At 70.2% G+C, this 109998-nt stretch carries 116 protein-coding genes and 1 pseudogene (1 of these 117 only partly in view); 72 read left to right on the forward strand and 45 right to left on the reverse strand.

Annotation, left to right across the window (positions count from 1 at the left end; genetic code table 11):
• Nucleotides 1-217 precede the first annotated feature (217 nt).
• The 6 genes from B9O00_RS12755 to B9O00_RS12780 form a co-directional block, all read right to left on the reverse strand.
• Nucleotides 218-1582 (reverse strand): adenylate/guanylate cyclase domain-containing protein, encoded by a 1365-nt coding sequence (locus B9O00_RS12755; RefSeq protein WP_159460203.1) that lies wholly within the window; start codon nt 1580-1582, stop codon nt 218-220.
• A gap of 532 nt (nt 1583-2114) precedes the next feature.
• Nucleotides 2115-2615, reverse strand: coding sequence for a DoxX family protein (locus B9O00_RS12760; RefSeq protein WP_085123072.1), 501 nt, complete (start codon nt 2613-2615; stop codon nt 2115-2117).
• A 162-nt stretch (nt 2616-2777) separates the two neighbouring features.
• Entirely contained in the window at nt 2778-3071 is a 294-nt protein-coding gene (locus tag B9O00_RS12765; protein WP_085123073.1) for a BufA1 family periplasmic bufferin-type metallophore, read from the reverse strand.
• Between the two features lie 60 nt (nt 3072-3131).
• Complete coding sequence (locus tag B9O00_RS12770) at nt 3132-3557, reverse strand: cupredoxin domain-containing protein (RefSeq protein ID WP_085123074.1); 426 nt, start codon at nt 3555-3557, stop codon at nt 3132-3134.
• Nucleotides 3558-3561: 4 nt separating this feature from the next.
• Complete coding sequence (locus B9O00_RS12775; RefSeq protein ID WP_085123075.1) at nt 3562-4548, reverse strand: hypothetical protein; 987 nt, start codon at nt 4546-4548, stop codon at nt 3562-3564.
• Between the two features lie 211 nt (nt 4549-4759).
• Nucleotides 4760-5461 carry a TVP38/TMEM64 family protein gene (locus tag B9O00_RS12780; RefSeq protein WP_143596215.1) on the reverse strand — a complete coding sequence of 234 codons (702 nt, stop codon included), beginning with the start codon at nt 5459-5461 and terminating at the stop codon, nt 4760-4762.
• 294 nt (nt 5462-5755) lie between these two features.
• Here B9O00_RS12780 and B9O00_RS12785 point away from each other — a divergent pair, with 294 nt between their 5' ends.
• The 3 genes from B9O00_RS12785 to B9O00_RS12795 are packed head-to-tail and all read left to right on the forward strand — an operon-like array spanning nt 5756 to nt 7673.
• Nucleotides 5756-6421, forward strand: coding sequence for a sigma-70 family RNA polymerase sigma factor (locus tag B9O00_RS12785; RefSeq protein ID WP_085123077.1), 666 nt, complete (start codon nt 5756-5758; stop codon nt 6419-6421).
• Nucleotides 6418-7068, forward strand: coding sequence for an NrsF family protein (locus tag B9O00_RS12790; protein WP_085123078.1), 651 nt, complete (start codon nt 6418-6420; stop codon nt 7066-7068). The genes B9O00_RS12785 and B9O00_RS12790 overlap by 4 nt, the downstream gene beginning before the upstream one ends.
• A 14-nt stretch (nt 7069-7082) precedes the next feature.
• The gene (locus tag B9O00_RS12795) at nt 7083-7673 is read left to right on the forward strand and encodes a TlpA family protein disulfide reductase (protein WP_159460204.1); all 591 of its coding nucleotides are present in this window, start codon (nt 7083-7085) and stop codon (nt 7671-7673) included.
• 477 nt (nt 7674-8150) lie between these two features.
• Here the strand turns inward: B9O00_RS12795 and B9O00_RS12800 are convergent, their stop codons facing one another.
• The gene (locus tag B9O00_RS12800) at nt 8151-8975 is read right to left on the reverse strand and encodes a cysteine hydrolase family protein (protein WP_085123080.1); all 825 of its coding nucleotides are present in this window, start codon (nt 8973-8975) and stop codon (nt 8151-8153) included.
• A gap of 142 nt (nt 8976-9117) precedes the next feature.
• Between B9O00_RS12800 and B9O00_RS12805 the strand changes: the two genes are divergently transcribed.
• Nucleotides 9118-10032 (forward strand): AraC family transcriptional regulator, encoded by a 915-nt coding sequence (locus B9O00_RS12805; protein ID WP_085123081.1) that lies wholly within the window; start codon nt 9118-9120, stop codon nt 10030-10032.
• A 159-nt stretch (nt 10033-10191) separates the two neighbouring features.
• Here B9O00_RS12805 and B9O00_RS12810 read toward each other — a convergent pair whose 3' ends face one another.
• Nucleotides 10192-10614 (reverse strand): MerR family transcriptional regulator, encoded by a 423-nt coding sequence (locus B9O00_RS12810; protein WP_235017120.1) that lies wholly within the window; start codon nt 10612-10614, stop codon nt 10192-10194.
• 74 nt (nt 10615-10688) lie between these two features.
• Here B9O00_RS12810 and B9O00_RS12815 point away from each other — a divergent pair, with 74 nt between their 5' ends.
• From B9O00_RS12815 to B9O00_RS12870, 11 genes are all read left to right on the forward strand, one after another.
• On the forward strand, nt 10689-11105 hold the full coding sequence (locus tag B9O00_RS12815) for a mercuric transporter MerT family protein (RefSeq protein WP_085123082.1): 417 nt from the start codon (nt 10689-10691) through the stop codon (nt 11103-11105).
• A 22-nt stretch (nt 11106-11127) separates the two neighbouring features.
• Nucleotides 11128-11415, forward strand: coding sequence for a heavy-metal-associated domain-containing protein (locus B9O00_RS12820; RefSeq protein WP_085123083.1), 288 nt, complete (start codon nt 11128-11130; stop codon nt 11413-11415).
• The gene (merA, locus tag B9O00_RS12825) at nt 11415-12860 is read left to right on the forward strand and encodes a mercury(II) reductase (RefSeq protein ID WP_085123084.1); all 1446 of its coding nucleotides are present in this window, start codon (nt 11415-11417) and stop codon (nt 12858-12860) included. Before B9O00_RS12820 ends, merA begins: the two co-directional genes overlap by 1 nt.
• A gap of 96 nt (nt 12861-12956) precedes the next feature.
• Nucleotides 12957-13661: a BufA1 family periplasmic bufferin-type metallophore gene (gene bufA1 / locus B9O00_RS33485; RefSeq protein ID WP_200808486.1), complete on the forward strand. Its 705-nt coding sequence runs from the start codon at nt 12957-12959 to the stop codon at nt 13659-13661.
• Nucleotides 13662-13837: 176 nt separating this feature from the next.
• Nucleotides 13838-14521, forward strand: a complete 684-nt coding sequence (locus B9O00_RS12840; RefSeq protein ID WP_085123085.1) for a MerR family DNA-binding protein — start codon at nt 13838-13840, stop codon at nt 14519-14521.
• Nucleotides 14518-15198, forward strand: coding sequence for a hypothetical protein (locus B9O00_RS12845; protein WP_085123086.1), 681 nt, complete (start codon nt 14518-14520; stop codon nt 15196-15198). Before B9O00_RS12840 ends, B9O00_RS12845 begins: the two co-directional genes overlap by 4 nt.
• Before the next feature lie 13 nt (nt 15199-15211).
• A complete protein-coding gene (locus B9O00_RS12850; protein ID WP_085123087.1) occupies nt 15212-17665 on the forward strand; it encodes a heavy metal translocating P-type ATPase in 2454 nt (817 codons plus the stop codon).
• Between the two features lie 474 nt (nt 17666-18139).
• The gene (locus B9O00_RS12855) at nt 18140-18475 is read left to right on the forward strand and encodes a cupredoxin domain-containing protein (RefSeq protein ID WP_089229713.1); all 336 of its coding nucleotides are present in this window, start codon (nt 18140-18142) and stop codon (nt 18473-18475) included.
• Nucleotides 18476-18498: 23 nt separating this feature from the next.
• On the forward strand, nt 18499-19338 hold the full coding sequence (locus tag B9O00_RS12860; protein WP_085123089.1) for an FTR1 family iron permease: 840 nt from the start codon (nt 18499-18501) through the stop codon (nt 19336-19338).
• 71 nt (nt 19339-19409) lie between these two features.
• Nucleotides 19410-20723: a 4Fe-4S binding protein gene (locus tag B9O00_RS12865; protein WP_159460205.1), complete on the forward strand. Its 1314-nt coding sequence runs from the start codon at nt 19410-19412 to the stop codon at nt 20721-20723.
• Nucleotides 20724-20792: 69 nt separating this feature from the next.
• Entirely contained in the window at nt 20793-21341 is a 549-nt protein-coding gene (locus tag B9O00_RS12870; protein WP_235017121.1) for an iron transporter, read from the forward strand.
• Nucleotides 21342-21766: 425 nt separating this feature from the next.
• Here B9O00_RS12870 and B9O00_RS12875 read toward each other — a convergent pair whose 3' ends face one another.
• Nucleotides 21767-22474, reverse strand: a complete 708-nt coding sequence (locus tag B9O00_RS12875; RefSeq protein WP_089229709.1) for an ArsR/SmtB family transcription factor — start codon at nt 22472-22474, stop codon at nt 21767-21769.
• A gap of 84 nt (nt 22475-22558) precedes the next feature.
• Between B9O00_RS12875 and B9O00_RS12880 the strand changes: the two genes are divergently transcribed.
• The 10 genes from B9O00_RS12880 to B9O00_RS12925 all read left to right on the forward strand — a co-directional run bounded on the left by B9O00_RS12880 (nt 22559) and on the right by B9O00_RS12925 (nt 30448).
• A complete protein-coding gene (locus B9O00_RS12880; protein WP_235017122.1) occupies nt 22559-23392 on the forward strand; it encodes a sterol desaturase family protein in 834 nt (277 codons plus the stop codon).
• Nucleotides 23370-24125, forward strand: a complete 756-nt coding sequence (locus B9O00_RS12885) for a DUF1499 domain-containing protein (protein WP_159460206.1) — start codon at nt 23370-23372, stop codon at nt 24123-24125. The genes B9O00_RS12880 and B9O00_RS12885 overlap by 23 nt, the downstream gene beginning before the upstream one ends.
• Nucleotides 24122-25192 (forward strand): VTT domain-containing protein, encoded by a 1071-nt coding sequence (locus tag B9O00_RS12890; protein WP_200808487.1) that lies wholly within the window; start codon nt 24122-24124, stop codon nt 25190-25192. The genes B9O00_RS12885 and B9O00_RS12890 overlap by 4 nt, the downstream gene beginning before the upstream one ends.
• The gene (locus B9O00_RS12895; protein ID WP_085123091.1) at nt 25189-25542 is read left to right on the forward strand and encodes a DsrE/DsrF/TusD sulfur relay family protein; all 354 of its coding nucleotides are present in this window, start codon (nt 25189-25191) and stop codon (nt 25540-25542) included. Before B9O00_RS12890 ends, B9O00_RS12895 begins: the two co-directional genes overlap by 4 nt.
• 107 nt (nt 25543-25649) lie before the next feature.
• On the forward strand, nt 25650-26777 hold the full coding sequence (locus B9O00_RS12900; RefSeq protein ID WP_085123092.1) for a cysteine desulfurase family protein: 1128 nt from the start codon (nt 25650-25652) through the stop codon (nt 26775-26777).
• 148 nt (nt 26778-26925) lie between these two features.
• A complete protein-coding gene (locus tag B9O00_RS12905) occupies nt 26926-27270 on the forward strand; it encodes a MerC family mercury resistance protein (protein ID WP_159460207.1) in 345 nt (114 codons plus the stop codon).
• Nucleotides 27267-28091, forward strand: a complete 825-nt coding sequence (locus B9O00_RS12910) for a nucleoside phosphorylase (RefSeq protein ID WP_085123215.1) — start codon at nt 27267-27269, stop codon at nt 28089-28091. Before B9O00_RS12905 ends, B9O00_RS12910 begins: the two co-directional genes overlap by 4 nt.
• Nucleotides 28092-28558: 467 nt before the next feature.
• Nucleotides 28559-29560 carry a hypothetical protein gene (locus B9O00_RS12915; protein WP_085123094.1) on the forward strand — a complete coding sequence of 334 codons (1002 nt, stop codon included), beginning with the start codon at nt 28559-28561 and terminating at the stop codon, nt 29558-29560.
• Nucleotides 29561-29834: 274 nt separating this feature from the next.
• Nucleotides 29835-30068: a type II toxin-antitoxin system Phd/YefM family antitoxin gene (locus tag B9O00_RS12920; protein WP_085123095.1), complete on the forward strand. Its 234-nt coding sequence runs from the start codon at nt 29835-29837 to the stop codon at nt 30066-30068.
• Nucleotides 30065-30448, forward strand: a complete 384-nt coding sequence (locus B9O00_RS12925) for a type II toxin-antitoxin system VapC family toxin (RefSeq protein ID WP_085123096.1) — start codon at nt 30065-30067, stop codon at nt 30446-30448. Before B9O00_RS12920 ends, B9O00_RS12925 begins: the two co-directional genes overlap by 4 nt.
• A gap of 54 nt (nt 30449-30502) precedes the next feature.
• Here B9O00_RS12925 and B9O00_RS12930 read toward each other — a convergent pair whose 3' ends face one another.
• The 4 genes from B9O00_RS12930 to B9O00_RS12945 form a co-directional block, all read right to left on the reverse strand.
• A complete protein-coding gene (locus B9O00_RS12930) occupies nt 30503-31207 on the reverse strand; it encodes a hypothetical protein (protein WP_143596216.1) in 705 nt (234 codons plus the stop codon).
• Between the two features lie 163 nt (nt 31208-31370).
• A complete protein-coding gene (locus B9O00_RS12935) occupies nt 31371-31784 on the reverse strand; it encodes a hypothetical protein (protein ID WP_085123098.1) in 414 nt (137 codons plus the stop codon).
• Nucleotides 31784-32515, reverse strand: a complete 732-nt coding sequence (locus B9O00_RS12940) for a ParA family protein (RefSeq protein WP_085123099.1) — start codon at nt 32513-32515, stop codon at nt 31784-31786. Before B9O00_RS12940 ends, B9O00_RS12935 begins: the two co-directional genes overlap by 1 nt.
• 377 nt (nt 32516-32892) lie before the next feature.
• Nucleotides 32893-34320 (reverse strand): hypothetical protein, encoded by a 1428-nt coding sequence (locus B9O00_RS12945; RefSeq protein ID WP_085123100.1) that lies wholly within the window; start codon nt 34318-34320, stop codon nt 32893-32895.
• A gap of 617 nt (nt 34321-34937) precedes the next feature.
• Here B9O00_RS12945 and B9O00_RS12950 point away from each other — a divergent pair.
• The 3 genes from B9O00_RS12950 to B9O00_RS33040 all read left to right on the forward strand — a co-directional run bounded on the left by B9O00_RS12950 (nt 34938) and on the right by B9O00_RS33040 (nt 36418).
• Nucleotides 34938-35231, forward strand: coding sequence for a WGR domain-containing protein (locus B9O00_RS12950; protein ID WP_085123101.1), 294 nt, complete (start codon nt 34938-34940; stop codon nt 35229-35231).
• Nucleotides 35232-35357: 126 nt separating this feature from the next.
• Nucleotides 35358-35627 carry a hypothetical protein gene (locus B9O00_RS12955; RefSeq protein WP_085123102.1) on the forward strand — a complete coding sequence of 90 codons (270 nt, stop codon included), beginning with the start codon at nt 35358-35360 and terminating at the stop codon, nt 35625-35627.
• 185 nt (nt 35628-35812) lie between these two features.
• A complete protein-coding gene (locus tag B9O00_RS33040; RefSeq protein ID WP_085123103.1) occupies nt 35813-36418 on the forward strand; it encodes a hypothetical protein in 606 nt (201 codons plus the stop codon).
• Between the two features lie 104 nt (nt 36419-36522).
• Here the strand turns inward: B9O00_RS33040 and B9O00_RS12965 are convergent, their stop codons facing one another.
• Nucleotides 36523-37665 (reverse strand): hypothetical protein, encoded by a 1143-nt coding sequence (locus tag B9O00_RS12965; RefSeq protein WP_143596217.1) that lies wholly within the window; start codon nt 37663-37665, stop codon nt 36523-36525.
• A gap of 1053 nt (nt 37666-38718) precedes the next feature.
• Here B9O00_RS12965 and B9O00_RS33045 point away from each other — a divergent pair.
• The 11 genes from B9O00_RS33045 to B9O00_RS13020 all read left to right on the forward strand — a co-directional run bounded on the left by B9O00_RS33045 (nt 38719) and on the right by B9O00_RS13020 (nt 51657).
• A complete protein-coding gene (locus B9O00_RS33045) occupies nt 38719-38979 on the forward strand; it encodes a TcpQ domain-containing protein (RefSeq protein ID WP_159460208.1) in 261 nt (86 codons plus the stop codon).
• The gene (locus tag B9O00_RS12975; RefSeq protein WP_085123106.1) at nt 38976-40607 is read left to right on the forward strand and encodes a secretin GspD/PilQ domain-containing protein; all 1632 of its coding nucleotides are present in this window, start codon (nt 38976-38978) and stop codon (nt 40605-40607) included. Before B9O00_RS33045 ends, B9O00_RS12975 begins: the two co-directional genes overlap by 4 nt.
• Entirely contained in the window at nt 40604-42004 is a 1401-nt protein-coding gene (locus B9O00_RS12980) for a type 4b pilus protein PilO2 (RefSeq protein ID WP_085123107.1), read from the forward strand. The genes B9O00_RS12975 and B9O00_RS12980 overlap by 4 nt, the downstream gene beginning before the upstream one ends.
• 46 nt (nt 42005-42050) lie before the next feature.
• On the forward strand, nt 42051-43043 hold the full coding sequence (locus tag B9O00_RS12985) for a hypothetical protein (protein WP_143596218.1): 993 nt from the start codon (nt 42051-42053) through the stop codon (nt 43041-43043).
• On the forward strand, nt 42947-44764 hold the full coding sequence (locus B9O00_RS12990; protein WP_143596219.1) for an ATPase, T2SS/T4P/T4SS family: 1818 nt from the start codon (nt 42947-42949) through the stop codon (nt 44762-44764). The genes B9O00_RS12985 and B9O00_RS12990 overlap by 97 nt, the downstream gene beginning before the upstream one ends.
• A complete protein-coding gene (locus B9O00_RS12995; RefSeq protein WP_085123110.1) occupies nt 44761-45939 on the forward strand; it encodes a type II secretion system F family protein in 1179 nt (392 codons plus the stop codon). The genes B9O00_RS12990 and B9O00_RS12995 overlap by 4 nt, the downstream gene beginning before the upstream one ends.
• Nucleotides 45940-46096: 157 nt before the next feature.
• Nucleotides 46097-46564: a type 4 pilus major pilin gene (locus B9O00_RS13000; protein ID WP_159460209.1), complete on the forward strand. Its 468-nt coding sequence runs from the start codon at nt 46097-46099 to the stop codon at nt 46562-46564.
• Nucleotides 46565-46945: 381 nt separating this feature from the next.
• The gene (locus B9O00_RS13005) at nt 46946-47395 is read left to right on the forward strand and encodes a hypothetical protein (protein WP_085123112.1); all 450 of its coding nucleotides are present in this window, start codon (nt 46946-46948) and stop codon (nt 47393-47395) included.
• Nucleotides 47396-47454: 59 nt separating this feature from the next.
• On the forward strand, nt 47455-48642 hold the full coding sequence (locus tag B9O00_RS13010; RefSeq protein ID WP_085123113.1) for a translocation/assembly module TamB domain-containing protein: 1188 nt from the start codon (nt 47455-47457) through the stop codon (nt 48640-48642).
• Nucleotides 48643-48746: 104 nt separating this feature from the next.
• Entirely contained in the window at nt 48747-49958 is a 1212-nt protein-coding gene (pilV, locus tag B9O00_RS13015; protein WP_159460210.1) for a shufflon system plasmid conjugative transfer pilus tip adhesin PilV, read from the forward strand.
• Nucleotides 49959-50034: 76 nt separating this feature from the next.
• Nucleotides 50035-51657, forward strand: a complete 1623-nt coding sequence (locus B9O00_RS13020; protein WP_085123115.1) for a hypothetical protein — start codon at nt 50035-50037, stop codon at nt 51655-51657.
• A gap of 34 nt (nt 51658-51691) precedes the next feature.
• Here the strand turns inward: B9O00_RS13020 and B9O00_RS13025 are convergent, their stop codons facing one another.
• The 5 genes from B9O00_RS13025 to B9O00_RS13045 all read right to left on the reverse strand — a co-directional run bounded on the left by B9O00_RS13025 (nt 51692) and on the right by B9O00_RS13045 (nt 56509).
• Nucleotides 51692-52168: a hypothetical protein gene (locus tag B9O00_RS13025; protein ID WP_085123116.1), complete on the reverse strand. Its 477-nt coding sequence runs from the start codon at nt 52166-52168 to the stop codon at nt 51692-51694.
• Between the two features lie 176 nt (nt 52169-52344).
• Nucleotides 52345-53040 carry an RES family NAD+ phosphorylase gene (locus B9O00_RS13030; protein WP_085123117.1) on the reverse strand — a complete coding sequence of 232 codons (696 nt, stop codon included), beginning with the start codon at nt 53038-53040 and terminating at the stop codon, nt 52345-52347.
• Nucleotides 53037-53426, reverse strand: a complete 390-nt coding sequence (locus tag B9O00_RS13035; protein WP_085123118.1) for an MbcA/ParS/Xre antitoxin family protein — start codon at nt 53424-53426, stop codon at nt 53037-53039. Before B9O00_RS13035 ends, B9O00_RS13030 begins: the two co-directional genes overlap by 4 nt.
• Before the next feature lie 300 nt (nt 53427-53726).
• A complete protein-coding gene (locus tag B9O00_RS13040; protein WP_085123119.1) occupies nt 53727-54845 on the reverse strand; it encodes a nucleotidyltransferase family protein in 1119 nt (372 codons plus the stop codon).
• Between the two features lie 941 nt (nt 54846-55786).
• Complete coding sequence (locus B9O00_RS13045) at nt 55787-56509, reverse strand: hypothetical protein (protein ID WP_085123120.1); 723 nt, start codon at nt 56507-56509, stop codon at nt 55787-55789.
• A gap of 107 nt (nt 56510-56616) precedes the next feature.
• On the opposite strand from B9O00_RS13045, the gene B9O00_RS13050 reads away from it, so the two are divergent.
• Complete coding sequence (locus B9O00_RS13050) at nt 56617-57492, forward strand: hypothetical protein (RefSeq protein ID WP_085123121.1); 876 nt, start codon at nt 56617-56619, stop codon at nt 57490-57492.
• 87 nt (nt 57493-57579) lie between these two features.
• Here the strand turns inward: B9O00_RS13050 and B9O00_RS13055 are convergent, their stop codons facing one another.
• Together B9O00_RS13055 and B9O00_RS13060 are read right to left on the reverse strand one after the other, a co-directional pair.
• Nucleotides 57580-57801 (reverse strand): hypothetical protein, encoded by a 222-nt coding sequence (locus B9O00_RS13055; protein ID WP_085123122.1) that lies wholly within the window; start codon nt 57799-57801, stop codon nt 57580-57582.
• A gap of 15 nt (nt 57802-57816) precedes the next feature.
• Nucleotides 57817-58245, reverse strand: a complete 429-nt coding sequence (locus tag B9O00_RS13060; protein WP_085123123.1) for a helix-turn-helix domain-containing protein — start codon at nt 58243-58245, stop codon at nt 57817-57819.
• Between the two features lie 695 nt (nt 58246-58940).
• Between B9O00_RS13060 and B9O00_RS13065 the strand changes: the two genes are divergently transcribed.
• Genes B9O00_RS13065 through B9O00_RS13075 form a run of 3 tightly spaced genes read left to right on the forward strand, consistent with a single transcriptional unit; the run spans nt 58941 to nt 61362 of the window.
• Entirely contained in the window at nt 58941-59993 is a 1053-nt protein-coding gene (locus B9O00_RS13065) for a hypothetical protein (RefSeq protein WP_200808488.1), read from the forward strand.
• Entirely contained in the window at nt 59990-60850 is an 861-nt protein-coding gene (locus tag B9O00_RS13070) for a nucleotidyl transferase AbiEii/AbiGii toxin family protein (protein ID WP_085123216.1), read from the forward strand. Before B9O00_RS13065 ends, B9O00_RS13070 begins: the two co-directional genes overlap by 4 nt.
• Nucleotides 60847-61362: a hypothetical protein gene (locus tag B9O00_RS13075; RefSeq protein ID WP_085123125.1), complete on the forward strand. Its 516-nt coding sequence runs from the start codon at nt 60847-60849 to the stop codon at nt 61360-61362. Before B9O00_RS13070 ends, B9O00_RS13075 begins: the two co-directional genes overlap by 4 nt.
• Here B9O00_RS13075 and B9O00_RS13080 read toward each other — a convergent pair.
• Nucleotides 61359-62324 carry an IS481 family transposase gene (locus B9O00_RS13080; protein WP_085123126.1) on the reverse strand — a complete coding sequence of 322 codons (966 nt, stop codon included), beginning with the start codon at nt 62322-62324 and terminating at the stop codon, nt 61359-61361. The two genes, B9O00_RS13075 and B9O00_RS13080, sit on opposite strands and share 4 nt — an antisense overlap.
• A gap of 175 nt (nt 62325-62499) precedes the next feature.
• On the opposite strand from B9O00_RS13080, the gene B9O00_RS13085 reads away from it, so the two are divergent.
• On the forward strand, nt 62500-62757 hold the full coding sequence (locus B9O00_RS13085; RefSeq protein ID WP_085123127.1) for a hypothetical protein: 258 nt from the start codon (nt 62500-62502) through the stop codon (nt 62755-62757).
• Nucleotides 62758-63657: 900 nt separating this feature from the next.
• On the opposite strand, the gene B9O00_RS13095 is transcribed toward B9O00_RS13085, so the two are convergent.
• The 6 genes from B9O00_RS13095 to B9O00_RS13125 form a co-directional block, all read right to left on the reverse strand.
• Nucleotides 63658-63861, reverse strand: coding sequence for a hypothetical protein (locus B9O00_RS13095; RefSeq protein ID WP_085123129.1), 204 nt, complete (start codon nt 63859-63861; stop codon nt 63658-63660).
• Between the two features lie 4 nt (nt 63862-63865).
• Nucleotides 63866-64171, reverse strand: coding sequence for a hypothetical protein (locus tag B9O00_RS13100; protein ID WP_200808489.1), 306 nt, complete (start codon nt 64169-64171; stop codon nt 63866-63868).
• A gap of 22 nt (nt 64172-64193) precedes the next feature.
• Nucleotides 64194-65261, reverse strand: coding sequence for a hypothetical protein (locus B9O00_RS13105; RefSeq protein ID WP_085123130.1), 1068 nt, complete (start codon nt 65259-65261; stop codon nt 64194-64196).
• A 118-nt stretch (nt 65262-65379) separates the two neighbouring features.
• Nucleotides 65380-66045 (reverse strand): hypothetical protein, encoded by a 666-nt coding sequence (locus tag B9O00_RS13110; protein ID WP_085123131.1) that lies wholly within the window; start codon nt 66043-66045, stop codon nt 65380-65382.
• A gap of 384 nt (nt 66046-66429) precedes the next feature.
• Entirely contained in the window at nt 66430-67065 is a 636-nt protein-coding gene (locus B9O00_RS13120; protein ID WP_085123133.1) for a hypothetical protein, read from the reverse strand.
• A 278-nt stretch (nt 67066-67343) separates the two neighbouring features.
• The gene (locus tag B9O00_RS13125) at nt 67344-68093 is read right to left on the reverse strand and encodes a prepilin peptidase (RefSeq protein ID WP_085123134.1); all 750 of its coding nucleotides are present in this window, start codon (nt 68091-68093) and stop codon (nt 67344-67346) included.
• Nucleotides 68094-68535: 442 nt separating this feature from the next.
• On the opposite strand from B9O00_RS13125, the gene B9O00_RS13130 reads away from it, so the two are divergent.
• The 9 genes and pseudogenes from B9O00_RS13130 (at nt 68536) to B9O00_RS13175 (ending at nt 77479) form a co-directional block, all read left to right on the forward strand.
• Nucleotides 68536-69015, forward strand: a complete 480-nt coding sequence (locus B9O00_RS13130) for a hypothetical protein (RefSeq protein ID WP_085123135.1) — start codon at nt 68536-68538, stop codon at nt 69013-69015.
• A gap of 87 nt (nt 69016-69102) precedes the next feature.
• Entirely contained in the window at nt 69103-69477 is a 375-nt protein-coding gene (locus tag B9O00_RS13135) for a hypothetical protein (RefSeq protein ID WP_143596220.1), read from the forward strand.
• A gap of 39 nt (nt 69478-69516) precedes the next feature.
• Nucleotides 69517-70959 (forward strand): amino acid adenylation domain-containing protein, encoded by a 1443-nt coding sequence (locus B9O00_RS13140; RefSeq protein ID WP_085123137.1) that lies wholly within the window; start codon nt 69517-69519, stop codon nt 70957-70959.
• 479 nt (nt 70960-71438) lie between these two features.
• A complete protein-coding gene (locus B9O00_RS13150) occupies nt 71439-72224 on the forward strand; it encodes a single stranded DNA-binding domain-containing protein (RefSeq protein ID WP_143596221.1) in 786 nt (261 codons plus the stop codon).
• Between the two features lie 121 nt (nt 72225-72345).
• Nucleotides 72346-72867 (forward strand): hypothetical protein, encoded by a 522-nt coding sequence (locus B9O00_RS13155; protein WP_085123140.1) that lies wholly within the window; start codon nt 72346-72348, stop codon nt 72865-72867.
• Nucleotides 72868-73065: 198 nt separating this feature from the next.
• A complete protein-coding gene (locus tag B9O00_RS13160) occupies nt 73066-75516 on the forward strand; it encodes a DNA topoisomerase (RefSeq protein ID WP_085123141.1) in 2451 nt (816 codons plus the stop codon).
• Nucleotides 75517-75657: 141 nt separating this feature from the next.
• Nucleotides 75658-76137, forward strand: a complete 480-nt coding sequence (locus B9O00_RS13165) for a lysozyme family protein (protein WP_143596222.1) — start codon at nt 75658-75660, stop codon at nt 76135-76137.
• Nucleotides 76138-76557: 420 nt separating this feature from the next.
• Nucleotides 76558-76686 (forward strand): annotated as a pseudogene (locus B9O00_RS13170) (DUF411 domain-containing protein); the annotation flags it as partial.
• A gap of 52 nt (nt 76687-76738) precedes the next feature.
• Nucleotides 76739-77479: a cytochrome c biogenesis CcdA family protein gene (locus B9O00_RS13175; RefSeq protein WP_085123143.1), complete on the forward strand. Its 741-nt coding sequence runs from the start codon at nt 76739-76741 to the stop codon at nt 77477-77479.
• 31 nt (nt 77480-77510) lie between these two features.
• Here B9O00_RS13175 and dmeF read toward each other — a convergent pair whose 3' ends face one another.
• A complete protein-coding gene (gene dmeF, locus B9O00_RS13180; RefSeq protein ID WP_085123144.1) occupies nt 77511-78497 on the reverse strand; it encodes a CDF family Co(II)/Ni(II) efflux transporter DmeF in 987 nt (328 codons plus the stop codon).
• A gap of 319 nt (nt 78498-78816) precedes the next feature.
• Here dmeF and B9O00_RS13185 point away from each other — a divergent pair, with 319 nt between their 5' ends.
• The gene (locus B9O00_RS13185) at nt 78817-79254 is read left to right on the forward strand and encodes a universal stress protein (protein WP_085123145.1); all 438 of its coding nucleotides are present in this window, start codon (nt 78817-78819) and stop codon (nt 79252-79254) included.
• Between the two features lie 64 nt (nt 79255-79318).
• Here the strand turns inward: B9O00_RS13185 and B9O00_RS13190 are convergent, their stop codons facing one another.
• The 8 genes from B9O00_RS13190 to B9O00_RS13225 form a co-directional block, all read right to left on the reverse strand.
• Nucleotides 79319-79642: an SHOCT domain-containing protein gene (locus B9O00_RS13190; RefSeq protein ID WP_218822863.1), complete on the reverse strand. Its 324-nt coding sequence runs from the start codon at nt 79640-79642 to the stop codon at nt 79319-79321.
• A 46-nt stretch (nt 79643-79688) separates the two neighbouring features.
• On the reverse strand, nt 79689-80249 hold the full coding sequence (locus B9O00_RS33490; protein WP_200808491.1) for a hypothetical protein: 561 nt from the start codon (nt 80247-80249) through the stop codon (nt 79689-79691).
• Between the two features lie 182 nt (nt 80250-80431).
• A complete protein-coding gene (locus B9O00_RS33050) occupies nt 80432-80791 on the reverse strand; it encodes a copper resistance protein B (RefSeq protein WP_085123146.1) in 360 nt (119 codons plus the stop codon).
• 182 nt (nt 80792-80973) lie between these two features.
• Nucleotides 80974-81189: an SHOCT domain-containing protein gene (locus B9O00_RS13205; protein WP_085123147.1), complete on the reverse strand. Its 216-nt coding sequence runs from the start codon at nt 81187-81189 to the stop codon at nt 80974-80976.
• A gap of 154 nt (nt 81190-81343) precedes the next feature.
• Complete coding sequence (locus tag B9O00_RS13210) at nt 81344-82051, reverse strand: sulfocyanin-like copper-binding protein (protein ID WP_085123148.1); 708 nt, start codon at nt 82049-82051, stop codon at nt 81344-81346.
• Between the two features lie 85 nt (nt 82052-82136).
• Complete coding sequence (locus B9O00_RS13215; protein WP_085123149.1) at nt 82137-82403, reverse strand: hypothetical protein; 267 nt, start codon at nt 82401-82403, stop codon at nt 82137-82139.
• Nucleotides 82375-83718, reverse strand: a complete 1344-nt coding sequence (locus B9O00_RS13220) for an adenylate/guanylate cyclase domain-containing protein (RefSeq protein WP_085123150.1) — start codon at nt 83716-83718, stop codon at nt 82375-82377. The genes B9O00_RS13215 and B9O00_RS13220 overlap by 29 nt, the downstream gene beginning before the upstream one ends.
• The gene (locus B9O00_RS13225; protein WP_218822866.1) at nt 83715-84203 is read right to left on the reverse strand and encodes a potassium channel family protein; all 489 of its coding nucleotides are present in this window, start codon (nt 84201-84203) and stop codon (nt 83715-83717) included. Before B9O00_RS13225 ends, B9O00_RS13220 begins: the two co-directional genes overlap by 4 nt.
• An 842-nt stretch (nt 84204-85045) precedes the next feature.
• Between B9O00_RS13225 and B9O00_RS13235 the strand changes: the two genes are divergently transcribed.
• From B9O00_RS13235 to petA, 14 genes are all read left to right on the forward strand, one after another.
• Nucleotides 85046-85393, forward strand: coding sequence for a YHS domain-containing protein (locus B9O00_RS13235; protein WP_085123152.1), 348 nt, complete (start codon nt 85046-85048; stop codon nt 85391-85393).
• Nucleotides 85386-85706, forward strand: coding sequence for a DUF5676 family membrane protein (locus B9O00_RS13240; protein ID WP_235017123.1), 321 nt, complete (start codon nt 85386-85388; stop codon nt 85704-85706). Before B9O00_RS13235 ends, B9O00_RS13240 begins: the two co-directional genes overlap by 8 nt.
• 44 nt (nt 85707-85750) lie before the next feature.
• Nucleotides 85751-87532, forward strand: a complete 1782-nt coding sequence (locus B9O00_RS13245) for a DUF3141 domain-containing protein (RefSeq protein ID WP_089229706.1) — start codon at nt 85751-85753, stop codon at nt 87530-87532.
• Between the two features lie 235 nt (nt 87533-87767).
• Entirely contained in the window at nt 87768-89774 is a 2007-nt protein-coding gene (locus B9O00_RS13250) for a copper-translocating P-type ATPase (protein WP_085123154.1), read from the forward strand.
• Complete coding sequence (locus B9O00_RS13255) at nt 89771-90208, forward strand: c-type cytochrome (protein ID WP_085123155.1); 438 nt, start codon at nt 89771-89773, stop codon at nt 90206-90208. Before B9O00_RS13250 ends, B9O00_RS13255 begins: the two co-directional genes overlap by 4 nt.
• A gap of 19 nt (nt 90209-90227) precedes the next feature.
• On the forward strand, nt 90228-90815 hold the full coding sequence (locus B9O00_RS13260; RefSeq protein ID WP_085123156.1) for a carboxymuconolactone decarboxylase family protein: 588 nt from the start codon (nt 90228-90230) through the stop codon (nt 90813-90815).
• 19 nt (nt 90816-90834) lie between these two features.
• Nucleotides 90835-91386 (forward strand): c-type cytochrome, encoded by a 552-nt coding sequence (locus B9O00_RS13265; RefSeq protein ID WP_200808493.1) that lies wholly within the window; start codon nt 90835-90837, stop codon nt 91384-91386.
• An 85-nt stretch (nt 91387-91471) separates the two neighbouring features.
• Complete coding sequence (locus B9O00_RS13270) at nt 91472-92170, forward strand: CBS domain-containing protein (protein WP_085123157.1); 699 nt, start codon at nt 91472-91474, stop codon at nt 92168-92170.
• Nucleotides 92171-92207: 37 nt separating this feature from the next.
• Nucleotides 92208-93227 carry a hydroxyacid dehydrogenase gene (locus B9O00_RS13275; RefSeq protein ID WP_085123158.1) on the forward strand — a complete coding sequence of 340 codons (1020 nt, stop codon included), beginning with the start codon at nt 92208-92210 and terminating at the stop codon, nt 93225-93227.
• Between the two features lie 173 nt (nt 93228-93400).
• A complete protein-coding gene (locus B9O00_RS13280; RefSeq protein ID WP_085123159.1) occupies nt 93401-94201 on the forward strand; it encodes a hypothetical protein in 801 nt (266 codons plus the stop codon).
• Between the two features lie 261 nt (nt 94202-94462).
• Nucleotides 94463-94663, forward strand: coding sequence for a CopZ family metallochaperone (locus B9O00_RS13285; protein ID WP_085123160.1), 201 nt, complete (start codon nt 94463-94465; stop codon nt 94661-94663).
• The gene (locus B9O00_RS13290) at nt 94660-94956 is read left to right on the forward strand and encodes a metal-sensitive transcriptional regulator (protein WP_085123161.1); all 297 of its coding nucleotides are present in this window, start codon (nt 94660-94662) and stop codon (nt 94954-94956) included. The genes B9O00_RS13285 and B9O00_RS13290 overlap by 4 nt, the downstream gene beginning before the upstream one ends.
• A gap of 25 nt (nt 94957-94981) precedes the next feature.
• Nucleotides 94982-97498: a heavy metal translocating P-type ATPase gene (locus B9O00_RS13295; protein ID WP_085123162.1), complete on the forward strand. Its 2517-nt coding sequence runs from the start codon at nt 94982-94984 to the stop codon at nt 97496-97498.
• 50 nt (nt 97499-97548) lie between these two features.
• Nucleotides 97549-98118 (forward strand): ubiquinol-cytochrome c reductase iron-sulfur subunit, encoded by a 570-nt coding sequence (gene petA / locus B9O00_RS13300; protein ID WP_235017124.1) that lies wholly within the window; start codon nt 97549-97551, stop codon nt 98116-98118.
• On the opposite strand, the gene glgX is transcribed toward petA, so the two are convergent.
• From glgX to B9O00_RS32485, 7 genes are all read right to left on the reverse strand, one after another.
• Nucleotides 98061-100301 (reverse strand): glycogen debranching protein GlgX, encoded by a 2241-nt coding sequence (gene glgX, locus B9O00_RS13305; RefSeq protein WP_200808495.1) that lies wholly within the window; start codon nt 100299-100301, stop codon nt 98061-98063. The genes petA and glgX overlap by 58 nt on opposite strands.
• A 17-nt stretch (nt 100302-100318) precedes the next feature.
• Complete coding sequence (locus B9O00_RS13310) at nt 100319-101812, reverse strand: DUF6745 domain-containing protein (protein ID WP_143596223.1); 1494 nt, start codon at nt 101810-101812, stop codon at nt 100319-100321.
• Between the two features lie 15 nt (nt 101813-101827).
• Nucleotides 101828-102175: a DUF8820 family protein gene (locus B9O00_RS13315; RefSeq protein WP_085123164.1), complete on the reverse strand. Its 348-nt coding sequence runs from the start codon at nt 102173-102175 to the stop codon at nt 101828-101830.
• A gap of 181 nt (nt 102176-102356) precedes the next feature.
• Nucleotides 102357-102854, reverse strand: a complete 498-nt coding sequence (locus B9O00_RS13320) for a universal stress protein (protein ID WP_143596224.1) — start codon at nt 102852-102854, stop codon at nt 102357-102359.
• Between the two features lie 69 nt (nt 102855-102923).
• Complete coding sequence (locus B9O00_RS13325; RefSeq protein WP_085123165.1) at nt 102924-103265, reverse strand: adenine nucleotide alpha hydrolase family protein; 342 nt, start codon at nt 103263-103265, stop codon at nt 102924-102926.
• A gap of 64 nt (nt 103266-103329) precedes the next feature.
• A complete protein-coding gene (locus tag B9O00_RS13330; protein ID WP_085123166.1) occupies nt 103330-103626 on the reverse strand; it encodes a hypothetical protein in 297 nt (98 codons plus the stop codon).
• Between the two features lie 24 nt (nt 103627-103650).
• Nucleotides 103651-104124, reverse strand: a complete 474-nt coding sequence (locus tag B9O00_RS32485) for a hypothetical protein (protein WP_143596226.1) — start codon at nt 104122-104124, stop codon at nt 103651-103653.
• Between the two features lie 77 nt (nt 104125-104201).
• On the opposite strand from B9O00_RS32485, the gene B9O00_RS13340 reads away from it, so the two are divergent.
• The 4 genes from B9O00_RS13340 to B9O00_RS13355 are packed head-to-tail and all read left to right on the forward strand — an operon-like array spanning nt 104202 to nt 109126.
• Nucleotides 104202-105158 (forward strand): HlyD family secretion protein, encoded by a 957-nt coding sequence (locus tag B9O00_RS13340; protein WP_085123168.1) that lies wholly within the window; start codon nt 104202-104204, stop codon nt 105156-105158.
• Between the two features lie 17 nt (nt 105159-105175).
• Nucleotides 105176-106930, forward strand: a complete 1755-nt coding sequence (locus B9O00_RS13345) for an ATP-binding cassette domain-containing protein (RefSeq protein WP_085123169.1) — start codon at nt 105176-105178, stop codon at nt 106928-106930.
• The gene (locus B9O00_RS13350) at nt 106927-108021 is read left to right on the forward strand and encodes an ABC transporter permease (RefSeq protein WP_085123170.1); all 1095 of its coding nucleotides are present in this window, start codon (nt 106927-106929) and stop codon (nt 108019-108021) included. The genes B9O00_RS13345 and B9O00_RS13350 overlap by 4 nt, the downstream gene beginning before the upstream one ends.
• A gap of 1 nt (nt 108022) precedes the next feature.
• On the forward strand, nt 108023-109126 hold the full coding sequence (locus B9O00_RS13355) for an ABC transporter permease (protein ID WP_085123171.1): 1104 nt from the start codon (nt 108023-108025) through the stop codon (nt 109124-109126).
• 170 nt (nt 109127-109296) lie between these two features.
• Here B9O00_RS13355 and B9O00_RS13360 read toward each other — a convergent pair whose 3' ends face one another.
• A protein-coding gene (locus tag B9O00_RS13360; protein WP_085123172.1) for a PRC-barrel domain-containing protein crosses the window boundary here: on the reverse strand, nt 109297-109998 show its 3' portion. 393 nt of this gene lie beyond the right edge of the window; only the last 702 of its 1095 coding nucleotides appear in the window; the start codon falls outside the window, past its right edge — the gene reads right to left on this strand; the stop codon is at nt 109297-109299.

The following is a 109998-nucleotide window of genomic DNA, read 5'->3' on the forward strand; positions in this document are numbered from 1 at the left end:
CGTCTCAAAGAGCTGGTCGAGCACTACAAGGCCACCCCGCACCAACTCCGCCGCTACGAAAGCCTCTGACCCGCGGTCCTCACCGGACGGGTACAGACGTCCGCACTGGCTAACCCGGATATCTCGTAGCCGAAGAGGTCGGTATCGCGCCGGGGCGGCTGCTCCCTATCGGAAAGGCGCCGATTGATCGGGCCTATGGCTGACCACGCGCGACCAGTCATCGCGGCAGGATCGCGACGACGTCCAGCAGGTCAGCCAATCCGTCGATCGGACGGGCTCGGCGCAGGTCGATGGCGTGTTGCGGTCGATAGCCTTGTGCGATGGCGAGGGCATAGGTGGAACTCGGCAGGAGCGCTGGAACCGCTTCGTTCTTCGTGAGCTTTTCGAGCTTTACCGCGAGGTTCACCGCCTCGCCGATCACCGTGTACTCGAGCCGGCCTCCGTAGCCGATGGTGCCGAACACCACGTCGCCGGCGGCTCCGGCGATGCCGACCGCCGGGGTGGCCAACCCACCGCCCTCGCCCTCGGCCTGCCAAGCCTGAGCGGCTTCGACGAGATCCTCGACGGCTCGACAGAGATCGGCTGCATAGGTCTTCGTCGGCACGACGGCTCCGAAGCTGGCAAGTATGCCGTCGCCCAGGTACTTGTCGATCTTCCCGCCGTGGTTGTGGATGATCGGAACGAAGCGCGCCTGGTATTCGCCAAGGAGAGCGATGAGCTCGCCAGCAGGCATGCTATGCGCCATTCCGGTGAAACCGCGCATGTCGACCGAAACGATCGCCGCATCGCGCCGGACGCCCTCGCCCGCCGCTGGACCGACTTCGGCATGTCGAAGTTGTTCGGCGATCTCTGGCGCGAGAAAATGTGACAGATCCGCCGCCGCCATCTGCTCTACGATCGAGCTGGCGAGAAGCTTGCGGGCCCGTGCGAGCGAGAGAGCAAAAATGCCCGTCACCATGAGGATCGACCAGACCTTGTCGATCTCGGCGCCGAGCAGGATCTTGTAGGAGGTGACATATTCGATATAGCTGTGCGTGAAGGCCGGCGACCGTCCTCCGGGATTCCAGGCAGCGTAGGCGGAAAGGCAGATCCATCCCAAAGCAGCGCACCCGCCGGCGATGAGCACGAATCGCGGCTCGAATCGCAGCGTCCGCAGGCCGATGAGGATGAAGACATACATCAACGTCGGTGCCTTGAGATAGAGAGCAGGCGGTGCCCGATACTGAAGATGAAAGCTCCAGATCGTGATCATCAAGACGACGACGTCGACGACGACGGAGGTAGTAACGAATGCAGAGCTCAAGCGTCGCCTATGGGCGAGAACAATGCGCACTGCGGTGAACAGCGCGTAGATCGCGAGCGTCCAGGGGACGGGCTCGAAGCTCGTCCCTGGCGGGAAGGCTTTGGGCGAGAGTGCGTAGACGAGCGCGAAGAAGACGATGGCGCTCGCCTGGACCCAGCCGATGATGATTTCGCCGATTGCCTGCTGCTGCTCTATGCGGCGGCGAACACGCTCGGGGAGCGTCGGATCCGCGCCTCCGCCCAACGCGACGTCGACGACGTTCGCAACGGCGCGCTCCACTCGGTGAAGCAGACCGTGCCGGACGAGAGCGGCCCTGTCCGTGCAAGGAGTGGGAGGAGCGACCTCGCCGACGGAGGAGGCCGACGGTGGCGGATTGGCGCTCATGCTCCGATGCCGACTGTCAATGTGCTCGCTCTTACATTTTCACCATGCAGGCTCCAGAGGTTACCTGGATGCGACGGATGCTTCCACGGGAACCGCCGCGACCGGGCCCGCACGATACGCCTGCGGTAAAGGCGCCTTGCGGCGCAGCGGGATCATGGGAGGACCCCCAAGCATGATCCCAGAAGTAACCTCGTTGCGATACTGCGGTTCGAGGTGATTACGTCCGTCGAGCGGCGCCGGCGCCGACTGCGCGCGGAGGCGCTGGCGTCGAGCCGGCCCGTGCCCGCAATCCGCGATACTCCGGCAGCCCGGAAAGCCAAGTGCGTTCGGCCGTTCGCCCTTCGTCACCTTCGAATATTCGCGGGAGAGCGCCCCGAGGCAGATATCGCCTGCATGCAAGGGAGCGAGTCGCTCGACCGCGGCGGCGTCATTTCCGACTTGCGAGAGGGGGCCGCTCATCCACATAGCGCCGCAACAAGGCGTCGAGCGAGAGCGGGCCCGCGCCGAACGCGGCGATCGCGAGGCCCACGGCCATCCAGGGGAACTGCTCGGACGCCAGCGCAATGCCGTTCTCGATGCCCTCGGGCGTCTGGCCGACGACGAAGTAGATCGTGGCGGCCATGACCGCGAGGCCGAACGCCGCAGGTCGCGCCAAGAGGCCGAGGATCAGCAGGCTCGGCAGTGCCAATTCGGCCGCGGTCGTGACCGGGGCAGCGATCTCGGCCGGCAGGAAGGGCACGGGATGCACCATGCTGAACAGGAAGGACTGGCTGTCCCAGGTCGCGACCCGGTGCACCCCTGTCCTCAGGAAGGCCCAGCCGAGCCACAGGCGGGCGGCGAGAAGCGCCAGCCCGGCGAGCAGCGCAATCGTAGGGGACCAACGTGCCGTCGGGCCGGGATCGAGCACGATCCGGGCCAGGCGCAGCATATTCGTCACGCGAAGTCTCCTTGAAGAACGCGACGCATGGAACCCGCTGGCGCGCGGGCCAGGGATGGCATCGCCACGACGAATGGCGGGACCTCGAGCTGACACCGGCCACGGTCACCGGGCCGCAGGCAGCGCCGGCCTCTCTACTCCCTGGAAGGGCCGCTAGTTCTTGACGTTCTTGTTGATGCCCTCGAACGGCTTTTCCTTGCCGCCCATCTCCAGGCACTTCGCCTTCGTGACCGCCTTGAAGTCCATGCCGTTGAAGTCGACCGTCGACTGGCCGGCGCAGGAATGACCGGCGGCCTTGTTGGCGCAGTCGTTCTCACCCGCCTTGGCGATACCGTAGCACTTGATCTTCTCGGCGGCCGTGGCCGGGGTCGGTACGGTGGCGGCGCCGGCGATCGCGGTGGCGAGAGCAGCCGAGACGCCGAACGCGGCGAGGGAAAGCTTACGCATGGTCCTGTTCTCCGTTCCGAGGGATCCGAACACTTGCTCTAGCGGCCGGCAATCCTCCGGTCACTTCGTCACCTGCACCGTCGCAACCATGCCGGCCGCTTCGTGGGGAATGCAGAAGTACCTGTAGGTGCCGGGCACCGTGAAGGTCCGCTTGTAGGTTGCGCCCGGCTTGAGATTGCCGGAACCGAAGGGCCGCGCGCCCTCGGGCAGCGCCGAGTCGGCTGCCTTGGCCGCCTTCTGCGGATCGTCGGTTACCGTGTGGACGAGCACGGAATCGTTCCGCCACTCGACCGCGTCGCCGACCTTCACCGTAACGCTGGCCGGCGCGAACTTGAGCTCGTCGGTGAGCTTGACGACGACACCGGGGCCGGCCGCGCGGGCAGGAACGGGAGCAAGGCAGAGGCCGCCGAGGCCAGCGATGATCGCCACTGCGAGCGACCAATTGAGCAAGGGCGCTGCGAAGGGCGCCGATTCGATCGGCTTCATGCGATCAGCCCCTGTGCGACTGGAAATCCAGGGTCTCGAACATGACGTGCCAGAACGGCATCTCCTTGCCGTTGGGCAGCTTGAAGCCGGTATGAACGGGCGCATGGGCGAAGACACCGTGCTCCATGTCCGGCTTGAACGGCGGGACCATCAGGTGGAACTGCAGCCGTTGCGGCGTGACGCCTTCGTCGTTGGCGAGCTTGTAGTCCTGCCCGCGCACGTATTCCGTCAGCATGCCGTGGATCAGCCGAGGCTTGTCGAGCGTCTTGCCGTTCATGTCCACCTCGCCGAAGCCCCAGAAGGCGAAATAGGTGAACTCGGTCGGCATGAGCGGCGTGCCGATGCCGCTGTTGCCGTGGAGGATGACGTTCGTCGCGACGCCGCCAAAGGTCGGGTACTCCAACCCGTGGGCCGCCAGCTTGGCGCAGCACTTGACCTCGTAGGTGTTGCCGGCCTTGTCCTTCCAGCTGGCATGGAACATCACCTTGTCATCGGTCGTCGCCGCGTCGGTTGCGGTGGCATCGACGGCCTCGATCGTGAGCTTGCCGTCCGGCAGCACGATGTGCTTGTCGCCGAACGGCGTGAGCGGCTTCGTCTCCTGGCCACCGCCGGCCGCCGCCTGCCACATTGGCGGAGGCGCCCCGGTGATACCGGGCGTCCCGGCATAGTGTCGAGGCATGTCCGCGGGTCCGAACACTATCGGATCGCGGCGGCGGTGATCGGGCAGCCCGACGAAGACGCCACCGGCGTCCTGCGTCAGCTTGATGGTCACTGGGCCACCGGCGAGCTCGCGCGGCTTGTCGACGGCCTTGTGGACGTCGAGATAGCCGCGCCAGCCATCGAGACTCTGCATCTTCTGGATCGCCGCGCTCATGTCCGGGCTCGCCTGCTCCTGGGCGCGGCCAGGCGTGCAGGCCGAGACGGCCAGCAGGAGGGCCGAGGAAAGGCCCAGGAGGCCTCCGGTCGACCGAGGCATCGACAGCTTCAGCATGGCATCGCCTCCTGTCTTGCGAGAAATCGGGTCGCCTAGAGTGATTCGGTGCAACGGCTCGAAAGGTTACAGCCCGCCTCGCCGGCGGCGGCGCTCTCTTGTCATCGGACCAGGGTCAGCCGCCCGGAATCATCGCCGAATGGCGGCGAGCCGGCCGCCCGGCGCCGCGAGCGTGAGGGCCCGGTGCCGGCACTCGTCCTGGCGCCTGCCGTCACCGCCGATCGCGGATCCGTTTGCCGCGCGCCCCGGCCGACCGCCGCCAACGTTCCGCCAAGTACCAGAGCGCGATGCTTACGACGACAGGGATGCTCCACACCCACGATGGCAAGACGCGGATCTGATGACCCATGACGACCATCAGCACGGTCAGTGGCAGGATGCCGACCGCGGTCGTCCAGGTGAAGGTCCACCAGGAGATCCGTGACAGGCCGGCGGCGTAGTTGATCAGGTTGAAGGCGATCATCGGAACGAGCCTTGCCAGCAGGACGACCCGACCCCCCTGCGCGGCCGCCCAGTCGTCGAGCGACTGCCAGTCTCTGCGCTTGACCATGTGCTCGACGAACGGACGCCCGAGCGCTCGCGTCAGCCCGAACGCGAGGAGCGCGCCGAGCATGGCTCCCGTCCAGGTAATGACGGTCCCCCACAGCGGCCCGTAGACCATCCCGTTGGCGACCGCGATGAGCTCGGCCGGGAAGGGAACGAAGGAATGCATGATCATCAGGCCGACGGAGCCGAGAACGCCCCAAAACCCCAACGACCGGATCAGGCGCTCGATCTCCCCGCTCGACAGATCGCGGGCCCAGTCCACGGACAGCCCGATGGCGACCACCGCCGCCACCAGGACAGCGAAGCCAATCATCAGAACGGCAGCCGTCCGGTTGCGTCTGGCGACGTTCGATGGGGGCTTGGGCAACTCGACACTCCCTCCCTGACGCTATTGCTCCGCCCCCCACGGCAAGACTCGAGCCGACCGCAACCGCCGCGTCGTGCTCAGCAGCAGCGTGGCCGAAGCTGCTCCTGTGCGGCAAGTGAGTTTGCCCTTCCCAGCCGGATGCCATTTTCGCGGCAGGTCAGGAAAAGGTTACGGGGCGCCGGAAATATTCTCCGGTAGCATCGCCGCCAGCTCAGGCGTATCCGACCACCTGCTGGGCTGAAATCGTACGGGCGGTGAAGCCCCTGCCTTCGAACCGACGAGGGAGCTGCGCTCATGTCCGCCGCTCGCCGCCGAATCCCTTTGCTGAGCGTCGTATCGAGTCAGCCGGGCTCTCATGAAGCCGCGGTTGCCGAACGACCCGGTTCGCATCGGAGGCCGTCCGCGTACCTCGGTCTCGACTGGTCCATTCTGATGGCCCGAACCCAGGACGGCGACGGCAGCGCGTATCGGCGCCTTCTCGAAGAGGTCACGCCGCATCTGCGGAGCCTCGCAGCTCGGCGACATCGAGACACGAGCGACGCGGAGGACGCCGTCCAGGACATCCTGCTGACGCTGCATGCGGTTAGACAAACCTACGATCCGAGCAGGCCGTTCGGTCCGTGGCTGTTCGCGATCGCCAATCGCCGCCTTGTCGACCGTCTGCGTCGTCAGGGATGGCTGAGATCGAAGGAAACGATGCTCACACTCGAGCATGAAACCTTTTCGCAGCGTCAGGCGAACCTTGCTGACAGGATCTCCGACCGATGCGAGCTGGAGACGGCCATCGGCCGTTTGCCGGCCAAGCAGCGGCAGGCAGTGCGGCTTCTCAAGCTCGATGACTTGCCCCTGAAGGAGGCCGCAGCGGAAACCGGCCAGTCCGTCGGCGCGCTGAAGGCGGCGACGCACCGAGGTCTCAGAAACCTTCGCACAATGCTCAGCAACCGGAGCGAAGATAGGTGATCACGACGCCCGATCTGATCGAGGCGCTGGCTACGGACCTGAAGCCGGTAAGGCGCTTGCGGCGACCGCTTCTGCGAGCAGCCTTTCTGGTCGCCCTCCTGACGGTCGGCCAGGGGCTCCGCTCGGATCTCGCACAGCGGCTGCGGGATGCCGGGTTCCTCTTCGGCGTGGCGGGCGCATTGTCGACGGGCATCCTTGCCGCCGCAGCGGCCTTCCTGTTGAGCCTGCCCGACCGCTCGCGCCTGTGGCTGCTTTTGCCCGCACCCGCGCTCGTCATGTGGCTGTCCAGCATCGGTTACCAGTGCCTCACCAACTGGGTTAGGCTCGAGCCGGATGGCATCGGGCTCGGCGATGCTGCCCACTGTTTCGCGACCCTGGTACTGACGAGCCTGCCGCTGTCGCTGATCCTGCCAGCGATGCTGAGTCACGCGGCAGCGCTGCGCTCGCCGGCGGTGGTCCTGGCTGGCGCCCTGGCGGTGGCGGGGATCGCGGCCACCGCGCTGTCTCTGCTCCATGCTCTCGACGCGACTGTCATGATCCTGATTTGGAACCTGGGCACCGTAGGTCTGCTGGTCGGCTTGGCGAGCGCATTCGGCGAGCAGATGCTGTCATGGTTCGCGCCGCGCCCTGCCCCACCGGCCGCGTGACCCGAGTTTCGTCGATGGCACGCCTGACTACCGCGCTGTTCGGCCTCTGCCTGGCCGCCCTCGCGGCATCGATCGCGACGGGGGCAGGAGCCTCGGCGCCTGTGCTGCGCAGCCGCAGCGGCCAGTTCATCTTCCTGAGCCCGCTCGACCCGGCGCCGGAGACGGCTTTCCAGACGCTCGACGGCAGTATGACCGACCTCGGTCAATTCCGCGGCCGGGTCGTCGTGCTGAACTTCTGGGCGAGCTGGTGCCTGCCCTGCGCCTACGAGATGACTTCCCTCGACCGGTTGGCCGCCGCAAGCGACCCGAATCGGCTCGCGGTGGTCGCCGTCTCCATCGATCGCGACGGCGCTCAGGCGGTCTTTCCCTTCGTCGTCGCCCATCACCTCATCCATCTGCCCGTCTACCTCGATCCCGGCCAGCGTCTCGGATCCTTGAGCCGTGACCGGATGGCCGAAGGCGCGCTGCCGCTCTGGGGCCTGCCGATCACCTACATCATCGACATGAAGGGCGAAGTGGTCGGCTACATTGTCGGCGCCACGGACTGGGATTCCCCCGAAGCACGGCGTTTCCTCCGTTACTTTCTTGGCCAGCCGGAACCGTGAGCGGCAACCCTCCACTCGAAGAGTCGCGCCTTCAAGCGGACGAAGCTCGGCTCGCCGCTCCCGGTGCCGGCGGCAAGCGACGCGCCCCAACGGTCAGCTGTTGCAGAGCGCTCGAACAAGCCGGGCCCTGGCCTGACTGCCGCTTGAATGCAGGGCTGAACGCGGCCCCCGAGCGGTCGTCGGCAGGCTTGGCGACATCGGGCAGCGCGCGGTCGGAAGCGCTCAGCAGATCCGGTGCCTTTGGCATCAGCGATCGCGTCACTGAGTCCATCTGCGTCTCACCCAGCACCGTCTTGAAGCACAAGGGCAGATGGAACCCCGACCGGCCGGCTTCCGGCGCGATCGCGGCAAGACAGCGCCTCCGCCGAAGCGCGCGTGAATGATCCGGACGCCCGCCGGGCGGCGCAGCGCCCGGCGGGGCCGTCGGGATTCTGCCGGCTGACTCCACTCGCGGGGCATTGCCGGCGGCGCGGAAGTCTAGGATGCCGCCTTGACGGCCGCCAGTGCCTCGTCGGTGCTCCAGACTGCGTTGGCAATCATGCGGAAGTTGATCAAAGAGGCGAGGTAGCCATCGCCCTCCGGAATCTTCGCGCCCGCCGTGGCATCCCTGACCACGGCGACCTCGAAGCCAGTTTCGAGCAGTTCGCGCATATGGGACTCGACGCAGAGGTTGGAGGACATGCCCGCGAGGATGACCTGGCTCACCTGACGCTTGCGTAGCTGGAGCACGAGGTCGTTGGTCTCCGGACCGTAGACCTTGTGCGGCGAGGTGACGACCGTCTTCCCGTCCTCGATGTAGGGCTTGTACCTGGCCAACCAGTCGGCGCCCGAACCCTCGAAGCCGGTCAGGTCGAGCGGGCCCTTGCGATCGAACATCCTGATCTTGTGCATCACCTTCTCGAGCGCGCCCTCGATCTTCCAGCCGTAGTCGGTCGGATAGTAGTAGTGGGGCGAGATGAAGGTCGGCAGGTCGATCGACTTCGCCATCCGGAACAGGCGCTCCAGGTTGTCCACCGTCTTTTGCTCTGTCACGCTCTCCCCGACAACGCCCCAGGCCACGCCGGACTCGTGCAGAAAATCCTTCTGGGGATCGGTGACCACAAGCGCTGATCGGCTGAGGTCGAGCCTCATGTTGCTCGGCGGCAAGGCAGGCTCGGCGGGGGCGACGTAGGAGTTCTCGGCTACGGAGCCTGCGCGAGCAGCGGAAGCGCTCACGGCGACCCCCGCCAGCGCGACTGCGCCTCCCTTCAGAAGGTCGCGCCGAGCGAGCTTTTCAGTCTTGTGATCGTGAGAGCTGCACATTGGGGACTCCTTTCGTGTCTTTCGTGTCGCCGTCTTGCAGAGCCTGAATGTGCCGGAATGCGTGTGCCTTATCGTCTCGGCGGTGTCTCCATCTCCGGGAAACCGCATTGCCCGATGCGCTCCCGGCGGCCGATAGTCGGTCATGACGATTGATCAAGTACTGGAAGCGCTGGAAGTCCGAATCGAGCCTTTCGCACTCTGCCAGATCCGCGGCGAGAGCACCCTCGGCCTGGGCCGCCGTCCCTTCGCGATCCTGCACTACGTCCTGTCAGGATCGGGTCGGATGATCGTCGGCGAACTGCCGCCGATCGCTGCTCGGCCCGGATCTGTGGTCCTTGTCCCGGCTTTCATGCCGCACTGGCTGCACGGCGACGGCACCCGCGGACGGCCCCTGCCGGATTGTCGCCCGCTCGATCTCAGCCTGGAGCATCTCATCGAGGGAAATGGGGAGGGAGTCAGGGGCCGCACGCTCACTGCCATCTGCGGCGAGTTGGCGGTCTCCTATCGCGGAACGGGAGGCGCGCTGAACCTGCTGAAGACCCCGATCGCCGAGTGCCTGGCGCCGGGCGACCGGGTGCGCAATGCGCTCGACGAATTCGTATACGAGCTGGCGCATCCGACCGTCGGCACCCAAGCGCTCGCACGGTCCCTGATGGGCCAGGCCGTCATTCTGCTGCTGCGCCGTCGCTACCTGGCCGGTGACCCGTCGCTCAGATGGATGGAAGGGGCGACGGATGAAAGCTTGTGGCGGGCGCTGCAGGCGATGCTCGACGGCCCCGGCGAGCCCCACAGCGTCGAGCGCCTCGCGAGCACCGCAAGCATGAGCCGCTCCGCCTTTTCGAAGCGCTTCACCCAAGCCTATGGCACGGGCCCGATGGAGCTGCTGAGAACGATACGCCTGCAGCGGGCGGCGGAGCTCCTTGCGCGGTCGGATCTTCCTGTCAAGCGCATTGCCGATCTGGTCGGCTACAAGAGTCGAACCTATTTCACGCGTGCCTTCGAGGCCGAATACGGCGTCTCGCCGGGACAATTCAAGACGTCGCTGCTGCGCAAGTAGCTGGCCCGGTCGAGTGGCGACGCGGTCGATCGCGGATAGCGAATGTCCTGTTAATCTCCCTTGTAGTGATCGCCATTGGACAGAAGCCTTGTTCAGCAGGAGATGCCCTGGAGCCGGCGCGCCCGACGGCAACAGGGCATCGGGTGCCGCTTCGGGCCGCTATGCCGAGAGCGCCTCCAGGATCGGGCATTCGGGCATTTCGCCGCCCGCGCAATTCGCCGCCATTTCTCTCAGCACCCGCTCCATGCGCCTGAGATCAGCGATCTTGCGGCGGATGTCGGCGATGTGCGCGAGCGTCATCTCGTGGACCTGCCCGCAGCTGTAGTCGCCGCCGTCGGCCAAGTGCAGCAGCGTGCGGATCTCGTCCAGGGAGAAGCCGAGTTCCCGGCTACGCCGGATGAAGACGAGACGTCCGAGATGCCCGGCATCGTAGACGCGCTGACCGCCGGCCGTGCGCGGCGGCTCTGGCATGATGCCGATCCGCTCGTAGTAGCGGATTGTCTCGATGTTGACGCCGCTCCGCTCCGATAGGGCACCGATACCGAGGGTAGATCGCCCCATCTCTTTGTCACGGTGTTTCATTTTCTCTCTTGAAGCTGTAGCCGCTACAGCTCCCACCTTAGCAGAAAGCGAGCAAACCTGCCGAGGATGTGAGAATGGCTCGAAGCGAGGAAGCCTTGCTGAACGCAGCGGAAGATCCAGGCCAGCTGCCGGCCGATCGGACGCGGGCGGGCTGGGCCGCCGCCGGCGGCCTCCTCGGCGCCATCGGCGCCTCGTCCTGCTGCATCCTGCCGCTGATCCTGTTCAGCCTGGGCGCCGGCGGCGCCTGGATCGGCAACGTGACGGCGCTGGCTCCCTATCAGCCGATCTTTATCGCCATCACGCTCGCTTTCCTCGGATACGCTTTCTACGCCGTTTACTGGAAGCCGCGGCGCCCCTGCGCGAATGGTGCGGCCTGCGCCCGTCCCCTGCCCAGGCGGATCGTGAAGGGCGCTCTCTCAATCGCGACGGCGCTGGTGGCTGCGGCCGTCGCTTTTCCCTACGCCGCGCCCTGGCTGCTCGGCATTCAATGAGGCGAACCGGAGGGGTCGAACGATGAAGCAATTCCTGGCCGCGCTCGCGGGCGCGCTCGCGCTCTCGACAGCGGCGATGGCGGCGGAACGGACCGTCACGCTGACGGTCGAGAACATGACCTGCGCGTCCTGCCCTTACATCGTGAAGAAGTCGATGGAGGCCGTGCCCGGGGTGGCCCAGGTCGCCGTCTCCTACGAGACGAAGACCGCGACGGTCACCTTCGACGACGCGAAGACCTCCGTCGACGCGATCGCCGGGGCGAGCGCGAGCAACGGCTATCCGGCGAAGCCCGTGAAGCAAGGCGGCTGATGGCCACGATGACCGACGACTGCTGCACGAGCGGCCAGGACGGACGCAGCGAGCGCTACGACCTCGCCGTGATCGGAGCGGGCTCCGCCGGCTTCTCGGCCGCGATCACGGCCGCCGAGCTGGGCGCACGGGTGGCTCTGATCGGTCACGGCACGATCGGCGGCACCTGCGTCAACGTCGGCTGCGTGCCGTCCAAGACCCTTATCCGGGCGGCCGAGACGCTTCACCAGGCCGCCACCGCCGCGCGCTTCGCGGGCATCGAGGCCCACGCTCGGCTCACCGACTGGTCCGCCACCGTTGCGCAGAAGGACCAGCTGGTGGACGCGCTGCGTCGGGCGAAGTACCGGGACCTGCTCGCGGCCTACGAAGGGATCACCTACATCGAGGGACGGGCGCGGCTCGCGGCCGACGGCGTCCTGGTTGCCGGCGAGCCGTTACCGAGCGGCAAGGTGGTGATCGCCACCGGCGCCCGTCCCGCCATGCCCTCGGTCCCCGGCATCGAAGAGGTGTCCTGCCTCACCAGCACCACTGCGCTCGCGATCGAGAAGCTGCCGCGGTCGCTGCTCGTCATCGGTGGCGGCTACATCGGCTGCGAGCTGGCGCAGCTCTTTGCGCGGGCCGGCGTCGCGGTGACGATCGTCTGCCGCCACCGCCTGCTGCCGGAGAGCGAGCCGGAGATCGGTGCCGCGCTGGCCGGATATTTCGAGTGCGAAGGCATCGAGGTGCACAGTGGTCTGGAGTACCGCCAAATCCGCAAGACGGGAGACGGCGTGATCCTGAGCGCACGGGCCGAGGGCGGCGACCTGCGCCTCGTGGCCGAGCGGGTCCTGATCGCCAGCGGCCGGCGCCCGAATACCGAGGAGATGGGCCTCGCGGAGGCACGAGTGGCGCTGCGGCCGAGCGGCGGCATCGAGGTCGACGACCGTCTGCGCACAACGAAAGCAGGAGTCTACGCCGCCGGCGACGTCACCGGCCGCGACCAGTTCGTCTACATGGCCGCCTACGGCGCCCGGTTGGCGGCGGAGAACGCCCTCGACGGCGACAAGCGGCGCTACGACAATGCTGCGATGCCGGCAGTGGTGTTCACCGATCCGCAGGTCGCCAGCGTCGGCCTGACGGAGGCCGCGGCGAGGCAGGCCGGCCATGCGGTCGAGACCTCTCTCCTGCCGCTCGACCAGGTGCCGCGCGCGCTCGCGGCCCGCGACACGCGCGGCCTGATCAAGCTCGTGGCGGACGCAGAGACGAACCGTCTGCTCGGCGCACACATTCTCGCGCCGGAAGGTGCCGACAGCATCCAGACGGCGGTGCTCGCCATCAAGCACGGGCTCACGGTCGCCGAGCTCGCCGAGACGATCTTCCCCTATCTCACCACGGTGGAAGGGCTGAAGCTGGCAGCGCAGATCTTCACCAAAGACATTGCCAAGCTGTCCTGCTGCGCCGGGTAGGAACGCGGCTGGCCGGGGACGGTTCGGCTCCCGCCGCGGCCGCCGGGATGCGGCCGCTCGGCGGCATTGGCGCAAGAGATCTTCGAGGCGGACGCAATGACAGAGACGATCAAGCAGATGTCGAAGCAGCTTGCCGGCTTGGCTGGCGCGGCCATAGCCGCCGCCTGCTGTCTCGGCATCCCCGCGGTCCTGGCCGCAATGGGCGCCGCGGGGCTGGGCTTCCTGATCAACGATGCCTACCTGTTTCCGCTGTTCGCCGGCTTCGTGGCGATGAGCCTCTGGTTCCTGTTCCGGGCGGCACGAAGACACCGCAACCTAGCGCCTTTCTGGGTCGGCTTGGCCGGAGGTCTCCTAGGCGTCGCCGGCCTGTGGCTGCTGGTGACGGGGCTCTACCCGCTGCCGGCCGCAGTGTACGCCGGATTGGGCGCGCTCGTCGGCGGCAGCGTCTGGGACGCCTGGAGCGGTCTGAGGGTCGCGGCGTGCGCGGCGGAGACCGCAGGGCCGTCCGAGGCCGGCGGCCAGGATGTCGACACCACCAGACGCCTGATGACGGGTACCGCCGTCAGTGCCGCCGTGGCAGCCGCCCTCTATGGCGGTTACAAGTCCGTCGAAGCGCTGTCGCCGGCGACGCGCACGGCAGGCGCGACGGAGAAGTGCTTCGGCATCGCGCGGGCCGGCGAGAACGATTGCGCGACCGCCCAACACGCCTGCAGTGCCCAGTCCAAGGTCGATTTCGATTCGACCGACTTCAAGCTGGTACGGAAGGGAACCTGCGAGAAGCTGGGCGGACAGTTGAGCTGATCCTTCTTCCTGGCTCCCGGTGCCTTCGCCCCCTTGCCGCCCCGGTCTTCGAGAAGGGCGTGGCGAGGCTCCGTTGCCGCGCCGGGCTGCCTGGGCCGGGCTGCCTGGACAGAGCGCCTTCCACCCTTGACTCCGTACCTTGGTACGGAGCGCACAATGGCTTCCGAGGTCATGGGATGAAGCGCTTCACCATCGGCCGGACGGCGAAGGCCGCCGGCGTCAACGTCGAGACCGTCCGCTTCTACGAGCGGCGCGGCCTGATCGAACAGCCGGCCAGACCGGCGGGCGGCCGCCCGCGCGAGTACGACAGCGGCACGGTCGCCCGCATCCGCTTCATCCGCCAGGCCCAGGACATCGGCTTCTCGCTGCGCGAGATCACGGAGCTGCTGTCGCTGCGCGCCGACCCCGGCGCGGACTGTGCCGACGTGCGCGCCCGCGCGATCGAGAAGCGCGAGGAGGTATCGGCCAGGCTCGAGCGGCTGTCGCGCATGCGCGACGCCCTCGACCTCCTGATCGCCCGCTGCCCGGGCGGCGGCGACCTGCGCTGCTGCACGATCCTGGAGGCCATGGAAGGCAATGCCGGCGCTGGGGACAGCGCATCCTTCGGCACGGCGACCACCGCGAGGAAAGGCAAGTCCGAGATGAAGACCACCACGATGACCATCAAGGGCATGCACTGCGACGGCTGCGCCCGCACCGTCGAGGCCCTGCTGGACCGCGTTCCGGGGGTACGCAAGGCGGAGGCGTCGTTCGACGCGCATCAGGCCCGCGTGCTGCATGACCAGGCCGAGGCGCCCGAGGCCGACCTCGTCGCGGCGGTCGCGAAAGGCGGCTTCGAAGCGGCCGTGGAGCGCCCGTGATCGAGACAGATGTCACGGGCCTCGTGATCGTGCCGGCCGGCCTCGGCCTGATCGGCTTCGTCGAGCCCTGCTCGATCGGATCGAGCCTCGTCTTCGTGAAGTACCTCGAAGGCAGGAAGGCGACCGCCAAGGTCATCGAGACGACGCTCTTCGCCCTGACCCGCGCGGCCTTCATCGGCCTGCTCGGCGTCCTTGCGGTGCTGATCGGCGCCTACTTCCTCGACCTGCAGCGCGGCGCCTGGCTGGTGCTCGGCGGCACGTATGTCGCGCTCGGCCTGCTGGTCGCCTCAGGACGAGCCCGGGCCCTGATGGTCACGATCGGTCCAGGCCTGAGGCGACTGAGCGGTGCGCGCGCGTCGGCCGGGCTCGGGCTGCTGTTCGGCCTCAACATCCCGGCCTGCGCGGCGCCGCTGCTGTTGGCATTGCTGGCCGGGTCCGCTGCTGCCCCCGGGACGACGCTGGTGAGCGGCTTCATTTCCCTCGCAATCTTCGGGTTCGCGCTGTCGGTCCCGCTCATCGCGGTCGTGCTGGTTCCCTCCGCGCGAGGACTGCTCGACCGGCTCGCGGCGCTTTCCGGCAGGTTCCCCATCGTTGCCGGTATCGTTCTCGTGGCACTGGGCGCCTGGTCGATCTGGTTCGGCCTGTTCGCTCCCGTCGCGCCGGCGGCGCCAACCTGAAAGGATCCTCGCCATGACCGCCACCACGACCGCCGATCCTTCCCCCGGGCTCTGGAGCGAGGAACCGTCCGCGCGGCCGGGGCGCGCCCGGATCCGGGCACGCATCGGCGGACTGCACTGTTCGCTGTGCACGGGCACCATCGAGAAGGCGCTCGGCCGGCAGAAGGGCGTCGGCAAGGTCGCCGTCAGCCTGACCCATGAGCAGGCGCTCATCGAGTACGACCCGCAAGCCGCAGAGCCGGCCGCCCTGCTCCAGGTGCTGCGCGACATCGGCTACACGATCCACGACCCGAACAAGCTGCGCCCCTTCGAGGAGGAGGAACGCGAGCTCGTCAACGAGGGACGCCGATTCCTCGTCGCGACCTCGTTCAGCCTGCTCGCGATTGCGCTGATCGCCCAGCCGGCCGGAGTGCTTTCGGCGGTCCTGCCGACGGTCGCGACCGTCAGCCTGGTCGCCTTCGTCTTCCTCGTCCTGCGAGCGCGCGGGCTGTGGCCGGCGGTCATCGGCGCTGGCGGCCTCGGCGCGATCACCGTTGCACTCCTCTTCGTGAAGAGCCGAGGGGGGCTCTTGGACGCCACACCTTTGCTGGTCGGCGGGCTCGCCGCCGTTCTGGTCTTCGGCGTGGCTCGGCATATCCTGGTGATGGCGGCGCAGGCGCTGCGCCGCGGCATCCTCAACCAGCACGTCCTGCTGGAAGCCGGCGCCTTCGCCGGGCTCGCCGGCGGGCTCATCGGACTGGTCCTCGAGGGGCCGAGCTATCCGACCGCGCCCTTCTTTGCCGTCGCGGTGATGGTCGCGACCTATCACATCTTCTCGGAATGGCTGTCGCTGATCGTCAAGACCCGCTCGTCGCAGGCGGTCAAGCGCCTGCTCGACCTGCAGCCGGACACGGCGCGGGTGCTGCGCGACGGCAGAGAGGTCGAGGTCGCGCTGGCCGAGGTGGCCGTCGGGGACCGGGTGCGCATCCGGCCCGGCGAGCGCCTGCCGGTCGATGGCGAGGTGATCGAGGGCCGCTCGGCCGTCGACCAGTCCCTCGTCACGGGCGAGCCGATGCCGGCCGACCGCCAGCCGGGAGACACGGTGATCGGCGGCACCATCAACGGGACCGGCACCCTGCTCATGCTCGTCACGGCCGTCGGCGGCGACAGCTTTCTCCGGCGCGTGGCGCAGGAGGTCGAGGATGCGCGTGCGCTCAAGCCCGGCCTCCTGCATCTGGTCGATCGCGTCCTGCGGATCTACACCCCGGCCGTCCTGACGATCGCCCTACTCGCCTTTGCCGGCTGGGCGCTGCTCCCGCAGCTCCTCGGTGTCGCACCAGACCTGCAGCGCGCGGTGTTCGCCGGACTGAGCGTGCTGGTCATGGGCTATCCCTGCGCCGTCGGAATCTCGGCGCCGCTGTCGATCGTGCGCGGCGCCGGAGAGGCCGCCGAAAAGGGCATCTTGATGCGCACCGGCGAATCCTTCCAGGGCTACCGGCTGGTCCGGCAGATCGCCTTCGACAAGACCGGCACCCTCACTGAGGGCCATCCGCGGGTTCACGAGATCGAGGCCGTCGAGGGGACGAGCACCGACGACGTGCTTTCACTCGCGGCCGCAGCCGAAGGTTCGTCCGAGCATCCGCTCGCCCAAGCGGTTGTCAAAGCGGCGTTCGACGCCGGGCTGACGCCATCGGAGGCCGAATCCTTCGACGCCAGCCCCGGCAAAGGCGTTTCGGCTCACATCGATGGCGCCGAGGTGCTGGTGGGCAGCCCGCGATTCGTAGCTGGGAGCGGGATTGATCTGGCGCTGCTCGAAGAGCGCCTCAATGCACTGGAAGACAAGGGGCGTACGGTGATCGCGGTGGCGCGCGACGCGAAGCTCCTCGGACTCCTCGCGCTCGGAGATGCCCCGCGCGCCGACGCGGCAGAGACCATCCGCCGGTTGCGGGATGCCGGCGTGCGGACGGTGCTGATCACCGGTGATAACCGGCGAACCGCAGAGAGGGTCGCCGAAGAGCTCGGTCTCGACGACGTGCATGCCGAAATCCTGCCGGGAGAAAAGGCGGACCTCATCCGTGCTCTGCAACAGCGCGGACGGACGGCCATGGTCGGTGACGGCATCAACGACGCGCCGGCCCTGATGCAGGCCGATGTCGGCATCGCCATGGGCTCCGGCACCGACATCGCCATCGATGCCGCCGATATCATCATCCTCAACAACCGGCTCGCGAACGTCGTCGAGGCGCGCGAGATCAGCCGCCGAGGCTACGCCAAGATGCTGCAGAACGTCTCACTCGCCTTCCTGTTCAACGGCATCGGCGTCCCGCTCGCCGCGACCGGCCTCGTCTATCCGGTGTGGGCCATGGCCGCCATGGCGGCGAGCGTGACCACCATCTTCGTCAATTCGCTCCGGGGTCGCCCGCGGCTGTTCATCGATGCCATTCTCAGCGTCGGGCGGCCACGGCCGGAGCGAGCGGAGACGGTTTGACGGCTGGAACGCGACCGCTGTCGGATGTCCCTGTGGCCGGCGACGTCTTTGGCCCGATTGGCTCGCACCGGTCAGCGCCCGGCGCCCGGACGGGCCGGGAGCGAGGTGATGTCATCGGACGTTTTGTCGCACGGTCGCGGGCCGAGCACGAGCCGCTGGCATGACGCCCAGGCAGAGACGCGGTGCAGGGCATTCCAGCCGTTGTGGTTCGATCATGGGCCCGGCGTAAGGTCTTGTGATCGATGGCGTCGATCCCGCGGTCGTCGTCGTGCAAGGGGTTTGTCCATGCGACGAAGCGGTCCGACGACGCCGTGACCGACGGGGCGGATGGTCTTCCATCACAGCTTTTGCAAATGAGAGTGATTGTCATTATTATCTCGCCCCGTCACCCACCCGAAAGGAGTTCCCCGAGTGACCAGGCGTGATGTCGTAGCCTTATCGAGCGGCCGGAGAGGCGCTGGAATGATCCGTCGCATGCTGCCCGGTGCATTCGCGGCGGCGGTCTTCGTGCTGCCGCTGGTCGTCGCCGGCCCGGCGGCGGCCGAGGAGGCGGCGCAGACCATTGTGATCAAGGACCACAAGTTCGAGCCGGCCACGGTCGAGGTGCCGGCCGGCAAACGGGTGAAGCTGGTGATCGACAACCGGGACGGCACTCCGGAGGAGTTCGAGAGCAAGGACCTGCGGCGAGAGAAGGTGATTCCCGGCAATTCCAAGGGGAGCGTCTGGGTCGGTCCGCTGCCGAAGGGCGAGTACGCGTTCGTCGGCGAGTTCCACGAGGACACCGCCAAGGGCAGGCTGATCGCCAAGTGACGCGTGAGAGGTAGGGAACAGGCATGGTCGGTTCCGCAGTCATCGTATTCCGCGAGGTCCTGGAAGCGGCGTTGATCGTCGCCATCGTGCTGGGGGCCACCCGCGGCGTCGTCGGCCGCGGCCGATGGGTCGGCAGCGGCATCCTCGCGGGCCTCGTCGGGGCGTCGGTCGTCGCCGCTTTCGCGAGCGCCATTGCCGACGCGATGGCCGGCAGCGGGCAGGAGCTGTTCAACGCCGCCGTGCTGCTCGCCGCGGTCGCGATGCTGGCTTGGCACAACGCGTGGATGTCGGCGCACGGCAAGGCGATCGCGAGCGAGATGCGCCGGGTCGGGCACGACGTGACGGTTGGGGCGCGGCCGCTCGCGGCCCTCGGCCTGGTCACCGCGCTGGCGGTGCTGCGCGAGGGCTCCGAGACCGTGCTGTTCCTCTACAGCCTCGCCGCCTCGGGGGCGAACTGGTCCGCGACCTTCGCCGGCGCCGCCGTCGGGCTCGGCGCCGGCGCCCTCGTCGGCTGGCTGCTCTACCGCGGGCTGCTGGCGATCCCGCTCAGGCACTTCTTCACGGCGGTGTCCTGGATGGTGCTGCTGCTCGCCTCCGGCCTGGCGGCGACCGCCGCCGGCTTCCTCAACCAGGCCGGGCTGGTGCCGGCGCTCGGCTTCGATGTCTGGGACACCTCCGGGATCCTGGCGCAGGACAGCTGGCTCGGCATGCTGCTGCACATCCTGGTCGGCTACACCGACCGGCCGATGGGCATCCAGATCGCGTTCTACATCGCGGCGCTGCTCGGCATCCTGACGCTGATGCGCCTGGTCGGGAGGACTGCGCGCACCGAGGCCCTGGCCGAGGCGGGCGCCACGAACTGATGGCCTGTGAAGCCGCAAGCGTGAAGCCGCCCCGTGCCGGCGGATGGGCTTGGCGTGTGGAGCGCGCGGCGGTGGCCGTGCGCCCTCACCTGCCGTTCGTGCATGCGGCCATGTTCGTCGGCTTCACGATGCTCGTCGCCGGTCCTGTCGTGTTGCCGGCCAGCGAATTCGCGGCCGCGCTCGGCGACGCCGCGCGGACCCTGATCTGGACGCTCTGGTTCCCACTGGTGTTCCTGTCCGTGCTGCTGACCGGGCGGAGCTGGTGTGGCGTGCTGTGCCCGATGGGAGCGGCCTCGGAGTGGATGAACCGCATCGGGCCGAAGCGGCCGGTGCCCGGCTGGCTGCGCTGGGAGGGCACGCCGATCGTGAGCTTCCTCCTGGTCACCATCCTCGGCCATACGGTCGGCGTGCGCGACTACCCGTCGGCCATCCTCGAGATCTTCGGCACGACCCTGCTGGCGGCGCTCGTCGTCGGCTTCTTCTATGGCCAGGGCCGGAAGAAGCGGGTCTGGTGCCGGCACGTCTGCCCGATCGGTCTGCTGCTCGGCGTGTTCTCCCGCCTCGGCGCCGTCGACCTGGTGCCGAAGCGCCTGAAGCCCGACGGCGACGGCTACGACAGCCGCGGCCTGTGCCCGACGATGATCGACCTGGGGCGCAAGACCGAAAGCCGGCACTGCGTGATGTGCGCCCGCTGCGTCCACCCGGAGAAGCGGGGCGGGCTGGCGCTCAGGTTCCGCGCGCCGGGGGCCGAGGTCGCGGACATCGCCCGCCACCATCCCTCGCCCTCCGAGATCTGGTTCCTGTTCCTCGGCACCGGCGTGTCGCTCGGCGGCTTCCTTTGGCTGGTGCTGCCGGAGTACCAGGGCCTGCGCTTCGCGCTGGTCAGCTGGATCATCGACAACGGCTACACGTGGCTCGGCGAGCCGGGGCCGGCGTGGCTGGTCTCGGTGCATCCCGAGGCCCGGGAGGTCTTCACCTGGCTCGACTTCTTCCTGATCTCGGGCTGGATGGTCGCGGTGATGCTGTCGCTGACGGCGGTGCTCGCGGTATTGCAGGCGGCTGCCGCGTGGCTCGCCGGACGGCTCGGCGCCGCCGGTGGCTTTCGCGAGCGCTTCGTGGCTCTCAGCTATCAGCTGACGCCGCCGGCCATGGTCTCGCTGCTGCTCGGCCTCGGCATCGACCTGTTCAAGCTGGTGCCCGCGGGCGCCGCGGCGCCGGTGAAGATCGCCGCACTGGCGATCGCCGTTGCCTGGGGCGCCTGGCTCGGCCGGCGCATCCTCGGCCGCATGGGCCTCGCCGGCAGTCGCGCCGCGCTCGCCATGGTGCCCGGCCTCGCCGCCGGCCTGTCGGTCGCCGCGGCGTGGTGGCCGGCCGTGGTTGGGTGAGTCTCCATTTTTTTTGGGGCCCGAGATGCGAGTGCGACAAAATATCATCCACAGAGAAAGGAGACGGAGATGACCACGATGCGAGCCGGCTTCCGGGCCGCGGTCATGGCTGGGGCACTGCTGGCGGCGGCGCTGGCGGTGCCGGCGACGGCGGCCGAGGTGTCGATCGGGGAAGCGGTGCAGAAGAATGGCCTCGAGGTCGGTGCAGTCTACCTGCAGCCGGTTGTAATGGCGCCGACGCTGGCCGGCATGACGCAGCCGACCGACGTGCACCTGGAGGCCGACGTCCGAGCCATGAGGGACAACCCCAACGGCTTCGGGCCGGGCGAGTGGGTGCCCTACCTCGGCGTCACCTATCACATCGCCAAGGTCGGATCGTCGTGGGAGTCCTCCGGCGCCTTCATGCCGATGGTCGCCGACGACGGGCCGCACTACGGTGCCAACGTCAAGCTCGACGGCCCGGGCAAGTACAGGCTGACCTACCGCATCACGCCGCCCTCCTACCAGGGCTTCTACCGCCACACCGACGAGGAGACCGGCGTCGCCGAGTGGTGGCCGCCGTTCGACGCGAGCTGGGAGTTCGCCTTCGCCGGCGTCGGCAAGAAGGGCGCCTACTGAAACGCGGGCCATAGCACGGCGACCGCACCGGCCTCGGTCCGGTCTGGGCGGCGTCCTTCCCGGGCGGCGTTCGGCGCATCGAGACGGACGATGTGAAGCACGCCGAGCGACGGCCAGGAGTCAGATGGCCTCGCAAGAGGTCGAGATTGTGAGGTCCCGATTGGCTCCGAATTTCGAGGGGGCCGCAACAGAGATGGCTGTGACGGCACCCATTCGCCGGGTGTCGCGTTCGCTTGTCGCGGCGGTCAGCTCTATCGATCCTGAGCCGGAGTCATGTGACCTGTCGGAACCTGGATGGATCCGGCTGGGCACGATCCGGTCCAGGCCCCGCATCGACCCTGGCCAGAGCGTTTTCCGATCGTACGGCATCACCGGCCCGCACCCCAAACCGTAGGTTTGGGGTGCGGGCCGGTGCCGATTCCGCTTCAGCGGAAAACGCTCTGCCCCGAGGCCCATGTCTCCACCGGCAGGCCGGCGGCCCGCCATTCCGGCAGACCGTCCTCCAGGCGCCGGACGCTGAAGCCGCGCGCCCTCAGCGCGGCAACGGCCTCGTAGGACAGGACGCAATACGGGCCCCGGCAGTACGCGACGATCTCCTGAGCTGGATCGATCTCCGCCAGACGGCTTTCCAACTCCAAGAGCGGAATGTTGATCGCGCCGGGGAGGTGCCCCAGCGCGTACTCGTCTGGCGGCCGGACGTCGAGCACCGTGACCAGACCGAGCCGGGACCGCTCGAGCAGTTCCTCGCGCGTTACCGGCTCATGCCCGTCGCGCTCGCTGAAGTAGCCGCGGATCAGCCGATCCACGGCCGCGACGTTGCGCTCCGCCACCGTGCCGAGTGTCCGCAGCAGATCGAGCGCCGCGTCGTCGGCGAGACGGTAGCGCACGAACTTGCCGTCGCGGCGCGCGGAGACCAGTCCCGCCCGCCGCAGCTGCTGCAGGTGTTGGGAGGCGTTGGCAACGGAAAGTCCCGTCCGTTCGGCGACGGCCTCGACGCCGCGCTCGCCCTGGGCGAGCTGCTCCAGGAGCTCCAGCCGGTGCGGATGGGCGATCGCCTTCGCGACCTCCGCGAGGGCCGAGAGAAGAACCTGCTTCGGGGTTTCCGATGTCACTTGACGGTGAGTCTCAATCATTCAATTATTCGATTGAATACAGGGTGCACCGGCATCCGTCAAGACCGATGACCTGGGAACTAAGTGTTGCTGACACATGAGCCGTTGATCCGCCTGGGCTTCTTCACCGGCGTGCTGGCGCTGATGGCCGGCTGGGAGCTGCTGGCGCCGCGCCGGCCCCAGGCAATCGGGCGCGACCTGCGCTGGCCGAGCAATCTCGGGATCGTCGTCCTCGACACGCTGCTGCTGCGGCTCGTCTTCCCGACCGCTGCCGTCGGCTTTGCGCTGCTCGCGGCGGAGCGCGGCTGGGGTCTGTTCAACGCGGTCGCGGTGCCCGAATGGCTGGCCGTGGTCGGCTCCGTGCTGATCCTCGACCTCGCGATCTACCTACAGCACGTGCTGTTCCATGCGGTGCCGGCATTCTGGCGGCTGCACCGCATGCACCACGCCGACCTCGAGTTCGACGTTACCACCGGGCTGCGCTTCCATCCCTTCGAGATCCTCCTCTCGATGGGCATCAAGCTGGCCGTGGTCGCCCTGCTCGGCCCGCCGGCCGTCGCCGTCCTGATCTTCGAGGTGCTGCTGAACGCCACCTCCCTGTTCAACCACGGCAACGTGGGCATGCCGGCCGGTCTGGACCGGGCGCTGCGCTGGATCGTGGTGACCCCGGACATGCACCGGGTCCACCACTCCATCCTGCCGCACGAGACCAACAGCAACTTCGGCTTCAACCTGCCCTGGTGGGACCGGCTGCTCGGCACCTACCGGGCCCAGCCCAGCGCCGGGCACGAGGCCATGACACTCGGCATCGAGCAGTTCCGGACCCCGCGCGATCTGTGGCTCGACCGGTTGCTGACACAGCCGTTCCGCGGCCCCGCATCGGGATATCCGATCAATCGCAGAGAAGAGAATGCCGATGACCTCCGACGCGCCAGCTGACAGGAAGTCGCGATCCCGGATGGCGCTGCTCGGCTTCATCTGCGGACTGGGCGCCATCGCTGCTCTGGCGGCCTCCGCCGTCGGCTACCGGCTCGCTTGGTGGCCGGTGACGACGGCGCTGAGCCTCGCCGAATACGGCGCCTATGCAGCCGCCCTGGGCGTCGCCCTCTCGCTCGTCGGGCTGATCTCGGCGTCGCGCCGGTGCGTCAGACGTGGCGTCCCGCTCGGGCTGCTCGGCTTCGTCGCGGCCGTACCCGTCCTGGCCATGGCGGTGAGGTGGGAGTACGCGACGCGCCATTACCCGCCGATCAATGACATCAGCACCGACACCGACGATCCGCCGATCTTCTGGGACATGCCCAACCCCAGCGAGTACCCGGGCGGGCGGGCCGCCGAGCTGCAGCATGTGGCCTATCCGGATCTGGGGACCCTCTTGCTGAGCATCACACGCGAGCGCGCCTTCACCCTCGCGCGGGAGATTGCGCAGGACAACGGCTGGGAGATCGTCGCCGAGGCCCCCGACGAGGGCCGCATCGAAGCCGTCGCCACCAGTCCGATCTACGGCTTCAAGGACGAGGTCGTCATCCGGATCGAATCCGCGGAGGGGAAGGCCGAGGTCGACCTGCGCTCCCGCTCACGCCTCGGGCGCATCGATCGCGGCGTGAACGCCGCACGCATCCGCGACTTCTGCGCGCAGCTGCGCGAACGAGCCTCGGAGGATCGGCAACCTTGAAACGATTGCGGACACAAGGCGCGGCGGGCAGCAGATTCGGGAGAAAGTCGAAGCCCCTGCGCCCAGTCGCCTGCAGTCTATTCCTGCTTCTCTCTGCCGGCGTCATCGTCGCCGTCGTCGGCGTCAAGCCCGACTGGCTCGAGCCGGCAGCGCTTGCTGGCCGCGTCGAGGAAGCCGGAATCTGGGCGCCGCTCATCTTTGTCGAGCTCTACGCGGCGGGCACGTTGCTGTTCCTGCCCGGCTCCGTCTTCGCGCTCGTCGCCGGCGCCCTCTTCGGGCCCGTCTGGGGGACGCTGCTGAACCTCGCCGGCGCGACCCTGGGAGCGTCGGGGGCTTTCCTGATTGCGCGGTATGTCGCTTCCGACTGGGTACGGGGCAGGACGGGTCCGCAGGCCGAGCGCTTCATCCGCGGCATCGAAGCCGAGGGCTGGCGCTTCGTCGCCTTCGTCCGCCTGGTCCCGCTGTTCCCCTTCAACCTGACGAACTACGGGCTGGGGCTGACTCGGATTCCGTTGCTGCTGTATGTCGTCACCTCGCTGGTCTGCATGGCGCCTGGTGCCGTGGCCTACAGCTGGCTGGGCCACGCGGGGAGATCCGCACTTGCCGGCGACGCCTCGGCGATCCGCTACGGCCTCGCGGCCCTGGGTCTGCTGGCGGCCATCGCCTTCCTGCCGCGTCTCGGCCGGCGATTGCGCCGACGAGGACCGCGGTGGATCGAGGTCGACGAACTCGCGGACGGGTTGGCCGAGCGGCACCCGACGGTCGTCGACGTGCACAGTCCCGACGAGTTCGTCGGTCCGCTCGGCCATATCGCGGGAGCGGTCAATCTGCCGCTGGGCGATCTGCCCGGCCGGATGGGTGGGATCAATGGCCCCGAGGACAGGCCGGTCATCCTGGTCTGCCGCACGGACAAGCGCTCGACGGACGCGGCGGCGTTGCTGCGCGAGGCCGGCTTCCGCGACCTGCGCGTGCTCCGCGGCGGCATGGAGGCGTGGAGCCGCGCCGGCCGGCCCATCGAGCAGGGAGCGCCGCGAGACCGATCGGCAGTCATTGGAGAAGGCCCATGAGAACGCTGTTCATCGTCAACGACCCGCCCTACGGCAGCGAGCGCTGCTACAACGCCCTGCGGCTCGCCCATGCTCTGTTCAAGAACGACCCGGACGGCAAGGTCACCGTGTTCCTGATGGCCGACGCCGTGCTCGCCGCGAAGGCGGGCCAGAAGACACCGAACGGCTACTACAACGTAGAGCGCATGGTGAAACACGTCGTCACCGGCAAGGGCCGGGTGCTGCTGTGCGGCACTTGCATGGACGCGCGCGGCATCGCCGAGAGCGACCTGGTCGAAGGCGCGCAGCGCAGCACCATGGACGAGTTGGCATCGGCCACCATTGAAGCCGACAAGCTGCTGGTGTTCTAGTGGTCCGATGCCAATGGAAGGTTCCGTTCCCTTGGCTGGATCAGCCCACCAAATCAACACTAGCGCCGCCGGAAACAAGCAGACGAAACGGATAGGGAGGTCGTTCGGTGTCGCGGATCTACCTGGACCACAACGCCAGCACGCCGATTGATCCGAAGGTGGCCGCAGCGATGCGACCATACCTGGAGGAAGCGTTCGGCAACCCGTCGAGCGGCCATTGGGCGAGCCTGCCGGCGAAGGATGCCCTGGAGCGCGCCCGCGGCAAGGTCGCGGCCATGCTCGGATGCCGGTCCGACGAGATCGTGTTCACGAGCGGCGGCAGCGAAGCGAACAACCTGGCACTCAAGGGCACCTTCTTCGCCGGGCCCCGCGACGGCGCGCACATCGTCACCACGGCCGTCGAGCACCCGGCGATCCTGTCGCCCTGCCGGTTCCTCGAGCGGCTCGGCGCGGCCGTGACCTACCTGCCGGTCGACGGCACCGGCCGCGTCGATCCCGACGACCTGCGCCGCGCGATCAGCTCGCGCACGATCCTGGTCAGCGTGATGCACGCGAACAACGAGGTCGGCACGATCCAGCCGATCGAGGCGCTGGCGCAGGTCGCGCGTGAGCGCGGGGTCCCGTTCCACACGGACGCGGCGCAGTCGGTCGGCAAGATCCCGGCGAAGGTGGACGATCTCGGGGTCGACCTGCTCAGCGTCGCCGGGCACAAGCTCTACGCGCCCAAGGGCATCGGCGCGCTCTATGTCCGGCGCGGGGTCGCGCTCGAGCCGCTGATCCACGGGGCGGGCCACGAGGGCGGCCGGCGAGCCGGAACCGAAAGCGCCCTGCTCGCTGCCGCTCTCGGCGAAGCCTGCGCGCTGGCCGCCGACCTCTCGGCCATGGACGGTGTGCGCCGGCTGCGGGACAGCTTCTGGGGCGGGCTGCGCGAGCGCTTCGGCTCCCGCGTCGTGCTCAACGGCGACCCCGAACACCGCCTGCCCAACACGCTCAACGTCGCCTTCCCCGGCGTCGTGGGTAGCGAGCTCCTCGGTAAGCTCGACGGCATCGCCGCCTCGACTGGCTCGGCCTGCCATGCCGGGCGAATCGAGCTGTCGCCGGTGCTGGCGGCGATGGGCATCGCGCCCGAGATCGGCATGGGCGCCATCCGTTTCAGTCTCGGCCGCCGGACGACGGCCGCGGAGATCGGCACGGTCCTGGAGCGGCTCACCGCCGCGCTCGTCCCGGCGTCGTGATGACGCACGCGCGACCGACAGGCGGATCCGACGAGGGCCGAGACCGACCGCCTGTTCCGGCTCAGCATCGCCGCTCGTCGCCGGAACCGGAACGTGCGACGCGCCTCGAGAGGAGGGCGGCATGAGGACTCGAGGGAACAGAGCCTGGATGGCGCCCGCAGCGGCAGCTCTGTCGATGCTTGCCTGCTACGGCACGCTCGCGGCATCGGCCCTGCTCGGCGCGCTCGGCGTCACGATCGCCTTGAACGAAGCCGTCTGGGCGGGCGCCATCGTCATTTTCGCCTGGCTGACGCTGCCGGCGCTCTGGCTCCGATGGCGTCGCCATCGCCTGCTCCGGCCGCTTGCCCTCGCGGCCGTCGGCGTGGCGCTGATCAGCATCACGATGACGGTTGCCTACGCGCGCGCCGTCGAGATCGTCGGCTTCGTGTTCCTCTGTGCGGGAACCTATCTCGATTGGCGCGCGGCGGGCCGCGCTCGGAGGAAGACCGCGTGACCGACATCGAGGGCCGACCGCCCATCCTGACGTACAAGCACTTCGGTTCGCCGTCGGCTTTCACCCCGGAAAGTCTGCTGCGCGAAGCGCGACGCCAGAAGGGGCTCGCCGAGGGAAGCGTGCCCGAAGCCTGCATACTCGATCCGGACGGGGATCTCGTGCGCCGCCTGAAAACGGAGGGCCGCGCCGCCGCCGATCCCGCCTGGAGCTGCTATCACACCGAGCTCCACCGCTTCGTCGAGGCCGGCATCGAGTTCGGCATCATCGGCTGCGCGGTCGGAGCCCCCTTCGCGGTGCTGCTCGCCGAGCAGCTGTTCGCTTCCGGCTGCCGGTTGCTGATCAGCATGACCTCGGCCGGGCAGCTGGTGGCGGTCCGACCACCACCGTACTTCGTCCTGATCGAGCGGGCCCTGCGCGACGAGGGCACCAGCTATCACTACGCCGCGCCGGCAGAGTTCAGTGCGATCGACGACGCGCTCATGGCAACCCTGCGCGGCGCGTTCGACGACCTGCGGGTCCCGGTGCTCCGTGGCGCCACCTGGACGACCGATGCGCCGTTCCGCGAAACGCTCGAGGCGATCGCGACGATGCGGGCGAAGGAGCTGCTCGCGGTCGAGATGGAGGCGGCTGCGCTCTATGCCTTCGCGCGAGCCCGCGCGAAGGCCGTGCTTTGCTTCGCGCACGTCACGAACCAGATGGGCCGGATCGAAGGCGACTTCGAGAAGGGCGAAGCCGACGGCACCACCGACGCGCTCGGAGTTATCGTCGCCGCAGCCAGGCGGCTCATGGAAGTGCCGCCAGCGCCGGGCAGAGCCAGCTGAAGGCGGGCGAGCGGCGACTCCCGCCGCCCCCAAGGGCGGCGCCGTCTTCGGCAGCGATCATCGTCCGTGTCCCGCCGAAGGCCGCCGCGAGGCGCGGCACTGGAAGGTGCCTGCCGCCCTCCGCCGTAACCGCAGGAATCCTCGCGCGCCGCCCGGCGACCGCGTCGGCCGGCCGTTCTACGCATCAGAGGGTCAGGTTCTACGGATTAAGGGGATTCGCTGGGCGCGTGTGGCGGCTCGTTCTACGGGTTAAAGGCACCGGACGGCGCTGAGAGCCTCGGATTCTACGGATTTGGGGGAATCCGACAATGGGGCCGATTCTGGCCCTGTCGCCGGCGTTGCGGCAAGAGTCCGATAAGGGATACTTATCGGATGTGTGAATGCAGCTTCCGAAAGCGGATCAGTAGCAAAGTGGAAAGGTCAAGAACGCTTGGTTAGGAGCGGGAAGAGCGTATAGAATCGTCTCTATGCCGAAAGTCCGGGACCCCATCGAGGACGGGCTGGACCTCCCGTCGATCTACGACCGGGAGGAGGACGAGCCCGACTGGCCGGAGGCCCCTGCCCTGCCCGCAAGACGGCAGCGGCCGCAGCTGCCGTCCGGCGCCGGCGGGAGTTGGCGGGCGCTCGTGGCCCTGGCGCGCCTCGACCAGCGGCGCCGCGCCCTCCCCGCTTCGCTCGACGCCGGCGTCGCGCGCCTGCTGCTGCTCGAGGCGGCCGCCGGTCTGGCAGCGGTGGAGGACCGCCCGGTCGGCGCCGGAGCCATTGCACGCGCCCTTTCGGACAGCCTCTTCGGGGCGCCCAGCGCGGAGATCTCGGCGAGCCTTCGGGGACATGGCCTGCTCGAGCGGCTCGAGCGGCGCACGCCGGCCGAGCTGCTGGACCCGGATGATCCTCGCGGGCTCGCGCCGACCCTCGGCCTGGAGGCGGCCGAGCTCGGCCGTTGCCTCGCCGACCCGCTGCCCGAGGAGCCGATTGCGGCCGCGGCCACGGCGCTGCGCAGGCTCGACGTCGAGCTCGCCGGCGAGCCGCTCGCGCGTCTGGCGGCGTCGGCCGCAGCCGGCGCCTGTCTCGGTCTCGCCGGGCTCGGCTCCCCTGCCCTGCTGCTGGCCGCCTTCGCCGGCCGGGCCGGGTCCTTCCGCCCGGCGGCGATCGACGGTCCGGAGCGTCTCGCTGCGACCCTGGAGGCTGCGGCCGGCGCCTGGCACGGCCGGCTCAGCCGGGCCGAGGCCTGGTGGAGCGCGCTCGAGAGGCTTCCCCTGCGCCGCGGCGACCGGCGCGGCGACCTGCTGCGCCTGGCGGCGTCCGATCTGCTGGTCTCGGCGCCGGAGGCAGCCGCGAGGCTGGGGATGACGGCGATCGCGACGGCGGCGAGCCTGGGCCGGCTCGAGGAGGCTGGCTGGCTGCGGCTGCTGACCCGCCGGCGGCGCTATCGGGTCTGGCTGCCGAGCTGGGCTTCGGAGCTGGCGTGAGGGACCTGTCCGGCGCTCGTAGCTGAGAGCAGGCGCGGTTGCGCAGTCGACATGAAGCAGCGGCTATCAGATAGCGGTTAGCGATGGCCTTCGGTCATTTTGATGCCGGCGATATCGCCGACCGTCTGTGCCTCCTGGCGCGGTGCCTGCCCGGCCGAATCCCGTCGCCGCACTGGGTCACGGAGTTGGGGAAGGGAGTGGGAATCCCGGTTAGCTAACTTGACTAAAGCGCATGACCTGACTAACTTAGCCATGGCTCGCCAGGAGGCCCGCGATGCGACAGTTCACCGTTCACGCAGCGAAGACCAATCTCTCCAAGCTCATCGAGGCTGCTCTTGCCGGCGAGGAGATCGTGATCGCCAAGGGCAGCACGCCCGTCGTGCGGCTCGTCCCGGTCGCCAAGTGTGCCTTCAAGGTCGGCCTGCTCGAGGGCCGGCTCGGCCGGGGCCCGGACTTCTTCGAGCCGATGGAGGAAGGCGATCTCGAGCTTTGGGAGGGCAGCCGGTGACGGCGGTCCTGCTCGACACCCACGCCTGGGCCTGGAGTCTTGGCGGGGACGAGCGGCTCTCGAGGACGGCCCGGGGCGCCATGGAAGCAGCCGACGCGGTTCTGGTCAGCCCGATCAGCTTCTTCGAGGTCGCCCAGAAGGTGCGGCTCGGCAAATGGCCGGAGATGGAGCCTTTCGCGGGCAAGCTCGCCGTTCTGCTCGGAGAGCAAGGCGGCTCGATCGCCAGTCTGGAACCGGAGATCTGCCTGTCGGCCGGCATGATGGCCTGGTCGCACCGCGATCCATTCGATCGCCTGCTGGCAGCGACGGCGACCCACTTCAAGCTACCTCTGGTGTCGGCTGATGCGGTGTTCGACGGGATCGTCCGGCGCGTGTGGTGAGGGCCCGGCGGCTACCGGCGGCGGGGACCGCCCTGCCCTCTCCTATCCTACACCCTAGAGCGGCAGCAGCCCGGCGCGCTGCTCGCTGACCACCATGAGGCCCGGTGTGCCGTCCATGGTGGTGATGGGCAGCATGACGCGGTCGTAGTTGACCCGGATCTTGCGCTCGCCCGCGACCTCGGCGATCAGGGCGTCGACGTGGTGGCGCTTCGGCTGCTGGTCGAAGTAGGCGGCGAAGTAGGCCTCGGCGCACCAGGCGCTGAACTCCGGGTCGTGCTGCTCGTCCCAGTCGATCGGCCGGCGGTTCGCATCGCGGACCCAGAGCTCGCCGAAGCGCTCCTGCAGCTCCGGCCCGATGTACTGGTAGAAGAGCCGGCCGTCGTGCTTCTCGCGGAGCACGATCGTCCGGCCGAGCAGGCCGAGCTTCTGCAGGTGCTTGGCGAGCTCGGGGCAGAAGCGGCCGCCGTGGTCCGACCAGGCCTCCACGACCGACGGCAGGTGACCGCCGTCGATCTCGAGGGGCGACACGGCGGCAGCGTGGTAGGGCCGCCAGGCGCTGAGGGGAACGACGGATTCCTTCGACAGGGTCCAGAGCTTCTGCAGCTCGTCGAGGCGCCGCACGAGGCGTTCGGGGCGGCTGTAGATCTCCTCGAGGGTCCAGTTTGGGCTGTGGATGCGAATTCTCAGGCGGTCGAACTGCGAGGGAACTGGCGTGTTTCCGATTTCGTCGATGCCGCACTCGTAGTGAACAAGACCCATGCTACCTGATCGCCCCCCCAATGGCCTGCCTGACCGCCGTGCTACAGCGCATGCGGGCACGCTAGTTTGGGTCAGTGCAACTGTCCATATTGGAGACGCGTCAGGCGCATAGTTTCGGGGAGAATGCGCGCGAGGGGGGATGCACGGAGGCAGCGAACGCCGATCAGTAGCGTCGTCGGCGGTCGAGCTCCTTGGAGCTCGGCACATCCATGCCCCAGGCGCGCAGCGCGTCCAGCAGTCCGTCCTTCTTGATGAGGCCGCGCTTGTCGCAGAGGCGGTCGAACTCCTCCTTGATCCAGGTCGGCACGCGCACGGCGAAGAGAATCGGGGTCCAGTCTCGCTCGTCGCGGATCGGACCCAGGTGGGTGCCGGTCTGCTGGGCGAGCTGCGCGAGCTGCCGCTCGACGTCGCACTCCTCCCGGGGCTGCCGGGGCGACGGGGCGCCCCTGCCCTCCCGCGATTGCTGGCCGCCGGCGGAGGGGCCCGGAGCAGGCGACGCCGGCGCCGGCTGGGGGCGCTCGGCTCGGGGCGTGTCGTCTTCGAGGCTGATCGTGGTGCCGCGCTTGAGAACCGCCATCACGACACCTCCTCGGTCACGGCTTGCCTGCCGGTGCGGCGATCCCAGGGCCCGCCTGGCCGATAGTAGGCCAGCAGGCCTTTCGTCTGGAGGGCGCCCATCAGGTGTCCGAGGGAGACGGCCGCCTTGCCGCCGGGCAGGTCGCCGGTGGCGTGCATCTCGCGCCAGCCGGTCAGCGTCGGGACGGCGGTCGCGAGCAGCGGCACGCCCTGGTTGAGGAGGCTCTGCATCATGATCTCCGTGATCTTGGCGGTCAGCGAGACGTTGGTCATGACCGCGAGGGCTTCCTCCGGGCGATCGGAGATCTCCCGCACCTCCTGGAGCTTGCGCCATGTCTTGAGCGCGCCCTTGGCGTCCGGCGAGGACGGGCCGCAGGGGATCAGGACCAGGTCCGACTGGGCAGCGGCGTAGACGATCATCTGGCTCTCGATTCCGATGGTGTCGATGAAGATGACGTCGTAGCCGTCCTTGTGCTCTGCGATGAGGGGCCGGAGGCTGGCGCTGTCCGACGGGTCGCCCTCGAGCACGTCGAAGCGGGCCCCCTCCCCTTCCCCCTCTTCGGCGAGTCGCTCGGCGGTGTTGTGGAAGGCGAGGCAGGTGTGCTGTGGGTCGAGGTCCAGGATCAGGCACTTGGCGCCGTCGCGCGCCATGTAGGCGGCCATGGCACAGAGCAGGGTGGATTTGCCGACCCCGCCCTTCTGCTGGATTGCGGAGATGATCTGAGCGGCCATGGAAGCTCCCGGGTCTGTCGTGCGGCGGCCTGTAGCGGCGAGCTAAAGGCTAGCTGAAAGCGGCTAGCGGTTGTCCGATAGCGTATAGCGGTTAGCGGGTAGCGGCAAGCAGGTATCAGTTAGAGGCTAGGCGTTAAGGGATAGCGGATAGTGGGTAACAGATAACAGGCAACGGTTAGCGGGTAATGGTTATCGGGTAGCGGTTAAAGGAAACCAGGTCGCCTGTTATCAGTTAGGCGTTAACCGGTAACTATTAACCGCTAGCCAATAGCAAGCGTCCTCATTGACGAGGCGGATCAGCTAACGGCTATCGGCTAGCCGGTACCTGACCGACCGCGCCATCGCAACCGGCCGGAAGATCCAGGGGACCGCGAAGCCTAGCGCAGCCAGCACCACCGGCGGCCGGAGAGCGTACCTTCGACCACCGTCATGACAGCGCCGGCACAGACGGGGCCACGCGGTGCCGCCGCCTGGGTCCCGGCCGGAAGCGCCTCTGTGGCTCCCGCCACTGCAGTCCCTGGGGCTGTTCCGCCGGAGAAGCCATCGCCCAAACCACTCGGCGAGATCGAAGGGGGCACGCCGAGGTAGACGACCAGCGCGACCGCCGCGGCGGCACCGAGAAGCGCGGCCGCGGCATGGGAGGCGACCCGCCGCGGACGCGGTCGAGCGGAAATCGGAGCGGCCAGCAGAGGCGCGAGATGTTCGGCGATCTGCCGGGACAGCTGGGTGGCCTCGCCCGTGCCCCAGGAGGCAGGGGAGGGCTCGCCCGCGCGCGCCCCACCCGCGACGCTGCCCGGCCCTGCAGCAAAGGGTGGAACGTTATCCTCGCAAGGGGCGGCTCCGGCGGTCGCGCCGAGCGGTCGGTCCTGCGCATCCTGGGCATCTGCGTCGTCGGAAAGAGGGGAGGGGGTGGACGCGGCCCCGGCCCGGCCCGCGCTCGCAGGCCCGGTGAGGCCCGTCAAGTCCATCTCAGCCAACGCGCTGCGGCCATCCTCGACCTCGGGCGGGCTCGTCACCGCGCCCGGCAGGTCCTCCCCTGCTTGCCCTCCAGGCCAGGTCTCGTCGGGCCAGGTGTCAGGGGCCCAGCTCTCGTCCTGCAAGGTCCCGTACGGCAAGGTCTCGTACTGCGGGGCCTCGTCGGCGGCCTCGTCCCCGAAGCCGCCGAGCGTTGCATCGAAGGGTGCGGGACCGAGCGACAATGACGGCCCCTCGTCGTCCCCCTCGGTTTCGGGCCATTCGCCCGGCAGATCCGCTTCCTCCCCGTCGTGGGCCAGGACGTCATGGGCCGGGAGCGCCACCGGGGCCTCGCCGATCGCGCCCGGGCCGTCGAGCTGGTCCGGATCGTCGCGGAGCTCGCCCTCAGGTCCGGGATCACCGAGTGCCGGCTCGCCCGCGAGGGGCCGGGCAAGGTCGGACGGCTCGGCCTGGGATTCGTCGACGGGCGGGGCCGCGTGAGGGGGCGAGGGAGCCTCGAGCAGGGGATCGCCTTCCGGCCCCCCCGCGGAACCGGCCAGCCCGGCGTCCGCGACCTCCTCGTCGTCGATCCAGTCCAGGGGCTGCGGATCGCCCGCCTGCGGCCGGTCGTCCTCGTAGGCGTCGATCGATCGCGAGAACGACGGATCTCCGGCGCCGGCGTCGTCCGGCGCCTCGTCTTCCCCGGGCGCGGCCGCGAGAACGGCGTGGTCGCCCCCGGCGTCGGCCTCTTCCTCCGGGCCGACGAGGTCGCGCACCGAGCCCAGGATCGAGCTCGGGTCGGTGCCGAAGCGGTAACCGGCGCCACCAGGCGCCTCCAGTTCGATGTCCATCGCGCCATCCTCCGGTTTGCAGCGCCCGAGCGGCCCGTTCCCCGTTCGAAGCCGGGGCCTGCCCCCCGATCGGGGGGCAGGCTCCGCCAGGGGCAGGGCGCGAGGGCAGGCCCCCGCTTCCGCGGGAGCAGGTCCCCGTTTTTCACGAGGACAGGCCTTGTTCCGTCGGCGAGGATAGCGGGAAACGCGCAAAGAGGGGAGGGCGGCCGTCGAATAGAGTGGATTCCACGCAATTGTGCGCGAGTCTCTGAGCAGGGGCAGCCGGCAAGTCGCGAGGTTGTCACAGCGCTCGAGGCCGGGGTCGCCAGCGAGCCGACATCGGTGCTCGCCCGGGGCGACGAGCCTTTCGACATCCCCTGGTCCGAGCTCGCGGATCGCATCGTCCGCTACGGAGGCAACCGTGGGAGCGGCGCAGGGGGCGGAGGTTCCGGGCCCCCAGGCAGCAGTGGTGCGGTCTATCGCGACGTCGACAAGGACAGCCTGAAGGGACTGTCGCAGGGTCCCCGGAAGAAGTGACACGTGGGCGGTCCGTTTGGCTCTTTGCTCGGCTTTCCACTTGCCTCGGCGAATCCGCTCGTGCGACTCTGGCGTTCTCCTTTCGTTGCCAGGAGTTCGCCATGCCGGTTCCCCCGTCGGATCCGTCGCTCCCCGGGGAGTCGACTTCGCCCGCGTCGGCCTGGCCGGCGCCGATCGACCTGAGGCGGGTCGAGCCGGCGCGCAACTGCTTCCGCTTCTACCGGCTCGTCGTTCAGCAGGATCTCTTCGGCAGCCCCTCGCTGCTGCGCGAGTGGGGACGGATCGGACAGTCCGGACGGACGCTCGAGCAGCCCTGCCCCTCGCTGCAGGACGCTTTGGCGGCGCGATGCGACCTGCTAGACAGGAAGCGGCGGCGCGGCTACCGCGTCGCCTGATCCGGAGCCTATCGGACTGGCAGGGTGTCAGGGCAGCGAAAGACTTCTCGGGCGGGCAGGCGGCAAGGCGCCGGTCGGCAGGGCGAGGCGGCGTCGGGCGACGGCCGGGAAGCGGCCTTCCAGGCATTGCGCGCGCTCTGCGTCGCCGCGACTGCGGCCGAGGTCGACCTCGGCGAGTGGGCCGGCGAGGCCCAGATCGCCGAGCGGCGTCTGGTTTCCCTGGCGTCCCACGCCGGAGTGGGCGGGGGCGCGCCGGTGGACGACGAAGCGCCCGTGCCGCCGAGCCCCGAGGAGCTGCGGCGCCTCGAGCGGGCACTCGGCACGCTGACGCGGCGCCTCGTCGAGGTGCCGACGCTGGTGCAGGCGCTGCAGCGCCTGCTGGGCGATCGTGCGTGACCCGCGGGTTCGCGCCGCAGGCCTTGAAAAGCCGACATCGGCGCTCGAAAATCCTTATGACATCGCTAAAATGCCCCTAGTCGGGTAAGCTGCATCGGATTTGCTGTGGCCCGAGCGGACGGCGCCGGGGTGACGACCTTCGTCGGAGACGCCCCGGTGGTTCCCAGAAGGTGGAGGATCGCTCAATGACTGGCGAAGCCAAGGGCCGGACGGAGGGGGCCAAGAGCGCTCCCGCGAAGGGCCAGGCCGCCCGCCGCCGGAAGACCGGGCCACGCCCGAAGCCGGTGTCCGCCGAGGAGGCGGTCCCGGGCTGGACGCCCGCCTTCGGCGAGCGCTTCGCCGAGCTCATCGACGCCGTCGGTGGGTACCACAAGGCGGCCGACCTGACGGGGCTGCAGCGCGACACGCTTTCGCGCCACGCCCGGGGCAAGGCCAAGACGCCGCTGCACTCCGCCCAGATCCTCTGCGAGACGGCGGGGGTGAGCCTCGACTGGCTGGCGACCGGCGAGCGCGCTCACCCCGGAGACAAGGCCGCCGGAACCACCTTCCCGGAGGGCTTCGTCAACGACGCCGAGCAGGCCTGGGAGGTCGTCGAGGCGGCAGCGGGCCAGCTCAGCGCCGCGCGCAAGGCCCGCGTCTTCGCCTACCTGCTCGGCCAGATCGCCGAGGGGCGCGCGCTCGGGCTCTACGGGAGCGCCCTGACGCAATTCCTCGAGCGCCAGATCGAGCGCGCCCTCTACCTGGAGGGGCGCCTTCAGCGCGGCGACCAGAAGCAGCGCAACATCGCGTGAGGCCCGGGCCGGCAGGCCGGGAGCGTTCGACAGCGGCGATGTCGAGGCCGCAAGAGGGCCTCTGATGTACTCTTGGACTTGTTCGGCGCCATGAGGGCGAGCCGTCACCCGACCGGCAGCAGCTCGGCGACGGCTCGCCAGAGGCCGTCCGGCAGCGGGCGGCCGGCGCGCGGCAGGCTCCTGAGACCCTGGCGCCCGCCTGCGAGCAGGACGTCGTGCTCGCGCGCCGGCTGCTCGAGATCCGTCTCCGCCGGCAGATCCTCCGACAGCAGCCAGGTCACCAGATCTGCTCCCGTGGCCTGTCTCGGTGATGATGGGGAGCGGGGGGACGGCCGCCCGGCGCCCGCAGGCAGGAGCGGCTCGAGCAGCTCCTCGAGCCAGTAGGCGAGCCCGGCAGCCGCGACGACGCTGCGCCGGTCGACGGCCCCGTGGCAGAGCGCGAAGAGGTAGAGGGTGCCGTCCGCGCCGCCGACGAAGAGCTCCAGCTCGTCCGGCGTTCCTTCCGGCAGGAGCGTGCGGCTGAGCGGGCCGAGCAGCCGGCCGGGTCCGGCATGGCCGAAGCCGCGTGCGGCGAGCACCGCCGCCAGCACCGGCGACCGGCCGCTTCCGGATTCCGGAGCGCTCGCCGCGCGGTTCCCCGCGGCAAGGGGGCCGTCGCGGCCCGGTCCCGGCTCGGCGGGCCCCGGCTCCGAACGGAGAACAGGTCCCGGCGGGGCAGGGGAGGCCGGGCAGGGCGCGCTCGCTGCCGCGCCGTCGGCGTGAGGCCTCACGCTCCCGCCGTCCCAAAGCGGCGCTGCCGCCCGCTGCGGGAGCGCGCGATCGACCGGGGCTCGCACGCCTCCCTCGACGGTGGCCTCGGGCGCTCCCAGGGGCCGGCCCGCCGAGGAAGCCGATGGAGAGGCGCCTCGGCAGGACCGCCACAGCCGCCCGATGCCGCGCGACAGCGGGTCGGCGGTCCGCCTGGCGGCCGGCAGGGCGAGCAGCAGCAGCAGCAGGGCGGCGGGATGCAGGGCCAGCCAGGCGAGCTGATAGGGGGTCGCGAAGGCGGCCCCGCCCTCGACGGCGTGCCAGATCGCGCGCCAGTCGCCGGCGCGGAGGGGCTCGAAGCCGAACCAGGCGAGCAAAGCCTGCCGATAGCCCGCGAGCACGCCCGCGGCGAGCAGCAGGAAGATCGATGTCCCGCAGAACTGACGCATTGCAGCGAATATCGCGCCTTGATACGCGTTTCTTGCCTTATGCGGGAGCATGGGGCAGGATCGGCGACGGAACAAGGCTAGCATCGGTGGCGAATCATGGGTATTACTCGGACGCCCGTCGTGTCCGGGGCGCCGTCGCAATGTACAGGGCCCTCGGGCCTAAAGGTGGCGGCAGCCTGCACGGCAGTGGTCGATCCTCGAGCGCTGCCGGCGACTTCAAGTCGCTCTCCGGTGTCGGCCTTGTTCCACCCCCGGCACGGCGGCGCGTCAACGCAGGACCGGCCGCGGGAGCGATCGGCACGCACGCGCGCTCTGGTCCTCGCGTCCCTCGCATTCCTGAGCTTTGCTCTGCCGGCGCAGGGTGCCGACTTCTACGAGCTGACGCCGGAAGGCGGGCTCGTCGCGGTGCCGGCGACGGCGCCGCGACCGCCCGCTGCAGCCGCGGCGGCCGCCCGGGCGCCGGTACGGCCGGTCGCGGCCGCGGGCTGGATCCAGCTGACGCCGGCCTGGCCGGGCCAGGCGGTAGCGCCGGCCGGGCAGCCTGTCCCGGGCTTCGGACGGGGGCGAGCGGAAGCGGCGAGCGGCAGGCCCGCCGGCTCCGGCGATCGGCCGTCGCTGGCCCCGGCGCAGCCACGCCGGCTGCTCGAGGCCGCCGTTCCGGCGACCACGCAGGGCCCCGGCGGGCAGGACGGCGGGGCCGGTCCCAAAGCGGGTCATTCTGGCGGCGGCCAGCCGATAGCCCTGTTCGTCGATTCGGGGCGCGCGGATCCGGGAGGCGCGCGGCAGCAGGCCTCGGCCGCCGCCAGCGACGCGCCCGCGCCGCCCGCCGCCGGCGCGCAGCCAGAGGTCCGGGCGCAGCCCGGGAGTGCTGCCCAGCCGGCGCCTACCCGGCCAGCCTCTACCCGGGCGGCGCCTGCCGAGCCCGGCTCGCGCGACCACGGGGGACAAGGCGCCGGGATCCTCGCCACCCAGGAGGCACACGCAAGCGCCACGCGCTCGCCGGATCCCGGTGCCGATCGGGAGGCCCCCGCCGAAGCGCCCGCGGGCGGCGCACAATGCGGTCGCCCCGAGGTCGGGCGCACGGCGGGTAGGGACGCTGCCGCGGTGACCTGGGTGGCCACCCGCGGCCAGACGCTCCGGCAGGTCCTCGACCGCTGGACCCGAGCCGCCGGCTGGGTCCTCGCGTGGCCCGAGGACGGCGACTACGACATCATGGCCGACGCCAGCTTCGGCGGCAGCATCGCGGATGCGGCCGAGTGCCTGGTCAACGCCTTCGCGTCGGCGACGCCGCCGCCCTGGGCCAAGATCTACGAGACCAACCGCGTAATCGTCGTCGAGGCGCCGGCCCCAGAGGCCTGGCAATGAGCGGCCTGGCAACGAGAGGCCCGGCAACGAGAGGCCCGGCCCGGAGCGCCCAGAGGACGGGGCGGCTGGTTCCGGCGCTCCTGGCCGCGCTGCTCCTTGCGGGCTGCGCCGCCGGCGACGCCGAGCGCACCGCCGAGCGAGCGCACAGCGAGGCCGAGCGCCACCTGGCGACGACAGCGCCGGCGGCGGGCACGCTCGCCACGGTCGGCAACGTGCAGAGGATGTCCGGGGTGTGGCTGGGCGACAGGTCGCGGAGGCTCGATCCGCGCGACCTCCTGCCGGGCGCCCTCGAGGGGCCGAAGGGTGTCACCCTGGCGCTGCCGCCGGTGGGCCTCGAGGAGCTCGCCGCGAGGATCGCCGAGCAGAGCGGCCTCAGGGTCGATCTCGAGGGCAAGCCGGTCCAGGCCTCCGGAGGCAGCAGCGACAGCGAGGACTTCCGCGTCGTCTACGAAGGTCCGCTCAGCGGCCTGCTCGACATGATCGCGGCCCGCTACGACCTCGAGTGGGACTACAAGCCGGGCCGCCAGGAGATCCTGCTGCTCGCCAGCGTGACCCACACCTTCCGGCTGGAAACCCTGCCGATCGGCTTCACCTTCGGCGGGTCCGTGACCTCCGGCGGCAGTCTCGGCGCGGCGGCCGCCGGCGCCGCCGGCGGGACGGGCAGCAGCGGGGGCAGCGGCAGCGGCAGCGTTTCGCTCCAGGCCCAGGCCAGCGTCGCCAGCTGGACCCAGGTGACCGACACGGTGCGCGGGCTGGCCGGCAGCGGCGGCGAGGTCGCGGTCTCGCCGGCGACCGGCGACGTGGTGGTGACGACGACCCCGAGCCGGATGCGCCGCATCGCGGCCTACATCAGCCAGCAGAACGAGCGCCGCCTGACGACCGTCGCGCTGCAGATCACCATCTATTCCTGGCAGCGCGACGACCGCGACGCCTACGGCATCAATCTCGACGCGCTCTTCCAGGCGGCCGGGCTCTCGGTCGGCCTGTCGAGTCCGGCGAGCAGTCTCGGCGAAGGCCTCGCCCAGGGCAGCATCGCGGTCATCGAGCAGGGGGCCCTGCCGGGCAGCCTGGTGGGCAGCCAGGCCGTGGCCCAGGCCCTGTCGAAGGCGGGCGAGGTCGGCGTCGTCACGAGCGTGACCCTGGTCACGCCTTCCGACGTGCCGGTGCCCTGGCAGGCCGGCCGCGACACCGCCTATCTGGCGAGCGTCAGCCAGACGGATACCGCGAATGTCGGCTCGAGCGTTTCGCTGGAGCCCGGCGTGGTCACCGACGGGCTGGTGCTGACGGCGCTGCCGCGCGTGCTCGACGACCGCCGGGTCTCGCTCGCTCTCTGGCTGCGCGAGACGAACCTCGTGTCGCTCAACACCATCTCGAGCGGAGACGCCAGCATCCAGGTGCCGGAGCTCGACAGCCGCACGATGATGCAGCAGGCGGTGGTCAACTCCGGGGCCACTCTCGTGCTCGCCGGCTTCGAGAGGGCGCGCGGCACCCGCGACGGAGCTGGGGTCGGACATCCGGCGCTCTGGCCCTTCGGGGGCAGCCTCGACGCCCAGTCCAGCCGGGAATCGCTGGTCCTCGTCGTCACCCCCATGGTCCGCCGCAGCAGGGTCGAGGAGACCCGCCGGTGAACGCGCGCCAAGAGCCATATCTCGAGGCCGAGGGAGCCGCCGCGACCGCTGCCGGCTGTCGCGCCGTCGAGATCGGCGGCGAGCGATGGGTGCTCGGCCTGGAGTGGCGCACCTCGGATCCGAAGATCATGGCGCAGCGGATGCGCGAGCTCGCGCGCCAGGGTTATCAGTACGCGCTGCGCCGCCGCTCCTTCGCCGCCAATGCCGGCTTTGCCCGCATGGCCGGGGCCGATCGCGCCGCTCCGGAGGAGCGACCCCTGGCGGGCCTCCCGAGCGCCGCGGCGGCGCTCGCCGATCGCTTCGCCGGCGACCGCACCTGGTGTGCCGTGCTGCGGCTGGATGCGGCTGTCTGGTGCCTCGCCGTCTCCCGCGACGCCGTCGTCCAGGACGAGGTGGTCCGCCTGCCGGATCTGCCGGACTGGTGGAGGGAGCATGGCAGCTCCGTCCGCTGGAGCTGGCTGGTCCTGGACGGCCGGCTCGATCGCGACCTCTTCGGCCTGGACGAGGAGCTCGCGTCGCACTGCCTGGAGGCCGGGCCGGATTGGCTCGTCACCGAGCTCGGCCGCCTCGAGCCGGCCGACCGGCTGAGCGCTCTCGGCGGGCCCCGCCGGCGCCTGCCGGGCAAGGCGGTCGCGGCCGTTGCGGCCGTTGCCGCGGTCGCTGCGGCGGCGGTGCTCCTGCTCCCCGGCGAGCCGCCGCCGCCGGCGCCCCGGCCGGTTCGGACGGTCGCACCGGCGCCGGCCAAGCCGATCGTCGTCGGGCCGCCGGAGTGGGCCGGGCAGGTCGAAGCGCCGCGCTATCTGCAGGCCTGCGAGGCCGCCGTCGACGGGCGCGCTCTCGCGCTGCCCGGCTGGAAGCTCGAGGAGGCGCGCTGCAGCGGGCCGCTGCTCACCTACCGCTATCGTCGCGCCGGCGGCTCCCTCACGCTTGCGCTTGCGCTGCTGTCGGCCCCCGGCCAGCGGAGCGCCGGTGTCCGGGGCGCTGCCGGGGCCGCTGCCGCTGCCGGGGGCGCTGGCGGGGGCGGGGGCGACAAGGTGGACATCCAGGACCGCGGCGAGCAGCTCGAGCTGACGCGGCGCGTCCTGCCGGTCGTCGGCCGGCAGCGGGACGCGGCACGTCCCCGGGAAAGCGCGCTCGAGCTCGCCAGCAAGCTCTGGGCCAGGGCTCAGGAGCTCGACCAGCCGCTGGATCTCTCGGCGGTTCAGCGGACGCCCGCGCCGAGCGAGCGGAAGCCTGGGCCGCCGTCGGTGGCCTACGTGACCCTCAGCGCCGTCAGTCGCTTCTGGCCGGAGACCTGGGCGCAGCTCTTCGCCGGCGTGCCGGGCCTCGTCGTGCAGGAGGCGAGGCTGGCCGGCGGCCAGTGGAACTACAAGGGGCGGATCTATGTGCTCGACTAGAGCAGATCGTGCCCTGAAGGGATCGCATCGCGATCCCGCAGGTCACGTGAATCTGATCTACCACAATGAATCTGGACCGGATCGTGCCCTGAAGCCGACGGGGCCGTGTGCGCGCGCTTTCGCGCTGTCCCTTGTGCTCTTCCTCTTGGCCACGACCGGCGCGGGCGCCCAGGCCCTGCCGCCAGGCGGCCTGCGACCGTCGGCGACCGGTACACCGCCGGTCGCTCAGTCGCGGCCGCCGTCCGGCGCTCCGGCGCGGACAACGGAGGCCCTGTCGCCGGCTGAGAAGCCCGCGGGCGTCCCGGCCTCCGCCGCCCTGCCGCCGGCTGCCCCCGCGGCAGCAGGGGAGGCGGGCGAGGTCGATCGCGCCCAGGTCGATCCGGGCCAGGTCGATCCGATACCGGTCGATCCGGTACCGGTCGATCACGGGGCGGCGCCGCGGCCGGCGACCGTCTCGCATGCCGCTGCAGGCGCAGCCGACGCGAGCGTATCGTCGCCTGGCTCGGCGCCCGCGGCCGCAGCGGAACCGAGTGGCCTGTCCGGGTCGGCGGACCCCCTCGTCGAGCGACTGTCCGCGCTGGCCCGGACCAAGCTCGAGCTCGACCAGCTGCTGGAGCTGGTCAAGACGGTCCAGCAGCTCCGCGACAGCGGTGTCGCGGTGACGGCGGACGTCTTGCCGCACGATCTCGTCCGTCAGCTCGGCGGAACCCCCGCCTCCGCGGGGGCAGGCGGAGCTGGGGCGCCGGGGACGGGCCAGGACGGCTCGGTCCCCGGCGCGCAACCGGCCGGTACCGCGAGTGCGTCCGGCGACATGGTGCCGGCGCTCGAGGCCGCGCCGCCGGGCCAGGTCCTCTCGATCAGGGGCGCCGGCGGCCGCCTGACGGCGGAGGTCGAGACGCCCGCGGGCGTGCGGCTGGTGCGCCTCAAGGACCGTCTCGGAGAGTGGACCGTCTCGGCGATCGACCTCGGCGGCGTGGCGCTATCGGCGAGCGGCGGCCGCTCGCTGCAGCTCCCCTTCTCGTCGAGGTACGCCAAATGAGCACCCTCGCCGCCGCCCCCGCCGCCGCCCGCAGGGCCTCGACGTCCCAGTCGGGCTCCTGGCGCGACGGGCGCGACCAGCAGCGCCCGCTCACGGCGCCCGGCCAGCCCTTTGACGGCGGCGAGATGCTGCGGAAGGTCGCCGTACTGATGTCGGAGCCCGGCTCGGCAACCCACAGGCTGCGCGTGCTGCGCGGCCGGCGGCACGAGCCCTGCGTCACGTCGCTGCTCGCGGACCTGTCGCAGCGCAAGATCAGGGTCCGCGTCGAGGAGATCGACGAGGCGACGCTGAGGTCCTGCTACGGCGAGCGTGCCCGGCACGTCTCCTCAACGGCGGAGACCCTGCAGCGACGCGCGAACTTCCTCCGGCGCCTCAGCCGCGCCGCGGAGGCCGGCGCGAGCGACGTCCGGCTGACGGTTCTGCCCGATGCGGCCGTGCTTCGCCACAAGGTGCACGGCCGCTGGAAAACGGTCGAGGAGCTGACGGTCGACGAAGGCCGGGATCTCCAGCGCACCTGCTTCGCCCTGGCGGATCTCGCCAGTCATGCGACCTACAACCCCTACGAATTCCAGCATGCGCGCCTCCTCGTCTCGCGGCTCACCGACACCGACCGCGCCGCCGCGCGGCTGGACCGCCTGCGGGCCTGCCGGCTCAACTTCATGCCCCTCGAGGGCTTGGGCCGCGGGCTCTCGATCCGACTCCTGCCGGAGCCGCCCGGCAGAGCGGACCTTGCGTCCTGCGGATACGACGCGGCCCAGCTGGAGGATCTCGAGCATCTGCGTCGCCGGCCGCACGGAGCGGTCTTCTTCAGCGGACCCATGGGGTCCGGCAAGTCCCAGAGCCTGCGGTACATGCTCGAGACCGACTATCGGGAGAACGACGGCGCCCGCTACATGATGACCGTCGAGGATCCCGCGGAGCACGAGATCCTCGGCGCGGAGCAGCTCTCCATCCCGGGCGGACTGCTGCCCGAGGAACGCCGCGTCGCCTTCTCGCAGGCGATGATGACGGCGGTCCGCAACAATCCCGACGTGCTGATGGTCGGCGAAGTGCGGGACAGCGAGAGCGGGGCGATCGCGATCGAGGCGGCGAACGTCGGCGTCGGCCTCTATGCGACGGTCCATGCCAACGATGCGCTCTCGATCCCGGCCCGCCTCGCCGGCCCGGGCCTCGAGCTGGATCCGGCCCTGATCTACTCGCCCGCGATCATGGCCGGGCTGATCAATCAGCGCCTCGTTCCGCTGCTCTGCCCCAGCTGCCGCGAGCCGCTGTCGGACGTCGGGACGCCGCAGGCGGAGCGGATGCGTCGCGGGCTCGCCGCCCACGGGGACGTAACGAAGATCTTCGTAGAGGGCCGGGGCTGCACCGCCTGCCGGGGTCTGGGCCGAACCGGTCGGACCGTCGCCGCCGAGATCGTGGTCTGCGACGCGGAGCTGCTGCGCCGTCTGGCCGAGGCGGCGCGAAATCCCGCGCTGCTGCCGAGTGCGAGCGAGTACTGGCGCCGTGAGCTCGGAGGCCGGCCGATGGCCGAGCATGCGCGCGACCTCGTCGTCGCTGGCCTTGCCGACCCCTTCGCCGCAGAGCAGCTGGTCGGCCCCCTGGTGCCAGACGGGCGCCGGGCCGGCCGCGTCGCGCGGTCCCCCGCCTCGGCGGCGGCGTCGCAGGGGTCGGGCGGTGGACTGCAGCTGGTCGACGGGCAGCGTTCCGGGAGGGCCACATGAGCGAGCAGATCACGCGGCCCAGGACCTCCGGTGGGCCCAGGACCTCCGGTGGCATCCCCGCGGCCCTGTCGGACCGGCTCGGCTGGCGCCTCGACTCCCTGGCGCTGTCCCTGCGCCACGCCTGGATTGCCGCCAGCCTCGACTGGAGCCGGCGGCATCTGATCTACCGCTCGTTCGCAGAGCTTCTGGACGAAGGCGTGCCGAGCCTGTCCGTCGCGACGGACCTCATCGCGCGGAGCTTCGAGGACACCCGCCAGCCGACGACGGCGCGGGCACTCAGGCTGGTCCAGGACCGCCTGCGGGCGGATCCGCGGCTGGAGGCGGCCCTCGACGGCCTCGTGCCGCGCAGCGAATGGGCCCTCATCGCCGCCGGCGAAGCCGGCGGCGCGCTGGCGAGGACCCTGGAGCAGCTGACGGACATCATGGAGAGCGGGCGGGAACTGCGCAGCGCGATGCTCGGGGCCATCGCCTATCCCCTTCTGCTCTTCCTGCTGTTCCTGGGCTACCTGTCGACCATCGCTCTCGCCGTCGTTCCCCAGTTCGCGAAGCTGGTGCCGCTCGACAGCTGGCAGGGGCCCGCCGCCGTGCTCGCCTTCGCGAGCCGGCTGGCCCCCGCGGCCCTGCCGGTCCTGATCGTGAGCCTGCCGCTGGTCGCGGCGGTCCTCGTCGCCCTGCTGCCGCGCTGGACGGGAGAGCTGAGGCGGGTCGCCGACCGCTACCCGCCCTTCTCCCTCTATCGCGTGGTCACCGGGGGATCGTTCCTTCTGGCGATGTCGGCGCACCTCGAGGCGCGCAACGAGCCGGCCGACGCGCTGACGCAGATGCTGGTCAAGGCGCCGCCCTATGTCGCCGAGCGGCTGGAGGGGACGCTCGACAGGATCAGGGCCGGCCACTCCCTGGGGCACGCCCTGCGCCTCACGGGCTTCGACTGGCCGGACCGCCAGGTCATCCAGCGCCTGGTGATCCAGTCCGATGCCGACAACTTCGATGCGCGCGTTTTCAGGCTGGCGCGCAACTGGGTCGCCCGCACGGTGCGCGACGTCCAGAGCCGCTCGAAGCGCCTCAACACGGTGCTGCTGCTGCTCGTGGTCGCCTCGATCGCAATGGCGATGCTCAGCCTCTACAGCGTCCAGGACCAGGCAACGGCCCGGATGGACAGCCTGCTTTGGCGATGACTTCCACCACTGGAGGAGAAGGGTCATGAACACCGTTGGCGCGCAGAACACCACCTTTCGCTCACCCCCCACAGGCCCGTCCGCCGCTCCCCGTCACCGCCCCCGGAGCCGCGCCCGGCGCAGGCGCGGCGCCACGCTGCTCGAGAGCCTCGGCTACATGATCATCGCGGGAATCGTCATCGCCGGCGTCGGCTACGAGATGTCCAAGGCCCTCGCCGGCAACGACACCCAGGAGCTGGCGTCGAACCTCACCCAGATGGTCAACGACACCCAGGCGCTCTACACGGGTGCGGCCGGCTATACGGGGCTCTCGAACAGCCAGCTGCTCTCCGCAGACGCGGTGCCGGTCGGCATGCAGCGCAGCGACGGCAGCGGCGGTACCGACGTGGTCTCGCCCTGGGGGACGGTGACCGTGGCCGCCAACACGAGCGACGCGACCCGCTTCGACGTCGCCCTGGCGACCGTGCCGACCGCCAACTGCATCAAGCTGCTGGGCTCGGTCAACAAGGCGGTCGACGCGGCCGAGGTCGGCTCGACCGCGCTGACCCTGCCGCTGGACCTCTCCGCGGCGACGACCGCCTGCGGTGCCTCCGACAGCCAGACGGTCACGCTGACCTATCGCTGATCCGGTGCCTCGGCTCCCGACCCGCCCCACTCGCTGGGCCGTTCCTCGGGAGCCGAGGCCGGGGCGTTTCGATCCCCAAGACCTGTCGGATCGCACTCCGGGATCGACTGCGTCGAGGCCGATGCGCCGGTCGCCGCCAAGCGACCGGCTCAGGCTCGCAGCCCCGGCGGCGGCTCGCCGTCGAGCGGGCGCCGCAGGGACGAGACTCATACGGGACGAGGTACGGCCATGCGAAGCGATACCCGAAAGTCAGCCGTCGGCCGGGGCAAAGAGCCGAGTCGAGAGGGCAAGGCCGGTCCGCACGGCATCTGGCGTCGGAGCCGCCCCCGGAGCGGCGCCCGGCGCAGGCGCGGCGCCACGCTGCTCGAGAGCCTCGGCTACATGATCATCGCGGCGATCGTCATCGCCGGCGTCGGCTACCAGATGGCCAAGGCTGCGGAACACGGCGACCGGCTCGAGTTCCTCACCGCCATCGCGACCGCGCGCACGAACCTGGCGCAGCTGAAGCAGGCGGCCGCCCCCGCCGCGCTCAACCTCGACGTCGACCAGATGATCGCGCTCGGCGTGCTGCCGAGCAGCCTCGCCGATCTTGCGCGCGACAGCGTCGGCCTCGCGACGGCCTGGGGAAGCATCGGTCTCGACGTATCGAACAGCTCGATGCAGCTGTCGCTGGACAGCCTCACCCGGGAGCAGTGCTTCTGGATGGCGCGCGGTCTCAAGGCCGGCGCCACGCTTTCGGCCCGCGGGCTGGACCTGGCCGGGCATCAGCCGACCGTTCAGGAGACCTTCGAGGCCTGCGGCCGGCAGCCGATTCTCGTGTGGAAGCTCTGATGCGGCGGGGCCGGCGCGTGTGCGTGCCAGGCGGGCTCCGGGCCAGGCGGGGCGCGACCATGCTCGAGGCGCTGATCGCGCTCTCGCTGCTCGGCCTGGCGGCCGTCGCCGCTCTGCACCAGCGCGAGGACGAGCAGCAGCTGCTGAGCGAACGGACGACGGCGGAGCGGATCACGAGCCGGGCAGAGACGCTGTTCCGGCTGCTGAGCGGTCCCGACGGCGAAAGCTACGCTGCGGAGGCCCAGGCCAACGGTGCGGTCGAAATACCCGCCTCGGCGCTGGAGGCCCTCGGCAGGCCCGGACTGGGCCATCGCCTGCCGACCGGCCAGGAGCTCCGCTACCTCGCCACCTGGCGCGGCGGGCTGGTCGGCATCGTGCTCGAGGTCGGGCCCGGGCCCTCGCGGGCCTCCGCCGCCCGCATCCTGGCGGTCGGGGGACCGTCGCTCGGCATCGTCGATCCGACCGCGAGCCAGATCCTGGGCGGCGGTCCCCAGTCGCTGGCCTGGACCGAGCCGCTGCCGGACGAGCTCGCGGGGAATCCGCTGGAAGCGGTCCCCGGGGCCCTCGCGGCCAGCACGACGATGCTGCGCCCGCCGGAGGAGGCCGACCGTTTCATCTGGCGCGCCGCCGTCTCGGGCGCGGCGACTCAGAACCGCATGGCCGCCCCGCTCGATCTCGCCGGCAACAGGCTGGTCTCGCCGGGCCGCATCGATGCCCAGCAGCTCGCGGCGAGCACGCTCGAGGCCCCGACGCTCCAGGTCGCCGGCCTCGATGCCGGGCGCGTGGCCGCCGGCGACGTCACCGCGGGCCATCTCGCAGCCGACAGCCTTCGGGTCTCGGGCAGCCTCTCGGCGGCAGGAGCGAGCACCGGGGCGGTTTCGGCCGAGGGCGGCGTGGCGCTCGCCGGCGGCATCTCGGCCGGCAGGCTGGTGCTCTCCGGCCAGCTGACGGCGAGCGGCCTCGAGGTGTCCGGTGCCCTGACGGCGGGCGGCGCGGCGGACCTGGGGAATCTCGACAGCCCGACCCTCGCCGCCGGTCGCCTCGCAGCCGCCAGTCTCGACAGCGGTCGCCTCGGCGCCCGGTCGACGGCGCTGCAGGCTCTCGGCGTCAGCGGGGACGCCAGCCTCGGGAGCCTCGAGGCAACCGGCCCGGCGGCCGGCTCGGCCGTCGGGGACCTCTCGGTGATCGGGACCCTCTCGACGCCGAGCATGACGGTCGGCAGCGGGGGCTGTTTCGGATGCCGCTGATCGCAGGCCTGTCCGCAAGGGGCCGGGGGCGTTTCCGCCGGCGTCCAACCCGGCGCGTGGCGCCGTTCCGGGGGCCGCTCCGCCGCCGGCTCAGGCGCGGCAACATGCTGCTCGGCGCTCTCGCGGCGCTCGCTCTTGCGGCGCTCACGCTGCCGCGCGGCGTGGCCATGCTCCAGGAACAGACCGACCGGCAGCTGAGGATCGTCTCCGGGAGCCAGGCGAGCGCCGTGCTGGTTGCGGCCGATGCCTACGCCAAGGCCCACTTCCCGACCCTGGCGGTGGGCAGCGAGGTCGCGATCCCGCTGGCAGACCTGGTGGACGAGGGCCTTCTGAGAGCGGGCCTCTCCGGCCAGACGGCCCTTGGCCAGAGCATTGCCGTGACGGCCGGCGCCGATGCATCCGGGCCCGCCGGAGGCGCGGTGACGATCGTCGTTGCGCTGACCGGCGGACCGCCGCTCGGCCTCACCGATCGCGTCAAGCTGGCGGCGGCGATCGGCGAGGCCGGCGGCTATCTGAGGCAGACGGACGCCGCCTCGGGGGGCGGCGGCTCCGAGGTCTATGGTGCGTTCCACGGCTGGTGCAGCGACGGCTGCGACCCGGCCGACCTGCCCGGCGATCTCTCGACGACGCAGGTCCTGGCTGTCGAGCGGCTTCCCCGGCAGTCGGTGCTCGAGCCCTACCTCTACCGCGTCGCCGTGCCGGGCTTCCCGGAAGCCAACAGGATGTCGACCGATCTCGACCTCGATGGGTTCGACCTGACCGGGGCAGGCCGCCTCGACGCCGGCGACGTCGCGGTCAGCGGCAGCCTGAGCGTCGCCGGCGACGCCTCGATCGGCGGCGCGCTCTCGGTCACGGGCACGCTCTCCGCGGGCGAGCTGCAGGCCTCCGGGCCGGTCACGGTCGACGACCTGGCCGTCGAGGGCACGGCGACTCTGGCCGGGCCGGTCGCGGTCTCGGGACTGATCAGCGCGGACAGCCTCTCGACCTCCGGCGACCTGCAGGCTGCGGGGCTGACGGTCGAGGGCTCGGCGAGCGCCGCGGCGCTTTCCGTCGCTGGCCCGGTCGCGGCCTCGAGCCTCTCGGCGAGTAGCGCCGAGGTCACCGATCTCGTGGCCGGCAGCGCGACGGCCTCGAGCCTTGAGGTCTCGGGGACGGCCACCGCCGTGCAGCTGGACTCGGGCGACGCCTCGATCGCCGGCAACGCGAGCCTCGGCGGAAATCTCGCCGTCGGCGGCGGCGCGGCCGTGACCGGAACGCTGCAGGCGGGTGCCGTCGGCGCCGACAGCCTCGTCGTTGGCAGCTGCACCGGCTGCTGAGGACCGCGAACGCGGCACCTGTACCCGCCCCTGGCGGGCGCAGGCGCTGCGCAACGAGAGAAGGGGAGCCGTCGCGATGCAGAGCTATCTCTTCGCTGGCGCATTCGCCGTAGCGGCCGCGGTCGGCGCGGTCTACCTGGGCTCGGTCGAGCCACGTCTCGCCCAGCAGCAAGTCTCGCCCGAGCGCGCTGCCGCGCGCACCGAGGCGCAGCTGATGATCGTCCGGCAGGGGCAGGCGCGGGACCTCTACCGCGAGCAGCCCGACCTGACCGGCCGCATCGATCCGGCCGAGCTGCCGCCGACGGGCCGCGCCTTCTCCTCGGCGGTGCTCGCGGACGGCCGCCTGGTGACCTGGCGCTCGGACGTGGCCGCCGACGACAGGGGCTGGCTGCTGAGCGTCCTCGCCGTCGAGGCGCCGGGCCGCGGCGGACGGGTAAGCCGGGGCGAGCTCGTGAGCGGCAGCACGTCGATCGGCGCCGCGGCGATTCCCGGAGGCGGCAGCCTGCCGGAGGGTGCCATCTTCCTGGCCGACCGGCCGACCGAGGCGACGGCTCCCTCGGTCGAGCCGCTCGAGGTCGAGGCGCCCTGGCGGTGGGAGGCCTGTCCGGCGGGCACCTACGGGCGCGGCCGGCAGATCGACCGTGCCAGCGGCGCCCTCGTCGCCGACTACTGCCGCGCCGCCCGGGTCACGCGCGAGGGCCAGACGATCGACTGCCCGATCGGCCAGGCGGGGCAGGGCAGGCGGGTCCGCCAGGTGATCACCGCGGGCCTCGATCGGACCTATGGTGAGTGGCAGGACGACTTCTCGCTCTGCTTCGACCTCTCGCGGCCGGCGATTCGGGCGGTCTCGGTGCCGACCCCCTACGTGATGGGCGAGGGACAGGAGGGGGCGAGCTGCCCGGGCCTCTCGGGACTTGCGCTGGTCTCCGGCGGCTACAGCCGGACGCGCCAGCAGGCAACGCTGGCGAGCGGCCAGCTGGTCGCCGGCCCGTGGAACCCCTGGGGCGGCAGCTGCCGCTACCGGGAGAGCCAGAGCCAGGCCTGCAGCGCGCCCGGCGGCTACAGCCAAGTCGACGGCAGCGGCTTCACGCGGACCCGGACGGCCGACCGCGACGTCGGCGGCAACGTGTCCTACGCCGGATGGGGCGCCTGGAGCGGCTCCTGCCGCTACCGCCAGACCGACCAGGCCTCCTGCAGTCCGCCGGGCGGCTACAGCACCTATCAGGGCTCGGGCTACAGCCGCTGGCGCGACCTCTACGAGACCTCGCCCGGCTCCTACAGCGACAGCGGCTGGTCGGGCTGGTCCGGCTCCTGCCGCTACTACCGCGACGAGGCCGCGAGCTGCGAGTCCGGCTACGAGGGCTCGAAGACCTACCGGCGCTACTACGGCCAGGCGAGCCCGGGCGGCGGCCTCAGCTACCAGACCCAGGACCTGATCGCGAACGACTGCCACCAGGTGCAGACGGAGACCCGCGTGGTCTGCCTGCCCGACAACTGGAACACCGGCGACGGCAGCTGGCCGCCGCCCGGCACCGTCGGCTGCACGACGGAGGGCTCGAGCAACGGCCAGATCTGCACGCTCTGGAAGATCTGCAGCGCCGCCGAGAAGGAGCAGTACGGCAGCAACGACGCCGGTCCGAACACCGACGGCAATGGCGCTGGCTCGGGCGATAATGGTGGGGCAGGTGCGGGCAACTGACGTGATGCTGAGAAAGCAGCGACGTGTCCAGCCGCTAGCGCCGCGGCGATGTGCGGCGCGTGACGTCTAGCTCACGCTCACAACCGCCACCGAAGTTTCCTGCGGCATACTTGCCGTGCCCGGAATCGCCGTCAAAGCTCCCGCTGGCTCCGCCGCCGGTCATGCCGTGGTTGGAGGATATCTTCGCGACGAACTCGCCGTTCTCAAACACTTTGCCCTGCCAATCCTGGGCCACGCCATTCTTCGGAACCGCCGAACCCACCAGCTTCTCGCCGCGAACCTCAAACTCGACCGGCATGGTCTGAGTGCAGCCCTTGCTGCCCCTGACCAGCTCTGCATCGCCCTCCCACTTTCCGTCCCAAGGTCCTGGTGCCTGGTCGGCGAGCCAGGCCTCGCCCTCGGTCGCCTGCCGCTCGCGCAGCCGGTCGTAGACGGCACTCTCGTTGTGGTCGGGTGCCTCGGCGCGCGCGAGCGGCAGGCCGTCGGAGCGCACGGCGGCGACCACCATCATGGTCGCGAGCAGCTTCGCCGAAAGGTCGGAAGGCGGAGGTGACACGGTCTCGACTCCCGTTGACGCGCGGGCCGTCTCTCCTGGCGGCCGAATACAGGCGATGATAGCGGAAAGCCGACAGGGATGCGCGGGAAACCGCGCTTGCATGCGACCGCAGGCTGGAGGCCGAGGTTGCCTCAGGCGACGCCGATGACGTCGTAGTCGGGGGAGCCGTGCCAGACGAGGTCCCAGCTGGCGGCCGGCCGCACGTTCTGGACGATCGCCGGATCGAAGGCGACCAGACAGCGGCCGCCCGGACGGCGCACCGAGGGGTAGACGAGCGCCCGGTGGCCCTCGCGCCTCAGCGCACGCGCGAGGGCCTGGCCCTCGCGATAGCCCAGCGCCGGATCCGCATCGAGGGCGGGATGGCCCGGTTCGTCGCCGATGTCCGGAAAGTCGCCGATGAAGTCGGCCAGGAGCTCCACGTAGCGGGCCTCGTCCTCGAAGACGCCGACATAGGCCAGCTCCCGCGTCCTGTGGAAGCCGACCTCGGCCAGCGAGGTCAGGCTCTCCCAGCTGCAGTACCAAGCGCCCCGAGTCTCGTCGTTGAAGCGGTTGCCGCCCTTCCGCGTGTAGCTGAAGGCGGCGTTGACGTGCGTGATGCCGTAGACCTGGAGGTCATGGGCGCGCCGGGCCCAGGCGAGCTCGCGGCGGTCCAGGTGCGCGCTGCGCCCCCGCTCCGCGATCAGGCGGGCGCTGGTGAGGCCCTCGACCTCCGCCAGCACCGCCATCTCCTCGTCGGTGTCGACGAGGCCGCGCAGGGCTGGCGGCTTGTGGTGGGTCGCCGGGATCAGCCGCACCAGCGCGCGGTCCTCGACCGGCGCGATCCTCACGCGCCACCTCTCAGGGCGTCGAGGTAGGAGCGGACCTCCAGGATCTCAGGCAGGCCGCCCTCGATCATGATGTCGAGCGGGCGAGCGCCGCCGAACAGCGGGCCCTCGTTCGGCAGGGTGATCCAGCGCGGCGCCAGCCCCTCGCCGAAATAGAGCTTGAGAGCCTTGTAGATGCCGACGACGGCGCTTAGGCGCAGAATCTGGTCCCGGGTGAGATCGCCGGCGTAGCCGGGCTTTCTCGCGCGCTTCCAGGTCGATTCCGACATGTCGGCGAGCGCCGCCGCTTCGGCCTGCGGGATCCGCCACTCCGCCATGATGTTGCTGAAGGCCTTGAGCGCGACGGCCTTGACGGCCGGCGAATCCTGCCTGCGCTGGACTACCGCCATGGTCTCGTCTCCTCTCCTCGAAGAGGATAGGGCCATATGGCCGATAAAGCAAGGTCATATGGCGCGACGGCAGGTGCTGCGAGGGGTCAAGCAGGCCGAAGGCGGCTATTCGGTTCGACTCCAGCACGGAAATCCGACAGGGCCTTCTGTGACCGGCTATCGGCAGTGGTGCGCCGCTTTTCCGTAGGATCCTGAGATATTCCCGCTCGGGAAGATTCGGCCGCGGAGGGGCGCCCGGAGGCGGGATTCTTTCCGAGCGGGAAGTTCGCTCGGTTGCCGCTGCAAAGGCAGAAGGCCCGTTCAGGCCCCGGTGGCGTCCGCCGCCTCGAAGCCGATGGCGGTGGGATCCTCGTCGGCAGCGGCGGCTGCTCGCGCGACCGCCTCGCCGAGCAGCGCGCGCGCGACCTTGGGCAGCATGTCGCGGCCGCGGCCGAGGGCCTGGCGCCAGGCCTCGCCGCGCTCCCAGGCCTCGGTCCAGGCATCCAGGAGATCGTGCCGGCGGCCCTGGGCCATGGCCTCGACGAGGGCCGCCGCCTGGGCGAGATCCTTCTCGACCTTCGCGGCGTCGGCATTGCGGCGCCGGGTCGCGACGATCAGCTTGTGCACGGCGTAGCGCTCGGGCGCCGGCACGCGGACGGCGACGCCGGCGCCGTGCAGCACCACGGCGCGGAGCGGCTGCCAGATCAGGAAGTCGAGGAAGCGCAGCGGCCGCGCCGCCGCCTTGCCGGCAGGCCTGCCCCCGCGGAGGCGGGGGACGGGCGGCTGGCCGGCATAGTCGTCCGAGCCGCGGTTCGGCGTCAGGAACTCGACCCGGTAGCCGGCGTCGTTGCGGTAGGCGATCGTGCGGCGCGCATCCATCGCGTGGCCGATCTCGGCGAAGGTCGAGTCGACCGATCGCAGGACCTCGAGCATCGGCGGCGTGCTGTCGCCGACCTCTGCCGAGATCGACAGGAACTGGGCGAGATCGGCGTCGGCGGTCCGGAGCAGGGCGCCCGGCAGCTCCACGCCCAGGATGCCGCTGTAGGTCTGGTAGGCCACCGAGCCGACGAGGCAGGCGCGCAGGCGGAAGAGCCCGGCGCGGGCGAGGGCGTCCAGCAGCTCGCCGGTGAAGGGCTCCGGCGCCGGCAGGCCGGCGGAGACGAGGGCGCGGACGATCTTGCGGCGCTGCCGGTAGCTCGACTTGATCTGCCGGAAGCGTTCGACCCGGCCGGTGAGCTCGGGATCGTCCGCCGGGCCGGCGTACTTCGTGTACTTGCCGCCGGCGGCGTCATAGCCGCTGTAGTACCAGTAGTCCCGGCCCCTCTTGGTCTGGCGGTAGAAGCTGCCGTTCTCCGGGTAGTCGCGATCGAAGTCCGCATCCAGGCATTGCTGGACGAGGTCGGCGTAGGCCGTCTGCATCGTCAGTCCGAGGTGGCGCATGGCATATTCGGTATTGGTAAGATCCTGAATTACCAATACCGCACGTGCCGCCGCTGCAGAAGCTGGTTATTGGTAAAGCGTGAAAATACCAACCATGGGTGCCGACCGTACCCGCCGGATCGTTTCCCGCATCGCCTTTTCCCGCGGCATCCCGTCCCCTGGTCAGGGTCCGGATTGCCGCAGACCCTACGCCGCCAGCAGCGGCTGCAGGAAGGCGGCGTCTCCTGCTTCCGGAGCGCCGCCGCCGCTGGCGAGGTGGCCGTAATAGAGCGCCGCCACCAGGGCCTCCTGGGCGGGGAGCAGCGGCCTGGTGCGGCCAGTGGCGGCCGCGCGGGTTTCCGCGAGGGCGCGCTCGAGCAGCTTGACCTCCAGTTCGCCATCGGCTGTGGCGTCGACGCCGATCCCGAGAAGCTTGGCGGCCGATCGTTACGCGAGCCCGGCTCGAGCCTCGAAATGACGACGGCCGATCGACGCAGACAAACCCAAGTGTGGGGTTTCAATGCCTCCCAGAAACGGGGTCTGGCGTGTCAGTTTCGGCGGGCTGCGGCCATATTCTTGGGCAGAGACCCCATCGATGGCGGAGTTTGGGGGGTGTTCAATTGCCCCTGCCGGGTGCCAGTACCCCGCGGACCTGTTCGAGCGCCGTCTCTGCCTCTATTGGCGTGATGGTACTCGAGAGTCCGTAGTCGGCTCTAACTCGCAGGCGGTACAGCGTCGCGAATTGGCGCCTCGCACGGCCTTCCGCTGCATCCGCCGGCACCCTGGATTGCCACCGAACCTTGATCCCTTCGTGCGTGACCCTGGCTGCCATCGGGTCGAGACCGAACTTCGCACATGACCAGTGATAGAGGGCATAGTAGGCGGCATGTACCGCAATCCGGCAGTCGGCCTCAGTGATCCGCGATCCATCGAGTGCGCGGATAGCGGCGGCCAACAAATCGTCAGGCGTGCTGGTCATCGGCCACGATCTCGATCGCAACGAAGCCAGCTAGATCATGGTCCTGCCTCTCGGCCTGCTCCTGAATGCTGTCGATCGCGGCGGCGCGCTTGGTGCCTGACGAGGCGACGTCAGGTGGAACTGCTACGCTGACCGTCGGAATGAAGTCGGGGCCATAGGGCTCGATCTTGAAGTCCGCGAAGCGGAAGCCGGCATCCCGGCAGGCTGAAGGATAGACGGCGACGACGCGATTCAGGATGTGGGGCAGTCCCTCGACCGCCTCGACGCTGGTCGCTACCTGCAGCCGGGCGCTGGCAATCCCCGCGGTGAGCGCCTCGGCTGCGCGCTGCAAGCGGCCGAAGTGCTCGGCCATGATCTCGCGGGCAAGCGCCGTCGCGGCTGTCACGACCTCGCGGTGCTGAGCCGCGTTTCGCTCCATCGCGCGCGCCTGGTCTTCCCAACCCTGCAGGATGCCATCGATCGTCCGGAGACCGGAGACGCTGCCCTGATCCCGCAGAGAGCGGGCGAGCGCGAGCTGAAGCCCGACGCCGTCACGCAGGAATGCCTGGTAGTCGCGCCATAGCTTGCGCGCGCCTTCCTCGAGGCGCGCCCGGATCCTCTGGATCTCGGCGGCCTCCGCCGCGTCGATCTCCCGAAGCGCGGCCTCGGCAGCCGCAAGGGCCGCGTCGTCGGCAGGCAGTTCGATCTTCCGCGCGGGTTCCGCCATGGCCGGGATGATTGGCGTGTGATGTAGCCGAGTCAACGATCGGGGCTGCCGCGCGAGGGGCCGCCCGCGGCGTTGCCCCGTTCGGCGGGGGCTGGCACGATCCACGGATGAAGACCGGCTACAGCATGCTGCTCGGCGAGTATGTCCAGGCCGACGGCCTGGTGCACAGGGACTGCGAGCATTTTCAGATCGTCTGTCCGGCCTGCCGGGAGCCGGTGTTCAAGGTCGAGCAGGAGCGAGAAGGCGAGGGCCGCCATTACCTCTCCCATTACCGCGCGGAGAGATCCCACGCGAGCGACTGCGAACTCAGGGTTGGTCGCCTTTCTGGCGGCGAGATTGGGCGTTTGAACGGCCTTTCTCGAGACCAGAAGCTGTCTCTCTTCCTGTCGGTGTTGCAGGGGGCTGTGATCCGGGCCATCTGGGGCGCACAGAAGCGTTCGATGGTCCGCAAGGTTGTCAGGCGTCTCCAGGAAGGACGGCAACTCGCGATGCTGCGCGACGTATCGATCGAGAACCTTCGATCGATTGCACCCTTCGACGAGTTCGATCTCTGGGCAGAGAGCTACTACGACGACGTCGGCGAGCCTCCCACCACCTTCGCCGAGGCGGTGCAAAGACGCATCGCCCGCGACATGCTGCTTCATCTGATCAGCCCAAACGCACGCCGCTCATACGACTTTCTCTTCAACGTCTCGCTGCTGATCCTGGAATCGCGTCTGAGCGCTGCCGAGGACGCCGGCAGCACCAACGCCCAGGAGCGCCGCCTGCACGGATACGCGGTCCGGTTGATGCGAGGCCGGGAGCGGGATGCAGCCGCTGCAATCGGCGAGGCGATGCACGAGATCGCGCAGCCGCCGTTCGTGGAGACGCCCATGCCTTTCCTCGGGAAGCTCGGCGCCGAGATCCACCATGAGCTGGTGGGCATGTTGCTTCGGCTGCCCTACTTCGAGATTTTGCGAGAGAAGCAGGCCGCGCGAAGCTAGCTGACCTCTGCAGGGCGATGAGGGCCGTCAAGGATGCTGCGGCCGAGCGATGCGCTGGCGCCGTCCTTCCCTGACACGAATGTCCTCTTACTTTTCGGTCAGACTGCCGGTCTCGTGGCGAGGTGGATGGGTGACAGAAACCCCTGTCGGCGGGCCGAGGGGCTCGCCGGTCCGCGGGTCGAGCAAACCCCGCAATGCCCGTCGGACCTCCTCCGTGAGCTCATCCTTGATCCTCCTGGCGAGCTCGTCCTTTCCCAGGCCGATGATCTGCTCGGCGAGCTGGCGTGCTTCGTCTCCGCTGTCCATCATCCGGTCTCCTTGCCTCTACACCGCCGCCAGCAGCTGCTGCAGGAAGGTGGCGTCGGCTTCCGGGTCGCTGCCGCTGCCGCGGGCCAGGTGGCCGTAGTAGAGCGCCGCCACCAGGGCTTCACGGTCGGTCGGGAGTGGCTTGGCACGGCCGGCCGCGGCCGCACGGGTTTCCGCGAGGGAGCGCTCGAGCAGCTTGACGTCCAGTTCGCCATCGGCTGTGGCGTCGACGCCTTCGGGTGGATCGCCGAAGATCAGCCAATGCGGCGAGACCCGGAGCCGTGGCGCCGCGACCTCGAGGAGCCAGGCGACGTCGGGGGAAGTTCCGCCATTCTCGTAGCGGCCAAGAGTGTTGACGCCGATCCCGAGAAGCTTGGCGGCCGATCGTTGCGAGAGCCCGGCTCGAGCCTCGACGAGGCGACGGCCGATCGCCTCCGATGATCCCACATTTGGTGCTTATTTGATACCAATAATGGGATATTCATCATCTGGTTCGTCTGAGACCACGAATCCCGCCCATGCATTCATTCGTCGACGAAAACGAAGCACTTAAGCGCGGTGCGTCGTGCCTGTCGATTCCCAGGGACGATATCTCGGAATTCCGTGGACCGCCGGGAGAGACGGAGCCGTGACCGGAGACGGCGAATCGCACCCGGCCCGCTCCCGGCGCCTGGTCGAGCTCGTCCGCCGCTTCGCCGAGCGGGTCGGCCAGCGCCGGCTATCAAGCGACATCCGGAACTGATCCCCCATGTTGCCTCACCCAGCGATGTTACCGAGGGGTTCGCGTCGTTTCGGATCGTCCACGGAGTCCACAGAGGGGCCCCGCGCATCGCGCAGTAGCCGGTCCTGGGCTGGCGGAGCGATGCGCGGGGGGTAGCTGTGGACCCCCGTGGGCGATCCGCGGGGGTGGGGGTCCGGGGGCGGGGGCTGAGGCCGGCCGAGGACGGCTCGCCGATCGCCGTCCGGGCTCTGCTTTCCGGGTCACGACTGCATCGGCTATCGGCTAACAGATAGCCTTCTGTGGCCGTTTTCACTCTCGAGGCGCCTTTCAGCAATTGTTGAAATAGGGTCTTGTAGTGAAATCGCTTGACCGATTTCACTAATTTCGCCACTTTCAGCGGATGCTGAAATCCGCACATTTGGTGAAAGATCTCGAGGAGCGGGCCATCAGGTCGATCTCGGAGTTGCTCGACCAAATCCCGGCGATCAGTCACGTCCGGCTCGAAGAACGACCGGAGGACCTTGCCGTCGACTTCCTGATGCAACTGGATCTCGAGGGACAGGATCACTGGATTGCCGTCGAAGTCCTGAGCGCCGCCCAGCCCCGCGACGTCCGACGCGAAGCATGGCGACTGCGCAATGAGGCTGCGAGCAACGGGCCGACCACGACACCAGTCGTTGTTGCACCCTACCTGTCGCCGGAATCGCGAGATGTCTGCCGGGAGGAAGGCATCGGCTATCTCGACCTGGAGGGCAACGCCCGGATCGTCTTCGAGGGCGTCTTCATCGAGCGACAGGTGGCGAGCCGGCCGGCCGCGGAGCGAAGGGCCCTCAAGTCGCTGTTCAAGCCGAAAGCCGCGCGGATCCTGCGTCTGCTTCTTCGCGACCCCGAGCGTGCCTGGCGCGTCCAGGAGCTCGCCGACGCCGCCCAGGTCAGCCTGGGGCAGGTCAGCAACGTGCGGAAAGGGCTTGTCGAGCGCGAGTGGGCCGAGGCGTCGCACCAGGGGCTTGTGCTGTCTCGGCCTGGGGTGCTGCTCGATGCTTGGCGCGCGGATTGGGAGCCGCCGGGGAAGGTTTTCCGCTTCTACACGACACTGCACGGCAGCGCGTTCCAAGAGGCGGTGCGGCCGCTTCTTGCCGTCGAATCGGAGGACGGACGCGCCGTGCTCTCCTCCTTCTCCGCTGCCCGCTGGCAGGCTCCTTTCGGCCGGACGGGGATGGAGTACCTCCATGCCGACGCAGACGGGCTGGAGCGTCTTCAGCGGGGGCTTCGGCTCACCACCACCTCGAGAGGCGAGAACGTGGCGGTGACGATGCCCAAGGACCCCGGGCTCTTCCTGGATGCCGTCGAGCCGGCGCCCGGCTTCTTCTGCACCAGTCCGGTCACCACCTATCTGGAACTGGCGGCCGCCGGCGAGCGCGGCCGTGAGGCGGCGGAGCACCTTAGAGAGGAGTGCATGCCGTGGGCCCGATGATCCCCCAGGAGCCGCAGGTCGCCGGGGACTACGACGACCGCACGACGGCGGCGGTCAAGTCCGTGCTGCTTGAGATCGGCCAGATCCTCGGCAGCTACCAGGGCAAGTTCGCCGTCATCGGCGGCGCGGTGCCCTGGCTTCTCCTGCAGGAAGCCGAGATGCCCCACGTCGGCACGCTCGACGTCGACCTGGATCTCGACGCTGAGGCTCTCGCCGACGGCGAGTACGCGACACTGGTCGAGTCGCTGATGGGCCATGGCTACGAGCGGCGGGAGCCACGCAGGACTTTCCAGTTGCGCCGCCGCGTCGAGCCAACCGACGGAGGCCCGCCGATCGACGTCGTCGTCGACTTCCTCATGCCGCGCGACGCTGAGATCGTGAAGAACAAGCCGCCGCTCGTGGAGAACTTCGCTGTGCAGCGTGCCGACGGCGCGGATCTCGCCTTGAGGTTCTACCAGTTGGTCGCTGTCGAGGGTGCCATGCCATCCGGCGGAACCAACCGCGTCGAGATTGCTGTCGCCTCGATCCCGGCTCTGCTCGCCATGAAAGGCCATGCGCTCGGCCGGCGGCACAAGCAGAAGGACGCCTACGACGTCTACTACTGCGTCCGCAACTTCGAGGGCGGCATCGAGGCCCTGGCCGAGGCCTGCCGGCCTCTCTTGGAGCACGCGAGCGCTCAGCAGGGTTACCGTTGGATCGCAGAGAAGTTCGACGCGCCCGACGGCTACGGGCCGACCTCGGTCCGCAACTTCGTTGCCGATTCGGCGATCCTCGGCGAGCGCTCGGCCGACCAGTGGCAGCAGGACGCCTTCGGCCAGGTCGACGCTTGGCTGCGCGCACTCGGTATTAGGTCGTGAAGGGGCGACGGCCGAAGGGACCGGCGCCACGCCGTTCGAAAAGTGCCTCCGGGCCGGCAGGCCCGACGGGCGAAGGCCTGGTCGAGGCCGACGGCGACTGGCGGGTCCGGCCGTCCCCCGGCGCTCTGCTGTTCCTGGATCGGGTCGCGCTGAGGATCCGCGAGGCCCTTCCCGGGCCCGGGCGGCGCTACCGCCTCCAGCCCAGCCGCCTGCAGCAAGGCTCGGCCCGGCTCGAGGTCCTCGCGCTGGATCTCGTCGACGACCAAGCCAGCCGCTATGCCGTCGAGCTCGTCGCGGCCGCGGCCCCCCAGGCCGAGATCGGCCCGGCCTCCGCGCGCCTGGGCGTCGCCGACATGACCGATGCGCTCCTGCTCTGCCGGATCCTGCTGCTGCTCCTGGTCGAGACGCCGGCTGCTGCGTCGCCGGCGGCCTCGATCGACGACTGGGGGGCCCGGCTCGCCGGCGACTGGCAGCCGGTCGGACGCGGCGATCGCGACCCGGCCGGCGGCTAGGTGTTCAGTCCCGATGTGAGGTGGGTTGGATCGTAGCTGAAACGGTCGGGCTCATTCGTCCAGACATTGCAGATGTGCTCGTAGGGTGTGAGCCCCCTCAGGGTTTTCAGTCGCTTGGCGAAGTTATAGGCGTCCAAGAACGCCGCCAGGTGCTGTCGGAGCTGCTGATGGCTACCATAGTGGTACCGTCTGACGGTGGCGTCCTTCAGAGTGCGGTTCATCCGCTCGACCTGGCCATTGGTCCAGGGATGGTTGGGCTTGGTCAGGCGATGGTCGATCCCATGCTCTCGGCAAACCCGATCGAACATGTGCACGCGATAGCGCGCCGTTGGCCCTGAACGGTGCCGCGGGCTATCACAGAACTGCACGCCGTTGTCGGTGAGCACGGTGTGGACCCTGTAAGGCACTGCCTCGAGCAGAGCCTCCAGGAAGCCGGCGGCGATCCTGACGTTGGCTGCCTTGTGCAACTGAGCAAAGGCGAACTTTGACGTGCGATCGACGGCGACGAACAGGTGAAGCTTGCCTTCCTCGGTTCTGACCTCGGCAATGTCGATGTGGAAGTAGCCGATGGGATAGCGCCGGAAGGCCTGCCGGGCGGTCTTGTCGCCTTCGACCTGCGGCAGCCGGTTGATCCCGTGGCGCTGGAAGCAGCGATGCAGGGATGACCGCGTGAGCTGAGGAATCGTCGCCTGCAACGCGTACAGGCAGTCGTCCAACGGCAGGAGCGTGTGCCTGCGGAAAGCGACGACTGCAGCCTCCTCCTCGGCGGACAGCACCGTCGAGCGCGGGTTCTTCGGCCCCATCGGCGCGTCGTGCACGAAGGCGCGTTTGCGCCACTTGGCCACCGTCTTCTGGTTCAGCCCATGTTGAGCGGCGAGCTCTTTGAGCGGAGCCTTCGATCGCTGTATCGCCGCTCGGATGGCGTGCGTGGTCGTGGCGCTGCCGTGAAGTATCTGTCCCATAGCCCCTTCCGGAATGCGGGATCAGTCTGGCTGATTCCCCCACACTCCGGGACTGAACACCTAGCGCGAGCCGCGCCGGCTTGACTCCCGCCCGAACAGGAACAGAATAGGAACATCGCGCCGGCCTTCCTTCCGATGCCCGAGGCCGGCGGTTCCTGGGCGATCGAGGGAGTCCATGACCAGCGAAAGCAGCAGCGAAGACCGGATTCCCCTCTGTCCTTCGGTCGCCCTCACCCGCGAGCCTCCCACCGACGAGACGGAGCTGCTCCGCATCTTCGAGGACGGCCACTGGCACATCCTCGTGGCGCCGCAGGCGCAGCGCCTTGCGGAACAGCTGGTGGCCGTGGGCAGGCTGGAGAAGCGCCCCCAGGCGCGACGCTCCTTTCCGCCGCTCTACGGACGGATCCCGGCGGCCGGAGAGCAGGAAGCGTGAGGGATGCCCGCGACGGCGTCCTGGTCTCCGCGAGGACGAGCCTTGAGGACGAGCTGCCCTACGCCGTCGAGGCCTGCCCTCGCGAAGGCGGGGACATGCTTCAGCGAGGCGCGCTGCGGCGGCCTCGTGATCGCGAAGGGCGCCTGGACCGCGGCGCTCGGGGCGCGGCCGGCTCGAGCCTGCCCTCGACGCGCCTGCCCTCGCGGAGGCGGGGGATCGAGGGGCGCATCCTGCTGCGGCAGCGTCCCCGCCTCCGCGAGGACATGCTTCAGCGAGGCGCGCGCCGCGATGCCTGCCGATCCCTGTACTGGCGCTCGACGGCGCAGACTCCCCACGGGGCATCCATCGCGGCCACGCGCCGGGGCACGGGTCCTACCCAGGTGCTCGAAGCGCAGGGGGCGATCGGTCGCTCCCGGCGCGCTGGCCCGAGGCAGCAACACTATCCGAGCTACGCTCGGGCCACGATGAGAGGTACAGGGGGCGGGCCGGCTGCCAAGAGGATCGAGCCAAGAGGATCGAGGGTGAACTTCCTGATCTCAACGCTCTTGCCCGCTGTGGTGATTCTCGGACTCGCGCTTTGGCCGGTACCGCGTGGCTCACTGGCCTGGGAGCGAATCACCGCCGGCTTCGGCTGGCTGGCAGGGCTAAGCTTGGCGACGTGGCTGCTTGCACGCCTGGTCGTATCGGATGCTGCTCGGATCGAGTGGTTGTGGCAGTTGTGGCTCTACGCAATGTTCACGGCACTCGGACGTGACTACGAGAGGCTGCTCGTGAGGCGTCGCCAAGCGCGGCGCCTGAGAGGAACGGCGGAGGGAGGCTCGGAGGGCGATTCCTAGGAGAGCGGCAGCGGATGCTGGCTAGAACAGCAAGCCCTGCAGACGGTCGGGAACGCCGAGGCTCCTAAAGCCCGAAGCTGCGAGCGACGCGCTCGGCCTGCTCGGCACCGGCCTGCTCGACGCAGAGACGGGCCAGGACGACCTCGCCGAGGAAGGCCTGCGGGGACAGTCCGTCGAGTGTGGCATGGCCGACCCGCATGTAGGCCTCGATGTGGCGCGGGTCGAAGCCCGCGGCGTGCGGCTCGATCAGTCGGCGATAGATCGACATGGTCTCACTCCCTTCTGCCGTCGGAGCCCGCCAGCTCGGCGATGAGCGCCTCGCAGTCGGCCCTTTCCGCCTCGAGCGCCGAGGCTCTGTCGCGCAACAGCTGCATCAGCGCCCCCGACACCCAGTCCGGAACGGGCCGGGCCCGGCGCACCCACTTGCGCACCAGAGAGTCGTCGATCGACGGCCGTGCACCCTCCGGATGCAGCGGCCCGAGACCCCGCGCGAGCGCGCGCTGCCATTCGCTGCCGTAGAGCAGCGGCCCGGCGCGCTCGACGAGCGCGATCCGTGCGTCCGCATCTTCCAGGCTCACGCGCCTGTCCTTCCCCTGCAGGTCAGCATTGGCTGAGATCGGTCCAGGCGGCATCGGCCGCGGCGGCGCTCAGCAGGTCGAGGTCGCTGTCCAAGGTCTCCAGGCCCTCGGCAATCAACCGGTCGCCTTCGGCGGCGATGCCTGCGAGCAACTTGTCGGCCGCCTCGCGCGGGAAGGGCCAGAACTGCCAGCGGGGCGCTCCGGGCGCCGGCCGGGGCACGTCCGCGACACGCTTGGCCTTGCCGTCGGCCGTGACGAGCAGAACGGCGTCGCTCGGCTGGCCGGCCGGGGCGTCGAGCCAGGTCAGCCGGACAAGCCTGTCGTGCGGCACGCCCTCGCGGGTGAGGTGGATGTCCGCGGCCAGCTTCCAGCGCCGGCGCCTGATGCGCTCGCGCCGGTCGGTCTCGGTGATCCGGTCGAAGGCCTCCTTGAGGGCGCGGCCGGTGCGGAGGCCGGCCCCGGCCAGCGAGGCGACTGCCGTCCGCCGGCCGGGATCCTGGATCTCGACGGCATCGCGGGAGAAGAGCCGCGGGCGTGGCTCGTCGTCCGCCGAGAAGTGGGTGGCCCGGGTCACCTTGCCGCTATAGGCCAGCGCCTCGAGGATGCGGGTCCCGTCCTGCTCCCGGCGCTCGCGCAGCAGCAGCCAGGACGGCGAGTCACGATAGGCGCCCTGCCTGCGGATCTGCCAGAGGGTGCTGCGGTCGACGAGCTCGCTGCGGTCCAGGACCTGGACCTTGTCCCGGGGGCGGCGCGGCTCCAGGCCGAGCGTGCGGGCGGCGGTGCGCAGGTGGCGATCGGTGACGATCGCCGCCTTCCCGTCCGAACTCGTGACGTCGAGCAGCTTGCCGTTGCGGTGGGGGTCGAGCGCCGCTCCGGCCTCGGCGAAGGGGCGCAGCGCCGCCTCCAGCTGGACGATGTAGCGTGCCTCGAGCTCCCGATCGAAACGGGCGGAGCCAACCCGCGTGCCCAGTGCGGCGGCCAGCTCGGACGCCCAGCGGGGCGGCCGCCCGCTGGGCCAGCTGCCGCTTGCGCGATAGGCCAGCAGGTCCGCAAGCTCGATCTCAGAGTCGGGATTTGTCTTCTCGGTCATGGTCGGGGTTTCCCTCCGGTCGGGAGCGGGGCAGGGCCCCTGCTCGAATGTCCCTAGAGATAGGGACATGCGCATGAGCCGTCAAGCCGAACTGACTGCGCCTGCGATCCATGAAGGGTCAGCCCCGGCCGACGACGCGCGCAGCGCGCTCGCAGAGCGCGGCCGCGAGGCGCTCTGCGTCCCTGGCGGCGTCCAGCGGATCGCGGTCCAGCGCCGAGGCGAGCGCCGCCTTGAGCCAATAGGAAGCGGAGGGATCCTCGCGGATCCGGGCGGCTTCCGACGGGCGCGGGCCCTCGGGTCGCGCGCCACCCTGTGCGGCGAGCTCCCAAAGCTGCGCCTCGATTGCGAGCACCGCGAGGGGGCGGGTGAGCTCGGCGGCGCTCGCGACCTCCAGCTCCCGGGGCTCGCCCTCCACAGGGTCCCGGAAGCTGCAGTCGTGGGCGAGACGGATGCGATAGGCGCTCCGGCCGGCGACCGAGCGCGCGCGCTCGACCTCGACGGTCCAGCCAGGCGGGACCCAGGAGAGGACGAGCGGCAGCAGGAACTCGCTGTCGCCGAGACCGGCCAGGACCTCGAGCGCGGCCTCGTCCAGCCGTCGCTCGTCGAGGCCTCGTCGGAAGACCAGCTCCGCCTCGCAGAGAAGGGCGGGAAGCTCCGGCTCGGCGGCCTCGTGCAACCGTACAAGCAGACGGCCCAGTTGCTCGCCGTAGCGCGCGCCGTATCCAGCCGCGGTCCGGCCTCCCTCCGACATTTTAGCCGCCTCCGGCGGGGCGTTCGCCGCCATTGTTCCCTGGCGGCCTCTGCCGCTCGGCGAGCCGCACGACCTGGCCGCGCGGTTGGTCCGCTCCCGCCATCCGGCTCGCAGGCTCCGAACCGCCATGCGCAGCGGCGTCCGGCGAGGGGGCAGTCTCGCCGCGTCTCACCGGGTCGAGGCTCTCCGGGAAGAGATCGGCCTGCCGCTCGTCTTCGGTAGCCTGCCCCCGCGAAGGTGTGGGGGTCCGCCCCCGGCGCACCCGCGGGGCGTGCGGAACCGACCCGCCGAGCGCGGGCAGCAGCATGGCAAGATCGCGGACCAGCCGGACGAGGTGCCTGCTCTCGACCAGGCGGTGCAGAGGGCCGGATGGCCTCGGGCCGTCGTCGTCGGGGCACGTCGGTTCCTCGCGCGCGCTCATCGAGGTTGCACCGGACCGGCCCCCTCGACCGTCTCCGCAGCGCGCCAGAAAGACAGCCGTCGCACGCAGGGCGGGCCCTCGATGCCGGTTGCGGCGTAGCGCCCCTCTCCGTCGCTTGCACGCAGTCTGCCCGAGATGGCGAAGGTGGGCGCCCCCGATGCGGAGACGGCCGGGTCCGTCACCCAGGCTTCGAAGCTGCCGTCGGAGGCGACGCGGCCCTGCCAGGTCTGTCGGCCGCCGTCGTCGAGCTCGAGGCTGGCCGAGAGCTCCCGGCCGGTGGCCGCCAGGCGGAGGCTCGCCTGCCTTGCGCAGGCGGCACCTCCCGATATCCGTTCGGCGAGACCCACCCAATCGCCCTCCCAGCCGCGCGATCGGAACGGGGACCAGGCAGGGAGGTCCGGAAGGCTCGCGCTTGTCCCGGTCGATGCCGCACCGGCACGCTCGCCCGGTTCGAGCGGCGGGCCCTCGCCCGCAATGGCGGCCCCCGCCGCCGGCAGCAGTGCCGCCAGCAGCAGGGCGGCTCCCATGCACAGCGCGACGGAACGTTCCGAGGCGAGCGCAGTAGACGGCACCGCCCCTCGGACCCGCGCCCTCGCGCTGCGCGCTCGCTTCGCGCGCAGCCAGGTTGCCATCCGGCTTCCCTCCAGTGTTGTCGATCCCCGTTCCCGCTTCCCCGATCCCCGGCGACGCGGAGGACCGTGGAGAGGCAGTTACATCGGGATCGGCCCGCGGAACCGCGGGTTAAGGCCCCCGCTTTCACGAGGGCAGGCCTTGTTCCGCCTGCGAGGATAGCACCGCCCTTCCTGCCGGTCATGGCGGAAATGCGCGTAACGCGCGCTTTTTGCCGTATTGCCTTTCGACAAAGCGCGACTTTTCCGGCTAGAGCGCGATCCGATCAGTGCATCAGGCTTTAGCGCATGGCCAGAAGGTCGACCAGGGAGCGTCCCGACGGCAGCAGCGTGAGGAAGGCGGCGAAGGAGTAGAGCGGAGCCGCCGGGAAGATCTTGCGGCCGCGCCGGCGCACGACCTGGGCGGCCGCGTTGAGCGCGCCGCCGAACACGAGCGTGGCGAGCAGGACCGTGAAGCCGCCCCATGCGGCGACCGCCACGAGGAGGTCGACGTCGCCCCAGCCGACCGCCTCGCGCTCTTCATCGCCGGGCCGACACGCGAGCATCGCAAGGAGTGCGCGCGTCGGAACCAGCAGCAGATAGGCGGCGGCTGCCGAGACGATCGACGCCGCCGGGCCGGGTGGAGGCGCGTGCGGCCCGAACCCGAGAAGGCTCAGGAGGTCGCCGAGCCCCCCGACCGGGGCGGCGACGGGCGAAGCCGAGAGCGTCGAGGCAACAAGACCGCCGAACAGGAGCGTCTGGCTGAGCTGCAGGGGAACGAGGCGCTGCGCAAGGTCGGCCCGCGCGATGCCTAGGGCGACGGCGGCGAAGAAGCCGAGCGACAGCGCCTGGCCGGGAGGCAGCTGGAGTGCGGCAGCAGCGCCGGCGAGGCCGCCGATCAGGGCGAGCCCGGCAAGGCGCAGGGCCGGCCGGCGGGGTCTCGGGGTCGCGAGTCCGGCGCGGCGGGGCGCGAGGTCGCGCGACCAGGCGCAGGCCGCCGCGCTCGCACCGGCGGTGGCGGCCGCCACGAGGAGGGTTTCCGGGTGCAGCATCGGGGTCTCCCACTCGCGCACGGCGACCTCTGCCTGTCCGATCGGGAGGCTGCAAGCAGTGTCGCCGGCTCATTGCGTGAATTCTGCCGGGCATGTTCGGTAATTGGAAGTCGCCGGGCCGGAAAATGCTGGTATTGGGCGAAATTGTCGGCCAGTCTGGCGGTGCGAACCGGATGAGGGCGCCTCGCGAACCGCTCCAAGAGGGGCGCGAACCGCTTCGCAGGCGCTGCGAACCGCGAGCGAGCGTGGAGGCGGCGCGAGCGAACTGCAGAATCGTCGCGTCCATGATGGGCCAATAGCACTAACCCATTGAAATGCCGACAACACCTAGGACGACAGGCAGGCGACCCCGGTGAAGCAAGATAGGAAACACGGGGTGAATTTGGCCCAGTCTGTTTCCTCTGGACCCCTGAGGGTCCGGATTCGCGGCCAGTGCGCGGAAATGCTGCGTTCGCTCGCCCGCAGCCGGGGCGTGCCTCCCGCGGTGGCGTTGAGCCAGCTTCTCGGCGAGTTCCTGCCTCAGGCACGGGCGCCGATAACGGACGTGGCGGTGACGGACGGTGCCGAAGCGGAGTTCAAGGTGCGTCTGGACGGCGGATTGGCGGCCACCACGGAGGTGCTTCGCCAGGAGCTCGGGCTGACCCGCGTCGCCATCGTGCGCCTGGCGATCCAGCGGTTCGTGGGGGAACTGCCGCCGCGGCTTCCGCCCGAGGATCGCAGACGCTTCGCCGAGGCGGTCGTCGCGCTCAATCGGGTCGGCAACAACCTCAACGGACTGCTCAGGGACGAGCGCACGGCGGCGGCACGCGGAGAGCTGCCGGACGTCGAGCTGCACCGCTACCGCCAGCTGCTCGAGGAGCTGGAGGGCGCCAGGCGAAGGATCGCGGCGGCCCTGGCACCGTACGAGCACGCCGGCGCGTGACCGACGCTGCCGCGCGATGTCGATCCGACGCCTGCGCCGCGATGGGCGCGTGACCTCGAGCCAGGACAAGAGACAGGGAGTCTGGAGATGCAAACGAGCAATGTCGGTGGAACGATGCGGCTGAGCGAGCTCGACGGCCGCGGCCTCGCCCGGGCGGTCGTGGCGAGCCTGTTGAGTCCGGTCGCGATCGACAGCGAGCGCCCTGGCGACGGCCTGCTGATGCTCACGGCCGTCCCGGGCTTCTCCGCGGGTGGCGCAGACCCTGCGACCTATCGATCCTCCGGTGCCGAAGCGAGCGCGGAGGATCTCGGGGCGCTCTTCGAGCGCGTGCGGGGTGGCGAAGACGTCGTGGTGCAGGCCGGCAGCTTCGCAGCCTGCCTGACCCGCGGTCCGAGCCGGGCCGATCCGGTGGCTCTGGAGGAGTGGCTGACCGACTACTGGATGGGTGCCACCGCCGGGTAGTCCTCGCCGAACGGATCTCGGAAGCCGACGGGGCCGGCCATGGACCGGCAGGCATTCGCTCGCGCCGCGGTCGCGGCCCGTGCCGACCGCGCGCTCGGGCGCGCCGGCGGACCGGCGCTCCCGGCCATCGTCAAGGCGGTGTCGAAGGCGAGTGACGGCGAGGGGTTGCGACGGCTCGTCCGTTATGTGGCGCGCCTGGACGGTGGCGCCGGTGCCCGGCGCGACGGCGGCGACGAAGCTCCAGCGATCTTCCTCGGCAGCGAGCAGGTCTCCGGCAGGGAAGCGCTCGACGTCGCCGCCGGCTGGGAAGAGCCCCCGCGCGCGCAACGCGGTCGGCCCCCCGCTCTGGCGCGGCATCTGGTGGTCTCGGTGCCGCAGGAGGAAGGCCCGGCCGCCCGCAGCGCGTTCGAGCGCAGCATCCAAGGCCTGGTCGACGAGACCTTCGAGGCCTGGGGCCACCCGACCTTCTGGGTGCTTCACCTCGAGCACGGCCGGCACCCGCACGCCCATCTGGTCGTGCGCAACAGGTCGAGCCTCACCGGCCGGGCGCTCGCCTGCGACCGCCTGCTGCTCGACGGCCTGCGTCTGGAGCTCGCCCGACAGGCGGAGGCGGCCGGGCTCGTGGAAGGGCTCGATGCCTCCCGTCGTGTCGACCGGCCCGAGCTCACGTCCCGGGCTTCGGAGCAAGCCGTGCGGGATACGCCGACCTGGCAGCTCCGGCGGGCCCGGCGTCGGCGCGAGGACACGCTGGTGCGGGAGGCGCCGGACTACGCCGCGCGCTTCGGCAGGGATTTTGTCGCCCGCGCGGAAGCGCCGGACGATGCCGGGCCGCGGCGGGCGGTCACGCCGGCGGCCGGCGGCGACGAGCGTGGGAGCGGCGTCCTCGTCGACGAGGTGGGAAGGCTGTTCGACAGGCTCGACGCGCTCCGGATATGGCGACGCCGCGCCGCGGCCGAGCAACGCTTCCGGAGCCTGTGGCCAGAGGTGCCGGCGCTGGCGGAGTGGTCGTTGCGCCATCGGCCCGGCCTGTTCGGCGCGTGTGCGCCCGACGCGACAGCGCGCCTCAGGACGGACGCGGCCACCGCCGAGCTGCTCCGCCGACTGAAGCCGCTGCGGCCTCCGGGCCGTGGATGGGTGTCGACGCAGCTGCCTCCGGCAAGGTCACGGCGGGCACCGATGACGGACCCCCGTGCCGGCGGCCGAACCCAAGGAGGAGGCCTGGATCTCGGAGCGGAGCGAGTACCGCTCTGGAGCAGACCACCGAGCCGCGAGGAAGCGATCCGCGGCCTGCGCGAGCTCGCCCGCCATCTCGCGCGGTTGCTGCCGGGGCGGGCCGAGGATGTCGAGCAGCTCACCGCGGAGGCGCTTCGACTGGAGCAGGCGCAGGCTGACCGGTCGCTGCAGCGCCAGCGACCGACCTCGGTCGGGCGGCAATCCGGCGAGGTCGAGCCGCCGTCCGGCAGACGGCCGAGGAACCGCTAGCCGATTCGCGCAGTGGGAGAAGCGTTGCGGCGGCAATTTCACCTGCTAGGATTCTTCGGTCGATTGCAGAAGGCAGCGGGGCGGGGGATGCGGGAGATCAGGACGAGAGCGGCCACCTCCGGTCGCGACCATACGCTTGCGGTCTCGCCGTTGCATCGCTGGGAACCCGTCTACGCCACGGCCGGCGCGCCCCTGCTGCCTCCCGCCCCGGGCGCGGCGAGCCTCCTCGAGAGCATCCGGCAGCTGGTCCGGCGAGCCCTGCGCGGCGGCTGACGCTTCCGCCTCGACCTTCGGCCCGGGCTGCCGGCCGCCGCCTTGCGACAGTCGGCGCTCGTGGCCGCCGGAAACAAGCATAAATACGGCGATTATGCCGTTTTTCCTATGCCGATGCGCGGAAATCACGTAGCGTGAGGCCGATTCGGCGGTTCGGAACAAGCCGCCGGGTCGTGACCCGTCAAGAAGCTCGAGGCAGGAACCAGATGTCGAACGTCGCACAGAACAGCGGCCGCGGGTCGGCCGCGCCGTCCTCCCGTCGCGGCCAGGCGAACACCGCCGCTGCGGCACCTCGCCAGGCGTCCCCGCGTCGGCCGGCGCACGCCGACCAGAGTCCTGCCCTCGCGGAGGCGGGGGTGCCGCCCGAAGCGCAAGGCGACGCCGTCAATCAGCTGCGGGTGGTCGGCAAGGTCGAGCGAGTCAACGCGCTTCCCGGAGGGGATGGCATGCCGCCAGTTGCCTTCGTTCGGCTGCTGGTGGAGGCCCGCTCGGCGATCACGCTGGAGGCCGTCGTGCGCGGCGAGGAGGCGGTGGCCGCCGCGAAGCAGCTGGAGCGCGGCGCACTGATCGACGCGCAAGGCCTGCTAAGCTATGTGGCCCCGAAGGGCGAGCAGGAAGGGCAGGGCTATCGGGCTTGGACGCCGCGCCTGCTCGTCGACGCCCTCGAGCCGGCCGCGGCGGCTGCGGAACCAGCGGCCTGGGCGAAGCTGGCGGGCACCGTCGCCCGCGAGCCACGCTACTTTCCGGCCGAGACGGACAAGAAGTCGCGCATCCTCTTCACCCTGGTCACGGCCCTGCCTGAGGACGCGGCGGGCAGCGGCCACAGGGCGTTCCATGACGTGTCGGCCTTCGAGGACGTCGCGGACCTGCTCGCCGAGCGGCTCGGCGCCGGCAGCTGGATCCAGCTCGAGGGCTACCTCAGGCCCCAGCAGCGCGATGCCGCCGCCGCGGAGGTCGTCGTGACCTCGCGCGAGCGCCTCGTCTTCGCCTGACGGCGAAGGCGGCGACGCGCCCACCCACGCGCGATCGACCTCCCGCCGGCCGCCGGCGGGCGGAGAACGGCGGGGCCGGGTCCGGGGCGTCCGCCGCCGCTCGGCAGGCGAGCCGGCTCAGATGCTGGTCTACACGGTCGTCTCCCTCGACCTTGGCGAAGCCGGAGCCTGGCGGGGACGCCAGGACCGGCTGGCGGCCCGAAGCGGCGTGGAGGCCGCGGTCCTCTGGCGAGCGCGGCAGCGTCCCGACCCGCGACGCTGCCGCTTCGTCGCGGCCTTCGCCGGCGCGCTCACGCTCTCCTCGCCGCCCTCCCCTTCGCGGCCGGGGCCTGCTCCCGACGCCCGTGCGGACGGGGATCTCGGGCGGGCAAGGGGGGCGGGTCTCCCGTCGCCACCCGGCGGCGGCCTGCGGGACTGGACCTTTCTGGGCCTCTGGGAAGCCTCGTTCGAGGCGCTCTGGCTGCCGGTGGAGGCGCCCGACGCCGCCGGCGCCGTCCGACAGGCCTACGAGGAGCTCGGCGAGCAGCTCGGCCGGGCGCGCCTCGCACGGGCGCCACGGCTCCTGACGGTCGGCGTCATCGGCGCCCGGCGTCGCCCCGCCTGCACGGCGGAGCAGCTGCCGGACAGTTTCTGGGAGCTCTGAGGAGGGAGCTGTGGGGAGGCGTGGGCCGATGATCCCCCGCTCCCCGTTCGGAGCCGGGGACAGCCTCCGCGGGACCTGTCCTCGACGAGCCTGCCGCGGAGGCGGGGGATCGAGGGGCAGGCCTTGTCGCGACGTGAAACGGCGGGCTGACCGAGGCGGGGCCTGGCTCCGAACGGGCCTGTGGAGAGGAGGAACGCCATGAAGGTCTGGCTGACCGAGAAGCCCGACGCCGGTCGGGCGCTCGCGCGGGTGCTCGGCGGCGGTCGCGAGCAGGGCGGCTATATCGAGACGCCTCGGGGCGTCGTCACCTGGGGCATCGGCCACCTGCTCGAGTCGGTGCCGCCCGACGATCTCAGGAAGGAATGGAAGACCTGGGCGGCCTCGACGCTGCCGCTGCTGCCCCCGGCGCCGCTGCCGCTGCGGGTGTCGTCCAGGCGCGGCGGGCAGTTCCGCGTCGTCGACAAGCTGCTCGGCAAGGCGACCTCAGTGGTGATCGCCACGGACGCCGACCGCGAGGGCGAGGCGATCGCCCGCGAGCTGCTGGAGCGCTGCCGCTACCGCGGGCCGCTGGCGCGCCTGAAGCTGGTCGCGCTCGAGGAGAGCGCCATCAAGGGCGCGCTGGCCGAGATGGAGGCGGCGGAGGCGAGGCAGCAGGGAAGCTCCGCCAGGTCGACCGAGGCCTGGTACGCGGAAAGCCAGGCTCGCACCTACCAGGACTGGGTGCTCGGCTACGGCGGAACGCGGGCCTGCTCGATCGCGCTGCGGCCGGGCAGGGGCGGAGCCTGGCGGGCCGGACCGGTCAAGACCCCGACGCTGGCGCTGATCGAGCGGCGCGAGCGGGAGATCGAGAGCTTCCGGCCGCGGGACTACTACGTCGTCGAGGCGACCTTCGATCGCGCCGGACCGGGACAGCCGGTAACGCTGCGCCACGCGCCGGAGGACAAGATCTTCGATCGTGCCCGGGCCGAGCTGATCGCCGAGGCGGCCCGCTCCGCACAGGGCCCGGTCGCCGTGGTCGACAAGCAGGTCAAAGTCGAACCGCCCAGGCTCTTCAATTCCGGGAGCCTCACCGCCAAGGCGGGACAGGTCCTGGGCTGGGCGCCGTCGAAGACGCGGGACGTGCTGCAGCAGCTCTACGACAGAGGCTACGTCACCTATCCCCGTACCGATTCGACGCATCTTCCGTCGTCCTACGCGGCGCTCGCGCCGAAGATCCTCCGGCAGCTGTCGGAGCTCGAGGGTTTCGAGGCCCTGAAGGCCCTGGAGCGGCCGCTGCTGCGGCGCGGGTCGCGCTATGACGACCGCAAGGTGTCGCCCCACCACGCCATCGCGCCCTCCGCCAAGCGGCCGGAGAGACAGGCGATGGGAGCCGACGCCTGGGCGCTCTACCGGATCATCGCGAAGAACTATGCCGCCAACCACATGGAGGCGGGCGTCAACCGCTTCGTCCAGGCGAGCCTGCCGGTCACCTACCGGATCGACGGCAGCCCCGAGCGCGCCACCGCGGTCTTCGCCACGGAAGGCAGCGTGCCGGTCAAGGCGGGCTGGCGCGCGCTCTACCGGGGCGACGCCGAGCAGGAGGCGGAGCGCGGCAAGAACCAGAGCGGCGAGGCCCCAGGCGGCGAGGCCCAGGAGCAGCTGCCGGACCTCGCCGAGGGCGAGCGCCTCGCCGGGCGCGACGCCGAGATCTCGACGAAGCGCACGCAGCCGCCGGAGCGCTTCAAGCTGGCCGCCCTGCCGAACGTCATGGCACGCCTTGTCGACCTCGTCGAGGACCCGGTCCTCAAGAAGGCGCTCGCGACGGACGATCCGGACAGGCCCAAGGGGCTGGGCACGCCCGCTACCCGCATCGCCATCGCCGACGAGCTGCTCGAGGCTGTGCAGATCGCGCTCTGCGACGCGGCGGGCCGGACCGTCTCGCCCAGCAAGGCCGGGCCGGCGAGGCGGCGGGGCCGGTCGGCTGGCGAGGGCGAGGCACAGTACGGAGGGAAGGGCCAGGCGCCCGATCAGGGTCGAGGCCTGCCCCCGGCCACGAACGGGGGGCAGGCATACGTCCGGCCCACGGCGATCGGCCGTGCACTAGTCAGGAGCCTGGAGGCGGCCTGGCCGACGCTGGTCGACCCGGTGAGCCGGGCGATCAGCGAGGCCGGCCTGGTCGAGATCGGCGCTGCGGGCGCGAGGGCGCGGGAGCAGCGCGATCGTTTCTGCGAGCGCGCGCGCGACGAGGCCACCGTCATGTCCCGGGCGATCCTTGCGGCCCCGCGCGCGCTGGTGCCGGAAGCGGAGCTCGCGGCGGCCGCGCCGCGGCCGGCTCGGGGCCGCGGCGCGCCAGCGGCCGGCGGGTCGGGCGCGCGAGGGTCCCGGTCCTCGACCCCGGGGGCGAGCCGCGGTGGCACCGGTGGCGGCGGCTCGCGGCCGCCGAGCCAGAAGCAGATCGCGCTGCTCGAGAGCCTGGCCCGTGAGAGGGGCCTGAAACTGCCCGACGGCTGGCGCGCCGATGGGCGTCTCGCGTCCGAAGCCATCTCGCAGGCGCTGGGCGACAGAGGCGGCCCTGGGCAAACCGGTGGGGCGCGAGCCGGTGGGAAGCCGACGGGTGGGGGGCGACCGGCAGCCGGTTCCGAGCCACGCCATGGACGGCGCCGAGGCTAGACGGATCCAATGAGGCCCGTCCTGCATATCCTGCTCCTGCCCGTTCTGCTCCCGGTCGCACTCGCGGCCGGCGCGTCGAGCGGGCTTGCCCGTGGCCAGAGCCAGGTCGCATCGGCCAGCGCCTCCGCTGCCGCTGGCCCGGTGCCCAGCTGCGAGACGGCGCTGGCGGCAGCGGAATGGGTCGAGGATCTTCCCCCGGGCCTGCTGCAGGCGATCGGACGCGTCGAGGCGGGCGGCCGGGGCCGGATCTGGCCCTGGGCGCTCAACATCGGCGGCGAGAGTCACTATCCGGCGAGCCGCGAGGCCGCCCTGGCGCTGGCGCGCCGGGCCCTCGCCGAGAACCCGCGCCGCAACCTCGACCTCGGCTGCGGGCAGATCCACTGGCAGAGCCATCGCGGCCGCCTGCGCTCGCTCGAGGCCGCCCTGGATCCGGCGATCAACGCGGCCTACGCAGGCTGGCTGCTCGGCAACCTGCATCGGCATACGGGCAGCTGGCGAGCGGCCGTCGGCCGCTACCACTCGCCGACGGCCGGCCGCCAGGCCGCCTACGTGGCGCGGGTTCTCGGTGAGCTCTGCCGCGATCGCCGCTACGCGGCCGACGCCGGCTGTCGGAGACGGTAGGGGGACGTGAGGCTCATAACCTGAAGGCTCGCGCAGCAGCAGCCGTTCGGTGGACGGACGCGCTGAGACGAGCGGGCGAAGTCCGGTTCAAATCCTGCCCCCGCAACCACTTTTGTTATAACTCACTCGAAATCCAGATCTGACCAAGGCCTCGCAAGCTCGACCGAGCGCGGGGCCTTGTCGCCTTCTGCGCCGGCGGTCTTTGCATCCACAGGAGCGTGCCCGTTTCACCGGCAGTGCTTCGACTGAGTTTGAAGATGGTCGTGGCCCTGGTTCGAGAGAACCGGCCATATGAGAGCGCGGTCGCGTGGAGCTATTGCCTGTGATGCCAAGCCCATCGACGCGCAGGGCGCGTGTGGCTAGCGTGCTTTGACGTGACTCGTGGTCCGGGCGACCCAGACCCTTCCGCTGCTGCTGGCCGTGGCGCATGCCGCCGGCTCTCAGGGTGTCCGGCAGGGCCCGGCGAGCTGCCACACGATGCTGGTCGACGGCTACGCGGTCGAAGGGCACGTCGCGCCGGAAGCGGTGGCCCGGCTGCTCGCCGAGCGTCCACCCGTGGCCAGCGCAAACCCGGCGGGCCGGCGCGCAGGAGGGTTGAAGGATGTTGGCGATCTCGAACATCGGCGCGGCTACCGCCTTCGCGGCGGGCCTGATCTCTTTCCTGTCCCCCTGCGTGCTGCCTCTGGTGCCGGGCTACGTGTCCTACGTTGCCGGCGGCTCGGTGGGCGCCGGCGAGGGCCGTAGCGTGGCCGCGCCCAAGCTTCCGACCCTGGGGCTCAGCGGCTGCTTCGTGCTGGGCTTCTCGACGGTCTTCATGGTGCTCGGGGCCAGCGCCACGGCGCTCGGCCAGCTGCTGCTGACCCACCGCTACGAGCTCAACCTCGTCGGCGGCGCGATCGTCGTGCTGTTCGGGCTGTTCATGCTCGGCGCCCTGCGGCCGGCCTGGATGATGCGCGACCTGAGGCTGCAGCCGGTCCTCGCCGGCGGCCGGCCGCTCTCCGCCTACCTCCTCGGCGTCGCCTTCGCCTTCGGCTGGACTCCGTGTATTGGCCCGATCCTCGGTGCGATCCTGACCTTGGGAGCCTCCGCCGCGACGGTCTCGGACGGTGCAGGCCTGCTGGCGATCTATTCTCTCGGACTGGGCGTGCCCTTCATGTTCGCCGCGCTGTTCACCGACAGCCTCGTCGCCCGGTTGAGGTCGGTCGGGCGCGCCGGGCGCTGGCTGCGCGCCGGCGCCGGCGGGCTCATGATCGTCATGGGGCTCGCCATGATCACGGGCCAGCTCAACGCCTTTTCCTACTGGCTGCTCGCGACCTTTCCGCAGCTCGCCCTGATCGGCTGAGCGATCGGTTGGGCGCCGGCCTCCTGGCGTTTCAGGCGGCCGCAGCTGCCGGATCGTGCCGGCACGCGTGGACCTCGATCGTCGAGTGCACGATGCCCAGCCCGCTCGGCAGCAGACTGCGATAGTGCTCGGGGTCGCGAGGGTCGTGGGTCACGATGCAGAGCGCCGCGGCGTGTAGCCCCGGGCCAATGGCCCAGACGTGGAGGTCGGCGATTCGGTTGTCGCCGACACCCTCGATGGCCGCGCGCACGGCGTCGCGCAGCCGCTCGTCGGCGCGCCGGTCGAGGAGCACGCCGCTCGTATCCTTCAGCAGGAACCAGGCCCAACGCGCCACCAGGACGGCGCCGAGCAGGCCCATCAGCGGATCGAGCCAGACTGCACCGAAGTACTTGCCGGCCAGCAGAGCGACGATGGCGAAGACTGAGGTCAGGGCATCCGCGAGGACGTGGAGATAGGCCGAGCGGAGGTTTTGGTCCCGACGGTCGTGATGATGCTCGTGGCCGTGCTCGTGCGGGCCATCAGCGTGGTGGTGGTGTCCTGCTCCGTGGTCATGATCTTCGCCGCGGGTGGTGAGCAGCAGGGCGCTCACGCCGTTGACGGCGAGCCCGATAACGGCGACGAGGAGCGCCCAATCGAAGGCGATCGGCACCGGCGCCAGGAAGCGCGTCGCGCTTTCCCAGGCCATGACCAGGGCAAATCCGGCAAGCACAATGGCGCTGGTATAGGCGCCGAGGGCATTAACCTTGCCGGTGCCGAAGGTGAAGCGGCGGTCGCCGGCGTGGCGTCTGGCATAGCTGTAGGTGAAGACGCTCAGCCCCAGCGCCACGGCGTGTGATCCCATGTGCATGCCGTCCGCGAGCAGCGCCATCGAGCCGAAGCTCCAGCCCGCGGCGATCTCCACGACCATCGTGACGACGGTGACGAGCGCTACGACCAGCGTCGGGCGCTCGCCGCGGCGCGGCACGTCCTGGCCGAAGGTGTGGTCGTGCGTCCAGCGTTCCAGGGTCTGGCTGTGCATGATCTCTCCGTCTCGCTGCGGTCGCCGGGCAAGCGGTCGGCGCCGCCGGTCTGCCCACGGTCCCAATCCGACGCACGCGAGCGCGGGTGTCAAGGCGGGTCCTGCGCGCGTTCGATGATCGAGCTACTGTTCGGCCTCTCGCACCGGCCCGGTGCGCGCGGACCGCGTCCCCGTCCGGCGGTTGCCGTGAGCCCTGGGGAACCCGTCGGCGGCTCGATCCGTTCGCTGGACGACCCTGAGCGCTGACTTGCCGCCGCATCGCAGTCGGACAGGCTTTTATGGCTCACGGTTGCAGGATACGGCCAATGGGGGAGAAGCCATGATCGAACGGATCGTCGTCGGAACCGACGGATCGGGCGAGGCTGAGAGGGCGGTCATTTGGGCTGGCGAATTGGCGGCGAACCTCGACGCCGAACTGCTGGTGGTGCACGTCTTCGAGACCGACCCGGCACGGCTGCCGGGCGGCTACGCCGTGCTGTCGGAGGACGAGCTCCGCCGCCTCCGCGAGCAGGCGCAACGGTGCCTCGATGGCGACTGGACAGCGTGCCTGAAGGATGCGTCCGCTCGTTTCCGAACGATCCGGATCGAGGGCAACGCCGCCGGTGCGCTGATCGATCTCGCGGAGCGGGAGGAGGCCGATCTGCTCGTTGCCGGGAGCCGCGGGCGAGGCGGCTTCGCCGAGCTTCTGCTGGGCAGCGTCGGCCACCAGCTCGTGCTTCACGCCAAGGTGCCGGTGACGATCGTGCCGAGCCGGTAACTTGCCGAGGCCGGTCAGCCTGGCAGGTTACCGGTCTCGAATCGCTTGATGCCCCGAAGCACCGTTAGTCACCGAGCACGCGCCGGCGCTCCTCGAACTCGTCCTTGTCGATCTCGCCGCGCGCGAAGCGCTCCTTGAGGATGTCGAGGGCCGACTTCCCGGCAGGCGGATAGGTTGGGGGGTGGTGCGGGTGCAGGGGCCCGACCAGCCAGCGCAAGAGGACCACGACGCCGACCAGGACCAGTGCGAGCACCAGGATCATCATGACCGGGCCCAGGAGCCAGCCATGCCAGCCGTCGCCCCACATGGTACCGCCGTCCCACATGTGGCCGTAGAAGTAGGGGCCCTGCTGCGCCCAGGCGGCAGCCGGCAGGCCCGCAGCCGCCACGGACGCGGCGGCTGCCAGGCCTCGAGAAATATTGCGGCGGGTCATGTCACTCGACCGGCCGCATCCAGCCGCGGTGGCGGTCGACGGCCAGCTGCTGCACCAGCGAGCCGTCCTGGGTGACGATCTCGGCGACGATCGTATCGTCGTCCTTGGCCTCGACCTTGCCGAGCTTGATGTGCGGGTTGCCGCCCCAGGCCAAGCGCTGCTCGAGCATCTTCTTGACGTCGTCGGTGGTGAGCTTGAGGTCCGGCGCCTGCTGCGCTCCATAGCCCGGGGCCATGCCATAGCCCGGCATCATTCCGTAGCCGTGGCCCGTCATTCCCGGGACCATCCCGTAGCCGGGACCCATGCCGTAGCCGGGACCTATGCCGTACCCCGGCCGCATGCCGTAGCCGTACCCCGGTCCCATCATTCCCGGGCCCATGCCGTAACCGTCGCCGCCGTAGCCGGGGGCCGGCATGCCGTATCCCGGGGCGTCGTCGCCGTCGCTGTCGCCGCCCATCATGCCGTAGCCCATGCCACGCCCGTGGGCCAGGGCGGAACCCGAGAGCGCGCCGAACAGGGCCGCTGCCAAGCCGGCCGCGAGAATCGTCTTCCTGTCGATCATTGCCAATCTCCCGCAAAGCGGGCGCCGCGAGCCGGCGTCCTGCGGGAAAGCGTGGAGCGGCCTGCCGACAGGGGCATTGACGAGCCTCAAGCGGGATTGCGCGACCTTGCCGATGCGCCCTCTTGTCACGGCCGCTCCGCGTCCGGGGCCTCGGTCAATAGGGCTCGAGGATCGCAGGGCGGTCAGAACCTCGGGCGAACGCCGGTCAGGAAGAAGGCCGCATCGACGCTCTCGCCGTCGTCGCGGGCGAGGTCGGCGCTGCCCTCGAACTTGCGCTCGAAGTCGACGCCGCCGTCGGGCGCGACGGTCCGGCCGACGAGGTCGACACTGAAGAGCGGCCGAAGCAGACCGGATTCCCGTCCCGTGGCGAAGGCCGGGCGGAGGGCCAGATGACCTGCCCCGCTTCCGGCGCCGTTCGCGCCGTTGCAGTCGGCACTGCCGGCCGACGTGGCCTGGGCGATTGCCTGATGCCCATGCCCTCCCGAGGCAAAGGCGACCGGCATCGCGGCCGCGAGCGCGAGGGGCAGGGCGACGAGGAGCAAGAGAAACCGGCGCCTCGAGAAGTAGGACGGTCCGCCTTGCCAGCGAGCGAGGACTCGGGCCCCGACGAAACGGGGGCAAGGGGACGCCTCGGCAGCGCCGAAGGCGACGGCCGCAGCAAGCAGCCATTCGCCCCGCCCGTCCTGAGACCTCCCAAGCGATCGTGCCGGCCTCGTCGCCGCGCCTATTTCGAGAGCAGCTTCTTGCGCTCCTCGAACTCCTCCTTGTCGATCTCGCCTCGCGCGAAGCGCTCGTTGAGGATGTCGAGGGGCGTCGACGCGGAAGGCGGAGATGCCGCGTCTCCTCGCGTGGTCCTGGCGCCGAAGCGGCGTACGAGCAGGACGACGAGGACGATGAGCGCTCCCCAGAAGAGGATCATCGCGAGACCACCGAACATCATGGGTTTCGACCTCCAAGGTCAGCTATGGGTCGTCTTCCGCCTTGCGGCAGGCACGACGGATCACCGCGTGAGCTGGCCGCCCCGGTGCCGGACATCCGCAGGCCGCTGCGGTCACAGGCTTTCGAACCCGGGCCCCATCGCGCCCTGCTTGCGGTCAACGCACGACGAGCTTGCCGTACATTCCCTTCTCGGCATGGGCCGGGGTCGGGCAGACATACCAGTAGGTGCCTGGTCGATCGGCGACGAAGCTCACGCCCAGGCCACCATACTGAGCGGCCTCAACGTCGTCCTGACTGCGCCAGGGCACCTCCGGCAGGGGCTGCACCACCGGCGCCCCCATGTACATCATGGCCATGTCGGGATAGGGCGGCGGCGCCGAGACGATTTCCACCGTGTGCTCCATGGTGCGGCCGTAGTCCATGTTGATCAGGTTCAAGTGGACCGCGGCGCCGCGGGGAATGACCAAAGTCGGATTGACCAGCCCGTGCAGCTCGAAGGTCTGGTCGGGGGAACCCGGCTGGACGGCGACAAGGTTGATCGTGACTTCGCTGCCGTCGAAGGTGACCGTGTTGGTCTTGGCATCCGCCGTTCCATGGGCACTGCCGTACTGGATGAACGCCTCGGCCTCGGCATAGCTCACGACCCGACCGCCCCAGTGCGGCGCTACCGGCCGGTCGCTGAACCCTCCGCCCATCATGCCGCCACCCATCATGCCGGCCCCCATGGTCCAACCGCCGCTACCATATTGGGCGAGGGCGGCCGTGGCAGCCGCCAGCACCCCGACGATCGCCACGCCCAGCAGCGGCCGGCGCAGCCGCGGCGTGCGAGTCTCGGGCGAATTCTGGATCTTCTGCGTTCGCATCGGCCCCTCCCTCGGCAGCCAAACCCGCAGGTTTCGACGCTTTCCAAGGAAGGCACATATCGCTGCACCGCAGCATTGATCGAGGTCAACGAGCCGGAGCGAGGCTTCCCAGATGCAGCCGCCCGCCGTGCAGCGTGTCGGGGATCACAGGGATGGATCTCAACGACATCCTCTGCGCAGCGATCACCAGGCTCGGCGGAATGCCGAACAGCGGATAGACCAGCCCGGCCGCGGTCGACACGCCGACCGCGTTGTGGACGAAGGCGAAGAACTCGGCCTCGTGGATGTCGTGCAGGATCGCCCGGCTGGGGCGATCGGCCGCATCATTGGCGGCCATCCCCTTCGCCGCCACTCGCCTTGATTTCCTCCAGGTCGCCCCATTCGAACGATGCGAGGCAAAGCGCCTCGACCGGTTGCCGATGTCCCTTGAGCTCATGGAGTGGCAGCCGTCGCCATCCGGCGCCTTCTGCGTCATTCCCGGCGGCTTCGAGCAGGGCGGCCGAGACGACGAGGGGGCTCGACACCTCCCGGCTCAGCCGCTCCAGGCGCTCGGCCACGTTCACGGTATCGCCGATGACGGTGAATTCGAGCAGCTGCTCGCCGCCGAGCGCGCCGGCGAAGACCTCTCCGTAGTGTCCGCCGATGCCGATCGCGACCGGCGCCTTGCCGGCCCGCTCGCGCTCCGACGACCACTCCCGCGCGGCCTGCAGGATCTCGAGGGCGCAGCGGACGGCCCGTTCGGCGTCGTCCGCTCTCTGGAGCGGGCTGCCGAAGACCGCCATGATCGCATCGCCGATGAACTTGTCGACCGTCCCGCCATGCGCGAAGACCGGCCGGGCGAGGCGCCTGCGGTACTCGGAAAGAAAGGCGCCCAGCTCGTCCGGAGCCATGGTCTCGCCGAGCGTCGTGAAGCCGCGAATATCGACGAACAGCACGGCGACGGGCTGGCGGCGGCCGGCCAGGAGCTGATCCTCGTCACCCTCGGCGAGCCGGGCCGCCAGGTTCGGCGAGAAGTAGCGCGACAGCCTGGCCGTGCGCGCGGCCTGCTGGACGGAGGCCAGCAGCAGGCTCCTGGTCCGTCGGCCCATGACGAAGAGAATGAAGGTCGCCACGGCGACCAGGGTCGGTGGCAGCGCCTGGTAGTTCAGAACCCTCGCCATGCCGTTGTGCGCCATCGTCGACATCTGGCCCATGTGCCCGGTCATGGCCATCTCAGCATCGGCGGCCGGCAGGCGAGAGCCGAACTCGATCGCCGCGACGAACAGCGCGCCGGCATAGACGACCAGCCAGGGTCGATAGCGCAAGGCGGCGTAGGCCAGAATGACGAAGATCAGGCCTGTGGCGGGCAACGAGAATGCACCGGCGGGCGGCATGCCCATCATGCGGCTCAGCATCAGGACCTGGACGGCCACGAGAACCACGTCGAAGGTCACCAGGAGATACGGGATCGACGGATGAAAGATCCGGCGCCAGGCGAGAACGAGACCCACGACGGTCCCGAGGCCGTAGGCGGCGAGAGCGACGGCCGGGCCGGTCGGAACGTGGTCTGCGTCGACCGCCGAGAGGATGGCGACCGCGAGGGACAGGAGGATCGCGACGCGCACCAGGGCCGCGGTCTTCTCGGCGTCGAGCTCGGCAGGCCGCAGCAAGGACTTGAGGCCGGTCATTCCTGGTCACCTTTCCGTGAACGGCGGTCTCCGGCGCGCCGGTCGGCGGGTTCCGCGCAGCGCTGCCAGGGCCAGAGCCGCCCCATCGCCAGATAGATGAAAGAGCCCGACCAGGCGATCAGCAGCAGGCTGTTGAGCGCCTCGACGCCCGCGATGAAGCGCAGGTGGCCGCCCGGGAAGACGTCGCCGAGCCCGAGCGACGTGTAGGTCACGATCGAGAAGTACAGGAAGTCGAGGGGCCGCTCGACAGCGAGCCCGCCGAACCGGCCGAGGTCGAGCACCCGCGACGAGAAGCCGTAGGCCGCCGCATAGAGGACGACCTCGCCGACATGCGCCAGCAGGACGACGAAGACGATGCAGAGGACGCGCCGGCCCGGCTGCAGGGCGATGCGGGCCATGCCGCCTGAGAGCCATCTCAAGGTGGCGTAGTGGAAGCTCGAGGTCGCGAGAGCGAGGCCGACTGCGAGAACGACGGCGACGAGCATGGCGATCACCCACACGGTCCTGGACTTTGGGGGCAGCAGTCGCCCAAGCCGGTTGCTGTCCGGCCGCAAACCGACAATGCTTCGGCAGGAGGCCGCAAAGCTTGACGCAGATCAAAGTCACCATCGCCTCCGAGGCATAGCGATGGCGCCATGAGCACACGCTTTCCGCAGGGTCCGCGTGAGACACCCGCCGGTCACGGCCGAGCGAGGACTATTTCATGGTCTCGCCGTGCGGGGGCGGTCCTCTGCCTTCTGGCGCTGATGGTGGCCATCTTCGGCCACTTCGACGCGTCGGCGGCGGCCACTTTCGGGAGCGACCGGACGGCACTTCTCTCGGCGCAGGCCGATGGCTCTGCCCACGAGGGTATCGTCGTGCCGCCGGGCCACTGTCTGCACGGCAGCCAGTGCTCGTTCCAGGCCGTGCTTCCGGCGGCTGCGCCGGCCGAATTCGTGGCTCCTGTCTTCTCGATGCGATTTACTCGGGAGTCGAGCGGCGGTCGCAGCTTGACCCCGGATTCCAGGCCTCCAGACACCACGGTCATCCGCTAGCGACGCCGACCCGGGCGCGAGACCGGACCCGGGCCGGGCGTCGCGGAGCGACGTCCTGCCGGCTGCGTGACGAGACCCGTCGACAGCCGGCGCGTCCGAGGGCCAGCCGGCCCGGTCGTCACGCCTGACGCCGTTCGCCTCGGCCCTTGGTCACCTGGACATCGCTTCGACAGAGTGCTCGCCCGGCTCCGCTCGGAGCGACGCGTTCCGGTGCCGTCGAGCCGACCGCGAGGACGGGCGAACACAGCCCGACAAGCCGTCTCTTGCGAGGCGACGCAGCGGGGAGGGATGCAATGGAAGCCCTGATCTACTTCGCACTCTGGGCCGGACTGATCTTCCTGATGATGCGCGTCGGCTGCGGCGCGCACGTCATGGGGCACGGTCATGATCACGGCGCTGGCGCTGGCAAAGCTTCGGCCGGGAGCACCAGCGGGGTCCGCTGGGTGCCCCCGGAAACCGATGTGGATCCGGTCTGCGGCAAGACCGTTCACCCCGACAAGGCCAAGCCCTCGGTCCATGACGGCATGGTCTACTACTTCTGCTCCCGCGAGTGCCGCGAGCTCTTCGAGGCTGCGCCGCAGCTCTACGTCGGCCCGCAGGCGGCGCGGCAGCCCGAGATGCTGGAACACCACCATGACTGAGACCCCGAGCTTCGCGACGCGACGGCCGGGCACGCCGCTCACGGTCGCACAGCCGGTCCGGCTGCCGGTGCTGGCCCTGGGCACGAGCCTCGGCCTCTTCCTCGCGGTGACCTACCTGCTCTGCGTCGGCTTCGACCTGCTGTTCCCTGGGCACGCGATGTACCCGGTCTGGCAGCGGCTCCTGCCGGGCTTCACCTGGCTGACCTGGCAGGGCTTCCTGCTCGGCCTCGTCGAGAGCTTCGCCTACGGCTGGTACGTGGCCCTGGTCTTCGGCCCCCTGTTCAACCTCTTCGCAAGACGGTGGCAGCGATGACGAGATCTTCGGCGCGGGCGCGGGCGCGCCCCTTCGACGATGGAATGCGGAAGCGGAAGGGCCTGCAGGCGGTGCCGACGCCGTCGGATGCCGGCAGAGCCGTCGCCCGGTCCCGCCTCCAGGTGACCGAAGACGCGCCGCGGGCAGGCGCGGACGCCGGAAAGGGAGTCCCTTCGTGGCGGGACCTGCTCGACTACCAGCGCGACGTCTTCGAGCGAACGGTCCTGTTCTGGGACACGCTGCGCCAGCGGGCCGACAACATGCTCGAGCACGAGCGCGCCGGGCTGCCGCCGCTGCTCGACTTCCGGCACGAGATGCTGATCGACGCGCGACGATTCGAGCGTCCGGCCAACTACGCGCTGCTGCGCATCACGGAGGTCGGCGGAGACTGCTGGGACGACTGCGTCGACCTCCGCAAGCGGCCGGTCGTCTTCGTCGATCCGCGCGCCGGCCATGGCCCCGGCATCGGCGGGTTCAAGCGCGAGTCCGAGGTCGGCATGGCGATGCGTGAGGGCCATCCGGTCTATTTCGTGATCTTCTTTCCGGAGCCGGAGCCCGGCCAGACCCTGGCCGACGTGCTCCATGCGCTGCGCCGCTTCGTCGAGGAGGTCGCGCGGCGCCATCCCGGCAGGCCGCCGGTGCTCTACGGCAACTGCCAGGCCGGCTGGGCCGTGACGCTGCTCTCGGCCGACTGCGAGGGCCTGGTCGGACCGGCGGTGCTGAACGGCTCACCGCTGTCCTACTGGGCCGGCGAGTCGGGTGTGAACCCGATGCGCATGGCCGGCGGCCTGCTCGGCGGCGCCTGGCTGGCGCATCTGGCGGCGGACCTCGGGGACGGCCGGTTCGACGGCGCCTGGCTCGCCCAGAACTTCGAGAACCTCAAGCCCGAGAAGGCGGTCTGGGAGAAGTACGCCCGGCTGTTCGGCGACGTCGACGGCGAGCGCGAGCGCTTCCTCGAGTTCGAGCGCTGGTGGAACGGCTTCTACTTCCTGAGCCGCGAGGAGATCCTTGCCATCGTCGAGAACCTCTTCGTCGGCAACGAGCTGGAGCAGGGGCGGCTGCGCATCTGCCAGGGCTGCTTCGCCGACCTGCGCCGCATCCGCAACCCGCTGGTCGTCTTCGCCTCCTACGGCGACAACATCACGCCGCCGCAGCAGGCGCTCGGCTGGATTCCCGCGGTCTATCGCGACACCGACGACCTGAAGCGGGCCGGCCAGCGCATCGTCTATCTCACCAACTCGCACGTCGGGCATCTCGGCATCTTCGTCTCCGCCGGCGTGGCGCGCCTGGAGCACCGGGCGATCCTCGAGAGCCTGGAGGACGTCGAGGCGCTGCCGCCGGGCCTCTACGAGATGAAGATCGACAATCCGTCCGGCGATCCCGACTGCCACAGGCCCTCCTACGAGGTCCGATTCGAGCCACGGCGGGTCGAGGATCTCGAGGTCGACTATCCGCGCGAGGCCTTCGAGCGGGTGCGCCGGGTCTCGGAGCTCAACGAGACCCTCTACCGGACCTTCGTCAGTCCCTGGATCCAGGCCTGCACGACGCCCTGGAGCGCGGAGCTGCTCAAGTGGCTGCACCCGATGCGGACCAGCCGCTATCTCGTCTCGGAAGCCTTCAATCCCTGGATGCGCGGCCTCGCATCGCTTGCCGAGGCCGTCGCCGAAGGCCGCGAGCCCCTGCGGCCGGATCAGCCGCTGCTCGCCCGGGAGCGCGAGGCCTTCGCGGAGGTCGGTCGAGACATCGAACGTCTCCGGGAAGTCCGCGACGCCGCCTGCGAGCGCGCCTTCGGCCTGCTCTACGGCGACGAAGGAGCTTTGCGATGACACGCGGGACGGCCGGTCCCGAGCATCACGCCGGTCCGCGCGCGGGCAGGGCCATCAGCAGACAGGGATACCGGTGATGGAAAGGCCCGCTGCTGGCCACGGTACCGGGATGCACGGCGCCGTCGGCCAGGCTGCCGACGCGCCGGCGCCAGGCTCTTCCCGTTCGGGACATGCGCATGGACATGGCCACGGCCACGGAGGTCATGGGGGCCATGCCGGGCACGACCACTCGGCGATGGTCGCGGACTTCCGCCGTCGCTTCTGGGTCTCGCTGGTGCTGACGGTGCCCGTGCTGGCGCTTTCGCCGCTCATCCAGCGCGTGCTCGGCTTCGAGCAGGCCCTGGCCTTTCCGGGCGACGGCTACGTCCTCTTCGCGCTTTCCTGCGTCGTCTTCTTCTACGGCGGCTGGCCGTTCCTGACAGGGCTCTTCGGCGAGATCGGCAGCCGCCGGCCCGGGATGATGACCCTGATCGCGCTGGCGATCTCGGTCGCCTTCTTCTACTCCAGCGCGGTGGTCTTCGGGCTCTCGGGGAAGGTCTTCTTCTGGGAGCTGGTGACCCTGATCGACATCATGCTGCTCGGTCACTGGATCGAGATGAAGTCGGTCATGGGCGCCTCGGGCGCGCTGGAGGCGCTGGTCCGCCTGCTGCCGGCGACGGCCCATCGGCTGGGCGCGGGCGACGCGGTCGAGGAGGTTCCGATCACCGACCTGAAGCCCGGCGACCGGGTGCTGGTCCGGCCGGGCGAGAAGGTCCCCACCGACGGCATGATCGTCAAGGGTCGCTCGAGCTTCAACGAGGCGATGCTGACCGGCGAGTCGCGGCCGGTCGAGAAGGGCGAGGGCCAGGAGGCGGTCGGCGGCTCGGCCAACGGCGAAGGCGCCGTGACCCTGGAAGTGCGCAAGACCGGCGACCAGACCTATCTCAGCCAGGTCATCGACATGGTCCGGCAGGCCCAGGAGACGCGCTCGCGGACCCAGGACCTGGCGAACCGGGCGGCGCTCTGGCTGACCTACATCGCGCTCTCGGCCGGCGGGGCGACGCTGGTCTTCTGGCTGGCCGCCGGGCGCGGCTTCGAGTTCTCGCTCGAACGCATGGTCACGGTGATGGTCATCACCTGCCCGCACGCGCTCGGCCTCGCGGTGCCGCTGGTCGTTGCGGTCAGCACGCGCCTGACCGCCCAGAACGGTCTGCTGATCCGCGACCGTGCCGCCTTCGAGCGGGCGCGCAACCTGCAGGCCGTGCTGTTCGACAAGACCGGCACGCTGACCGAGGGCCGCTTCGGCGTCGCGGAAGTGGTCGCGCTGGCCGAGCTGGGCGAGGAGGCGGTGCTGGCCTGGGCCGCCGGCCTGGAGAGCCAGTCCCAGCACCCGATCGCCCAGGGCATGGTGCGCGGCGCCGAGGAGCGCGGCGTCGCGCCGAAGCCGGTCGAGGCGTTCAGGAGCCTGACCGGCCAGGGCGCCGAGGCGACGATCGAGGGCCGCAGCGTGCGGGTGGTCAGCCCGGGCTATCTGCGCGAGCACGGGTTGAGCGTCGACGACGGAGCGGTGCGCAAGCTCGCCGAGGAGGGCAACACCGTCGTCTACCTGCTGCTCGACGACCGGCCGGTCGGCGCCATCGCGCTCGCCGACGTCGTCCGCCCGGAATCCTACGAGGCGGTCTCGCGCCTCAAGGCGATGGGTATCCAGTGCATGATGGTGACCGGCGACGCGGCGCCGGTCGCGAAGTCGGTGGCGGCCAAGCTCGGGCTCGACGACTACTTCGCCGAAGTCCTGCCGCACCAGAAGGTCGAGAAGGTTCGCGAGGTCAAGGCGCGGAGCCTGACCGTCGCGATGATCGGCGACGGCGTCAACGACGCGCCGGCCCTGGTCGAATCGGACCTCGGCATCGCCATCGGCGCCGGCACCGAGGTGGCCATCGAGTCGGCCGACGTGGTGCTGGTGCGCAGCGACCCGCGCGACGTCTTCGCGATCCTGGCGCTGTCGCGCGCGACCTACGGCAAGATGATCCAGAACCTGCTGTGGGCGACCGGCTACAACGCCTTCGCGATCCCGCTCGCCGCCGGCGTCGCCATCACCTGGGGCATCCTGCTGACCCCCGCGTTCGGCGCCGCGCTGATGTCGCTCAGCACGGTCATCGTCGCGATCAACGCGAAGCTGCTGGAGCGCGCCAGGCGGCTCGTCGCGAGCACCGGCGAGTCCTCTGCGCGACCAGCGGCCGCGACGGGAGGAGCGGCGGCATGAGCGTCTCGAAGGATCTTCCGAAGTACCTGGTCGTGGTGGTGCTCGCCGGCGGGCTGGGTGCCTGGCTGTGGCACGTCGCCGTCCCCGATCGGCCGGGTCGCGGCACGGTCGTGGCGGTCAAGGTTCCCGAGCTTTCCTGGATGGCGAAGCGGGGCAAGGTCGCTTTCGATTCGGTCTGCGCCGCCTGCCATGGAGCGAACGCCGCCGGCAGCGACAAGGGGCCGCCGCTGGTCCACCAGATCTACAACCCCGGCCACCATCCCGACACGGCCTTCTTCCGGGCGGTCCGCTCGGGCGCGCCGCAGCACCACTGGCGGTTCGGCGCCATGCCGCCCCAGCCGCAGGTCACGCAGGAGCAGATCACCGACATCATCCAGTACATCCGCGAGCTGCAGCTCGCGAACGGCATCACCTGGCAGCCTCACAACATGTGAGCGACGGGAGCAGCAGCCCATGCGCATCGCACCGATCCGGGAAGGGACTGCGCCCTGGTACCTGAAGCCCTTCTTCTGGAACCAGCGCCGCAAGTATGGGCGGGCGCTCGACGCCGCGCTGCTCTGGGCGCGCGCGCCGCGGCTGTTCCTCGGCGTCGCGCTGCTCTACGGCATGATCGACCGGCGCGCCTCGCCGATCGAGCCGGCCCTGCGCTCGCTGGTCACGGTGCGGGTCTCGCAGCTCAACGGCTGCGCCTTCTGCGTCGACATCAACTCGGCGACGCTGCTCAAGCGCGGCGCCAGCCTCGACAAAGTCGCCGCGCTGCCGGCCTGGCGGGACAGCCCGCTGTTCAACGACCGCGAACGGGTCGCGCTCGACTATGCGGAGGCGGTGACGCTCTCCGGAACCGAGCCGACCGAGGCCCAGTTCGCCGCCCTGCGGGGTCAGTTCGCCGACGATGCCGTCGTCGAGTTGACCGGCCTGATCGCCTTCCAGAACCTGTCGAGCAAGTTCAACGCCGCGCTCGGCGTGCCGCCCCAGGGCTTCTGTGCGTTGCCGCCGAGCCCGGGCGGCTCCGGCGAGCGCCACGAAAGGACCGGAGCATGATCCATCAAGGGAGGATGCAATGAAGATCACGCCGATGTCGGTACTGGCTGCGGCGCTCGCGTTGCTCGCGTCGCCGGTCGAGCCCGCGCATGCCGCGGGCGATACTCAGATGGGCGGCCAGGGATCCGGGATGATGGGTCAGGGCATGACCGGCCAGGGATCCGGAATGCAGGGCCAGGGCATGACCGGGCAGGGTATGACCGGCCAGGGCAAGATGGCCCCGGGGTTGATGATGCCGAACATGGACCCCTCGCGCGGGCGACAGCTGTTCGCGAGCAAGGGCTGCGTCGTCTGCCATTCGATCAACGGCGTCGGCGGCGAGGATGCGCCGGCGCTCGACGCCTCGACCATGACGATGCCGATGAACCCCTTCGAGTTCTCGGCGAGGATGTGGGACGGCGCCGAGGCGATGGTCGCCATGCAGCGCGAGGAGCTCGGCGAGCCGATCCACCTGACCGGCCAGGAGCTCGCCGACATCATCGCCTTCGTGCACAACGAGGCGGAGCAGAAGCGCTTCTCCAAGGACGACATCCCGCCGCGGATCAAGAAGCTGATGGAGAAGGACGAATAGTCCCTCGTTCCCCACTCCGGGCGAGCCGCCGTTCCCGCCGAAACGGCGTCGGGCGGCGGCCGGTCAGGCCAAGAGGAGAAGAAACATGCAAGCCCGAGACGTGATGCAGAGCAGGGTGATCACGGTCGCGCCGGAGACCCACGTTCGCGACATCGCCGCGCGCCTGCTGGACAGCCGGATCAGCGCCGTTCCCGTCGTCGACGAGGCCGGCCGGCTGCTGGGCATCGTCAGCGAGGGCGACCTGATGCGACGGCCGGAGTCCGGCACCGAGAGGCACCCCTCCTGGTGGCTCCGTCTGCTCGGCAATCCGGACGACCGGCCGATCGCCTACATCAAGTCGCATGGCGCCCATGCTGCCGAAGTGATGACCCGCGACGTCATCTCGGTCGGCGAGGACGCCACTCTGGAACAGATCGCCGATACCCTCGAGCGGCATCGCATCAAGCGCGTTCCGGTGCTTCGCGACGGCAAGCTCGTCGGCATCGTCAGCCGCGCCGACCTGCTCCACGGGCTCGTCGCCCGACAGGCTTCACCCGCGCCGAGCAAGGACGACCGGATGCTGAAGGCGGAGGTCGAGAAGGCGATCCAGGAGGCCGGCGCGGGGCCAACCTTTCTGAGCGTGGTCGTGGCGGGCGGCACGGTCCATCTCTGGGGCGCCGTCGAGACCGCGGCCGAGAAGCAGGCGGCACGCATCGCCGCGGAAGGGGTGCCCGGCGTCCGGGCCGTGCGCGACGAGATCGGCGTCCTGCCACCCGTGGTCCGCTCCGTCATGTGGGCCGAATGAACCAGGGGAGCGAACGGCCCGTAGGTCGAGGAAAGCCATGGAGATCACTGCTTTCGAAGCCGAGCCGCGCGAGGCGCCCGCGTTCGAGGTGCTGAAACCGTCGAACGAGCTGCAGCTGGTCGCCGAGCCGTTGCGCCCCGAGACCGCCGGGCGCTTCGCCGAGGCCGAGGTCGTCTCGACCTTCATCTACTCCGACCTCGGCCGGCGCACGCTGGAGAAGCTACCGGCGCTGAAGCTGATCGCGACCCGATCGACCGGCTTCGACCATGTCGACACGGCCTTCTGCGCGGAACGCGGAATCACGATCTGCAACGTGCCGAGCTACGGCGAGAACACCGTCGCCGAGCACGTTTTCGCGCTGCTGCTGGCGCTCAGCCACCGTCTGGTCGAGGGCGTCGAGCGCGCCCGCTCCGGCCGCTTCTCGCCGGAAGGGCTGCAAGGCTTCGACCTCGCCGGCAAGCGGCTCGGCGTGATCGGCGCCGGCAGCATCGGCCGCCACGTCGTGCGCATCGCCAGGGGCTTCGGCATGGAGGTACTGGTCCACGACCCGGCCACCGACCCGGCGCTCGCGGCTCGGCTCGGCTTCCGCTACGCCGAGCTCGACGAGCTGCTGGCCATGGCCGATGTCATCTCGTTGCACGTGCCGGCGATGCCAGCGACCCGGCACCTGCTGTCGGCCGAGGCCTTCCGGCGCATGAAGGACGGGGTCGTGATCATCAATACGGCGCGCGGCAGCCTGATCGACCCGCGCGCGCTGATCGAGGCGCTGCGCTCCGGCAAGGTCGCCGGCGCCGGCCTCGGCATGCTTCCCGACGAGCCGCTGATCCGCGAGGAGGCCGAGCTGATCTGCTCGATCTTCTGCGACAGGCACGACCTGCGAGACTTGGTCGCCGACCACGTGCTCCTGAGGATGCCGAACGTCGTCGTCACCCCGCACAGTGCATTCAACACCCGCGAGGCCGTCGGCCGGATCGTCGAGACGACGGTCGCGAACATCGAGGCCTTCGCCGAGGGACGGCCGCGCAACGTCGTGCCCGCACGGCCGATGCCGGGCTAGGCGAGGCGACCGGGTCGTCGACGCTGCCGAGGGTCCCATGCGCAAGCAGGCGAAAGCGGATCCCTGATTGCGCTCGCCTGCTTCCTCTCCGATCGGCCGCGACCTTGTTGCCAAGCCGGCGGCTGCGGCGCAGGCTTCCGTCATTCGAGAAGTCCCGGAAGGGAACACTCGACATGGGGAAAAGCCGCGGGCCGATTGCGGCCAAGGCTTCGGCGCCGGCGATCGTCGCTGCGGCTCTGCTGTTCGCGGCGAGCGCCGTCGCGGCCGGGGCCGACCCTCGCGATCAGGTGGCGGCGCTGCAGCAGGACAGCCGAACGGTCGCCCTGTCGGACAGGCTGCTCGTCAATATCGATGCCGCCGTCCGCTACGTCTTTCCCTCGAAATGCGAGGCGGAAGGCGAGAGTGAGCTGGTCGCGCTCGCCTATTCCTCGAATCTCGAGGAATCCTACGTCTTCGTGCCGGCTCTATGCCTGTGGATCGAGACGGGCTATGGCGAGACCAGAAGCACCGTGCTCTTCGACAAGGCCTTCTTCGACGAGATCGTCCGGCAGTTCGACCAGCTGGTCGTCTATCATCTGCACCCGGGGTTTCACGAGACGATCGAGAATTACTTCCCCGCCTTTCAAGATCTCATCACCATGACGCTGATCGACGCCGAGCTCGTCGGCAGACCGGCTGTCCACATCGAGCATCGCGCGGTGACACCGTTGTCGGTCATCGACTACCGCCTTGCCGACACGGCAGGAGCCATGCGGCTGCTGAAGAAGTATGCCGACCTGGGGCTGGCCGGTTCTGCCGTGCAGAACCTCGCCTACGAGTACAATCGAAGGGGCCACGTGGAAAGCTACCTGAGAGGCGTCGAGGCCTGCGCGGAGCGGGCCGCCCTTGATCCGGGCGGCCTCGACCGGTGCCCGCAGGTGAGGACGGATCTCTTCGTGCTGAGCATCAGGCGGGTTCGATCGCCGGGACAGTGACGTGTCTCGCCCGGCCTCTCGAAGCGGAGCAACGCCCTGCCCGAGAATGTGCGACGGCTCGCGGAACGGCCTCGATGTCGATGAGGAGGGTTCCGCAAAGTCGGTCGGAACTCGCTCCACCGTGGCCGCCCTGCGCCGCGGTTGCGGTCGCATCGACGCATCCGGGGCGTTGCCTTGACATCGCGCTGCCCGCACCTCATTTTGGAGTAGAGACCCCACCCCAGGTGGGATGGGATGATTCAAGACAAAGGAGAAGTCTCGATGATCACGCTGAAGATCGAGGGCATGACCTGCGGCCACTGCACGGCGGCGGTCGAGAAGGCGCTGGCGAAGGTGCCCGGCGTCAGCAGGGTGCAGGAAGTCAGCCTCGATCGCGGCGAGGCGAGGGTCGAGGGCGAAGCCTCGACCGACGCGCTGATCGCAGCGGTCGAGAACGAGGGCTACGAGGCCCGCGCAGCGTGACCGAGGCGGTCGCCGGCCACTGTCTGCATCTCGACCCCGGTACGCGGGAGAATGCGCGGCGTCGGTTGATGTCGGTGCGCGGTCATGTCGAAGGCATCCTGCGGATGCTCGACAACGAGAGCGTCTACTGCGTCGACGTACTGAAGCAGATCAAGGCGGTGGACGGGGCGCTCGACAAGGTCGGCGACCTGGTGCTGCGCAGCCATCTGCGCGACCACGTCACGACCGCCCACGAGCGCGGCGACACGGACGAGATCGTCGAGGAACTGATGGAGGTCCTGAAGTACCGGTGAGCGTGCCGGACGGAGGGAACACGCGATGAGCCAGGAGCTGACACTTCCGATTGAGGGCATGACCTGCGCCTCCTGCGTGCGCCGGGCCGAGCGCGCGCTCGGCGGCGTCGCGGGCGTTGAGAGCGCCTCGGTGAACCTCGCGACCGCGCGGGCACGGGTCGCGGTCGACCTGTCTGCCCTGGATCCCGCCGCGCTGCTGGGGGCGGTGCGCGAGGCCGGCTACGAGGCCCGTCCGGAAGAGCTGCGTCTCGCCGTCGACGGCATGACCTGCGCCTCCTGCGTGCGTCGGGTCGAGCGGGCCCTGGCCGGCGTGCCGGGCGTCGTCGAGGCGAGCGTCAACCTGGCGACCGCCGAGGCGCGGGTCGCCTACCTGCCGGGCCTAGCGGAGCCGGCCACGCTGGCCGCGGCAGTCGCCGAGGCCGGCTATCAGGCGCGGCCGGTCGACGCCGACGGCGCTGCGGAGGACCGGGAGCGGGCCGGGCGCGAGGCCGAGGTCGCCGGCCTCAAGCGCAGCCTCGTCTTCGCTGCCGTCTTCACGCTGCCGCTGGTCGTGGTCGCCATGGGCCGGCACGTGCCCGGCCTCGACGGCCTCTACGGACTGCTGCCCGAACGCGCCTGGCTGCTGGTCGAGTTGCAGCTCGCGACCTCGGTGCAGTTCGTCGCCGGCTGGCGCTTCTACCGCCAGGGCTGGGCCGAGCTGCGGCACCTCAATCCCGGCATGAGCAGCCTGGTCATGCTCGGCAGCAGCGCCGCCTACTTCTATTCCCTGGTCGCCTTCGCGGCGCCGGCGATCTTCCCGGCGGGCACGGCGCACAGCTATTTCGAGGCGGCGGCCGTGGTGATCACGCTGATCCTGCTCGGCCGGCTGCTCGAGGCCGTCGCCAAGGGCCGCACCTCGGAGGCGATCAAGAAGCTGCTGCGCCTGCAGGCGAAGAGCGCGCGGGTGCGCCGCGACGGCGCGGAGATCGAGGTACCGGTCGCTGAGGTCGTGCCCGGCGACCTCGTGATCGTGCGCCCCGGCGAGCGCCTGCCGGTCGACGGTCTGGTCGTGGAGGGCGGCAGCTTCGTCGACGAGTCGATGATCACCGGCGAGCCGGTGCCGGTCGAGAAGCGCGCCGAGGCCGAGGTCGTCGGCGGCACGGTCAACAAGACCGGCAGCTTCACCTATCGGGCGACGCGCGTCGGCGCCGACACGGTCCTGAGCCGCATCGTCCGCCTGGTCGAGGAGGCCCAGGGCTCGAAGCCGCCGAGCCAGGCGCTGGCCGACCGCATTGCCGCGGTCTTCGTGCCGGTGGTGATCGCCCTGGCGCTGCTCGCCTTCGCCTTCTGGCTCGTCTTCGGGCCGGCGCCGGCGCTGAGCTTCGCGTTCGTCGCCGCAGTCTCGGTGCTGCTGATCGCCTGTCCCTGCGCCATGGGCCTGGCGACGCCGACGGCGGTGATGGTCGGCACCGGCAAGGGCGCGGAGATGGGCGTGCTGTTCCGCAAGGGTGCGGCACTCGAGGAGCTGGCCCGCGTCGGCACGGTCGTGCTCGACAAGACCGGCACCCTGACCCTCGGACGTCCCGAGCTGACCGACGTCGAGCCGCTGCACCCGAGTCTCGCGGTCGACGACATCCTGCGCCTGGTCGCCGCCGCCGAGGCCAAGAGCGAGCACCCGATCGCCGACGCCGTGGTGCGCGGCGCCCGCGAGCGCGACTTGGCACCGGCCGAGGTCGCGCGCTTCGAGGCCGAGCCGGGCTACGGCATCGAGGCCGAGGTCGAGGGCCACCGGGTGCAGGTCGGTGCCGATCGCTACCTGCGCCGCCTCGGCATCGCGTTCGGGGCCGCCGAGGCGCGGGCCGCCGCCTTCGCCGAAGCCGCGAAGACGCCGCTCTATGCTGCGGTCGACGGAGAGCTCGCGGCCTTGCTGGCGGTCGCCGACCCGCTCAAGGAGGGCAGCCGCGAGGCGGTTGCCGCCCTCCATGGGCTCGGGCTCGAGGTCGCCATGCTGACCGGCGACAACCGGGCGACAGCGCAGGCGATAGCTGGCCAGGTCGGCATCGACCGGGTGCTCGCCGAGGTGCTGCCCGACGGGAAGGCCGACGAGGTGCGTCGCCTGCAGCGCGAGGGCGACAAGGTCGCCTTCGTCGGTGACGGTATCAACGACGCACCGGCGCTCGCCCAGGCCGACGTCGGCATCGCCATCGGCACCGGCACCGACGTCGCCATCGAGGCCGGCGACGTCGTGCTGATGTCCGGCGACCTGCGCGGCATCGTCAACGCCGCGGCCCTGTCGCGGCGCACGCTGCGCACGATCCGGCTCAACTTCTTCTGGGCCTACGCCTACAACGTCGCGCTGATCCCGCTGGCCGCGGGTGCGCTCTATCCCCTGGCGGGCATCCTGCTGAGCCCGGTGCTGGCAGCGGCGGCGATGAGCACGTCCAGCGTCTTCGTCGTCACCAACTCCCTGCGCCTGCGCGGCTTCCGGCCGCCGCTCGACGGTGCCGAAAGCCGGGCTGTTCCCATGGCAAGTGGGCGCTTGGTCGAGCAGCCGGCGGAGTAGTCGCCGGCCGCGGACACCCGTCGGTCGGTGCGACTTCGAGGAGGATTGTCATGTCCGACAAGGCAGCAAACGTGGGCGATATGCGGCAGGCCCAGCAACCCGGCGAGCACACGCGTCGCGACTTCCTGATCCTTGCGGCGGGCGCTCTCGGTGTCGTGGGCACCGGTGTTGTCCTCTGGCCGCTCATCGACAGCATGAACCCCGCGGCCGACGTCCGGGCCCTTTCCACTGTCGATGTCGATCTCGGGCCGATAGAGGTCGGCCAGCGCGTCCTGACTACCTGGCAAGGCAAGCCGATCTTCATCGACCACCGGACCTCCGCCGAGATAGCGGAGGCCCGCGCCGACGACCACAGTCCGGCGCTGATCGACCCGGCGACCGACGCCGAAAGGGTCCAGCGCGAGGACTGGCTGGTCGTGATCGGCATCTGCACGCACCTCGGCTGCGTGCCGCTCGGCCAGCGGACCGGGGAGCCGCGCGGCCCCTATCACGGATACTTCTGCCCCTGCCACGGCTCGCTCTACGACACGCCTGACGCGCCGGTCGTGCCGACCTCCTTACGTCAGGACCGCGCCCGGCCTGACACGACCATCGCCATCGAGCGTCCCTCCAGTCCGTAGCGGCTCTGCCGAGGTAGACAGGGTTCCTCCCCCGAAGCGCGGATGTCCTCGGGCGGCGCCTTCGCCGTGTCGAAGACGACTCTCCAGGGCTCGGGCGAAGGAGGCAGCACGAAGCCGACAGGCGCCTCGCCCGCATTGAACAGGATGCAGAGGAGGAGGGGCCGGTCGTCATTCGCCGACTCTCCGCTCCGGATCAGCATGCCGAGCGTGCCGTGTGGGGCCTGCCAGTCCGGCGGCTGGCCGTCGCAGTCGAACCATCGGACTTCATCCTCGGAATAGAAGGCGTCCGAGCGCAGGGTGGCGAACCGCCGGCGCACTCCTGCCATCGCTCGTGCGAAGCGGAAGATCTCCCCATTCCGCTCGACCAGCCGCCAGTCGTACCAGGAGACCGCGTTGTCCTGGCAGTAGGCGTTGCTGTTGCCGCCCTGGCTGCGACCGAATTCGTCGCCGCCGAGCAGCATCGGCACGCCCCGCGAGACGAACAGCGTCGCGAGCAGGTTCTTGGCCTGCCGAAGGCGGATCCGCCTGACCTCCGGATCGCCCGTGTCGCCTTCCGCGCCATAGCCGGCGCTGAACTCCTCGGCCGGACCGTCCCTGTTCGCCTCGCCGTTCGCCTCGTTGCGCTTGTGGGCGTAGCTCGTCAGGTCCGCGAGGGTGAACCCGTCGTGGCAGGTCACGAAGTTGACGCTGCCGACCGGCTCCTTCCCCGCCTTCTGGTAGAGATCCGCGCTTCCGCAGACGCGCCACGCCAAGGCCCCTCGCAGGCCCGGGTCGCCGCGCCAGAAACGGCGGACATCGTCGCGGTAGCGGCTGTTCCATTCCGCCCAGCGCTGTGCGGGAAAGCTGCCCACCTGGAAAGCGCCGGCGGCATCCCAGGCCTCGGCGATCAGCTTCACGTCGCGCAGGATCGGATCTTCCGCGATGCGCTCCAGGAGGGGCGGATCGTGCAGCAACTCGCCGTGCTCGCCGCGGCCCAGGATCGAGGCGAGGTCGAAGCGGAAGCCGTCGACCTGCATCTCGGTTGCCCAGTAGCGCAGGCAGTCCACGACGTAGTCCCGCACCACGGGGTGGTTGCAGTTGAAGGTGTTGCCGCAGCCCGTCAGGTTCCGGTACCGCCCGGCTTCGTCGAGCATGTAGTAGATCGCGTTGTCGAAGCCACGGAAGCTGAGCGTCGGGCCGGCCTCGCCGCCTTCCCCGGTGTGGTTGAAGACGACGTCCATGATGACCTCGATGCCGGCGCGGTGGAGCTCGCGCACCATGGTCTTGAATTCCTCGACCTCGCAGCCGGCGTCTCGCGCGGTGCCATAGGCCGCCTTGGGCGCGAAGAAGGCGGTCGTGGCATAGCCCCAGTAGTTGCTCAAGCGGTGGCCGCTCGGCGACGTCCTCGGGTTGTCTCGTGCATCGAACTCCTGGACGGGCATCAGCTCGACCGCCGTGACGCCCAGTCGCCGGAAGTGCGGTATCTTGTCGATCACGGCCAGGAAAGTGCCGGGGTGGCGGGCGCCCGACGACGCGTGAATGGTCAGGCCTCTGACGTGAGTTTCGTAGACGATCGTCTCGGACCACGGGCGTTTGGGGCGTCCGACGCCCTGCCAGTCGAAGCGGCGGCTGACCAAAAGGGAGCGAGGCGGAGAGGCAGCCGGCGAAGCGGGAGAAGCTGCGCCGGGCGCCGGGTCGGTCTGCCGATCGATTGTCGCATCTCCCCGGAAATCCCAGTTTGCCGCCGCCGTGGTGGCCAGGGCGTAGGGATCGAGCAGCTCGACGTCGCGATCGAAGCGGTGGCCCTGCGTCGGCGCCCAGGGGCCGAAGACCCGGTAGGCATAGGCCTGACGCCAGCCGATGCCGTCCACCAGCGCGTGCCAGACGTCGCCCGTACGGTGCCGGGCGGGATCGAGGTCGATGACGCACCAGGGCTCGTGGCTGCCGGGATGGCGAAACAGCAGCAGCTGCATCGCCTCGGCATGACGGCTGAAGACGGCGAAGTTGAAGCCGTCGCAGCAGTCCCTCACGCCGAGAGGAAGCGGGCTGCCGGGATCGATGCGAAGATCCGAAGCCGGGGAGCCGCCATCGGGGCAGCAGAGCGGAAGAGCGGCCGGGGCAGCTTCGCCTCTCGCGTCCTCGCCGCCGCCGTTCGAGGAGCTGCCGGCGGCCCGGCCAGATCCTTGCTGCTGCCGTGATCGCACCGTCCGTCGGGCTCCCGTCAGGCCTCCATGGCGGGATCGTACTCGTCCGCCCTGAGACCGAAGGTCCAGGCAACGCCGTCGCGAGCCGTCGCCGTGGTCGGCGGCACGCGCAGCCAGTACTCCTGGAAGCTTCCGTCGGGTTCGGCTGTGCGATTGACGACGCGCACGGCGAGGATCGGCTCGTCGAAAGTCTGCGCCAAGCGGTAGAGCCTGCCGCAGGCGTCCCGCGAGACCTCCTTCGCGCCGGCGTCGAGCAGATAGCGGCCGATCCCGTAGCGCTCGATCAGGACCCAGCGGCGTTCGGTGCTCCACTCGTTGCGAATTCGCCAGAGCGTCAGTGGCCGTTTCGGGTCCACGAGCTCGGGCGGGATTGGCCGCCCGCGCCAGGCGAAGATGCGCGTGCCGTCCGCCCAGGCGAACGCCGGTCCGTCCTCGCCGTGCGGTCGCCCCTCTGCGTCGAGCCGCGCCATGGTCGGTGGGCAGACAGCCACGGCGATGGTCTCGAAGGGGTAGAGGCGATCGACCCTGAAGGCGAGCTCGGCAAAGGCCGCGGCGGCTCCGAGAGCACCCGCCTGTTCGGCGCCTGCGGCCCGAGGCGTGTCCGCCATGCCGTCCAGATGGACCGAAAGCCAGGCGAGCAGAGGCCAGATGCGGCTCCGCACGGGCTGGATGGTCCGATCCCACGGCGTTCCGGACAGGACCTCCATGCGCCACTGCCGGAGCGGCGCGGCCTGGCGCTGGAATTCCAGAGGCGGCATCTCCTGCCACGCCGGAAGCTGCGCCGTCTGAAACAGGTGCAGGAGCGCTTCATGCGGTCGCGGGCCGGGCGTTGCCCGGCGGAATGGCGCCCATGCTGCCTCCCGGACGGCTTCGAGGCGGTCGCCGGCCGAGACCGCGTGGTGCAGGCTGCGCAGGGACGGAGGCAGCCCGGCGTAGACGCGACGGATACGCTGGTGGAACAGAAGGCCCGGCAGCGCGCCCAGAGAAGCAGACAGGACGAGGGCCCCGGCCCGGCCAACCGGGTCCGCCGGCAGTCCGCCGAGGCGTTGAAGGGCGAAGGCATGGATCGCGAGCACGGCGAAGACGAGACCGCCGAGCGCCACAGGCGGCCGGCCGGCGTGCCGTTCGGCTCCGCCTGGCATGCTCGGCAGAGCCGGGCTCGCCGCGAGCGCGAGGGCAACGCCGGCGACGCTGACGCTCACCACCGCAGAGGTCAGGGGCGACGCGCCGGCGAAGCCTCCGGCGTCGACGGCGAGAGCCAGCGCAATCCAGACGAGGACGCCGGCGACGACGAGTTCCAGCGTGATGCGCCAAAGGGCGCCCGGCGGATGCACGAGGAAGTCGATGATCCGGGCCGCCTCGCCCGGGCCCCGCGCCCAGAGCACCTGGGCGGGCGCGGATAGTCCGGCTGCGGCGTAAGCTCCGCGGATCGCCGATTCGGCTGCCTGCCTGTCGAACGGCACACGCCAGCCGAGCCGATCCCGCCAGGCAGACGCACTGTGCCCGGGCATCGACCCGCTACCGACTCAGTCCACCACCGACCGGGGCACCGATCGCGGCAGGTATTCTCGCTGCTGCACGACGCGATAGGTGCCGGGCAGCACGGGCAACGCCGCGTGCTCCTCGTGGGTCAGCGCCACCGGTGCATCGCCGTCGACGCGGACGAAGGCTTGGCCGCTGCCGTCATCGCGGAAGTAGCAGACCCGATCGCCGGCCATCGCGTGGGCATGGCCCGAGGTCTCGCCGCGTGCCAACACGATCCGGCCGTTCTCCGGCGGTTCCTGACGCACGCCCTGGGGCAGCTCGTCGCAGGGCAGCAGCAGAACATCACCCTGGCGGAGCGACCGGGAGACTGGGTGCCTGACTTGAAGCATGGTTCAGCTCCTTCTAGATCGCTGGGGCCCGAAGACTCTGGGGACCGAAACTTGACGCTACGAGAGATCGTCACGCCGGACCTTGATTGAGATTAAGGATCGGTGCCGGCGGGTCGGGACCTTGTGTCGCGCGGTCCAACTGGCCACCCGAGATCATGGCCTGTCTCGCGCCGAGGCGATGTCAGTGGGACATCAGCACCGGCGCGGTCATCTGCCTGAGAAGCTCGTGCGTGACGCCGCCGAGTACGATCTCGCGCAGCCGCGAGTGTCCGTAGGCGCCCATGACCAGCAGGTCGATTACGTGGTCGGAGAGCGCGGCGAGCAACGCGTCCGCCTCCGAGATCGCCTGGGCCGGCACGTGCCGGACTTCGCCGTGTCCCGAGAACCCGAAGTCGCCCACCGTGCTCAGGGAAGCGCCGACCGCCTCCGTCTCGGCCTGAACCACCGTCCCCTCGGTCGAGACGGCGACGCCGTGCCTGGACAGGTGCGCGTAGATACCGGTGGCCGATGAGTGAGGTGCGCCCGGCCGGTCGATGCCGTAGAGCACCACCTTCTCTGCGCCGATCAGGAAGGGCAGGGCGTCGTGCACTGCACGCGCGCTCTCCCTGGAGCCGTTCCAGGCCACCATGACGCGCCGGCCGATCTCCGTGAAGTTGCCGGCATAGGGCAGGACCAGCACGGGCCCACCGGCGCCGACCACGACCTCTGCCGCGAGATCTGGCTCGCTCGCGGGATCGTCGTGGTCCGCCTAGCCGATGACCGTCAGGTCGGCCTGGCGGGCCGCCACCACCAGGCACTCGGCTGGTCGTCCCTGCGGCGTGCGCCACTCGCCGGTGAGGCCGGCCGCTTCGATGCGGCGGTCGAAGGCCGCGTTCGCCGCTTCGGCGGCGCCGGCCAGCCGGGCCTCCTGCTCGGCGACGAAGTCGGTGCCGATGGCCGCGCGGAGCGACCCGGGCAAGCGAACCTCGGGCAGCGGATAGATGCCGTTGAGCCGTGCACCGTGATGGCGTGCCAGGGCGACCGCCAGCTCCAGGCGGGCGGTCGAGCGGGCGTCGGCTCCCTGATGTACGACGATGTCCTTAAAGGCCATGGCCCTTCTCCCCATCGATCCGATGTTGCCCGTTCGCGCCGGCGTCCAAGCGAATTGCGACGACCTAGGAAACGGTTGCGTGGGACCTGAACGAACGGCGCACACGGGCGGCGTCGAACGCGCTGCGGAGGCGGTCCCTCGACGCTTCGACGCTGAAGGTCAGGAAGGTGCCTCCCGACTCGAAGTGCTCGATGAAGACGCGCCCGACGGCGTAGGTGAAGGCCATGGCGAAGCCCGGAAGGGTCATCATGCCGAGCACCGGCCCGACGAAGGGCACGGCCTTGATCATCTGGCCGGCGACGCTCTGCTTGAGCGCCCCGGCCCCGAGCGAGCTCAGCAGCGCGGCGAGGATGGTGCGCACGGCGTTTTCGGCGAAGGGCAGGTCCTACAACGCCGACAGGCGCGCCAGCATGCGAAGCTGGGCCGCTCCGACGAGGGCCAGGTCGACCGCCGCGAGCGGCAGCATGCCGGCAGCCATCGCCCACATGCTGTACTCGTGCACGACGCGCCTCGCCTCGACCTCCCGTTCCGAAGGCCAGCCCTCTCCGTCCGAATGATCCGCGGATTTCGACATTGGACAAGACTCCTTGCAGCGCCGCAGCCGCCGGTCCCTGCCCGCGCTCGCGACCCGGCCCCTCCGGTCCGCGTGCCGATCATCGACGATGCACACCGTTCCAGCTCGGCATTGGCGCACACCCGCGCTGGTGTCGTCATTGATGGAGATTAATTCCTCATCTTCCGGATCGTCGCATCCTGATATGGCGATCACGCTGCAACGCCCTTCGCCGGGGCGCTTCCGACGTCTACCCCTCAACGGCGTGGTGTCTGCTGTGGTCCGTCCGTGGAGATCGAATTCCACGAACAGTCAATCCGCCCCTCGATCGACTGCCCGATCGCGGAGTGACAGGAGTAGGAAGGCCCGACGGTAGGCCGCAGATGAACAAGGCATGGCTTTGGACGGGCTTGATACTGACCCTGGCCGCGGGCGGGTCCTACGCGCTCTACCTCCATCTGCAGCCCGCGCCGTTGCCCGATCAGCTGCTCTACGGAAACGGCCATGTCGAAGGCACCGAGGTCCGTGTCGCGGCCGAGGTCGGCGGGCGTGTGGTCGAGAGCAGGCTCGTCGAGGGGAAGGCGGTCGACGGCGGAGCCCTGCTCGTCAGGATCGACGACAGCGATCTCGTCTTGCGGAAAGAGCGTGTCGCGGCGCAGATCGACGTCCTCCGGAGCGAGCGCGAGCAGGCCGCCCGCGAGCTGCAGGTCCTTCAGCACCACCTGGGGACCGCCGAGGCCGATCTCGAGCGCTATCGCGAGCTCCGCCAGCGCGGCACGGCGACGCCGCAGCGGCTCGCGCAGGCCGAGGATGCCTACCGGGAGGCGCAGGGGCGTGTCGACGAGGCGAAGGCTGGGATAGACGCGATTGCTGCGCGCATCGAGGCGGCGCAGAAGGAGCTCGATCTCGTCCGGAACCAGGTGGCGAAGACCCGCGTCACAGCGCCGATCGCGGGCACGGTCCTGGCCAAGGCGGTCGAGGTCGGGGAGTACGTGGAGCCGGGCCGGACCGTCGCCGTCCTGGTCGAGCTCTCCCACCTCGAGCTGAAGGCCTTCATCCCCGAAAAGGAGATCGGCAAGGTGCGGCTCGATGCGCCGGCGCGCGTGCGGGTCGACGCCTTCCCGGATCGTCTCTTCGAAGGCCGTGTGGCACGGGTCGACCAGGAGGCGCAGTTCACGCCCCGCGATATCCACATGCCGCAGGAACGGACCCGCATGGTCTTCGGCGTGACCCTCGCGCTCGACAACCCGGAGCGTGTGCTCAAGCCGGGCATGCCGGCCGACGCCTGGATCCTGTGGCGTCCCGAAGCCGGCTGGCCGGAGCGGCTGTCCGCTCCCTGACGGGCGAAGGAGGTGGCATGGCGGGCGGGGACGAATACGTGATCCAGGCCGAGGCTGCCGGCCGGCGGTTCGGCGACAGCTGGGCCGTCAGGGAGGTCGACCTGCGCGTTGGCCCCGGCGAGATCGTCGGCTTCGTCGGGCCGGACGGCGCCGGTAAGACGACGCTGCTGCAGATGCTGGCCGCCATCCTCGATCCGAGCGCCGGCAGGTGCCGCGTGCTGGGCTTCGACACGGTTCGCCAAGCCTCGAAGATCACGGCGCGGATCGGCTACATGCCCCAGGGCTTCACGCTCTACGAGCGCCTGACGGTCGTGGAGAACCTCGCCTTCGCCGCGAGGGTCCGTGCCGTGCCCGCATCGCAATTTCCCGAGCGTCGTCGACGGCTCCTGGAAATGGCGGGGCTGCTGCCCTTCCTCGACCGCGCCGAGGGAGCGCTGTCCGGCGGCATGCGCAAGAAGCTCGCGCTCTGCACCAATCTCGTCCACGAGCCGCCTCTGCTGCTTCTCGACGAGCCGGGGCTCGGCGTCGATCCGCTGTCGCGCCGGGAGCTGTGGCGCATGCTGGAGGACTTCCGCCGTTCCGGTGCCACCATCGTCTTCGCCACCTCCTACATGGACGAGGCCGAGCGCTGCGATCGTCTCGCCTTCCTCGACCGCGGCCGGATCGTCGCCCAGGGCACGCCGGGCGAGCTGTGCGCCCGAGCGGAGGGCGCGATCTTCCGGCTGCAGCCGGCGATGCCCGCCGGGGTCGAGGACGCCCTGACGGATGCGCCCGAGGTCCTCGGGGTCCAGTGGCGGCCGACGGAGGTCCGCGTCGCGGTCGACCCGCGCGCCGGGCTGTCGCAGAGCCTGCGCCGGCGCCTCGAGCGGCTCGGCCCGGTCGAGGCGTCGCCGCCGTCCATGGAGGACGTGTTCGTCGTCCTGCGACAGGCCGACGATGTCGAGGCGCCGACCCTCGTGTCGGAGCCTGCGGGCTCCTCCCGCCTCGCGCCTCGCCACCGCCCGGCTGTCGGCATCGAGACGCGCAGCCTGACCCGTCGCTTCGGCGGTTTCCTGGCCGTCGACGACGTCTCGCTCCGTGTGAACGCCGGCGAGATCTTCGCCCTGCTCGGGGCGAACGGCGCGGGCAAGACGACCCTCATCCGCCTGCTCTGCGGCCTGCTGCCCGCGTCGAGCGGAAGCGCCCGCGTCGCCGATGTCGAGGTCGGCCCCGGCGCCGGCCGGCTGCGCCGTCGCATCGGCTACATGTCGCAGCGCTTCTCGCTCTATCCGGACCTGACGGTCGGCGAGAACCTGGACTTCTTCGCGAGCGCCTACGAATTGCCGCGACGCGAAGCGCGGGACGCCATCGCCTGGGCGGTCGCGACGACCGGCCTCGCCGGCACCGAGAGGCGGATCGTCGCCCGTCTCTCGGGCGCCCAGCGTCAGCGGCTCGCGCTCGCCTGCAGCCTTCTGCACCGGCCTGCGGTGCTGTTCCTCGACGAGCCGACCTCGGGCGTCGACCCGCTCGCGCGCTTCCGCTTCTGGCGGCTCGTCGGCCGGCTTTCCGCCTCGGGAACAACCGTCGTCGTGACGACCCACTATCTCGAAGAGGCGGCCTACTGCCACCGGCTCGGGCTGATGCACGAAGGCCGGCTGATCGCCGCCGGCGACCTGCCGTCCCTGCGCGCGGCCCTGCCCGGCAGGCCTCCTGCGACGGTGGAGGAGCTGTTCCTCGCCTATATCGAACGGGCCCGGACCGGGGTGGGCGCGGCGGCGGGAGGCCAGCGGTGAAGCCGGCACGCATCGCCGCCGTCGTCGCGAAGGAGACGAAGGAGATCGCGCGCGATCCCGTCACCGTGGCGGTCGCGCTGCTGATGCCGCTCGTCATGCTGTTCCTGTTCGGCTACGCGATCTCGCTCGATGTCGAGAACGTCGCCATGGGTGTGCTCGATCAGGACCGGTCGCCTGCGAGCCGGAGGCTCGTTGACCGCTTCGTCGGCAGCGGCTACTTCCGCCTGGCCGCGGACTACGCCACGACGCACGAGGTCGAGGACGGGCTGCAGCGGAGCGCCGTCGAGCTGGTGCTGGTCGTGCCGCCGGGCTTCCAGAGGACGATCGCGCAGGGCGGTACGGCACCGGTCCAGGTCCTGGTCGACGGGACCTACTCGGCCACCGCGAACCTGGTCGCCGCCTATGCCCAGGCCATCGTCTCGGACTTCGCCGGCGATAGCGCCCCGCGCGTCCGGGTCGAGACGCGGGTCTGGTACAACCCGTCGCTGCGCAGCGTGACCTACGTGGTGCCCGGCCTGTTCGGCGTCATCCTCATGGCCTTTCCGCCGCTGCTGACGGCGCTGGCCATCGCCCGTGAAAAAGAGACCGGCTCGATCCAGCAGATCTTCGCCTCGCCGCTCACCCCGGCCGAGTTCCTCGCGGGCAAGCTCGTGCCCTACGGTCTCATCGCCTTCGCGCAGATCGCCATGGTCATCGCTGTCGGCTTCCTGTGGTTCGGCGTGCCGCTGCGCGGCAACCTCCTGCTCCTGGCCGCCGCCGGCCTCGTCTACGTCTTCTGCACGGTCGGCATCGGGCTCCTCGTCTCCACGATCACCAGCAGCCAGCTCGTCGCCATGCTGCTGGCCCTGATCGTCACCCTGATGCCCTCGTTCCTGTTCTCGGGCTTCCTCTTCCCGATCTTCACGATGCCGTATCTCCTGCAGCTCTACACGCGCGTCTTCCCGACGCGCTACTTCGTCGATCTGTCCCGCGGCATCGTCCTGAAGGGCGCGGCCCTGCCGGAGCTCTGGCCCTCGGTGGCGCTGCTCCTGGCCTACACCGTCGTGGTCTTCGCCCTGGCGGCCTGGCGCTTCCGCAAGAAGGTCGCCTGACATGCCGACCCGGCTCGCAGGTCTCGTCATCAAGGAGGCGATCCAGTTCCTGCGCGACCGGGTGATGCTGATCCTGGTCCTCTGGCTCTACACGATCGAGGTCGTGATCTGCACGCTCGCCCTCTCGTTCGAGGTCAGGGAGATGCCGCTCGCCACGGTCGATCTCGACCGCACGCCCGCGTCCCGCGCCCTCGTCGAGAGCTTCCTCGTCACCGACGCCTTCGCTTCGGCCGGCCGCGCGGCCAGCGCCGCCGAGGCGAGCGAATGGCTCCAGGCCGGCCGGGCCCGCGCGGCCCTGGTCGTGCCGCAGGGCTTCCAGCGCGCTCTCGCCCGCGGCGGCACGCCGGCCGTCCAGATTCTCCTGGACGGGACGAACTCCAACGTCGCGGCGCAGGCGCGAGGCTACGCGCTCCAGATCGTCGGGCGCTTCCGGTCTTCGACGGCGGCCGGAGCCGGCAGCGGCCGCGGCGCGAGGCCGGTCGTGCGCATCTGGTACAACCCCGACCAGACCTACACCTCGTTCATGGTGCTTTCCATGGTCGCCCTGGCGGCCCTGATGGTCGGCGTCATCTGCCCTGCCGCCTCGATCGTGCGCGAGCGCGAGACGGGGACCATCGAGCAGCTGCGCGTGACGCCGGTCCGTACGGGCGAGCTGCTCCTCGCCAAGACCCTGCCGACCCTGGTCATGGGGCTGCTGTCGGTGTTTCCGAGCCTGCTGATTGCGTGGTGGTTCGGCGTGCCGCTGCGCGGCAGCCTGCTGCTCTTCCTCGGCCTGACCGCGGTGTTCCTGGTCAGCGCGGTCGCCATCGGCGTGCTGATCGCGGCGATCAGCCGGACACTGCAGCAGGCCCTGCTGCTGAGCTTCTTCGGCCTGTTCCCGATGATGTTCCTCTCCGGCACCGTGGCGCCGGTCGAGAGCATGCCCGAGGTGCTCCAGACGCTCTCGCTCGCCAGTCCGCTGAGGCACTACCTGGACATCACGCTCGGCATCTTCCTGAAGGGCGCCGGGCTCGAGGCGCTCTGGCCGCACGCCCTCATCCTGGTGGCGACCGGCGTTCCGCTGTTCGGCCTCGCCATCTGGATCTTCGGCCGCGAAGCGCGCTGAATCTCGCGGCCTGGATTGCCCGACGCTCCGACTGCCGTTCCGACCAGGACGCGGGCGCGCGGCTCGCACGGCTCGAAGAGGGGCCCGATGTGACGCGGCGGCCGCTCGATCGGCAGGCGCGCCATGATTGAGCTCCTCTCGAGCCTGAATCAAGTCTCCTGGGGGCGCCGCTACTGCTTCAGCGCCTTCTGCCAGTACGCCGAGAGCGAACGCCGCCAACCAGCATCGGCCGTCGACTTGAAGTTGTGCCGGCCGACCTTGGGCGCATCCTCCATAGCCTTCACCGGGACGTCCAGCACGTAGAGCTCATGGTCCTCGGTCGCCCGCAGCGCACTCCAGGGGATCGCCACGAGTTCCTCGCCGAACCCGAGGAAGCCGCCTCGCGCCGCCAGCACGTAGAGGATGTCATGCTTTTCCGGATTGAGGACGATGTCCTTGATTTCCCCGAGCTTCTCGTCCTTCGTATTGCGGAGTTCCGAACCGATCAGCACGTCGGCACGCATCAGGTGATTCATCTGCGTGACCGGTTCGGCTCTGGCGAGGTGGGCGCGCCGCCAGGCCCGTCGCACGTCGGGCTCGTCCGCCTCGGGCCCCACGAGCTTCTGGTGCTGCTCGAAGACCTGGCGCATCGACGCCAGAACCGTCTGGCAGGACTTCTCCTCGCCGCTCATGGCGTAGACGTAGGCCGCCTCGCGCAGCGCATGGATCTTCTCCCGCGGGGTCGCCTCGACGCCCCAGACGTAGTAGCCGGATGGCGCCTCGGCGCCGTAGCCGCCGGGCGGCAGGACCCCGAAGCCGACCTGTTCGAGCTTCTCGTCGAAAGCCTGCAGGTCTCTCAGACACCGCTCGGCGTAAGGCAGCTTCACCTTCGC

Source organism: Tistlia consotensis USBA 355, assembly GCF_900177295.1.
GTDB lineage: Bacteria > Pseudomonadota > Alphaproteobacteria > Kiloniellales > DSM-21159 > Tistlia > Tistlia consotensis.

Excerpts from the sequence above, each read along its gene's own strand:
- B9O00_RS12760 (WP_085123072.1), bottom strand. The coding sequence starts at position 2,615 with ATGCTGCGCCTGGCCCGGATCGTGCTCGATCCCGGCCCGACGGCACGT.
- B9O00_RS12765 (WP_085123073.1), bottom strand. The coding sequence starts at position 3,071 with ATGCGTAAGCTTTCCCTCGCCGCGTTCGGCGTCTCGGCTGCTCTCGCC.
- B9O00_RS12770 (WP_085123074.1), bottom strand. The coding sequence starts at position 3,557 with ATGAAGCCGATCGAATCGGCGCCCTTCGCAGCGCCCTTGCTCAATTGG.
- B9O00_RS12775 (WP_085123075.1), bottom strand. The coding sequence starts at position 4,548 with ATGCTGAAGCTGTCGATGCCTCGGTCGACCGGAGGCCTCCTGGGCCTT.
- B9O00_RS12785 (WP_085123077.1), top strand. The coding sequence starts at position 5,756 with ATGTCCGCCGCTCGCCGCCGAATCCCTTTGCTGAGCGTCGTATCGAGT.
- B9O00_RS12795 (WP_159460204.1), top strand. The coding sequence starts at position 7,083 with ATGGCACGCCTGACTACCGCGCTGTTCGGCCTCTGCCTGGCCGCCCTC.
- B9O00_RS12800 (WP_085123080.1), bottom strand. The coding sequence starts at position 8,975 with ATGTGCAGCTCTCACGATCACAAGACTGAAAAGCTCGCTCGGCGCGAC.
- B9O00_RS12805 (WP_085123081.1), top strand. The coding sequence starts at position 9,118 with ATGACGATTGATCAAGTACTGGAAGCGCTGGAAGTCCGAATCGAGCCT.
- B9O00_RS12810 (WP_235017120.1), bottom strand. The coding sequence starts at position 10,614 with ATGAAACACCGTGACAAAGAGATGGGGCGATCTACCCTCGGTATCGGT.
- B9O00_RS12815 (WP_085123082.1), top strand. The coding sequence starts at position 10,689 with ATGGCTCGAAGCGAGGAAGCCTTGCTGAACGCAGCGGAAGATCCAGGC.
- B9O00_RS12820 (WP_085123083.1), top strand. The coding sequence starts at position 11,128 with ATGAAGCAATTCCTGGCCGCGCTCGCGGGCGCGCTCGCGCTCTCGACA.
- merA (WP_085123084.1), top strand. The coding sequence starts at position 11,415 with ATGGCCACGATGACCGACGACTGCTGCACGAGCGGCCAGGACGGACGC.
- bufA1 (WP_200808486.1), top strand. The coding sequence starts at position 12,957 with ATGACAGAGACGATCAAGCAGATGTCGAAGCAGCTTGCCGGCTTGGCT.
- B9O00_RS12840 (WP_085123085.1), top strand. The coding sequence starts at position 13,838 with ATGAAGCGCTTCACCATCGGCCGGACGGCGAAGGCCGCCGGCGTCAAC.
- B9O00_RS12850 (WP_085123087.1), top strand. The coding sequence starts at position 15,212 with ATGACCGCCACCACGACCGCCGATCCTTCCCCCGGGCTCTGGAGCGAG.
- B9O00_RS12855 (WP_089229713.1), top strand. The coding sequence starts at position 18,140 with ATGCTGCCCGGTGCATTCGCGGCGGCGGTCTTCGTGCTGCCGCTGGTC.
- B9O00_RS12860 (WP_085123089.1), top strand. The coding sequence starts at position 18,499 with ATGGTCGGTTCCGCAGTCATCGTATTCCGCGAGGTCCTGGAAGCGGCG.
- B9O00_RS12870 (WP_235017121.1), top strand. The coding sequence starts at position 20,793 with ATGACCACGATGCGAGCCGGCTTCCGGGCCGCGGTCATGGCTGGGGCA.
- B9O00_RS12875 (WP_089229709.1), bottom strand. The coding sequence starts at position 22,474 with ATGATTGAGACTCACCGTCAAGTGACATCGGAAACCCCGAAGCAGGTT.
- B9O00_RS12885 (WP_159460206.1), top strand. The coding sequence starts at position 23,370 with ATGACCTCCGACGCGCCAGCTGACAGGAAGTCGCGATCCCGGATGGCG.
- B9O00_RS12895 (WP_085123091.1), top strand. The coding sequence starts at position 25,189 with ATGAGAACGCTGTTCATCGTCAACGACCCGCCCTACGGCAGCGAGCGC.
- B9O00_RS12905 (WP_159460207.1), top strand. The coding sequence starts at position 26,926 with ATGGCGCCCGCAGCGGCAGCTCTGTCGATGCTTGCCTGCTACGGCACG.
- B9O00_RS12915 (WP_085123094.1), top strand. The coding sequence starts at position 28,559 with ATGCCGAAAGTCCGGGACCCCATCGAGGACGGGCTGGACCTCCCGTCG.
- B9O00_RS12920 (WP_085123095.1), top strand. The coding sequence starts at position 29,835 with ATGCGACAGTTCACCGTTCACGCAGCGAAGACCAATCTCTCCAAGCTC.
- B9O00_RS12930 (WP_143596216.1), bottom strand. The coding sequence starts at position 31,207 with ATGGGTCTTGTTCACTACGAGTGCGGCATCGACGAAATCGGAAACACG.
- B9O00_RS12935 (WP_085123098.1), bottom strand. The coding sequence starts at position 31,784 with ATGGCGGTTCTCAAGCGCGGCACCACGATCAGCCTCGAAGACGACACG.
- B9O00_RS12940 (WP_085123099.1), bottom strand. The coding sequence starts at position 32,515 with ATGGCCGCTCAGATCATCTCCGCAATCCAGCAGAAGGGCGGGGTCGGC.
- B9O00_RS12945 (WP_085123100.1), bottom strand. The coding sequence starts at position 34,320 with ATGGACATCGAACTGGAGGCGCCTGGTGGCGCCGGTTACCGCTTCGGC.
- B9O00_RS12950 (WP_085123101.1), top strand. The coding sequence starts at position 34,938 with ATGCCGGTTCCCCCGTCGGATCCGTCGCTCCCCGGGGAGTCGACTTCG.
- B9O00_RS33040 (WP_085123103.1), top strand. The coding sequence starts at position 35,813 with ATGACTGGCGAAGCCAAGGGCCGGACGGAGGGGGCCAAGAGCGCTCCC.
- B9O00_RS12965 (WP_143596217.1), bottom strand. The coding sequence starts at position 37,665 with ATGCTCCCGCATAAGGCAAGAAACGCGTATCAAGGCGCGATATTCGCT.
- B9O00_RS12975 (WP_085123106.1), top strand. The coding sequence starts at position 38,976 with ATGAGCGGCCTGGCAACGAGAGGCCCGGCAACGAGAGGCCCGGCCCGG.
- B9O00_RS12995 (WP_085123110.1), top strand. The coding sequence starts at position 44,761 with ATGAGCGAGCAGATCACGCGGCCCAGGACCTCCGGTGGGCCCAGGACC.
- B9O00_RS13000 (WP_159460209.1), top strand. The coding sequence starts at position 46,097 with ATGATCATCGCGGGAATCGTCATCGCCGGCGTCGGCTACGAGATGTCC.
- B9O00_RS13005 (WP_085123112.1), top strand. The coding sequence starts at position 46,946 with ATGATCATCGCGGCGATCGTCATCGCCGGCGTCGGCTACCAGATGGCC.
- B9O00_RS13010 (WP_085123113.1), top strand. The coding sequence starts at position 47,455 with ATGCTCGAGGCGCTGATCGCGCTCTCGCTGCTCGGCCTGGCGGCCGTC.
- pilV (WP_159460210.1), top strand. The coding sequence starts at position 48,747 with ATGCTGCTCGGCGCTCTCGCGGCGCTCGCTCTTGCGGCGCTCACGCTG.
- B9O00_RS13020 (WP_085123115.1), top strand. The coding sequence starts at position 50,035 with ATGCAGAGCTATCTCTTCGCTGGCGCATTCGCCGTAGCGGCCGCGGTC.
- B9O00_RS13025 (WP_085123116.1), bottom strand. The coding sequence starts at position 52,168 with ATGATGGTGGTCGCCGCCGTGCGCTCCGACGGCCTGCCGCTCGCGCGC.
- B9O00_RS13035 (WP_085123118.1), bottom strand. The coding sequence starts at position 53,426 with ATGGCGGTAGTCCAGCGCAGGCAGGATTCGCCGGCCGTCAAGGCCGTC.
- B9O00_RS13040 (WP_085123119.1), bottom strand. The coding sequence starts at position 54,845 with ATGCGCCACCTCGGACTGACGATGCAGACGGCCTACGCCGACCTCGTC.
- B9O00_RS13045 (WP_085123120.1), bottom strand. The coding sequence starts at position 56,509 with ATGGCGGAACCCGCGCGGAAGATCGAACTGCCTGCCGACGACGCGGCC.
- B9O00_RS13050 (WP_085123121.1), top strand. The coding sequence starts at position 56,617 with ATGAAGACCGGCTACAGCATGCTGCTCGGCGAGTATGTCCAGGCCGAC.
- B9O00_RS13055 (WP_085123122.1), bottom strand. The coding sequence starts at position 57,801 with ATGATGGACAGCGGAGACGAAGCACGCCAGCTCGCCGAGCAGATCATC.
- B9O00_RS13070 (WP_085123216.1), top strand. The coding sequence starts at position 59,990 with ATGATCCCCCAGGAGCCGCAGGTCGCCGGGGACTACGACGACCGCACG.
- B9O00_RS13080 (WP_085123126.1), bottom strand. The coding sequence starts at position 62,324 with ATGGGACAGATACTTCACGGCAGCGCCACGACCACGCACGCCATCCGA.
- B9O00_RS13085 (WP_085123127.1), top strand. The coding sequence starts at position 62,500 with ATGACCAGCGAAAGCAGCAGCGAAGACCGGATTCCCCTCTGTCCTTCG.
- B9O00_RS13095 (WP_085123129.1), bottom strand. The coding sequence starts at position 63,861 with ATGTCGATCTATCGCCGACTGATCGAGCCGCACGCCGCGGGCTTCGAC.
- B9O00_RS13105 (WP_085123130.1), bottom strand. The coding sequence starts at position 65,261 with ATGACCGAGAAGACAAATCCCGACTCTGAGATCGAGCTTGCGGACCTG.
- B9O00_RS13110 (WP_085123131.1), bottom strand. The coding sequence starts at position 66,045 with ATGGCGGCGAACGCCCCGCCGGAGGCGGCTAAAATGTCGGAGGGAGGC.
- B9O00_RS13120 (WP_085123133.1), bottom strand. The coding sequence starts at position 67,065 with ATGGCAACCTGGCTGCGCGCGAAGCGAGCGCGCAGCGCGAGGGCGCGG.
- B9O00_RS13125 (WP_085123134.1), bottom strand. The coding sequence starts at position 68,093 with ATGCTGCACCCGGAAACCCTCCTCGTGGCGGCCGCCACCGCCGGTGCG.
- B9O00_RS13130 (WP_085123135.1), top strand. The coding sequence starts at position 68,536 with ATGCTGCGTTCGCTCGCCCGCAGCCGGGGCGTGCCTCCCGCGGTGGCG.
- B9O00_RS13135 (WP_143596220.1), top strand. The coding sequence starts at position 69,103 with ATGCAAACGAGCAATGTCGGTGGAACGATGCGGCTGAGCGAGCTCGAC.
- B9O00_RS13140 (WP_085123137.1), top strand. The coding sequence starts at position 69,517 with ATGGACCGGCAGGCATTCGCTCGCGCCGCGGTCGCGGCCCGTGCCGAC.
- B9O00_RS13150 (WP_143596221.1), top strand. The coding sequence starts at position 71,439 with ATGTCGAACGTCGCACAGAACAGCGGCCGCGGGTCGGCCGCGCCGTCC.
- B9O00_RS13155 (WP_085123140.1), top strand. The coding sequence starts at position 72,346 with ATGCTGGTCTACACGGTCGTCTCCCTCGACCTTGGCGAAGCCGGAGCC.
- B9O00_RS13160 (WP_085123141.1), top strand. The coding sequence starts at position 73,066 with ATGAAGGTCTGGCTGACCGAGAAGCCCGACGCCGGTCGGGCGCTCGCG.
- B9O00_RS13175 (WP_085123143.1), top strand. The coding sequence starts at position 76,739 with ATGTTGGCGATCTCGAACATCGGCGCGGCTACCGCCTTCGCGGCGGGC.
- dmeF (WP_085123144.1), bottom strand. The coding sequence starts at position 78,497 with ATGCACAGCCAGACCCTGGAACGCTGGACGCACGACCACACCTTCGGC.
- B9O00_RS13185 (WP_085123145.1), top strand. The coding sequence starts at position 78,817 with ATGATCGAACGGATCGTCGTCGGAACCGACGGATCGGGCGAGGCTGAG.
- B9O00_RS33490 (WP_200808491.1), bottom strand. The coding sequence starts at position 80,249 with ATGATCGACAGGAAGACGATTCTCGCGGCCGGCTTGGCAGCGGCCCTG.
- B9O00_RS13205 (WP_085123147.1), bottom strand. The coding sequence starts at position 81,189 with ATGATGTTCGGTGGTCTCGCGATGATCCTCTTCTGGGGAGCGCTCATC.
- B9O00_RS13210 (WP_085123148.1), bottom strand. The coding sequence starts at position 82,051 with ATGCGAACGCAGAAGATCCAGAATTCGCCCGAGACTCGCACGCCGCGG.
- B9O00_RS13220 (WP_085123150.1), bottom strand. The coding sequence starts at position 83,718 with ATGACCGGCCTCAAGTCCTTGCTGCGGCCTGCCGAGCTCGACGCCGAG.
- B9O00_RS13225 (WP_218822866.1), bottom strand. The coding sequence starts at position 84,203 with ATGCTCGTCGCCGTCGTTCTCGCAGTCGGCCTCGCTCTCGCGACCTCG.
- B9O00_RS13235 (WP_085123152.1), top strand. The coding sequence starts at position 85,046 with ATGGAAGCCCTGATCTACTTCGCACTCTGGGCCGGACTGATCTTCCTG.
- B9O00_RS13240 (WP_235017123.1), top strand. The coding sequence starts at position 85,386 with ATGACTGAGACCCCGAGCTTCGCGACGCGACGGCCGGGCACGCCGCTC.
- B9O00_RS13245 (WP_089229706.1), top strand. The coding sequence starts at position 85,751 with ATGCGGAAGCGGAAGGGCCTGCAGGCGGTGCCGACGCCGTCGGATGCC.
- B9O00_RS13250 (WP_085123154.1), top strand. The coding sequence starts at position 87,768 with ATGGTCGCGGACTTCCGCCGTCGCTTCTGGGTCTCGCTGGTGCTGACG.
- B9O00_RS13255 (WP_085123155.1), top strand. The coding sequence starts at position 89,771 with ATGAGCGTCTCGAAGGATCTTCCGAAGTACCTGGTCGTGGTGGTGCTC.
- B9O00_RS13260 (WP_085123156.1), top strand. The coding sequence starts at position 90,228 with ATGCGCATCGCACCGATCCGGGAAGGGACTGCGCCCTGGTACCTGAAG.
- B9O00_RS13265 (WP_200808493.1), top strand. The coding sequence starts at position 90,835 with ATGAAGATCACGCCGATGTCGGTACTGGCTGCGGCGCTCGCGTTGCTC.
- B9O00_RS13270 (WP_085123157.1), top strand. The coding sequence starts at position 91,472 with ATGCAAGCCCGAGACGTGATGCAGAGCAGGGTGATCACGGTCGCGCCG.
- B9O00_RS13275 (WP_085123158.1), top strand. The coding sequence starts at position 92,208 with ATGGAGATCACTGCTTTCGAAGCCGAGCCGCGCGAGGCGCCCGCGTTC.
- B9O00_RS13280 (WP_085123159.1), top strand. The coding sequence starts at position 93,401 with ATGGGGAAAAGCCGCGGGCCGATTGCGGCCAAGGCTTCGGCGCCGGCG.
- B9O00_RS13285 (WP_085123160.1), top strand. The coding sequence starts at position 94,463 with ATGATCACGCTGAAGATCGAGGGCATGACCTGCGGCCACTGCACGGCG.
- B9O00_RS13295 (WP_085123162.1), top strand. The coding sequence starts at position 94,982 with ATGAGCCAGGAGCTGACACTTCCGATTGAGGGCATGACCTGCGCCTCC.
- petA (WP_235017124.1), top strand. The coding sequence starts at position 97,549 with ATGTCCGACAAGGCAGCAAACGTGGGCGATATGCGGCAGGCCCAGCAA.
- B9O00_RS13310 (WP_143596223.1), bottom strand. The coding sequence starts at position 101,812 with ATGCCCGGGCACAGTGCGTCTGCCTGGCGGGATCGGCTCGGCTGGCGT.
- B9O00_RS13315 (WP_085123164.1), bottom strand. The coding sequence starts at position 102,175 with ATGCTTCAAGTCAGGCACCCAGTCTCCCGGTCGCTCCGCCAGGGTGAT.
- B9O00_RS13325 (WP_085123165.1), bottom strand. The coding sequence starts at position 103,265 with ATGGCCTTTAAGGACATCGTCGTACATCAGGGAGCCGACGCCCGCTCG.
- B9O00_RS13340 (WP_085123168.1), top strand. The coding sequence starts at position 104,202 with ATGAACAAGGCATGGCTTTGGACGGGCTTGATACTGACCCTGGCCGCG.
- B9O00_RS13345 (WP_085123169.1), top strand. The coding sequence starts at position 105,176 with ATGGCGGGCGGGGACGAATACGTGATCCAGGCCGAGGCTGCCGGCCGG.
- B9O00_RS13355 (WP_085123171.1), top strand. The coding sequence starts at position 108,023 with ATGCCGACCCGGCTCGCAGGTCTCGTCATCAAGGAGGCGATCCAGTTC.